Genomic DNA, 115343 nt, shown 5'->3' with positions numbered 1-115343 from the left:
GCCGATACGGTCTCCTATTCCAGCGTGGTGGCAACGGCGACCGCAGCCTTCAAGGATACCAACTACTACCTGCTGGAGCGTGCCGCCGGCGCTGTCGCCGACGCCATTCTCGCTACGTTCGAGCGTGTCAGCGCCATTCAGGTCACGGTCCACAAACCGCACGCCCCGATTCCGGCGATCTTCGACGACGTTGGTGTCATCATCACCCGCAGCAGGTCATAAGGGCGATGGCCAGTGTTCTGATCGCGCTGGGCGGCAATGTCGGCGACGTCCGCGCGACATTCAAAAAAGCAATCGCCAACATCTGCGGCATGACGCAGGCCGTGCTGGTGGCTCGATCTTCGGATTATACGACACCGCCATGGGGCGACGAGCAGCAAGCGCCTTTCGTCAACGCCTGTATCGAGATCGAAACCAGCCTCGATCCCCACGCGCTGCTGTTCACACTGCACAAGATCGAAAAGAAGTTCGGTCGCGATCGCGCCAATGAGCGGCGATGGGGCCCCCGCACCCTCGACCTCGATATCATCGCCTATGACGATGTCGGCCTGCAGAAACCCGAGCTGACATTGCCGCATCCCCGGTTGTTCGAGCGGGCCTTCGTGCTGGTTCCGCTGGCGGAAATCACCCCTGACCGGAGCATTGCCGGGAAAACCCCGCGCGACGCGCTGATCCCGCTCGCCAAAGACGGCATCGAGCGGCTGCCGGATATCGCGTAGCAGCCCAAACAACCATTTGGCTTGTGCGCCGCCGCATGGCATTTTCGGCCAACGATAAGCCCGCGCCGGAGTTAACCCGCTGAATGTCCACGGAAACAGATCATCTGCAACTCGCCGCCGACTTCAACCCCGCTACTCGGGAGGACTGGCGTAAACTGGTCGATGGCGTCCTCAAGGGCGGACCGTTCGAGAAGCTGATCGCCAAGACCTATGACGGCCTCAGCATCGAGCCGATCTACCAGCGTGCGCATAACGCGAGCGCGGTCCCCGGACGTCCGGCGGCGACGCCATGGCAGATCATTCAGCGTGTCGATCATCCGGATGCCGCGGCTGCCAACAAGCAGGCGCTGCACGATCTCGAGAACGGTGCGAATGGCCTGACGCTGGTGTTCGCCGGTGCCAACGGCGCTTATGGCCATGGGCTGGAGTCGACACCTGCCGCCCTCGCCCGTGCGCTCGACGGCATCTATCTCGATGCCGGAATCGGAATCGAATTCCAGATCGGCTTGCATTCGCGCGACATCGGCCGGCATTTCGCCGACCTGCTTGCCGCGCGGAAGATCGCTCCTGAAACTGTGGACGTGCGTTTCGGACTGGATCCGATCGGCGGCAGTGCGGTGCGCGGCGGCAACCAGGGAACATGGGAGAGCACGGCCAAGGTCTTCGGTGAGAAAATCACGAGCCTCGCAAAGCTCGGCTTCCGCGGGCCCTTCGCGGCGGCCGATGGCCGCGTGATCCACAATGCGGGCGGCTCGGAAGCACAGGAACTGGCCTTCGTGCTAGCCACTGCCGTCGCCTATCTGCGCGCGCTCGAAGACGCAGGCGTGGCGCTCGACGACGCCCGGCGCATGATCTACGCGCGGATGAGCGCCGACGCAGACCAGTTCATGACTCTGGCGAAGTTTCGCGCCCTGCGCCGCCTTTGGGCCGGTATCGAGCAAAGCTGCGGTCTCGCGCCCGAGCCGCTGTTCGTCGCGGCGGAAACGTCGTGGCGGATGCTGACGCAGCGCGACCCTTACGTGAACATGTTGCGCGCGACGATCGCCACCTTTGCCGCCGGACTCGGCGGCGCCAACAGCATCACCGTGCTGCCGCACACGCTGGCTCTCGGTCTGCCGGATATGTTGGCGCGGCGCATTGCCCGCAACACCCAGTTGATTCTGCTTGAGGAGTCCAATCTCGAGAAGGTGTCCGATCCCGCGGCCGGCTCCGGCGGCATCGAGGACCTGACCGACCATCTGTGCGAAGCTGTCTGGGCGCAGTTTCAGGAGATCGAACGGGCCGGCGGTGCGTTCGCTGCACTGGAACAGAACATCATCCAGAAGAAAGTCGCGACCGTGAGAGCCGCGCGCGACGCCAACCTCGCCAAGCGCAAAGAGGTGCTGACGGGAGCCAGCGAATTTCCGAACCTCTATGAAGCGGCAGCCTCCGTGCTGGAAGCCACACCTGTCACACTGCCGCCGGACGGCGAGGCAAAAGTCAGGTTCGATGCGCTGGCGCCTATCCGCCTCGCGCAGCCATTCGAGACATTGCGCGACGCCTCCGACGAAATTCTCGAAAAGTCCGGTGCGCGGCCGAAAGTCTTTCTCGCCAATCTCGGCAGCGCTGTCGACTTCACGGCGCGCGCGACGTTTGCCAAGAGCTTCTTCGAGACCGGCGGCATCGAGGCCGTCGACTCCGAAGGCTTTACCGATCCTGCCGTGCTGGCGGCCGCTTTCAAAGCCTCCGGTGCATCCCTCGCCTGCTTGTGCTCGTCGGACAAAGTATATGCCGCGCAAGCGGAACCGGCAGCCAAAGCCCTTCACGGCGCAGGAGCCAGGTATATCTATCTGGCAGGCCGCCCCGGCGAGCTTGAGACGGCCCTGCGCGCGGCCGGCGTGAATGACTTTGTGTTCGCCGGCGGCAACGCATTGACGATGTTGAGCGAAGCATACAACCGGATAGGTTGATGATGACATCCGCGACAACAGACCTGACTGGAGGCTGCCAGTGCGGCGCGATCCGCTTTGCGATCACGGCTGCGCCAGTGCGCGTCAGCATCTGCCATTGCCGGATGTGCCAGAAGGCGTCGGGCGGTCCGTTCGCGTCACTGGCCGACATCCGGCATGAAGATTTCCGCTGGACGCGCGGCACGCCATCGTCATTTCAGTCGTCATCGATCGCCGAACGCGATTTCTGCGCGGACTGCGGCACGCCGCTGAGCTATCGCCGCATCGGCGGGCCGAACATCGAGATCATGACCGGCGCGTTCGACAGGCCAGACGCCGTTGTTCCCGATTTGCAGTTCGGAACTGAGTCACAGCTCGGCTGGGTCGCGGGGATTGCGAGCATGCCCGGTAAAACCACGCTTGAAAATTACGGCCGTGACAGGCTGGACGCGATTGTCAGCCGCCAGCATCCCGATCACGACTGAAAGCCCCTGCCATGACCCCTTCGATGCTCCGGGCGTTTTGTGTTAGAATGGTGAGACTATGACCCGTATTCCGAATTTTGCTGATCTCGCATTCAAGCCGGGTACGCCGCCCGCCGACAACGACAGCAATGCGAAACCGTGGCTGACGCCGGAAGGCATCGAGGTCAAGTCGAGCTACGGCGAAGCCGACCTCAAGGGCATCGACTTCCTCGACACCTGGCCCGGCATCGCGCCGTATCTGCGCGGCCCCTACCCGACCATGTACGTCAATCAGCCGTGGACCGTGCGCCAGTATGCCGGCTTCTCGACGGCGGAAGATTCCAACGCCTTCTACCGGCGCAACCTCGCCGCCGGCCAGAAGGGCCTGTCGGTGGCGTTCGATCTCGCCACCCACCGCGGCTACGACAGCGATCATCCGCGTGTGTCCGGCGACGTCGGCATGGCCGGTGTTGCGATCGACTCGATCTACGATATGCGCACGCTGTTCGCGGGCATCCCGCTCGACCAGATGAGCGTGTCGATGACCATGAATGGCGCTGTGCTGCCGATTCTCGCGCTGTTTGTCGTCGCCGCCGAAGAACAGGGCGTGCCGCCGGAGAAGCTTTCAGGAACGATCCAGAACGACATCCTGAAAGAATTCATGGTGCGCAACACCTACATCTACCCGCCGTTGCCCTCGATGCGGATCATCTCGGACATCTTCGCTTACACCTCGCAGAAAATGCCGAAGTTCAATTCGATCTCGATCTCCGGCTACCACATGCAGGAAGCCGGTGCGACGCAGGACCTCGAACTCGCCTACACGCTGGCCGACGGTGTCGAATATGTCCGCGCCGGTATGGCCGCAGGCCTAGATATCGACAAATTTGCGCCACGCCTGTCGTTCTTCTGGGCGATCGGCATGAACTTCTTCATGGAAGTAGCCAAGATGCGCGCCGCCCGCCTGCTGTGGGCCAAGCTGATGAAAGAGTTCAACCCGAAGGATGTGCGCTCGCTGTCGCTGCGCACCCATTGCCAGACGTCGGGGTGGTCATTGACCGCGCAGGACGTGTTCAACAACGTCATCCGCACCAATATCGAGGCGATGGCGGCGACCCAGGGGCACACCCAGTCGCTCCACACCAATGCACTCGACGAAGCGCTGGCGCTGCCGACCGATTTCTCGGCACGCATTGCCCGCAACACGCAATTGTTCCTGCAGCAGGAAAGCGGCACTACGCGGATCGTGGATCCGTGGGGCGGCTCGTATTACGTCGAGCGCCTCACGCACGATCTCGCCGCCAAGGCCTGGGCGCACATTCAGGAAGTCGAGGAACTCGGCGGCATGGCCAAGGCCATCGAGGCCGGCGTGCCGAAATTGCGCATCGAAGAGGCTTCGGCGAAAACCCAGGCGCGGATCGACGCCGGACGGCAGTCGGTGATCGGCGTCAACAAGTACAAGCCGCAGAACGAAGCCTCCATCGACGTGCTGAAGGTCGAGAACTCCACCGTGCGGCGCCTGCAGATCGACAAGCTGTCGCGCCTCAGGAGCGAACGCAAGCAGGCGGACGTCGATGCTGCGCTCGCCGCTCTCTCCCGCAGCGCACAGGACGGACAAGGCAATCTGCTGGCGCTCGCCATCGACGCGGCGCGCGCGAAAGCAACCGTCGGCGAAATTTCGGACGCCATGGAAAAGGTCTTCGGCCGCCATCGTGCCGAGATCAAATCCATCACCGGCGTCTATAAACGCGAGGCCGCCACCATGTCCGACCGGGTCGAGAAATTGCAGACGCTGATCGATGCCTTCGAGGATGCCGAGGGACGCAGGCCACGCATTCTCGTCGCCAAGATCGGACAGGACGGCCACGACCGCGGCCAGAAGGTGATCGCATCGGCGTTCGCCGACGTCGGCTTCGACGTCGATATCGGGCCGCTGTTCGCCACCGCCGACGAAGCGGCGCGGCAGGCGGTCGAAAACGACGTCCACATTCTCGGCCTGTCGTCGCTGGCGGCGGCACACCTGACCGCCGTGCCCGAGGTGAAGGCAGCGCTGCATAAGCGCGGGCGCGATGACATCATGATCATCATCGGCGGCGTGGTGCCGCCGCAGGATTACGACGCGCTCTACAAGGCCGGCGCGGAAGCGATCTTCCCGCCCGGCACGGTGATCGCGGATGCTGCCGAAGAACTGCTCCGGAAGCTCACGGTCCGGCTCGGCCACCCGAGCGCGGCGGCGGAATGACATTGCGGCTCGCGGCAAACCTCACCCTCGCGGCAGCGCTCGTTTTGCCGCAAGCCGTTGTTGTCGCCGCCGAGCAGAAGCCCGACATCGCGATCAAGACCAAGGCGGTCGAGATCAAGGTGACGCTCGACAATACGATCCGGCAGAACGCTGCGCTTGCCGCCAACCTGCTTGCGGACAGCAAACGCTGGGCGGAAAGCAACCGCGCCGACGCCGCAAAGGAATATAAATCCTCACCGGAACTGTTCCGCGACGGACGCGCGTGGACCTTCGAGCGCGACTACACGGTGCAATCGATCATCGCCGGACGCTATGTCAGCGTATTGCGCACGATGTTCATCTATACCGGCGGCGCGCATCCCAACACCGATCTGAACACGATCCTGTGGGACGATACCGCGAAGAAGCCGATCAGCATCCGCCCGTTCTTCAAGGAACTGGCCGACAACGGCCCCACCCTCACGGCAATGCGTCGCGCGATCATCGCATCGCTGAAGGCCGAGAAGAAGGAGCGCGGCATCGACGAACCCGACGACAGCTGGACCAATGGCGTTGAGCCGAAGCTGCTCAGGATCGGCGCAGTCGAACTTGCCTCGTCAACGGAGGCCGGCAAGAGCGCCGGGCTGGTGTTCAACTATTCGCCTTACGCCGTCGGCTCCTATGCCGAGGGCTCGTATGAAGCATTCGTGCCGTGGGACGTGTTGAAGCCGTATCTCACCCCCGAAGGCAATGCGCTCTTCGGCGGCAGCCGCCCGGCTGAAAAGAATACGTCAAGAAAATAGAACGAACCGCCACCCGTTCCGCATCAGCGACAGGGATAGTTCTGCCGTGAATTTTCCTCACGCAGATCGCTACGCCGCGTTCCGCACCCTTGCATGACGTGTTGCGCCGCAATCATTCACGCGCTTGCGAGGATGCGGCAAAGATGCCTAGTATGTTGTCGTACGAGCGCCGGGTTCACTGGCGCCATGGGGAGAAACGTCATGTCTTCGATCACGCGCCGCGATTTCGCGGTGTCGGCGGCGGCTGTAGCTGCCAGTGCCGGCCTCGGACTGAAACCTTCCTTCGCACAGGCGAATTACCCGAGCCGGCCGATCCAGTTGATCTGCCCGTGGGGCGCGGGCGGCGGCACCGATGCCACCGCGCGCATCGTCGGCGGCCTGCTCGAAAAGGAATTCGGCCAGCCGGTCAACGTGGTCAATCGCACCGGCGGATCGGGTGTGGTCGGCCACTCCGCGATCTCCACCGCAAATCCGGACGGCTACACCATCGGCATCATCACCGTCGAAATTTCGATGATGCACTGGGCCGGCCTCACCCAGTTGACGCCAAAGGATTTCACCCCGCTGGCGCTGATGAATGAAGATCCGCCGGGCATCCAGGTGAAATCCGATTCTCCCTACAAGACAGTCCAGGATCTCGCGGCCGCCATCAAGGCGGCACCTCCCGGCAAGTTCAAGGCATCCGGCACCGGCCAGGGCGGCATCTGGCATCTCGCGCTGGTCGGCTGGATGCAGGCGATGGGCCTGCCGCCGAACCAGGTTGCGTGGGTGCCCTCGAACGGGGCCGCGCCCGCGGTGCAGGATCTTGCGGCAGGCGGCCTCGACGTTGTCACATGCTCGGTGCCGGAAGCACGCGCGATGATCGACGCCGGAAAGGTGAAGAGCCTCGCGATCATGGCGCCGAAGCGCGCCGCGACCTTCCCCGATGTGCCGACGCTCAAGGAAGCGATGAACATCGATTACTCGACCGGCGCCTGGCGCGGCTTTGCCGGACCGAAGGGACTGCCGGAACCGATCGCCGCCAAGCTCACCGCCGCGATGAAGAAAATCTACGCCTCCAAGGAATACAACGACTTCATGTCGTCGCGCGGCTTCGGAGTCGTTTGGGATGATGCCGCTGGTTTCGCGACCTTCATGGACGCCAGCGACAAGCAGAAGGGCGAAGCGATGAAGGCGGCAGGAATCGCCAAGACCTGAACCGATCCTCGCGACCGCAAATAACAAAGAGCCGACACAGATCGGAGATCTGCGATGCGCCTGTCTGACAAGGTCACCGGCCTTTTCATCGCCGGGTTGGGATGTGCTGCCGCCTATGGCGGCTCGCTCCTGCCGCCTGTCCCCGGCCAGGAAGTCGGCCCCAACGTGTTTCCGATGGTCATCGGCCTTGGACTTGCCGCATGCGGCACCATGATCGCGCTGGGGATCGGTCACAAGTTCGAGGAAGACGCCGAGGCCGAACTTCTCGCGATCGAAGGACCGCCCCCTGAACCGGAAACGAAAAGCCCATTCGCCGGCTTGCGGGTGCTGATCCCGCCGGCGCTGCTCGTTTTCTACGTTCTCGCTGTCGATCGCCTGGGCTTTCTGCTGACAGCGGCGATCATGGCTTTCACCATCGCCAAAACATTGGGCGCACGGCTGCAGCTCGCGATCCCGGTCGCCCTGCTCGCTCCGATCGGCGGTTATTTGATTTTCGCCAAGCTCCTTCGTGTGCCGTTGCCCGACGGCTTTCTGCCGATGCCATGGTGATCGATGGAAACGTTTATTGAAGCGTTCCGGCTCGTTCTTGCGCCTGAAGTCCTAATCGCTATTGCACTATCATCCATTTATGGCCTTGCGGTCGGTTCGCTGCCCGGCTTGTCGGCCACGATGGCGACCGCGCTGCTGGTGCCGGTCACGTTCTATCTGTCGCCGATCGCCGCGATCGCAGCGATCGTATCGGCTTCAGCCATGGCTATTTTCTCCGGCGACATTCCGGGCGCGCTGCTGCGTATCCCCGGCACACCGGCGTCCGCCGCCTACACCGACGAAGCCTACGCCATGACCCGCAAGGGCCAGGCCGAACTGGCGCTCGGCGCCGGCCTTTGGTTCAGCGCCATCGGCGGCATCGCCGGCACGATCTCGCTGATGGCGCTGGCGCCGCCTTTGGCCGACATCGCATTGAGCTTCTCGACCTTCGAGTATTTCTGGCTCGCCTTCCTCGGCCTGATGTGCGCGACGCTCGTTGCGCGCAGTTCGCCGGTGAAGGCAATCGCCAGCATGTTGCTGGGCCTCCTGATCGCCTGCGTCGGCATGGAAAATCCCGGCGGCATCCCGCGTTTCACCTTCGGGCTGACCGATCTGCTTGGCGGCATCGAGGTGATCCCGGCGCTGGTCGGCGTGTTCGCCGTGGCCGAAGTAATGCGGGCGATGGCCTCCCCCGAGCCGCCGCAATTGCCCAAGCGCAAATTCGGCAGCATCCTCGCCGGACAACTTCATCTGACCGGCAAATACTGGTGGCCGATGACCCGCGGCAATATCGTCGGCATCATCATCGGCGTGCTGCCGGGCGCCGGCGCCGACATGGCGGCGTGGGTGAGCTACGCGATGTCGAAGCGCTTCTCGAAGGAAAAAGAGAAGTTCGGCACCGGCCACGTCGAGGGCCTGGTCGAAGCCGGAGCGAGCAACAATGCGAGCCTCGCCAGCGGCTGGGTGCCTGCCCTGTTGTTCGGCGTGCCGGGCGACACCATCACCGCGATCGCCATCGGCGTCCTGTACATGAAAGGCCTTAATCCGGGGCCGACGCTGTTCACTGAAAAAGCGTCGAGCATGTACGCGATCTACATCATCTTCATTATCGCGAACATCATCATGATCCCGCTCGGCATCGTGATGATCCGGCTTGCAAGCCACGTGTTGCGGGCGCCGCGCTCATCGGTGATGCCGATCATCCTGCTGTGCTGCGCGCTCGGAACCTTCGCGACCGGCAACAGCCTGTTCGCGGTGCTGACGGTGGCGGCATTCGGCATCATCGGTTATGTCATGGAAGCCAATGGCTATCCCGTCGCGGCGATGGTGCTCGGCATCGTGATGGGGACGATGGTCGAGCAGAGCTTCGTTACCTCGCTGATCAAGTCGGACGGCAGCATCCTGCCGTTCTTCGAGCGGCCGGTGTCGCTGATTCTTGCCGCGATGGCGATCGGGGCGCTGGTCTGGCCGATTCTGATCTGGATCTGGCGACGGTCAACCAAAGGCAGAATCGCGGCTCGCCCCGCACCGGCGGGAAAATGACGCGCGGTGCGGCGAACGTATCCTGTCGACATCGCCGGGATGATAGCGGCGAACCCTCGCCCCTGACGCCCAATCGTTGTAAACGGACACCATGGTTCCGTCCGCGCCCGCCGCCAATCCCGATATCAAGACCCTTGCTGCCCGCGTTCGCGATGGCGACCGCGCGGCGCTGGCCCGCGCCATCACCCTGATCGAAAGCCGCCGTGCGGACCATCAGGCCGCCGCGCGCGAGCTGGTGCAGGCACTTCTTCCGGCGACGGGCAAGGCGATCCGTGTCGGCATCACCGGCTCGCCCGGCGTCGGCAAATCCACCACTATCGATGCGCTCGGCATGGCGCTGATCGCCAAGAGCCACAAGGTCGCGGTGCTGGCCGTCGATCCGTCATCGGCGCGCACCGGCGGCTCGATCCTCGGCGACAAGACCCGGATGGCGCGGCTTTCCGCCGAAGACAACGCCTTCATCCGGCCCTCGCCGTCATCCGGCACGCTGGGCGGCGTCGCCGCCAAGACCCGCGAGGCGATGCTGTTGTGCGAGGCCGCTGGCTTCGATGTGATACTGGTGGAAACCGTCGGCATCGGCCAATCCGAAACCGCCGTCTGCGACATGACCGATTTCTTTCTCGCCCTGATGCTGCCGGGAGCCGGCGACGAATTGCAGGGCATCAAGAAAGGCCTGGTCGAACTCGCGGACATGATCGCGGTCAACAAGGCTGATGGCGATAACATCAAGCGGGCGAAAACCGCCGCCGCCGAATATCGCAGCGCGCTTCGCATTCTCAAGCCGCGATCCGAACACTGGCACCCGCCGGTGATGACCTATTCGGCCGTAACCGGCGACGGCATCGACGGCCTGTGGCAGAAGATTCTCGATCACCGCACGGCGACCAACGCCTCGGGCGATTTCGCCGCGCGACGCCGCGAGCAGCAGGTCAAGTGGATGTGGGCGATGCTCGAGGACAGGCTGAAGGCACGGCTGCGTGCCGATCCGGCCATGCGGGCGAAAGTCAAACAGACCGAAACCGCCGTCGCCGATGGCCGCATGACGCCGGGGGTCGCCGCCGATACGATCTCCGCGTTGCTGAGATGACGAACAGGCTGCGTATACTCATCACCGGATTCCGTCCGTTTCCCGGCGCACCCTACAACCCGACCGAAAAGCTCGTCGACCGGCTGGTGCGCCTGCGGCGGCCACTGCTCGCGAATGTCGAGCGGATCGGCCATGTTTTCCCGGTCAGCTACATCGCGGTCGATCGCGACCTGCCGATGCTGATCGCCACACACCGTCCCGATGCGCTTTTGATGTTCGGGCTTGCTGCGCGAACCGCTCACCTGCGGATCGAAACCCGTGCCCGCAACATCGTCACTCAACTGTGGCCTGACGCCGACCACGCGCGGGTCGACAGCCGGAGCATTGCCCACGGTGCGATGTCCACACTGAGCTTCGGTCCGCACAGCGGGAAGCTGCTGCGCGCGGCTCACGACACCGGCATCGACGCGAGACCCTCGCTGAGCGCCGGATTTTATCTGTGCAATTATCTGAGCTGGCGCGCGATCGAAGCAACACGAACAGCCAACGGGCCTCGCCTCGCCGCCTTTGTCCACGTGCCGCTTATGCCGCGCGACCCAGTCCATTCCCGAACAGCGGCGCACGCCATGACTTTCGAGGAACTGGTCGACACCGGCGAAGCATTGCTCGTGGAAACCGCACGGCTCGCGCGAGCAACGACGAAGAAAATGTGAACCCCGGACTACCGTTTACGTCTGGCAGCCATACCGCACGACCGGTTGTGCAGCGCAATATAAGCCGCTATCTCAATCTAAACCATTGAGATTCCTGACATATCCGACACCAATGCTGATGGATGGGTGCCAGCAACCCATCGCCCTATGGGCTTTCCCGAATTCGTCGTGATGGTTGCCGCCATTATGGCGCTGAACCCGATGGCGATGGATCTGATGCTCCCGGCGCTGCCGGATGTCGGCGCGAACTTCGGAATCGACAACGCCAACCGCCTGCAAGCGGTGCTGTCTGTCTTCATGACCGGCTTTGGCCTTGGGCAGTTCATCATCGGGCCGCTGACAGACCGATACGGACGCCGGCGAATTCTGATCGGCGGCATGGTCCTGTACACGCTGGCGAGCGTGGCTGCGGTGGCCGCACATTCGTTCGAAATGCTGCTGGTCGCGCGAGCGCTGCAAGGCCTTGGGACTTCGGCGACGCGCGTGATCGCCACGTCCATTGTGCGCGACTGCTACAGCGGACGCCGCATGGCGAGCGTGATGTCGCTGGCGATGATGATCTTTATCTCGGTGCCGGTGCTTGCTCCCTCGCTTGGGCAAGCAATCATGCTGGCGTCGCAGTGGCGCGGCATCTTCCTCGTCCTGATGGTGTATGGTGTGCTGGCGCTGATCTGGTGCGCCGTGCGTCTGCCGGAAACACTGCCGCCGTCCGAACGAAAATCCCTCGCCATCCGTGACGTTCTCGACAACTACCGGCAAACGGTCACGAACCGTCAGACCTTCGGCTATGCACTTGCCGCGGGCTGCGTACAGGGCACGCTGTTCGGCTACGTCTTTTCGTCGCAGCAGATTTTCACCGGCATCTACGGCCTCGGCCATTATTTCCCGCTGGCCTTCGCTGCGGTCGCCATCGGCGTCGCCATCGCCGGCTTCCTGAACTCGCGGATTGTCGGGCGGTTCGGCATGCGCGTGATTTCCCATGCCGCACTGATCGGTCAACTGGCCGCGGCCATCGCCATGCTTGTTGCGGCCGATCTCGGCCATCTGCCGCTGCCGTTGTTCATGGTCCTGTCGATCCTCAACCTGTTCACCTTCGGGCTGATGTTCTCGAACTTTACCGCGCTCGCAATGGAGCCGCAGGGCCATATCGCGGGAACGGCCTCCTCGTTGTTCGGCTCGATGACGACGCTGATCGGAATCGTCGTCGGCTACGCGATCGGGCAGTTGTACAACGGCACTCTGGTGCCTCTTGCCACCGGCGCCTTCCTCTCCGCCCTCACCGCGCTTGTCATTGTGATGGTGGTCGAACGAGGCCGGCTGTTTGTCCCGCACAATAAACCGATCTGAAGCGGCGCGGATTTCATTAACCCTACCGCAGGAACCAGCGACGTTTCCTGCCGCATCCGCATGATATGAACCATTCCCGCACTAGGTTATGTGCGGGAGTTTCATCATGGATATCAGCCGTCGCCATCTTCTCAACGTTGCCGGAGCAACCGCCGGTGCCGCCGCAATCACAGCGGAGCCCGCGCGAGCCGCGCCGCTGACCGCAACGCTTGGCCGCGACGTCACGTACTATGGCGTAAGATCGGACAGTTCCTCCAATCAGACCGTCGCCCTGCAGCGCGCCATCGACGAGGCTGCGCGAGACCGCATCCCGCTGGCGCTGCCGCCAGGCGATTACCGCACCGGCGCCCTGAAACTGCCGAACGGCGCTCAACTCACCGGCGTACGCGGCGCCACCCGCCTGCGTTTTAGCGGCGGCGCTTCGATGTTCGCGAGCGAAGGCGCCGGCAACATCGTCCTTTCCAATCTCACAGTGGATGGCGGCGGCCTGCGCCTGCCCGAACGGCGCGGACTGGTTCATTGCGTGAGCGGCACCGGCATTCACATCGTCGATTGCGACATTGTCGGCAGCGGCGGCAACGGCGTCTGGTTCGAGAACGTCGCCGGCGAAATCCGCGGCAACACCATCCGCGCCGTCCAGACCACCGCGATCGTCTCGTTCGACGCGCTCGGGCTGATCGTCGGCCAGAACACCATTCAGGACACCTCCGACAACGGCATCGAAATCCTGCGCACCGCCATCGGCGACGATGGCACCATGGTGATCGATAACCGCATCGAGGACATCAAGGCGGGCCCCGGCGGCTCCGGCCAGCACGGCAACGCGATCAACGCATTCCGCGCCGGCAACGTGATCGTGCGCGGCAACCGGATCCGCAACTGCGACTATTCCGGCGTGCGCGGCAACTCGGCATCCAACATCCAGATTCTCGGTAACAGCATCAGCGACGTGCGCGAGGTGGCCCTTTACTCGGAGTTTGCATTCGAGGGCGCGATCATTGCCAACAACAGCGTCGATCTGTGCGCCACCGGCGTCTCGGTCTGCAATTTCAACGAAGGCGGCCGCATCGCCGTCGTGCAGGGCAACATCCTGCGCAACATCCTGCCCAAGCGCCCGATCGGCACCGCACCCGACGACGATGGCGGCGTCGGCATTTACGTCGAAGCGGATTCCACCGTCAGCGGCAACGTCATCGAGAACGCGCCATCATTCGGCATCGTCGCCGGATGGGGCAAGTATCTGCGCGACGTCGCTATCACCGGCAACGTCGTCCGCAATGCCAATGTCGGTATCGGCGTCTCGGTTGTGCCGGGCGCGGGATCGGTGCTCGTCAACGACAACATGATTTCCAGCACCGCGCGGGGCGCGATCGTCGGCCTCGATCACGAAAAGCCGGTGACCGGTGATCTGATCAAGGAAGGGACGTCACGATTTCCCCAGATCGTGATTGGCTCCAACGCCGTCCGCTAATACAGCGAACGATCGCGGCGGCGCATCCTCCAACCCGATAAACACCTGATCGAGAGAGACCTCGACCGGCTTGTCGTTAAGCGGGTCCGGCGGCGCGAGCTGCTGCCACACCTTGAGCGCTGATCGGGCTTCCTGGACCATCTCGAGAAATTTGACCTCGCCGTGATAGCGTTTCCACCGGCCGGTTTGATAAAGTTCGATGAGATGATCAAGGCGCCGCTCGGCCAGCATCCGCCAGCGGACAACGATGTTGCGTCCAAGCAGCGTGTCGGGTGAATGCGCCATGGCGCGATATCCATGAAAAATGCTGATGCAAACGCGGTGCACTCGACCTGAACAAATACAGGACTCGTTACGGCCCATGTGTCATGGACCGCCAAGCAACATCACTGACTTGTAATCAACTGGCTCCGTTCCCGCGAACCAACAGCGGAAAATACGCGGACCTATACCCCTACAGCCGCGAGCAGTCTGACTGATTCTTTCGCCGCTGGCGCGAAATACTGCATCCCCTACTGTCCGGCCGCTCGCCCCGATGCGGTCGCCACCGGTGCCGCGACCGCCGAGACGGCGGCGTAGGCATCGACCTCCCCCGCGCCGAACTGGGTATCACGGCCCTTGGGGCCGAGATCGCGTGCCGAAGATTCCAGCGCGAGACGCAGATCGCCGGGCGACAGTTCGGGATTGCGGGCGATCATCAGCGCTGCCAGTCCGCTGACGAATGCCGCCGACAAGGACGTGCCGGACGAGATGCGGTATTTGCTGTCAGGTACCGCCGCCAGAATGTCGACGCCGGGGGCCGCCAGCGCGACATAGGCGCCCTGGTTGGCGCCGCTGAACAGGCGGTCCGATGAATCGGTTGCAGTCACCGCGATCACGTTGCGATCGGCGCCGGGATACAGCGGCGGAGACTTCGGCCCGGCGTTGCCGGCTGCCGCAATCAGCACGATCTTCTTCGCCGCGGCGGCTGCGAGGCCGCGCTCCAGGATCGGATCATGCGGACCGGCGAAGCTCATGTTGATGACCTGTGCCTGATGGGACACGGCATAATCGAGGCTCTTCAGGATCACGAAGGTCGAGCTTTCGGCGCCCGACTTCTTCTCACCGAACGCGCGGATCGCGAGCAGACGCGCCGACGGCGCGGTCCCGGTCAGCCGCCCGTGCCCGGCGATGATGCTGGCGATCGTCGTGCCGTGAGCATGGGCGCCTTCCTTGCTCGCCAGCGCGTCGAACGTCTCGACGATCGAGCCCGCCAATTCCGGATGATTGGCATCGACCCCGGAATCGATCACCGCGATGCGAACGTCGGCGCCAGCCGACAAGGCGTGAGCCGCCGGCAGCCGCAGCTTCCCGGATGCATAGCCCTCAGGACCGTCCGCGGATTTTGCCGGCTCGGCGGATGACGCCTGCTGCAGACGGAAGATGTTGTTGCGCTGGGCCGACCTGACGCCGCCATCCGCCACCAGTTCACGAACGACCTGATCGACGGTGCGCTTATCCGAAATCCGCCAGCGGAAGAACGTGCTGCCGAGGGTTGGGATATTTTGCGATTCCACCCGCGTCAGGCGATGGCGGCGCGCGATGTTATTGACTGCGGTCTCGTTCGGATTGCCTTCGAGTTCGATCACCACCTCTTTCGCGACGTAGCTGTTGTCGGCAACCGTTGGCGTATTGGCCCGTCTGCGGCGCGGCGGATCCTTGCGAACCGTCTTCGGCGGCCCGTTGTAATCCGGTGGCCCATCGAACTCCTGGACATACGGCCGTGGCCGGCGACGAGGCCGGTGGATGTCCTGATAGTCGAGATTGGGCGAATAGCGGACATGCGGGTTGATAGAAATCCGTGGACCCGCATTGATGTTCGGCCCAACGCTGGGTCCGATACTGGGGCCGCGCCCGACAGTCGCGAACTGGGCAAAGGCTTGCGGGGTCGCACAGATCACCGCGAGTGCAGCGATCCCGAGAAGGCGCATCCATTTCGACGATCTGTCGGAAAACCCTGGATTTCGGCTGTTTTTGCGATGGTCAGTCATCTTGCGTCCTCGCGGTTCGCGGCCAACGCAGAAGTGCGTTACTCAGCCGGCAACGCCTGCGTCACGATCTTCTCGCCCTGCACGCGCGCCATCAACTGGTCGGCTTCCTGCTTGGGCAGCGCCTTGTCGCCGAACCGGATGCGGAACATGCCGGCCTTGGGTCCGGAAACGATCGAGGCATTGTAGCTGTCGAGGAACTGCGTGATATCGGCCAGCCGCGCATCGGGCGCAAAACGCACCAGCGCCACGGTCCCTGCCCTGGACTGTCCTTCAACAGATGCCGTCTGGAACGAGCCGCCGCGATCCTTGACGAGGGTTCCTATCACCCCGGCCTGCAGCAACAGCGCCAGTGCCCCGACAACCGCCGAATAGGCGAGCGTCCGCGGTGACAGGCTGGCAAAAAATCCCGCGATCCGTGACATCGAATTGAGCGATGATGACGCGGTGCGGGCAGGCTCGGCGTCGATCGCGTCGAACAGCTTCTGCAGCGCCCGCGCCGACGGCGCGCCGAGACTTTCGTTGAGCAGGATGGTCTCGGCGTATTCGTCCTGGATCTCGGCATACTGCCGGGCCAGATCGGGATCCTTCGCCATCGCTTCTTCAACGCGCTGTGCATCGCGCGCGTTCAGCGTGCCAGCGGCATGGAACGGCAACAACTCCTCGATCTCCGAGGGCGTCCGATCCACCGCATCCTTGCTCTGCGCCATCATGGCCAACCTCGCTCGATCCCGGCTGCCCTCAGCAGCTCGGCCAGTTTCTTTCGCGCATAGAACAGGCGCGTCTTGACCGTGTTCTCGGGGATACCGACGATCTCTGCCACCTCCTCCACGGACTTCTCGTGGTAGTAGACAAGATCGACAATCTCCCGATGTTCCGGCGAAAGTGCGGTCAGGCAATTTCGCAACGCGTTACCCGTATCCTTCTTGGCGACGACGGTTTCCGGATTGTCGGACGTATCCTCGATCGCAGCAGCCGCATCGTCGTCCAGCTCCGCCTCCTTCCTTTTGCGGAGGGCGGACAGAGCCTTGAATCTCGTGATCGCCAGCAGCCAGGTCGATACGGCGGAACGGCCTTCGAACTTGCCGGCCTGACGCCAGACATCGAGAAAGACCTCGCTGATGAGATCTTCCGCGATCGACTCGTTGCGGACCAGCCGCAACGCAAAGCGAAACACCCGAACATGGTGCCTTCCGTAAAGCACCTGCATCGCAAGCCGGTCACCTTGGGCGATGCGCGCGATCAGAGTTTCGTCCGAAACCGCGTGTGTTGCACTCAATGGCCGTCTCACAAGGTTGGTCGCACGGAGTCGTGAAGGGGTTCGATCCAGCCGTAAAAACATTGAGGCTCGCCGGAACGTCCCCAATCGGCGGTTGAAGAGCAAAATGCCCTTGAATCGTAAACAAGAGCAAGACGATGGAGGGATATGAGTTAGATGGTATTATAATACAGGGTCACATCCTCCGGTCCATCGCGAGCCGAATGCGGATAGCAGGCCCTTCCTCGCCCACCTCCGATCAGCGGCCCGACACGCGGAATTTCCTTTTTTAATCAAGCTGGTCACTGTCGCTCGACGCCCGCTGATACCAAACCTAAACGGTTTTTCCCGTAGATTCCGGCTGGAACCCGAAAGACGCACATGCAGACCGCCGCGCCTTCCCTGACGAGCATTGCCGGCCCGGATGCCGCCGACGGCGATTTGACGCCGGACCTTCTGGCGCGACGTGCGAGGCAACGCCGGCAGATGCTCGGCATGGTGGCGTTGAGCTATGTCGTCGACGGGCTGATCCTCTTGATCTACGCGTATGCCGGCTCAACCCCGCTATCGACCGCGCCCGCTTATGTCATCTGTGGCCTGCTGTCCGTCAGTTCGTTCTGGGCGTTGTCCGAGACACGGCTGAACGACCGCTTCAAGGATCATTACTTCGTCGTACAGCAGTCAAGCGTCAGCCTGGTCATCATGCTGATGTTTCTCTACATCGCGCCGGAAGTAGGCTGCGTGTTTCTGTGTTCGCTGTTCGTGATCTTCGCATTCGGCTCCCTGCGATCGACACCGCAGCAGACCGCGGTCCTGTGGACGGTGATGACGTTCGGTCTGGCAGCGCTGTTCCTGATGACCGACAAGCCGATCGACATGCCGAACAACACCTATATCGAGCGTCTGGCGACGCTGATGGTGTTTGTCATGACGATTGGACGCTGCATGTTCGTCGGCATCTTCAGCAGCTCGCTTCGTGAATCCCTCTACAAGAGGGGCATTGAGCTCAGGGAAGCCTACAAGCGGATCGAAGAACTCGCCGAGCTCGACGAACTCACCGGCTCGTTCAACCGGCGCAGCATCATGCGCTCGCTCGACGATGAGGTTGCCAGGGCGCACCACACCAACATGCCCTGCTCCGTCGCGCTGATCGATCTCGACTGGTTCAAGAAGATCAACGACCTGTTTGGCCACCCGACAGGCGACGAAGTCCTGCGGACATTCGCGATCACAATGTTCGCGAATATTCGCGGCATCGACAAATTCGGCCGTTACGGCGGCGAAGAATTTCTTCTGATCCTGCCCGAGACCACTGATCAGGCTGCGGAACGCACGCTGGATCGCCTGCGCGCGATCATCGCCGATCTCGACTGGAGTACGTTCTCCCACAGCATGACCGTAACCATTTCAGCGGGCGTCGTGGCGCTGCAACCGAATGAGACGCCGGACAGCGTGCTTGCCCGAGCCGACGCCGCGCTTTACCGCGCAAAGGACATGGGCCGAAACAGAATTATTAAGGGATAGCGCGCGGCGGGGCAGCGAAGAACACACGCTGCCGTTGACGATCGAATATTTCAGGACAGAAGTCATGATTTCGAAACCTTCCAGTTTCTCCACCACGCTGCTCGGCGAGCTGCAGGACGCGCTTCGCAATGGCAATGTGGCCCGGCGGGTCGAAACCCTTCGCCGTGTGACCGACTTGTTCGTGCTGTCTGCAAGCTACTATTCCGACGACCAGATCGCGATCTTCGATGACGTGTTCCATTATCTGATCCAGCGCATCGAAACATCGGCGAAGGCGCTGCTTGCAAACCGGCTGGCGCCGATCTCGAAAGCTCCGCCGCAACTGATGTATACGCTTGCGTTCGACGACCTGATCGAGGTCGCCGCACCGGTGCTATCGATGTCCGATCGTCTCGACGACGATGCCCTGGTTGAGAGCGCCCGCGAAAAGAGCCAGGAGCATTTGCTTGCGATTTCAAAACGAAAGGTTCTGAGCGGCGCGGTCACCGACATTCTTGTCGAACGAGGCAATGATGAGGTCGTGGGAAGCACCGTGGACAATCCGGGAGCGCAATTCTCCGAGCAGGGTTTCGACCGGCTGCTGTCGCGCGCCGATGGCAATGACGGCCTCGCAGCCCGCGTCGGATTGCGGAAATCGGTCCCGCGGCATGTTTATCTGAAGCTAATAGCAAGGGCGTCGGCTTCGGTCAGGGCGAGACTGGAAGCCGCCAACCCGCAGATGGCGAGCGACGTTTCCTCCGCCGTCAGCGAAGTTGCCCGTCGTGCAAGCACGGATACGGACGCTATCAGCGAGGAAACTACGCAGGCGCAAAATCTCGTCAGATCTCTCCACAACGACGGCCGGCTTAACGAATCCCAGATCGCCGCGTTCGCCAACGCCGGACGTTTCGATGAAACCATCGCCGCGATTGCGGCACTGACCAACATGCCCATTTCAAGCGTCGAGAGCATGATGACCGAGGCTGGATCCGAGGGCCTGCTGGTGCTGGCGAAGGTGATCGGCCTGTCCTGGCCGACATTGCGGACAGTCATGGCGATGCGCGACAAACTCGCCGGGTACGAGCCGGTCGCCGATCTTGACGAGTATCAGGAGAACTACGACATGCTGCGCGCTTCGACTGCGCAGCAGGTCCTGCGGTTTCACCGTATGCGGCAGACAACCGAGCAGGCCGAACCTGCGGCCTGAACGGCCGCCGGATTTCAATTACATTTTCAGAATGCGTGCGCCAGCCATGGCGCCAACCGCCGCCGTTACAAGCGCCGCGATCGTGTACCAGGCCGTAACGAACAGCGGCGAGTCGTCGGTGCAATGACTTGCATACAGCGTTGCCGCAAGCCCCGCCGACAGCAGACCGGCAAACGCACCGGTCAACGCCGGGCGGGCCGGAGCGCCGCGGCGCAGTGTCAACAGCGCCCCGATCAGGAACGGCAGCGCCAGCAGCGGGATCGCTATCATGCAAGTCATCGAATTCTTGCCGATCAATCGCGTGCTCCATCCCGCGCGCTCATTGACCGCGAGATCGCTGGCAATACCGATGCCAAGCAACCCAAGGGGCACAGCCAGCAGCCATACCCACTTTCCTAACGATGCCTCTGGCCGCGACAGATGCAAGCTGACGGCAATCGCCGCCGACGCGAGCGTAATGGTGACGATGAACTTCAGATCGAAGAACGGGTTGTGCATCGCCGTCATCACATCCGAACGCATGCCAAGCGACATCATGAACATCGCGACGGACACCGGCAGCGCCGCAACCAGTGCGGCGAGGAACCAGACCCAGACCGGTTGCATGCGCCAGTCATGATCGCTGGTGAGGCCGGAAATGAGATCGTCGGTTTTCATCTTCATTCCTTGCGCAGGCGCGATGAAAGGTTGGACAGGCCGCGATGCAGGGCGACGCGCACCGCAACCTCCGTCATCGCAAATTTGGCGGCGGTGTCCTTGATCGAAGCGCCATCGACAGCGATGGACTGCAGCACCTCACGCTGCCGGGCCGGCAATCCCGCAAGATGCGTTGCGACTTCACCCGCGGGAACTGTTTCCTCGGGCTGCTCGCCGGGCAGCGTTTCGGAAAAATCATCGATATTGACGAAGACGCGCCGGCCACGGCGGCGCAAGGCATCGATCAGCTTGTTGCGGGCAATCGCGAACAACCACGGCGCGAACAGCGCGTCCGGCCGCCACGTGTGTCGCTTCAGATGCACTGCGAGCAAGATGTCCTGCACGATATCCTCGGACTGATCTGCCGGTTGTCCGGCCCTGACGAGGCCACGGCGCGCGGCCGCTCTCAGGACCGGCGTGACGGACCTGAGCAAACGATGATAGGCGCTCTTGTCGCCGGCATTGGCGGACCGCATCAATTCGGTCCACTCCGTTTCACGTTCGCGCACGAGCGCTCCCATCAGGCATTACGTGCCTGTTCCTAAGGTGTTACGGCGGGATATCGCGATCACGGAATCGTGAGAATCGGGATTTTGATCGGGATCTGCCTTGGTTTTGCCCTTTCCGTCAAAAAATTCCTACTTTTCGCCGCTCTGCGGTCACGAGGGGAGTTTTTCTGAAGGTACGGGGCAGGCATGGGGAGATTGCTATGCAACTCAAGGCCTTCTGGCGTTCATTGATCGCCGCTGCAGCGATTGCAATTTTTTTTGGCGGAACGGCGCAGGCACAGACGTCCCGTGCCGCGACGCAGGCTGAGGCCGGGAAGCCGCTGGCGCTTGGTAAATATGTCAAACACCGGTCGCGCCACGCGAAAAAGAAGGCGACCCGCCATTCGCGCCACGTGAGCAAGAAAACCGCCAAGAAATCGAGCGTGTCCCGTAAATCTACGGAAAGAACGGCAGCGACTAAGAAGGACATCAAGGACAGCGCCAAGACCGCATCGGTCAGGAAGGCTGCTGAAGAATTGTCCGCGGTTGCGAATGCCCGCGCTGAGCTCAACACAAGCGATCAGCGGGCCTCCGATATGGCGGCCGCCTTGAAGTTCTATACTCCATCACGGCATGAAAACGCCAACGCGAGTGGCACGCAGATCAGCGCATCGGATGAGTTGAACGATCTCGACAAGGCGGCCAATGCCGCCTCAGCCATCAGCGTGGCCGCTCCTGCTCCGGTTGTCGCGACCACCACGACCGCAGCCGCAGCGCCCGTTGCAGCCCCCATGTCAGACCAGATTGCCAGCAGCCATGACGATGCCGGCGACACCTGGGGCCAGACGTCGCTGATCGGAAAAATCTTCGTCGCATTCGGTGGACTGCTCACGCTCGCTTCGGCTGCCCGGATGTTCATGGCGTAGCCGCGTAGTCGCTCGAACAATCGTCAGACAGCCTCAACTTCTCGCCGCGTCGCCAGTCACGCCGCGCGATGCGATGTATCCAGAAGTATCATGCCGTATCGGGAACCGGTCTTGCGAACACCGCAGCCAGCAGGCACAGTGGCTGCAACGGCGCATCAGCTGCGCCTCCGCAACCCCTCAGGGACGCATTCAGGAACGGATCATGACGGCATTTGAGCACATCATCGTTGAGAACAAGGGTCCAGTCGGCCTCATCCGGATCAACCGACCGAAAATCCTCAATGCCCTTTCGTTCGGCGTTTTTGGCGAGATTGCCGCTGCCGTCGACGACCTCGAAGCCGACGACGCCATCGGTTGCATTGTGATTACGGGTAACGAAAAGGCCTTTGCCGCCGGCGCCGACATCAAGGAAATGCAGCCGAAGAAATTCATCGACATGTTCTCGCAGGATTTCATGGACATCGGCGGCGACCGCGTCACGAAGTGCAAGAAGCCGACCATCGCTGCCGTCAGCGGATATGCGCTGGGCGGCGGCTGCGAACTGGCGATGATGTGCGACATCATCATTGCCTCCGACACCGCGAAGTTCGGACAGCCCGAAATCACGCTCGGCACCATTCCGGGGCTCGGCGGAACGCAGCGCCTGACCCGCGCCGTCGGCAAATCGAAGGCGATGGACCTTTGCCTCACTGGCAGGATGATGGATGCCGCCGAAGCCGAGCGCTCCGGGCTGGTGAGCCGGATATTTCCGGTCGACAAGTTGATGGAGGAAGTTCTCGCCATCGCCACCAAGATCGCCTCGATGTCGCGCCCGGTTTCGACCATGGCCAAGGCTGCGGTCAATCGTGCGCTGGAAACGTCGCTTGCCGAAGGCATGGAGTTGGAGGGCGATCTCTTTCACGGCACCTTCGCGCTTGAGGATCGCTCCGAAGGTATGGCCGCTTTCATCGAAAAGCGCCCGCCGAACTTCAAAAACCGCTAGTCCGCGCGAGCGCGGCGCTGACCAGCGCTCGATAAAGATGCTCCGGCAGCGTCACCGGCTTATCGAGGCGAAGCCGCGACAAGCCCTCGCGCACATCCGCCCGGGTCTTGTCGGCGAAGATGCCCCGCAACATCAATCCGAGCAGATTGATAGGCTGGGCTGAAGCCTCCTTGATCGATTGCAGCGCGGGGATCAGGCGTTGCTCGGTTTCGGTAAAATCGGTCCCGAATGGAAACGCCGACAATAGCCCCGCACTTCGCGCCGGCTTGAGCGCTTCGGCAATGCGCTCGGGCGTGTTGTGCCGATGTGCGACCGGAATCGCGTACGATCTCGGCAGCTTTCCCGCCTCCTTCGCCTCCTGCATCAGTTCAAGCTGAAACCGCGAGTCGGTCACCGCCAGCATCGACGCGATAACATCGGCATCCGATTTTCCACGGAGATCGGCAACGCCGTATTCCGTTACGACGATGTCGCGCAGATGCCGCGGGATCGTGGTGTGCCCATAAGACCAGCGGATATTTGATGCCGTCCGCTTGCCCGCTCCGCGGGTCGACTCCAGTGTCAGGATCGAGCGAGCGCCTTCGAGAGCAAAAGCCTGCGCGACGAAATTGTACTGACCGCCGACGCCCGACACCACCTGACCGTTTTCCAAACCATCGGACACAGCGGCGCCCATCAGCGTCGCCATCATCGCATTGTTGACGAACCGTGCATCGACGCGCGCGGCACGCTTGGCGTCCTCGCCACCGTAAATCTGGTTGGTGAACGACACCGGCGTCATCTGGATCTTCGCAAGCTGCGCAGGCGCCATCTCGCGCAGCGCCCGGTAGAACGATCTGGGCCCGAGGAAGAACGCCGCGTGGAGCAATACGCCCTCGATCTCGCGCTTGACGATGCCGGCCTTGATCAACCCGAGAAATGCTTCAAAGAACATTTCGCTGACGCCATAGAGGCCGGTCGTGAACGGTTCGGTCTCGCGCGGCGCTTGCGCCGGCGCGAGTCGAGACAGGATCTGCCGGAATTGATCGTTGTCGCGATGACGTACGATCAATCCCTGCGCCAGCGCATCACCGACCTGCCCAATCCCGATCTGCAGACTGCCGCCGTCGCGGATCAGGCCCGCTGCATGAAGGCCGATAGCGTATTTGGTATCGGAGATCGGCTCGGATGGGGGCGCGAACAGCGGAAAATCGGTTTCCGGACTTTCCAGAATGGCATGGAATTCGTCGCCAGCAAGGTCGCCCTGCCCCGGCATGAACGGCAGCTCCGAATTCACCTGCCCTATGATCTTGAACGCCGTCCGCCCTTCGGCGCGCGCCTTCATCAGATCGAGCGTGGTGTCGGTGTTGCAGCTCAGGCTGTAGCGGGCCTGACCATCGACCACACGCTTCGCTACCAGTTGCGCAATCACATTGACGCCGCGCGTCAGTAGATAGGACGCGGCGTGGGTATAATTCGCGGAAATGTAGTGCTGCTGCGCATAGGGCTTGTGCAGCCAGCGGCCCGCCAGAAAAAAGAACTCGATGACTTCGATATTCGGCGACAACGTACCGGCGCGCAGGCGTGCTGCATACGTCAAATCGGGATAACCACCGAACAGCCGGTCGATGACGGGGGCGATGAACCGCCGTTCGAGATCGGTCGAGGGCACCGGCTTTTCCAACGTCAGCGCTGAAAATATCGTCAGGCTGATTGACGGGTCCGCGACGGCCCGCGCGAAAAGCGCATTAATGATGTGATTGGCTTTCCCGAGGCCGAGCGGAAGCCCGACCACAAGCTTCTTTCCGCAATCCCGGATGATGTCGTCCACGATCGCTTCGGGATCTGCGAAGATTTTCGGCATCGGCACTCGGTTGGATCACGGCATCGGCACATGCCGTCTCGATGGCGCAGTTGAATTCTGGTCTGTCCGATCGCGCACGACCAATGTCGCCACTGGCCGCCGATCGGTCAAGAACATACCGCGCTAGGGCCATTGCGGTGGATGGGCCCCGAGCGGCACAGACGGACGCGCCCAGAACGCCGGGGTTTTCGACAGGATCGCGGAATGGCGAACGACGGACAGCTTCCCAAAACCTGATTCGCTTTCTTCGAGCAGGGATATGATCTCTGCGCGGTTGACGTCCGTCGTGGCAAGGCCATTTGGGAGCCGCCCAAGATTCCACAGCCACTGCCCGGTCCGCGCCAGCGAGACCTGCACATGCCAGCTTCCGCCTTCGCGCGCTTGCCGCGCCCGCGCTATCATCGCGCCGTATGCCATCAGATAGCCGGTGACGTGATCGAGAATCTGCATCGGCAATTCCTTCGGTCCTTCGACACCGGCGGCCTGCCCTTCGGCGTGATTAAATCCGGTCGAGGTCTGCACCAGTGAATCGAAACCACGGCGCCCCGCCCATGGACCGGATGAACCATAAGCCGACAAACAGACGTAAACGATACCAGGGCTGAGGCGCGCCGCCTCCAGCGGCGAAAAGCCCAGCTCCGCGAGACCTTGCGGACGATAGCCCTGCGAAAAGATATCGGCTTTTGCGATCAGACCCCGCAATGCCGCTCGCCCCTCCTCGGTCGCGAGATCGGCGAAACTCGACAGTTTGCCGCGCCCGGTGTCGATGGTGAGCCACGGAATCGCAGGCAGATTCGGGCTGGCAATCAGCATCACGTTGGCGCCATGCGCCGCAAGTGTCCGTCCCGCGACCGGGCCTGCGATCACCCGCGACAAATCAAGCACGCGCAGCCCCGCAAGCGGACGATCGCCAGCCGGCCATGGCCGCGGCTCGGCGTCACCGATTCTGTCGATCTGAACCAGCGGCAGCTTCTCCAGGGCTTGCGCCTGCGGATGCGCCATCCATTCGTCGCGGCTGCGCATCATCGACACCACGCAGCCTCCGGCATAAGCCGTCGTCTCAAAATTCTCTGCCTTCCATTGCATCAGCGCGCGCTGAACGTCATCGCGCTCCGGCTTGCAGCCCAGCACCTTGCAGACATTGTCACGGTGATGCGGGAAGTTGGTGTGAAGGCGCACGAAACGCCCATCGCCGGTCTTGTAGACACCGGCGATAGCATCCCATGCCGGAGGCGGCGGCTTGTCGTCGACGCGCAGATAGCGCTCGCTGCGACATTCGATGGCCGCATGGCGCATGTCCACCGCAACGTTCTGGGTCTCGCCGGTCCGCATCTGCCAGATTTGCGCCGCAGCGAGCCCTGCGGCGGCAACGGCGACCTGTGCTGCGGTGCCAACACGAAACGATGACGGCAACACCGGTTCGGTGCCAGTCAGCGTTACGGCGTCCAGCAATGCGGGATCACCACCGCTTGCCGCCCAGATGTGCGACAGAATTTCTCGGCTTGTTTTCATACCCTGATCCCCGGAATAACAGAACTATTGGCCGGATCATGCACCGAAAGGCAATTCATAAATCGACGAGCATGCCAGATCAGTGAAAATCGCGCGAGCGCGGGAGAATTCGGACATTGCGCGGATGCCGATGTTTCTGGGCCGGCATGTCCGAGACGGCGCTTTCCTGATTGAGTGGCACGGCCAGCGTGGCGCCCGACGGCAAGGCCTGTTTGCGAAACAGCGAATCGTTGGCGAGATATGTCAGATCGTGCGAGCGGTCATGAAGCCGTTCCGCGACCAAATGCACCACGCCCTCGCTGCTCTGAATCCGGCCCTCGATCAGCACCAGACGCGCGCCCATCACCTCCTTGCGAAATATTTCCATCACTTTCGGCCATACCACGATATTGGCAATGCCGGTTTCATCCTCGATGGTCATGAACACCACGCCTTTGGCGCTGCCCGGCCGCTGCCGCACCAAAACAACCCCGGCGCATTTGACGAGCCGCCCATCGCGTTGCCGCGTTGCTTCGGAGCAGGGCAGCACGCCTTCTTTGCCAAAGCTTGCGCGCAGGAATTCCATGGGATGACCTTTGAGCGACAGCCGCACCGTCTGGTAGTCGGCGACGACGTGCTCGGACAGCGCCATCGCCGGTAACGGCCGTACGGACTCGTCCGGCTGTTCACGCGCAGTGGCCGCATCAAACAGCGGCAGCGCCACATCGTCCGGCAGGCGGCGCACGGCCCACAGTGCCGCACGGCGATCGAGTCCGAGCGAGCGAAAAGCATCGGCATCCGCGAGCAGGATCAGCGCGCGTTTTGGCAACCCTGTTTGGCGCGAGAAACCTTCCAGCGACGTGAAAGGCCCGTGTTCGCGCGCTGCGATAATCCGGTCATCCCAATAATCCCCGGCTTCACCCACCTCGTTCTCCTTCGCCGCAGCCAGCCTGTCATCGATATCGCGCACCCGAAAGCCGTCGATCTGACGGAAACCGAGCCGCAGCGCGTGATATTGCCCGCTCCGTTCCTCAAGCGAGTTCTGCCCATGGCTGAACGACACGTCGATCTCGCGCACCGTAACGCCGTTCTGGCGTGCGTCGCCAACGATCTGCGCCGGCGCATAGAAGCCCATGGACTGCGAATTCAGCAGCCCGCAGGCGAAGGCATCAGGATGATAATGCTTGAGCCATGATGAGACATAGACAAGCTGGGCAAAAGCCGCAGCATGGCTTTCGGGGAAACCATAACTGCCGAACCCCTTGATCTGGTCGAAACAGTTGCGCGCAAATTCGGGATCGTAGCCCCGCACGATCATCCGGCTCACCATCCTCTCTTCAAAGGTGTGCATGGTGCCGACATTGCGAAATGTCGCCATCGCGCGGCGCAACCCATTCGCCTCTTCGGAGGTAAACTCCGCAGCCTGCATCGCAATACGCATGGCTTGTTCCTGAAACAGCGGCACGCCCAGCGTCTTTTCGAGCACGTCTCTCAGTTCGTTTTTATTGCCGCCCTTGGGGTAAGGATATTCGATATCTTCCGGCTTCATTTTCCGGCGCTTCAGATACGGATGCACCATGTTGCCTTGAATTGGGCCGGGCCGAACGATGGCAACCTCGATCACCAGATCGTAGAACGTGCGCGGCTTGAGGCGCGGCAGCATGTTCATCTGCGCCCGGCTTTCGACCTGAAATACACCGAGGGATTCGCCCCTGCACAGCATGTCGAAGACTTTATCGCTGTCGTCGCTTTCCGCTTTGATGTCCGCCAGCTCATAGTGCTGGCCTTTATGATCCGAGATCAGATCGAAACATTTGCGGATGCAGGTCAGCATCCCGAGCGCCAGCACATCGACCTTCATCATCTTCAGTGCGTCGATGTCGTCCTTGTCCCATTCGATGAATGTACGGTCATCCATCGCGGCGTTGCCGATCGGCACATAGGTGTCGAGCCGATCCTGGGTCAGCACAAAGCCGCCGACATGCTGCGACAAATGACGAGGAAATTCGATCAACTCGGTCGCAAGCTCAACAGCACGGCGGATCATCCGGTTTTCCGGATCAAACCCCGCCTGCCTGATCTGCATGTCGCTGACGTCCTTGCCCCAGCTTCCCCATACCGTATCGGCCAGCGCTGACGTCACGTCTTCGGTTAGTCCCAGCGCCTTGCCGACATCACGGATCGCGCTGCGCGGTCGGTAATGAATAACAGTCGCGACAATCGCCGCGCGGTGACGGCCGTAGCGATTGAATACGTACTGCATCACCTCCTCGCGCCGCGAATGCTCGAAGTCGACGTCGATATCCGGCGGCTCCAGCCGTTCCCTGGAAATAAACCGCTCGAACAGCAGATTGACTTCCGCCGGGTTCACGGACGTCACGCCGAGCACATAACAGACCGCAGAATTCGCCGCCGACCCCCGGCCCTGACACAAAATACCCTGCGACCTCGCATAGCGAACGATATCGTGGACGGTCAGGAAGTAATGCGCGTAACCGAGCTTTTCGATCAGCTTCAGTTCTTTGTGCAGCGTCGCGCGTAATTTGTCGTCGATGTCGTTCGGAAAATATTCATCGACACCCTGCCAGGTCAGACCCTCAAGATGCTGCTGTGCTGTCTTCCCCGGCGGCACCGGCTCGTCGGGATATTGGTACCTCAACTCGTCGAGCGTAAAGGTGATCCGGTTTGCAAAACGCATCGTCTCCACGATGGCGTCGGGATAGCCGCGAAACAATCTCGCCATCTCGTGAGCGGGTTTCAGATGCCGTTCGGCATTGGCTTCGAGCCGCCGGCCCGCCGTCTCGATTGTCGTCTTGTCCCGAATACATGTCAGCACATCCTGCAGAGGACGGCGTGCAGGATCGTGATACAGCACCTCATTGGTTGCGAGCAGCGGCACGCGGGCGGCGAACGCCAGTTGTTGCAAGCGCGCGAGGCGCCGCTTGTCGTCACCGCGATAGAGCAAGCTCGCTGCGAGCCAGACTCCTTCCGCACCACTGCGGTTCAACCGATCGAGAGTTTCGCGCGCTTTCGCTACGTCAAAGCGATGCGGCAGCGTCAGCACCAGAAGCTGACCCTCGGCGAAATCCAGCAGGTCATCAAATCTTAAATGACACTCGCCCTTCTCCGCCGCGCGCTTGCCGCGCGTGAGCAACTGGCAAAGCCGGCCATAGGCCGCACGGTCGGGTGGATAGACCAGGATGTCCGGTGTTCCGTCGAGAAAAACCAGCCGTGACCCGATCAGCAGTTTCGGTTTGCAGGTGACTTCGTGGTTTTCGAGCTCCTTGTAGGCCCGCACAACACCCGCCAGCGTATTGCGGTCGGCAATCCCGATAGCGGGAATTCGCAGCGTGCTTGCCTGATGGACATATTCCTGCGGCTGCGAGCCGCCGCGCAGAAAGGAGAAATTCGTCGTGATGCCGATTTCGGCATAGGCTGGATCATTCATGCGAACATCCCATGCATGAACCAGTTGGGCTGCGACCTCTCACCTTCGCGATCATAGAGCCCATCGCGATAAAGCCAGAAGCGCAAGCCCGTCTCGTCCTCAACGCGGAAATAATCACGGGTCGGCATGTGGTTGTCGGAGCGCCACCACTCCATCGCGATGCGCTCCGGTCCTTCCGCGCGCACCACGGTATGAGAGGCGCGCCGCCAGATAAATTTTGCGGGCGGCCCATCCGGTACTTCGGCAGCGATAGTCGTGACCTCCTCCGGCCTGTCCAATATCCGCAATGGCCGCAGCGGCGGCTCGGCTTCGATCCGTTCAGGCCACGTCGCCTGTGCGGCGAGCGCGAGGTTCTGTTGCGCGGGTACACTGACCATGGCGCGCTCCGGAACATGCGTATCCTGCGGCAGATGGACGACGATACGCCGTCCGCCGATACGCGCCGCGATGCGGTCGATCAGCGCGGCAACCTCGTCGTTGTCCTGCGCGCGGGTGTCGAAATCGCGCTGCTCCTGCACCACGAGCTCGACCCGGCTGGCGGCAAGACGAATGAGATCGAAACCGAAGCCGGGATCGAGCGGGTCGGCTAGCGCATCGAGCTTCTCGCGGAATAGCCGGTCGACGAAATCGGCGAGCGTCACCGGCTGTCCTGCTTCTACCGTGATTGCGCGCACCGCGCCGTCGGTGCGGAAGAACGTCGCCTCCAGCCGCCGCGCGCCCTTGCCATGCTTGTCCATCGCAGCGACCAGCATCTGCGCGAGCTTCGACAATGTTTCCGCGATCACGCTATCGGTCGCGACCGGCTCGGCAAATCGCCGCTCAACCATGTAATCCGGCACCGGCTTGCGCGGAGAAATCGGCGTATCACCCTGCCCCAGCGCCTGCTGCACCAGTGCTGTGAAGGCCGCACCGAAACGCGCGGTGATCTCATATGGTTCGCGCGAGGCGACGTCGCCGATGGTTTTGAGACCCGCCCGGCGCAGTCCACGCGTGATCGCCTCATCGGCACCGAGCGCAAACAGCGGAAGCGGCGTCACCGCGTCGGCTTCTTCACCGTCCCGGACGATGCGGCCGTGCTCATATCGCTTGAGCGTCCGGGCGCAAACCGACGTACCCGCGATCGCGGCACTGACCGCAAAGCCCTGCGCGCGCAACGCATCGCAAAGCGTCTGCATCAGCGCGGTCTCACCGCCGAACAAATGCGCGCAGCCAGTAATGTCGAGGCACAATCCGTGCGGCGGATCGAGCGCCACCAGCGGCGTGAAGCGGTCGCACCAGTCGGCGATGGCGTCGAGCAGCTTTGCATCGGCCACGTCGTCCGCATCGAAGACATGGACATCGGGACAGATAGCGCGCGCATTGGCGAGGGGCAGTCCCGGCTCGAGACCGATGCGCGCCGCAGCATCGTTGACCGCGGAAATCTGCAGCGTGTTGTTCAGCTTCGCGACAACAATCCCGGGCGTGTCGTTTTTTAGCGCACCACTACCCGGCGCGGCGCTGTCGCGCCACAACAGGCGCTGCAAGCGGTCGGTCGGCAGGCGCGGCAGCCATAGGCTGAGAAGACGCCGCCGGTTCACGGAAGAGGCACTCATCACACTTCCACTCCATGATCCATTGGCCGGTCTGGCCATGACGGTTGCGAACAAGTTGAACGTCGAGCATCGGCGCGCCCCAGTCGGCAGTCGGCAGCGAGGGCGTCGCACGGACGATCCATCGTGTTTCGGCGGTGCTGGCCGCCGGCATCGCCGATGTGCGCAACATCAGACAGGTCACGCCGGAAGCCTGCGCCGCCAGAGTGAGCTTGCGGCTGGCGACAAGATCGAATGTCCTCACCTTGCCCCACAGGTCGAGCACCACGGCACCGAGCGCATCGCAGGCCAGTGCATCAGCCGTGACACGCAGCGCGGTCTCTGCATCCGCCGCGCGCACCGTCACCACCCGCTGCGGATTGAGGCCGAGTTCGCTGAGGCCGTTCATCGACACCATCCCCGCTTCGGTTTCGATAAAGTCCTGACGAACCCAGAGTAGCGGCCGTCGTCGCGCCAGCCGACCGGCCAGGCCGGCAACGAATCCGGTTGCGGACGAGGTGTGACGGCTTTCCAGCGCAAAAATCTCGTGCAGCGCGCCGCGCATCAGGCCGCCCTGCAGCGTCGCATCGACAGCCGCATGGCCGAGCATGACGCGGTCGAGGTTTTGCGACACCCCAGTCGCCTCAAGACGGCTGATCGCGCCCCGCAGGGATACAAGCGTACTCATGCGCGCGCCGGTCATGCGCCGCTCCTGGAGTTTGCGGGTTATTTTGTCCGAAGGTTGAACCAATGACGACGTCATTCGTTCATGATATGTTCTATATAAAGCTAACAGACCCTTGTGAGTCAACCGGACTCTTTGTTCATTTTTCCAAAATGAAATCAGTACGATAGACGGAACACTCAGGCACGCCGATGCTTAAACCTCCAAACCGTGAGGAAATCCATGAAACGCGGGCGGTCTGCGTCTTTGTCCTTGTCGGCTTTGCGTGAAGAGGCCGCCGGTTGCCGCGCCTGTCATCTCTGGAAGGACGCCACGCAGACCGTATTCGGCGAAGGTCCGAAACACGCGCCGATCATGCTGGTCGGCGAGCAGCCGGGCGACAAGGAGGACCTTGCCGGCAAGCCGTTCGTCGGGCCGGCCGGTCAGATGCTCGATCGGGCGCTGGAAGAAGCCGGGATTGCACGCAACACGGTTTACGTCACCAACGCGGTCAAGCACTTCAAATTCATGCCGCGCGGCAAGATCCGCCTGCATCAGAAACCCAACACGCCGGAAATCAGGGCGTGCCGCCCCTGGTACGAGCGCGAACTCGCCGCCATCAAGCCTGCACTGGTGGTGGCAATGGGCGCGACGGCCGCGCAGAGCGTGTTCGGAAAAATCACCCCGATTGGCAAAAACCGCGGACACCTGATCGATCTCGATGAATCGACAAAGGCGCTTGTGACGGTTCATCCATCTTATCTTCTTCGCCTTCCCGGCGAAGAGGCCAGGGTGCGCGAATATGAAAACTTCGTCAGGGATATGAAGATCGCCGCTGCACTTTTGCATCAACTGCATCGCGCCGCCTGAAGGCGGCTTCACCGGCGGGCGCTTCGCCGCCGGTGAAGCCGGTTCGTCCGGAACTCAGGCCGCGAGCGCCTCGGAGTTTACGACTGACGTCGCAATTTTCGTCAGCGCTTCGTCGGTCTTGTGCTCCTGCTTCAGCGTCTCATCGAGCAATTGCGCAGCCTCGGTCATGCCGAGCTTGGTCGCCCATGCCTTGAGAGTTCCGTACCGCGAGATTTCGTAGTGTTCGACGGCCTGCGCCGCTGCGAGTAGTCCAGCATCGAGCGCTTCGCAGCCCTTGTATTCGTCCATGATCTCCTTGCCCTCGTCGAGGATGCCAAGGATCGCATCGCAGGTCTTGCCGCGGGCCGGCTTGTCAAGCAGGTCGAAGATTTTCTCCAACCGGTCCACCTGCCCTTCGGTCTCATGCAGGTGCTTCTCGAAAGCGGCGCGCAGGTCCGGAGACTGCGCAGCCTTCGCCATCTTCGGCAAAGCCTTCAGAATATGCTTTTCCGCGAAGTAGATGTCCTTCAGCGTATCGAGAAACAGGTCGTGGAGATCCTTGTCTTTGGTCGCGGTCATGTGTGTCTCCGTTGATGGGGGTGATAACCACCCTCTCAACGCGACCTGACCGACATCGTTCCTGTGTCCGCCATCCGACGTTTAACTTGCGAGCTGCGTCTCGACCAGCCTGATCCAGTAGGACGAACCATAGACGATGGCGTCGTCGTTGAAGTTGTAGGATGGGTGGTGAAGCCCGGCGCTGTCACCATTGCCGATGAAGATAAAGGCGCCCGGCCGCGCTTCGAGCATATAGGCGAAGTCTTCCGCACCCATCATCGGGGGAATGTCGGTCGAAATATTCGCCTCTCCTGCAACCTCAGCGGCGACCTGCGCCGCGGTATCGACCTGGGCTTCGTGATTGACCAGCACCGGGTAGCCGCGCACGTAGTCGAGCGAAATCTTTGTTCCAGACAGTAGAGCCACGCCGGCAACCACCTCACGCACCCGCTTTTCCGCGAGTTCCCGGATTTCGGCTGTCAATGTCCGCACGGTACCGGTCAGCGTCGCTGTTTGCGGCAGAACGTTGTTGGTATGTCCGGCATGGAACTCGCACATCGATACGACGGCGGATTCCAACGGATCGACGCTGCGCGAAACGATCGACTGCAGCGCCGTCACCAGTTGCGCGCCGGCCAGAACCGTGTCCACGCTTTTATGAGGCCGCGCGGCATGACCTCCGATGCCCTCGATCTTGATCTTGATGTGATCGGTCGCGGCCATCGTCGGACCAGGCCGCGTTGCGAAAGCTCCGATCGCCATACCGGGGCTGTTGTGCATCCCGTAGACTTGATCGATCTGGAAACGGTCGAATAACCCATCCTTGATCATCGCGGCGGCTCCGGCGCCGCCTTCCTCCGCAGGCTGGAAAATCACCACCGCGTCGCCGGCAAAATTGCGGGTCTCGGCAAGGTAGCGTGCCGCACCAAGCAGCATCGCGGTATGGCCGTCGTGGCCGCAGGCGTGCATCTTGCCCGGAACGGTTGAGCTGTATGCGACGCCGGTTTCCTCTTCGATCGGCAGCGCATCCATGTCGGCGCGCAGTCCTATACCCTTCAGGCCGCGCCCCTTCACCGGCTTGCGTCCCTTGATGACCCCAACGACGCCGGCCTTGCCGAGTCCGGTGGCAACCTCGTCGCAGCCGAATTCCCGCAGCCGGTCCGCCACGAATGCCGCAGTGCGGTGAACGTCGTACATCAGTTCGGGATGCGCATGGAGATCACGACGCCAGGCTGTGATGTCGGGGTGCAGATCGGACACGCGATTGACGATGGGCATGGGAAAACTCACGGCGGGAAGCGATATGACGAAAGTAGCATGGTCCTGCCACGGACCCAACATCGCCGCACAAGCAAAGTGCGCGTAACGGTCTGTACAGCGGTCGTGGGCCAGGGCCATAACGCCCGTGGGAATAAAGACTCAAGGGACTGGAAGCAGATGGCAAAACGCCTCGAGGGAGAATTCGACTACATTATTGTAGGCGCCGGGACTGCCGGCTGTATCATGGCGAACCGGCTGTCCGCCGACCCGCGCAAGCGGGTCCTGCTCCTCGAGGCCGGAGGCCGCGACAACTGGATCTGGTTTCACATTCCGGTCGGGTACCTGTTCGCCATCGGCAATCCCCGCTCCGACTGGATGTTCAAGACCGAACCTGAGCCGGGCCTGAATGGCCGCGCCCTGTCCTATCCGCGCGGCAAGGTGATCGGCGGCTCCTCGGCGATCAATGCCATGATCTCGATGCGCGGCCAGGCAGCCGACTACGATCACTGGCGGCAACTCGGCCTGACCGGCTGGGGCTGGGACGATGTACTTCCCGCCTTCAAGAGGCTCGAGGACCACTTTCTCGGCGCCAGCGACATTCACGGCACCGGCGGTGGCTGGCGGATCGAGGCCCCGCGCCTGTCATGGAAAGTCCTCGACGCGGTCGCCGATGCCGCAGCCGAAATGGGAATTCGCAAGACGCCGGACTTCAATACCGGCAACAATGAAGGCGTCGGCTATTTTCACGTCAATCAGAAGCGCGGCCGCCGCTGGTCGTCGGCGCGCGGCTTCCTCAAGCCGGTGTTGTCACGCTCCAACCTGCGTCTCGAAACCAATGTGCTGGTGGACCGGCTGATCATCCAAAACGGCCGCGCCGTCGGCATCCGCTTCAGTCAAGGCGGAGAAGCGATCGAGGCGCGCGCCGGTGGCGAAGTCATCCTGTGTGCGGGATCGATCGGTTCGACGCAGGTGCTGCATCGGTCCGGCATCGGTCCGCAGAAATGGCTGTCACAGGCGGGCATTGAAACCATCCTTGATAAGCCCGGCGTTGGCCGCAACCTGCAGGATCATCTGCAGCAGCGCGCGATCTTCAAGGTCGAAGGCGTGCGGACGCTGAACGAGACGTACTACAACCTGTTCAAGCGCGGCTGGATGGGCGTCGACTACGCGCTGCGGCGGCGCGGCCCGCTGACCATGGCGCCGTCCCAGCTCGGAATCTTCACACGATCCGATCCACGCCGCGACCGCGCGAACATCCAGTTCCACGCCCAGCCGCTGTCGCTCGACAAATTCGGCGATCCGTTGCATCGTTTCCCGGCGATCACGATCAGTGCCTGCAACCTGCAGCCGACATCGCGCGGCGAGGTCCGCGTTCGGTCTGCGACACCGGACGAGAAACCTTTTATCGCCCCGCACTATCTGACGACCGAAGAAGACCGTCAGGTGGCTGCCGATGCAATCCGCGTCACGCGACGCCTGATGAAACAACCTGCGCTCGCTCCTTATCGCCCGCAGGAATACCTCCCCGGTCCGTCCGTCGGCGATGACGATGCGTCGCTTGCAAAAGCAGCAGGCGACATCGGCACCACGATTTTCCACCCGGTGGGCACCGCAAAGATGGGGACCGCGAGCGACCCCTTCGCGGTAGTTGATGAGCGCCTGCGCTTCCACGGCATCGAGCGGCTGCGCGTTGTCGACGCATCGATCATGCCGACGATTACGTCCGGCAACACCAACACGCCGACCGCAATGATCTCCGAGAAAGGCTCGGCGATGATCATTGAGGACGCGCGCTGAAAATCGATGCTTGACCTCATCCTGAGGAGCGCGCTCTTGCGCGCGGCTCGAAGGATGAGGTTTTGATTCATGCGCCTCATGGTTCGAGACGCGAGGATTGGCCTCGCTCCTCACCATGAGGGCTGGCTTTCTCGGCAAAAAGCCCGCGTCAGGGCCGCATCGCCAGCCGCGTCGGTCCTGGTGTGCGTAGGGGCTCGGCGAGACGCGCGAATTCGCACAGCAGCGAGCGCGTCTTGCGCGGATCGATGATTTCCTCGACCCAGAATTTTTCCGCCGAACGGAACGGCGAGCGCAGGCGATTCAGCCGTTCTTCGATTTCCGCCATCTTCGCTTTCGGATCATCCGCCGCATCGATATCGGCGCGGTAAGCCGCCTCGATGCCGCCCTCGAGCGGCAGCGATCCCCAGTAAGCCGATGGCCATGCATAACGCATCGAATATTTATTGGCGGGTTGATGGACGACACCGGCAACACCGAACGCATTGCGCACGATAACCGTACACCACGGCACCGTGCTCTGGTTCACGGCGGCCATCGCCCGCACGCCGTATTTGATGGTCGCAGCCTTTTCGGCATCGAGCCCGATCATGAACCCCGGGCAATCCATCAAATAGACCACCGGCAGATGGAAGGTTTCCGCGAGATCGACGTACTTGATGACCTTCTGGCAGGCGTCAGCGGTCCATGATCCGCCGTAGATATAAGGATCGCTCGCCAACAACAGGACAGCCCGCCCTTCGAGGCGCGCAAATCCGGCAATCACTGAGCGCCCGTAATTCTGGCTCATCTCGAAGAACGATCCCTTGTCCACCACCGACTCGATGATCGGCCGCATCTTGTAGATCTGCCTGCGGCTGCGCGGTACGACATTCATCAATGCTTCGTCGGCGCGCTCGGGATCATCGTCGGACTTGATCGTAGGTGGCAGATCGTAGACGGACGACGGCAGATACGACAGGAACCGCCGCGCGCACGCAAAGGCCTCCTCCTCGGTATCGACGGCGTGATCAACGCCACCGGCCTTGGTCTGGATTTGCCAGCCACCAAGCTCGTGCTTGTCGAGCGACTGTCCGAGTCGCGCGACCACCGGCGGGCCAGCGACAAACATCGCGGAATTTTTGGTCATCACCGAATAATGGCTCGCGGCCAACCGCGCGGCGCCAAGGCCCGCAACCGAGCCAAGCCCCAGCCCGACCACCGGCACATGCGCCAGATTGCCCGTCGTAAATGAGTACCAGCGCGTGCCGCCCACCCCGCCGGGGAGATTCGCGGCACTGCGGGTTTCAATGGTCTTCACTGAACCGCCGCCACCCGATCCTTCAATGACGCGAACGATCGGCAGCCGAAAATCGTGCGCCATTTCTTCCGCCATCAACGGCTTCGCGGAGATCGACGCATCGGCCGATCCGCCGCGCACTGTGAAATCGTCTCCGACGACAACCACCGGTCTGCCGTCGATCTTGCCGCGCCCGAACACACAGTTCGCCGGCGTCAGCGATTTCAGGTCGCCGTTGACTTCATATTCGGCGATGCCGGACACCGCTCCGACTTCATGAAAGGTTTTCGCATCGAGCAATCCGTCAATGCGCTCGCGAACTGTCAGCCGCCCCTGATCATGCTGTCGCTTGACCTTGTCGGCTCCGCCCATCTCCTTCGCGAAGGCCTCACGCCGCGCAAGCTCATCCAGTTCAGGCTTCCAGTTCATTCCCACTCCCCTGTTCTTGCTCTCGTCATCTCAATACGAGCATCTCTCACACTCACCGACACAGCGATGTGCTGGCAGGAAGTTCATCATCTGCTTGATGGATTTCGGCGGAACCAGGGGCACAGAAGGTCGGGCGGCCGCTGTCATGACGCAACGTCATGTTCCGCACAGCAGAATTAAATTTCCTCTTGCAGAACACGCTAGCGCAGGCGATCTTTCGTCACAACAATAAGCCGCGCTTGCAGGCGCCATAGGCTTGCAGGACATGGCTGGGGGAGTGAATGGCAGACATCAAGATCATGACCGAAGTCGCGGGACGCATTTGTGCACTTCCGCTTAGCGAAGGCAGCACCATCAACAACGGCGACGAGATCGCATTCGTCGAAGCGATGAAGATGGAGATACCGGTGCCGTCCACTGCATCCGGAAAACTGAAATCGCTTCTGGTCAAGATCGACGACGTGGTCACCGAAGATCAGGCCGTCGCCATCGTCGAAGCCTAGAAACGCTATATCGCAGACGATGCCGTCGGCGCTTTCACTTGCAGCGGAGCGCGACAATCTGTCTAGTACCGGAGGTCGATTGCGCCGTACACGTCACGATGACAAGATCCAGAAAAACGTCATTCGCAAAATCGAAGACACCAAGGAGGGAACCTTAATGAACAAAAGCCAAAAACATATTTCGTTTGGAGCCAAGTCCTTCGCAACATTGGCGCTCGCTGGCGTCGCGTTCGTGGCACTGACCCCGGCGCACGCAGACGTCAAGCTGCCCTCGACGCTGACTTTCACCGCCTATGATACCGGGACATCCGGATTTAACATCGGCGTCGGCGTTGGAAAAGCATTGAAGGACAAATACGGCTCCGACGTGCGCGTTCTTCCAGCCGGCAACGACGTTGCCCGCCTGGCGCCGCTGCGCGCCAAACGCGCCGTTCTGTCGTGGATGGGAACCGGCGTCTATTTCGCGCAGGAAGGCGTCTTTGACTTCGGTGCCAAGGAATGGGGCCCGCAAGCACTGCAGATGACGCTGTCGACGATCGATTGTAACGGCTTGTCGGTCGGCGTCGCGGCCGATGCCGGCGTCAAGGAGTGGAAGGATTTCCGCGGCAAGCGCCTGGGCTTCGTCGTCGGCTCCCCTGCTCTCAACCAGAATGCGCTCGCCATCATCGCCTATGCCGGCCTGACGCAGAAAGACGTCAAGGTTGTCGAGTTCGCGAGCTATGGGGCAATGTGGAAGGGCGTGATCAACAACGACGCCGACGCGGCGTTCGGTTCGACCGTCACCGGCCCCGCCAAGGAACTGGAAACCTCACCGCGCGGAATCGTCTGGCCCGAACTGCCGCCCGGCGACAAGGCTGCATGGGAGCGCGTGAAGCAAGTCGGCGCGTTCTTCACACCCCACAAGACCACTTGCGGCGCGAACATCAAGGCATCCGCACCTCTGCAACTCGCCACCTATCCGTATCCAATTGCCACCGTGTACGGCACGCAGCCAGAGGCTGAGGTCTATGCATTGACCAAGGCCATGATCGAAACCTATCCGGGCTACAAGGACTCCGCCCCCGGCGCCAGCGGTCTCGACGTCAAACAGCAAATCCGGCAGTGGGTCATTCCGTTCCATCCGGGCGCCATAAAGGCTCTGAAGGAATCCGGCGTGTGGACCGCCGAGGATCAGGCGCACAATGACGTCCTGATCAAGCGTCAAGGCGTGCTTGCTGCTGCGTGGAAGGCCTACGAGGCTTCCAATCCATCGGACGACAAGGCCGAACATCTGAAAGGCTGGATGGCTGCACGCAAGGATGCCCTTGCCAAGGCCAATATGCCGAACGGGTTCGACCACTAACATCGTCTCGCCGGCCAGTCTCGGACGCAGCAACAAGTCACGGGTGATTCATGGCGTCAGCCTCGTCCGATAACGCACCGCTATCGGCATCCGCCTCCTCTGCGGATGCCGCCCTCGCCTCGGATCCGCGCAGGATCGAATTCGAGGATCCGCACGCGGGCATGCAGGAAGCGGAGGTGACACGCGTCCGGTCTCTGACCGGCGGCTGGCGCGTCGCGCTGGTCGCCGCGACGGCAGCAACCATCTTCCTGTGCATCAACCAGCAGTTCGCGCTGCGCTTCTTCGTCGACTACACGCAGCTCAACACGGAGTATTTCTATCTTCTAATCGCGCTGATGCTGCCGTTCACGTTCCTCATCTTTCCCGGGACGAGCAACGCACCGCTCGAGCGCATCCCCTGGTACGACATTCTGCTCGCAGTAATGACATTTCTCGCCTCGATCTGGCTGATGATGAACATCCGCGATGCGGCGCAACTCGGTTGGGAATTCGGTGGCGCACCGCAGAACGTGATCGCGGCCGGCCTCGTGATGTGGCTCATGCTGCTCGAGGCACTTCGGCGCACCGGCGGCTGGAGCCTGCTGCTCAGCGTGTTTCCCTTTACTGTTTATCCGCTGTTCGCGGAATCCAGTTGGCTAGGCCCGTTCCGGGGAACGCAATCGACACTTGAACAGGCAACCGCCTACCACGTTCTGTCGGGCGAAAGTCTGCTCGGCATCCCGATCCAGGCCTTCGCGGATACTGTGATCGGCTTCCTGGTGTTCGGCACCGCTCTGATGATGACGGGCGCGGGCAAGTTTTTCATCAACATCGCGTTCGCGCTGTGCGGCACGTTCCGCGGCGGCGCTGCCAAGGTCTGCATTTTTGCCAGCGGCCTGCTCGGCATGATGTCAGGCTCGATCATCTCGAACGTGCTGACCGCCGGTACCATGACCATTCCGGTAATGAAGAAGAGCGGCTTCCGCGCGTCATATGCCGCGGCGATCGAAGCCTGCGCCTCGACTGGCGCCGTCCTTGCACCGCCGGTCATGGGCGCGACCGCTTTCGTGATCGCGCAATTCCTGAACATCAGTTACGCCGAGGTCGCAATGGCTGCGATCATTCCGGCCGCGCTGTATTATCTCGGCCTGTTCATGCAGGTCGACTCCTACGCCGCACGCCATGGCCTCGAAGGCATTCCACGGTCCGAATTGCCGAAAATATGGGATACGATCAAGGACGGCTGGTACTACATCTTCGTCATCGCGCTGCTGATCGTCATGCTGCTCTACTTCAAGCGCGAGAGCCATGCGCCGTTCTACGCCACCGCCCTGCTCCTGGTCCTGAACCAGCTCTTTTCGAAGGACACGCGCTGGACGTTCGCGACCATCAACAAATTCCTTGAAGTCAACGGCCGCACCTTCGTCGAACTTATCGGCATCCTCGCCGGTTGCGGCCTGCTGATCGGCGCATTCTCGATGACCGGCGTGGTCTCCAGCCTTGCCAACGATCTGCTGCGAATCGCCGGCGACGACGCGTTCCTGCTGCTGGTCATGTGTGCCTTCACCAGCCTCGTGCTCGGCCTCGGCCTGACCACCACCGCCTGCTACATCTTCCTTGCCATTCTTGTTGCCCCGGCGCTCGAAAAGCTCGGCCTCAACCGGATGGCAGTCCACATGTTCATCTTCTATTGGGGCATGCTGTCGTCGATCACCCCCCCGGTAGCGATCGCGTCTTTCGCCGCCGCCGGCATTGCCGGGTCGCCGGCGATGAAGACCGGATGGGAATCGATGTGGGTCGGCAGCATCATCTACTTCATTCCGTTCTTCTTCGTGCTCAACCCTGCTCTGGTGCTTCAGGGGCCGAACCCTTATCTGGAGGCGCTCGGTCTGCTCGGGCTTGCAGCCTTCGGCACGCTGTTCATATGCGGCGGGATTCAGGGCTATCAGGTCGGTGTCGGCAATCTGAGCAAGGCCGGTATGTTGGAATGGCCGTTACGAATCCTTCTGGTGATCGGAGGGTTCATCGTGGCCACGCCCGGCGGCGGGATCAATCCGTTGTCGCAATTCCAGATTACATCGCTCGGGTTCGCGCTTCTGGTGCCGACCGTAGCGATCGGCCTGCTCCTGGTCCGCGGCCGGAAAACGCCGGCGGCTGCGTAGCAACCAAGCGCAGGTTCCGCGTCACTAATTGTGGCTAATTCGAGTCAGCGGTGCGCTGAAGCAGCTGCGGTTCCGCCGCGATGACACAGTCGCTCCAATTTTTTCGCATGCATTCGTGGAGGAATGCTAACCGACTGGTATTCCTGCGGCAGGTGCCTATAGTTTGTGCCAGTTCAATGCAGAGCCCACATAAAGGACCACAATGCTCAGAACGATTGCCATCGCCACTTTGTTTGCTTCAGCTGCCACTGGCGCGTTGGCCCAGGCATCCAACCGCAGCGGCACCGCGCAGGAGCAGAAAGCGTGCTCGAAGGATGTCTCTCGCTATTGCCGAACCGTGATGAACGAAGCAGATCTCGTTATCCTGTCGTGCCTGCAACAGCACCGCGCGAAGATCAGCAAGGCCTGCGACGCGGTACTGGCGAGCCACGGTCAATAAGCCACAACCGTCCGGATAAGAGCTCCGCCGCATCCCTGATGCGGCGGATTTTTGTTGAGGTGGAAAGATCTAACCCGGTTGGCGCAGCGCCAACGGCGAACACTCAGGCCGATTTGCGTACGGCGTTGTCCATCAACGTCTTGCCGAGTGACCAGACAGCACCGGGCACACGATGGCTGGCCGCGATGACGGAATCGAACGACGACTCGATCCAGGCGCAATCTTCATTGTTGATCACCAGCGGCGGCAGCAGCTTGATGGTGTGACTGGCATGGCCCGCCACCTGGGTGAGGATCTTGTGTTCCTTGAACAACGGAATGGTGATGAGCTGGCAGAACAATCCCTTGCTTGCCGCTTCCAGCACATTCCACGACGCCCTGAGGGCCAGCGATTTCGGCGGGCCGAACTCGACCCCGATCATCAGGCCCTTGCCGCGAACCTTTTTCAAAAGTTCATAGCGCGGAATCATCGCTTCCAGTGCCGACTTGAGTCGTTCACCGCATGCCGCGGCATTCTCGATCAGCTTCTCGGATTTGAGGACTTCGAGCGTCGCGATACCCGCCGCCATCGCAAGATCGTTCTTGGCGAATGTCGAGCCGTGCACCACGGCGCGATCCATCCGGTCGAATATCTTGTCGAAAATCGCCTTGCGCGTCAGTACCGCACCAACCGGGACATGTCCTCCCGACAATGACTTGGACAACAGCACCATGTCCGGTTCGACGTTCCAGTGCTCGACCGCAAGGAAGCGTCCGGTGCGGCCCATGCCGGTCTGGATCTCATCGGCGATGAACAGCGTGCCGTAACGTTTGCATAGCGCTGCTGCGCCCGGCAGGAAATCATCCGACGGGATGTTGACGCCCTTGCCTTGAATCGGCTCGACGATAAAGGCTGCGACCTGCCGCGACATCAGCGCCTTTTCCAGCGCCGCCATATCATTGAACGGAATCACGGAACAGTCGGGCAACAGCGGCCCGAATCCGCCACGGAAATTGGCGTCGTCGGTGAGCGACAGCGAACCATAAGACAGGCCATGGTAAGCGTGGTCGCAATAGACAATGCCCGTACGACCGGTCGCGCCGCGCGCAAACTTGATTGCCGCCTCGACGCACTCAGTTCCGGAATTGGCGAAAAACACCTTGTCCAGATATGGCACGTGAGCGATCAGGCGTTCCGCCAGAATCCCGGCTAAGGTCGACAGGTCGAGTTGCACGAGATTGGGCAGTTCGCTGTCGAGGACGGATTTCAGGGAATCCCGAATCACCGGGTGGTTCCGCCCCACCGCAAACACGCCGAAACCGCTCAAAAGATCGAGATATTTGTCGCCATGGCGGTCGAACAAATACGGACCCTGCCCGCGCTGAAAACCGACATCATAGCCGATTGTCTTCAGAACGCGGACGAGTTGCTCGTTCAAATAGCGGGTATGGAGGGCGTTACGCTGAAATTCCCTGTCAGCGAACATCTCGGAAATGTCTAGATTTGGCTTCACCATAAGCTACATAGTTCGTTTGGCGGGCTGCTAGTCAACCTAAAAAACACTGTGGCGTTTTGTCCAGTGCAGGAACATCTGGCGGTATATGTGATTTAATGACGTTGCGCTGCACGCGAGGATTCATGCGGAAAATAGCCTATTCTGGAATATTCCTGCTTGTCGCTCTCGGCTCCGCCCATGCTGCGGACGCGATCGGCGAATGGCAGGTCGAGGAGAGGGTCGCCACGATCAAGATCGTGGATTGCGACGGACACCTGTGGGGCGTCGTCGCCTCGGAAGTCAAGCCGGGGGGCACCGACATCAAAAATCCGGATGTCACCAAGCGGAATCGCCCGACGCTGGGGATTCCGGTGTTGCTCAACATGACCAAATCGACCGAGGAAAAGAATCGCTGGGACGGCAAAATTTACAATGCCAAGGACGGTGAAACCTATAAGGCCTCGATCACCCTGAAATCCCCGAACTCGCTCCGCGTCGAGGGCTGCTATGTGTGGCCGCTGTGCGGCGGCCAGACATGGACTCGCGTCGCCGAGACGCCGCCGCCTGGGCCAAAGGCGACCTCGTCAGTCGCGCCGAAGGCACCACCCAAGACGGTTGGCTCCAAGATGGCGCCGAAGAAGCCTGGATCTGCGACCGCAACCGCGACCGCTTCCGAAACCGCAGTTTCGGAAGTCTGCTTACTCCCCGAGGTCGCGGGGACGTCCCATTAACGCGGGCTGAAACAGTACTGCTGCCGCCAGTGTCGTCACGAGCGACAGCGCCATCAGCTTGCCCATGCTCGACGTGCCCGGATGGCTCGACAGCCAAAGGCTGCCGAACGCCGTGGCGGTGGTCATTGCACTGAAGAAGATCGCGCGGGTCAGGCTGGATTGCAGCAGATCGGTCTGCCCCGCCCGCCAGGCGGTGACGTAATAGATCTTGAACGCGACGCCGATGCCGAGCAGTAGCGGCAACGCAATAATGTTCGCGAAGTTCAGCGGCATCCCGATCAGCACGCAGATTTCCAGCGTCACGACGCCTGCAAGAATGAGCGGCACCAGAGTCAGCAGCACGTCACCGATCCGCCGCAGCACGATGTAGAGCAGGATCGAGATCGACAACAGCGCCCAGCCGCCAGCCTGAATGAAGGCAAGGACGATGGTCCGGCCGGATTCCAGAATCGAAATCGGGCCACCGGTGGCCTGAGGTTCAACCTTCTGGACGGCCGCGGCGAACTTGCGCAGCGTTTCATTGTCGTTCGGATCGCCCTTGGGTTGAGCTTCGACGCGAGATCGCCCGTCGGGGGTGATCCAGTCACTCGCAAGGTCCGGCGGCAGATTCTTCTCGGTGATCGTCTGCGCCTTCAGCGAGTCCCTGATCTGTTCGAAAAGCACGTGCATCGGCGACAGGAAGACCGAGGCAACCTTGTCGCGCAGCGATTTGTCGGACTGCGCAAGTTTCATGAGCGCTGACGCCAGCCGGTTCATCGCCGCCGCGGTTTCCGCGTTGGACTTCGCCGCCGCCCGAAACAGCGATTCGGAGGCATGGGTCAAAGCCACCACATTGTCCGCATCGGCAGCCGGCTCCCCGGGCTTGGTCTTGAAAATAGGATCGAGCGTCGCGGCGGCCTTCTTGATGATCGCGAGCTTGGCCGGCTGGTCTTCCGGAACGAAATTCTCAAGCGAGATCGTTCGCGCAACCTCCGGCACCTTCGACAATCGCTCCTGAACGGCCTTTGCTTCCGTGAGCGATGGCGCAATGACGCTCACCGCGTTGGTCCCCGTGTTGGGATCGCGGCGCAGATCGAGATATGTCGCCACCGATTCAACTTTCGGACTGCGCAAATTCATCGGGTTGAAGTCGAAATGGAGGAAGTAAAGCAGCGGCAGCCCGAGCGTCGCCAGGCCGAGCGTCGCGGCGATGATCGGAACGCGGCGCCGTTCAAGGAACCGGTCGACCGGCGCAAGGAACGCATAGCCGAGGGGCTCCTGCTCTCCCGGCGGATTGAACAGTTTCAGCAATGCCGGAAGTACGGTGATCGCGGCAATAAATGCGAGAATCATGCCTGCGCCGGCAATCTTGCCGAGCTCTGACACGCCCTTGTAGGCAGTCGGCAGGAACGACAGGAAGCCTGCCGCCGTGGCGACGGCAGCAAGCGTCAGCGGTACCGCGGAGTATTCCGCGGCCTTATTGAGCGCAGGCTGCAAGTCTCCATTGCTGTGACGTTCCGATCTGTACCGCACGCTGTACTGAATTCCGAAGTCGACGCCGAGCCCCACAAAAAGCACGAAGAATGCGATCGAGATCAGGTTGAATGCACCGACGATCATCAATGCGACGGCGGTCGTGATCGACAGACCGATCGCCAGGGTGATGAACACCGACGTGATGATCTTCGGCGACTTCAGTGCCAGCCAGAGGATCCCGAGAACGATCAGGACCGTGATGATGCCATTGAGGACGGCGCCCTCCTTCACGGTCGCGAACTCGTCGTTCGCGATGGGAACCGGCCCGGTCAGCCGTACCCGTGCACCGAATTTACCGGCGAGGTCGGCATCGAGCGCCGCCTGCCGTATGGCGTCGGTCGCGACCTTGCCCGGTTCAAGGGCATTGAAATCCAGAATCGGGCGGACCGTGATCAGGGTTCGCTTGTCCGCCGCGCTAAGCGGCTCAGGGCTCGTCAGCGCCCGCCAGGAAAAGGTTCCCGCTCCAGTGGTGAGGACCTGCTCGACGCTGTCCGCGACCTGATTGAGCGGGCGCGTCATGGCGTCGCGCGAGAAGCGCCCCTTGTCCGCGGCCGAGAGGCTGAATTCCAGAATTCCGGTCAGACCCCGGATGCTGGGGTCGTCGACCAGAATGTCGAAAAACGGCGCGGCCTGCGTCATCTGACCAACCTGCTTGGCCACCTCGTCAGTCGGAAGGAACAAAAGTCCGTTATTTTCGAAGAACGGGCCGCCAGCCGGCCGCCGCACCCAGAGGAACTTGTCGGTCTGGGGAACCAGCTTCTTTTCGAGCGCAATGCCCGCCAGATAGGCGAATTCCGGTGTCGGAGCCTCAACCACCGCCAGAATCAGGTCGTGACTGCCCGGAAAGGCCTTTTCATAGGCGATTTCGCGCTGACGCCATTCGATATTCGGGGAAATCAGGGTCGCGACGTCAGTGTTGATCGCAAAATGCCGCGCAGAATAAACACCCGCCAGAACCGCCAATATCAATCCAACGGCCACCGTCAGCCATGCAAAGCGCGTACAGGTTCTAACCAGGGAAACAATGGTCCTTGTCAGCACAGTTTTTCTTTCTATTTGAAGCGGTCGGCGCGGGAAAATTTGGCCGTTTTGACGTTTCAGGAGTTAACTCTGAGCATCACAAGCGGTGCCCTTAAGTCACACAATAGTGGCATAAGGCTAGTGGTTGCTCAGAATTACTGCTCAATAGCGGCCATAATGCTACACTATGGAATGTTCATGTCTTGTTCTAATGTCGCACTGGAAGACCTCGTATGACCTCATCGACCCCATTGCTCGACAAAATCAAATCTCCCTCCGATCTTCGTACCCTCAAAGAGAGCGATTTGCCGCAAGTCGCAGCAGAACTGCGTGCCGAGACGATTAATGCCGTCGCGGTCACTGGTGGACATCTGGGTTCCGGCCTTGGCGTCGTCGAACTGACCGTGGCGTTACATCATGTTTTTAATACGCCGTCCGACCGCGTGATCTGGGATGTCGGCCATCAGGCGTACCCTCACAAGATTCTGACCAACAGGCGCGACCGCATCCGCACCCTGCGTCAGGGCGGCGGACTGTCCGGCTTCACCAAGCGCGCCGAGAGCGAATACGATTGTTTTGGCGCGGCCCATTCCTCAACCTCGATCTCCGCCGGCCTCGGCATGGCCGTGGCGCGTGATCTCGCCGGCGAGCAGCGCAACATTGTCGCCGTGATCGGCGACGGCGCGATGTCCGCGGGCATGGCCTATGAGGCGATGAACAATGCTGGCGCGATGGATTCGCGCCTGATCGTCATTCTCAACGACAACGAGATGTCGATCGCGCCGCCGGTCGGCGCCATGTCGGCTTACCTCGCTCGCCTGCTGTCCGGCCGCACCTATCGCTCGCTGCGCGAAATCGGCAAGCAGGTCGCCAAGCGGTTGCCGAAGTTCATGGAAAAAGGCGCTCAGCGCGCCGAAGAGTACGCGCGCGGGTTCCTGTCGGGCGGTACGCTGTTCGAGGAACTCGGCTTCTACTATGTCGGCCCGATCGACGGCCATAACCTCGATCACCTGCTGCCGGTTCTCAAGAACGTGCGCGATTCCAAGGAAGGCCCGATCCTGGTCCATGTCGTAACCGAGAAGGGTAAGGGCTACACCCACGCCGAAGCTGCCGCCGACAAATACCATGGCGTCGTCAAGTTCGACGTCGCGACCGGCAAGCAGGCCAAGGCTCAGGCCAATGCGCCAGCCTACACCAAGGTGTTCGGCAACAGCCTCGTCAAGGAAGCCGAAAAGGACAACAAGATCGTCGGCATCACCGCGGCAATGCCGTCGGGTACCGGCATCGACATCTTCGGCAAGGCATTTCCGAACCGCACCTTCGATGTCGGCATCGCCGAACAGCATGCGGTGACATTTGCCGCCGGTCTCGCGACCGAAGGCATCAAGCCGTTCGTGGCGATCTATTCCACGTTCTTGCAGCGCGCCTACGACCAGGTGGTCCATGACGTCGCCATCCAGAAACTGCCGGTCCGCTTCGTGATCGATCGTGCTGGTCTGGTTGGTGCTGACGGCCCGACCCACGCCGGCTCTTTCGATCTGGCCTATCTCGGCTGCCTGCCAAACTTCGTGCTGATGGCCGCCGCAGACGAGGCGGAACTAACGCATATGGTGGCAACCGCCGTCGCGATCGATGACAGGCCGTCGGCGTTCCGGTTTCCTCGTGGCGATGGCGTCGGCGTCGATCTGCCGGCGGTGGGCATTCCGCTTGAAATCGGCAAGGGCCGGATCGTCCGCGAGGGCACCTCGGTGGCGCTGGTTTCGCTCGGCACCCGGCTCGCCGAATGTCTCAAGGCGGCGGACATGCTCAAGGCCCACGGTCTTACGACGACCGTTGCGGATGCGCGTTTTGCCAAGCCTATCGATACCGACATGATCCTGCGGCTGGCCCGCGAACACGAAGTGCTGATTACGGTGGAGGAAGGCTCGATCGGCGGCTTCGGTGCGCAGGTCCTGCACACGCTTGCCGAGAACGGCGCACTCGACAAGGGACTGAAGGTCCGCTCGATGGTCCTGCCCGATGCGTTCATCGACCAGGACAGCCCTGCCGCGATGTATGCCAAAGCCGGCCTCGACGCCAAGGGTATCGTCACCCGCGTGTTTGAGGCCCTCGGCCGCGACGCGAGCATCAGCGCGGTGCAACTTGCTTGACCAGACACCCATGAAAATCCTGCTCGCGCAGCCGAGAGGCTTTTGCGCGGGCGTCGTGCGCGCCATCGAGATCGTAGAGCGCGCACTGGAGAAGTATGGTCCGCCGGTCTATGTGCGTCACGAGATCGTGCACAACAAGTACGTGGTCGAAAGCCTCAAGGCCAAGGGCGCGGTTTTCGTCGAGGACCTGCACGAGGTGCCGGCCAAGGCCATTACGGTCTTCAGCGCCCACGGCGTTGCGCGCAGCGTCGAGGAAGAAGCGGCCAAGCGCGGCCTGCCGGTCCTGAACGCAACCTGCCCGCTGGTCACCAAGGTTCACAATCAGGGCAAGCGCTACGTCTCCAAGGGGCGGACGCTGGTTCTGATCGGCCACGAGGGCCATCCTGAAGTCGTAGGTACTATGGGACAGGTGCCCGGCCCTGTCGTGCTGGTGCAGAGCGTCGAGGATGTGGCCGCGCTCGATTTCCCGACCGACGCCCCGATGGCCTACATCACCCAGACCACCCTGAGCGTCGACGATACCAGGGACATAATCGCCGCCCTTGAGGACCGTTTTCCGGATATTGAGGGCCCGGATACCCGCGATATCTGCTACGCGACACAAAATCGCCAGTCTTCGGTACGAGACCTCTCCAAGCTCGTCGATGTCATCCTCGTGGTTGGAGCGACCAACAGCTCGAACTCCAACCGGCTGCGGGAAATCGGCACCGAAGTGGGCGTTGCCAGCTACCTCATCGCTGATGGCAGCCAGCTCAATCCCGAATGGTTGAAGGGCGCGAAAACGGTTGGCATCACCGCGGGCGCGTCCGCGCCGGAAGTACTTGTCGACGATGTCATTGACGCTTTGCGTCGAATCGGGCCGGTCACCGTATCGGTGCTGCCCGGCCGCGAGGAGAATATCGAATTCAGGCTGCCAGCGGAGCTGACATCGGTCAGACCCGCGTTACACCTTTGATCCAGAAAGTCGCTCGTTCATGGCCATACCATTTTTCAAAGAAATCAAGATCGGCTCCTACCTGGTGAAGCAGAAGCTGCTCGGCCGGAAACGGTATCCGCTGGTGCTGATGCTCGAGCCGCTTTTCCGCTGCAACCTCGCTTGCGTCGGCTGCGGCAAGATCGATTATCCGGACGCGATCCTGAACCGCCGCATGTCGGCGCAGGAATGCTGGGATGCCGCCGAGGAATGCGGCGCACCGATGGTCGCGATCCCGGGCGGCGAGCCGCTGATCCACAAGGAGATCGGCGAGATCGTGCGTGGCCTCGTGGCGCGCAAGAAGTTCGTCTCGCTGTGCACCAACGCGCTGCTGCTGGAAAAGAAGCTCGATCTGTTCGAGCCGTCGCCCTACCTGTTCTTCTCGATCCATCTCGATGGGTTGAAGGATCATCACGACAAGGCCGTGTCGCAGGTCGGCGTGTTCGATCGCGCCGTCTCCGCGATCAAGGCTGCGAAGGCACGTGGTTTCACCGTCAACGTCAACGCGACCATTTTCGACGGCCATCCGGCCGAAGAGATCGCGAAATTCCTCGACTTCACCAATGAGCTTGGCGTGGGCGTCTCGATGTCGCCGGGTTATGCCTATGAGCGCGCGCCCGACCAGGAGCACTTCCTCAACCGTCGCAAGACGAAGGAGCTGTTCCGCAAGGTGTTCGAGCTCGGCAAGGGCAAGAAGTGGAATTTCATGCACTCCGGGCTGTTCCTCGACTTCCTCGCCGGCAACCAGAATTTCCACTGCGAGCCGTGGGGCATGCCCGCGCGCAATATCTTTGGCTGGCAGAAGCCCTGCTATCTGCTCGGCGAAGGCTACACCAAGACCTTCAAGGAGCTGATGGAAACCACCGATTGGGACACCTACGGCACCGGCAAGTACGAGAAGTGCGCCGACTGTATGGCCCATTGCGGCTATGAGCCTACGGCAGCGAATGCAGCGATCAGCAACCCGTTCAAGGCGCTGTGGGTCGCGATGCGCGGCATCAAGACCTCCGGCCCGATGGCACCGGAGATCGACCTGACAAAGCAGCGCCCGGCGCAGTACGTGTTTTCGTCCGAAGTGCAGAAGCGGCTGTCGGAGATCCGCTCCGATGAAGCGCGCGAGAAGGCTGCCAAGGCTGCGACAAAGGCCAACGCTCAGAGCGCCACCACGGCCGCCTGATCGTCCACCATTCAAAACAAAAAGGCGCGACCTCGGTCGCGCATTTTTTATTGCAATGCTGATGGAGAGGACGGCGCTCAGGCGTCAGCTGGGGCGAACTCGCCGCTACCGTCCAGCAGACCGCGAACGCCGCGCAGACTACGCAAGGCGCGGTTGAAATCGCGACCGCTGGAGACCAGCGCGCGGATGTCTGACGGCTTGCGCGCGATGCCGCGCATCACCTTCCAGAGATCGATATTGCCGTCAGGCTTCAGTGCGGCGGCGGCAAGTTCAGGCAACGCGCGGTGTGCTGGATCACTGATGACGCGGACAGCCGCAAACGGCAGATCATGCCGGGCGGCGTAGCGCGCGGCGATATGGCTTTCCATATCAACCGCCGCAGCCCCGGTCGTGGCGCGCAGCGCAGCCTTCCCGACCTGACCGAGGACGACTTCCTCGACGCCTGCCAGAACACCCGACACGATCCGGTGCCGTCCCAGCTGCGGCACCGCCACCAGCTTGTCGCTGAGACCGGCAACGGTCAGCCAGCGCTCTTCAGCGGCCACCACTTCCGTCGCGATCATGATGTCACCCGACCGCAGCGCCGGGTCGAGACCTCCCGCCACGCCAAAAGAGACGATGCCGCGCACGCTCGATGGATCGAACGTGGTCATCAGCTCGCGCAACTGGATGGGATTGCTGCTGCTGCAAACGACCGTCAGGCCGGGGCCCGCGGCGATCTGCGCTTCCTGCTTCAAGCCGGTCACGATCAGAACCGGCAATCCGTCGTGGGCGGCGTCCCCGCCGGCTCCGATAATCACATTCCGACCCCTACGAACTTGCTGTTTGTCTTGCGCAAATTCCGATAGCGCGCCAGTGCCCACAGCGGGAAGAACTTGGAATAGCCGTGATATCGCAGATAGAACACGCGCGGGAAACCCCCGCCGGTGTAATGGCGCTCATGCCACAGACCGTTATCTCCCTGCGAGTCCACTAAATACCTGATTCCCCGCTGTGTTGCGGGGTGGTCGACCTGCCCGGCCGCCATTAGGGCGAGCGTGGCCCAGGCCGTCTGTGACGCCGTGGTCTCCGACCGCTGATAGCCTTGATAGTTCAACTTGTAACTATTGCCGTCCTCGCCCCAGCCGCCGTCGGCGTTCTGGATCGCAGCCAGCCAATCGACTGCCTTACGGACCGCCGGGTCATCGTGGGGAACCCCCGCGGCGTTCAGCGCGCACAGCACCGACCACGTGCCGTAAATGTAGTTGACGCCCCAGCGGCCGAACCAGGAACCATCAGCCAGTTGCGTGCGGCGCAGATAGTCGATGCCCCGCGCCAGCGCCGGGCTGTTGTCCACGGTGTCGCCGAGTTGCGCCAGCATCGACACGCAGCGCGCCGTCACGTCGTCGGTCGGCGGGTCGAGCAGCGCGCCGTGATCCGAGAACGGAATGTTGTTCAGGTAGTACTCGAGATTGTCGGCATCGAACGCAGCCCAGCCGCCATCGACGCTCTGCAGGCCGAGAATCCATTCTCGCCCGCGCGCGATCGCCTCGTCATATTTGGTGCCGACGCCAAGTCCGCGCGCACGATCCATCGCCATGACAACGACGGCCGTGTCGTCGAGATCGGGATAGTGAGCGTTGTTGTACTGGAACGCCCAGCCGCCAGGCCGCACACCGGGCCGCTTCTCGATCCAGTCACCCTCGACATCGAGGACCTGCAGCGGCGCGAGCCATTCGAGCGCATCCTTTGCCGAGGCAACCTCAGTTTCACTGCCTGACTCGATCATTGCATGCGCGGTCAGCGCAGTGTCCCACACCGGCGAGACGCAAGGCTGGCAATAGGCTTCATCGTCCTTGATGACGAGAAGCTTCTCGACGGACGCCCGCGCCAGCATGTAATGCGGATGATCCTTCGGATAGCCGAGCAGATCGAACATCATCACGCTGTTGGCCATCGCCGGGAAAATCGCGCCGAGTCCGTCGACTCCATTGAGCCGTTCGGTGACGAACGCCACCGCCTTCTGGACGGAGCGTTCGCGCGTTTTTTTCGGGAAAAGCGGATCGACGACGCGCAAAACCCTGTCGAGGATGTTGAAGCCGGTGAACCAGAGCTGGCTCTGGTGCGGCGCCTTCGGCGTCGGGCCTACGGTTTTGGGATCCTCGTGAAACAGCTCGTCGATGCCGACGCCGAGCGGATTGCGCGCACGCGGCTTGAACGTCATCAGCACCAGCAGCGGCACGATCACGACCCGCGCCCAGTACGAAATCTTGGTGAGGTGGAACGGAAACCAGCGCGGCAGCAGCATGATCTCCACCGGCATCATCGGCACCGCGCGCCATGTCAGCACGCCGAACAGCGCCATCATGATGCGCGTGAACACGTTGCTCTTGGCTGCGCCGCCGCGCGCCAGTATCGTCTCGCGCGCCTTCACCATGTGCGGAGCATCGACGGAATCGCCGATCATCTTCAGCGCAAAGTATGCCTTGACGCTGGCGCTCATGTCGAACTCGTGGCCGTAAAACAGCGACCAGCCGCCATTGTCGTTCTGAATGCGGCGCAGATACATTGCGATCTTGGCCTCGAGTACGGCATCGACCGGCTCGGCAAGATAGTGACGGAGCAGAACGTATTCGGCCGGGATCGTCGCGTCGGCTTCCAGCTCGAACACCCAGTGACCATCGCCCTTCCGGAAATCACGCAAGGCACGGCTGGCCGAGGAAATACTCTTTTCAAGAGTCTCGGCTGCGGGAGCACTGGCGGTGGATTGGTCGATGATCATGATGGTCGGGGTACCTCAAAGCCAATGGAATCAAGGCATTTTCAGGACCAGATCGGCGGCACGGTCGCCGGAGCGGATCGATCCTTCGATGGTTGCCGGCAATCCCGTATCAGTCCAGTCGCCGGCGAGGAACAGGTTTTTCCACGCTGTCGCCGGGCCTGGACGCAGCGCGTTTTGTTCCGGCGTCGCCTCAAATGTGGCGCGGCGTTCGCGCACGATCTGCCACGGCGGCAACGGGCCTTCCGCGATCTCGCTGCTGATACCCGCAGCCTTGCAGACATCGCGCCAGATCATCCGGGCGAGTTCCTCGCGGGGCATGTTCACCAGACGGTCGGCATCGCTGATGGTCACTGACAGCCGCTGCGGGAACGCGAACAGCCATTCGACCAGCCCGCCTACCACACCTATCATCGGCGGCATGCCTTTCGGCGGGTCGTAGCGGAAGTGAGCGTTGACGATGGCGCGGAACTTGTTCGGGCTGCTGAGGCCAGGAACAAGACCGGCAGCCGGCCGCGCCGGCACGGCCAGCACTACCGCATCGCCCTCGCCGAGCACGATCTTATCGTCACCGAAATCAAGCGCGGCGATTTTGCCGCCCGTCATCTCGAAGTGCCGCAGCTCATGGGAGAAATTCACCGTCGCACCTCTTGCGCGCAGCTGTTCAACGGCTGGCTCGACCAGCACCGCGCTCAGACCCTCGCGCGCAATCAGCGGCCGACAGGCCTGTCCGCCGGCCATCAACGTCTCCCGGACAATCGCGCCCGCAAGGCCGGCAGAGCCGTGCGGCGGATCGACGTTGAGCGCTGCCAGCATCAGCGGCTCGATCAGGCGATGATACAAAGCACCATCACATTTGATCGTATCGCCAATCAGCTTGTCCGTGCCGGCCCACACCAGCGGCGACAACGCGAGATAGTCCCCGATCGATGTATCCGGCACGCGGCGGCTCGCATCGAACAGCCAGAACGGAAAGCGGCTTTGTCCGAGATCGAGCAGCCAGGACTTGCCGTTCTCCAGATCGATGAAATGAAACTGCGCGCGCTCCGGTCCGACCAGTCCGGCTTCGCTGCCGATCGATCGCGCATAAGCCAGCGCATGGCGATTACCCGACAGCACGAGATGATTGCCGTTATCGATCGTCAGATCGGTCGCGGAATCGAAATACGAGCGGCAGCGGCCACCGGCGTTCTGCGTCGCCTCATGGACGTGAATTTGCCAACCATTGCTGGCGAGACGAACCGCTGCTGACAGGCCAGAGAGACCAGCGCCGATAATGTGAGCTGTTTTCGGCATCAGATCACGGCGTATCGCAGGAGGATCGACATCTTGGCGGCCTTGCTTAGTTTGACAGGGTGGCGCGGCGGCGCGAACCCGCGCGCCACCAGTTTGTCGAGGATCGTATGATAATATTTCGACATGATCCGGGGCGCGCGCACCGCACGGCGGGAATTGCGAGCCATGATCTCATCGGATTTCGCGAAATGGTCGCGCGCCCGCGCGATCAGCGGCGCGCAAGCCCTCGGAATATTCGAATCCGCCGCCACGACTTTGGGATCGCTTGATGAAATGCCGGCAGCGTCGAGCGCTTCGCGCGGCAGATAAAGACGTCCGATTCCGGCATCCTCGTCGATGTCACGCAGGATGTTGGTCAACTGCAGGGCACGGCCGAGATGATGCGCCAGCAGGATCCCGTCGTTTTCCGGCAAGCCGAACACGCGCACCGACAGCCGCCCCACCGCGCTGGCGACGCGGTCGCAATACAGATCGAGAGTTATCCCGTCTGGCGCGCGGATGTCGGCTGGAATATCCATTTCCATACCGTCGATGATTGCAATGAAGTCCTCACGCTTCAGGCCGAACTGCTGCACTGACGCTGCATAGTCTTTGACCCGGGCGGGCGGATGGCCTGCGTACAGCGCGTCGATGTCGCGCCGCCATTGATCGATCTCGGCGAGACGGGTCTCGCGCGGACCGTCGGAGTCGGCGATGTCGTCGACCTGACGGCAGAAGCTGTAGATCTGGAACATCGCCTCGCGCTGCGCACGCGGCAATATCCGCATCGCCGCGTAGAACGAACTGCCAGAGGCCGAGCCGGCCGGCGTTGTATCGGCTGAGGTCATGGGACGATCACGCGCCGGTTGACATGCGCGACACCGGCTTCTGCCCGGTGGTGCGGCGCAAGATTTCCCCGCCGACGCCAAAGGCGGCCAGGCCGAGCATCGCGGATTTCGACAGATGGACACGCTCGCTCAACGGATCGCGCACTTTCAGAAGCCGGACGATCTTTTCGGCGAAGGACTGGATGACGGAAATCTCCGCACCGAGACGTGCGTCCTTCACGTGCCCGCTGAACGACTTGCATTGTTCAAGCAGTGTCTCATTCCGCGCGGCAAGTTTGTGCAGACAATCCAGCAACGGGGCCGAAGCTTCCGCGCCGCCGAGCGACTCGATCGACGCGCCGGACTCCGCCATGGCGTCGAGCGGAATATAGACGCGGTTCAGATCGCGATAATCCTTGCCGCAGTCCTGCAGGTGATTGTTGATCTGCAGCGCGGCACACAGAATATCCGACGCAGCCCAGGTCGCGCGGTCTTCCTCATGAACATCGAGCATGAAGCGGCCGACCGGCATTGCCGAATATCTGCAGTAGTCGATCAGTTCATCCCAATTCTGATAGCGCTTCTTGGTGACGTCGAGGCGGAACGCAATAAGCACATCGAGCGCGTGACGCGGCGACATCCCGCGCTCCGCCAGCGCCGTGCGCAGCGCAAGCGCTTCCGGCTGGCCGCCACCGTTCCCGGTCAAATCGGCTTCGAGGTGATCGAGTTGGCCGAGCTTGTCCTGGTCCGTGAGCGACGCATGATCGGCGATGTCATCCGCGGTGCGTACGAAATTATAGAAGGCAAGAATCAGCGCGCGGTGGCGCGGGTGAATGATCCGCGACGCAACCGGGAAATTCTCGTCCTTGTGGCCCTTGCCGGAGCGCAACTCACCTGCGGTGGTCATTGCGTGCGCGACACCTGAGCTTGTGCCCGGCCCTTCCACAATCCGCCACGGCCGCGGACATGCTGATATGCGGAGTTGATCGTGAACACCATATAAGCCATTGCAATTGCAGGGAGAAATAAGCCCCAAATCGGGCTTCGGCCATAATACCGCAGGGTCGGCTGGAAGGCGAGTGCCATCAATAGCCACGAAAGGCCGGCAAGAACACGGCTCCAGCCGTGACCAAACAGCGCGATCGCCACCGGAGCCGGAAAAGCCAGCGCCATAATCAGGACGGTTCCGATCACGATCAGGATCGAGTAGCGCAACTGGGCAAAGGCGGTTCGCGAAATCATGCGCCCGACGGTGGCAACGTCTTCGGAAGGACGAACACTCCTGACGTGCGGGGAAAACCCGAGCCAGATCGGCCCTTGCGTCTTCAGCTTGGCACCAAGCGCGCAATCGTCGATCAGCGCTCCGCGGATCGACTGGATTCCGCCGATCGCCTGCAACGCATCCCACCGCGCCAGAATGCAACCGCCTGCCGCGGCAGCGGTCCGCCGCGCGCCGTCGCCAACCCAAGAGAACGGATAGAACATTCCGAAGAAAAAAATGAAGGACGGGATCAGAAAGCGTTCGGCGAAACTTTCGCAGCGCAGCTTCGCCATGATCGAGACCATCACCAGCCGCCGCTCCTGCGCGCGCGCCACCAGCCGCATGATGACATCTCCCGAATAAACGATGTCGGCATCAGTCAGCAGGATATAGGTCGGTTGCGACGCACGGCTTTCGACAAGATCGAGTCCGTTCTTCACCGCCCACAACTTGCCGGTCCAGCCCGGCGGCAAATCACGCCCGTCGACGACGGTCAGACGATCCACCGCGCCGATCGCGGATGCGGCGTCTCGCGCGAGTTGGCCGGTGCCATCCCTACTCTGGTCGTCGACAAGGATTACGGAAAGCTCGCCAGGATATGGCTGCTGCAGGATCGAGGTGATGCAATCGCCAATGCTGGCTGCCTCGTCACGCGCCGGTACCACCGCAACGATAGGTGGCCATACTGGCGCCGCCGGCTGCGATGCCAGATCGTCGTATTTGAAGGTGCGCCAGAAGTCGCCGTGTCCGGCAACAAGATAAATCCAGATCGCAAGAGCGAGAAGGGCAAGAGCAAGGGTCATGACAAAAGGCGAGAATTGATACCGGGGACGGCCGGAAGCGGACCATGCAGTTTAGCAGGTCGGCTTGCTCATTCCACAGTCCCCGACCGGTTGCAAGACGACGAAAAGCGCCGTCCGCCAGCATCAAACTGCCTGTTCAGACTGGGCCGGAATCGCGGATAAGCAGCATCGGCTGTTGGCCGCTCTCGTCCTTCAGGGCGACGCCCGACACACCGCGTGCCAGCCCTTCCCGGACCAGCCAGGCGATCCTGAATCCGGCCTCGTCGTAGCTCAGACCCGCGGCGTGGATGTTCGACACACAGTTGCGGTCGGCATCGGTCAGGCCCGGGCTGGGGCGATGGGTGATATAACATCCAAGGCTATCGGGTGCGGACAATCCCGGCCTCTCGCCAATGAACATGGCGATCATTCGTGCGTTCAGCCGTGAGCCGATGTCATCACTGAGCGCCACCCGCGCGCCGGTCGCGACCACGGCCAGGCCGATCCTGAGCCCCGCAAGTCTTGCAAGGAGGTTGCGGACCACCGGCCCTGCATGGCGGTGAACGGCCGCCGCGGACAGGCCGTCACCCAACACAATCGCCAGATCGCATGAATCGGCGGCGTGCTTATCGAGAAAACCCACTGACTCGGCACAAAGTTTTCGCCCCAAATCGGGGCGTCGCAAGTAGGTCCGCCGGTCCTCCGACTCGCTTGCGACGGCCACCACCGCAAGACCTGCGCTCTCCAGGTCACGAACCATCCGAGCCGCATCGAACGGCGTATGTACCGCATCACGGGCTCGGGCATGATCGAGGGTAAAATCAAGCAGTGCTTGCGTCGGCAAACTGGCGCCGCTGCGGCCAAGTCCGACACGGGCCGGCGTCAGATAACGAAGATCACGCGAGGAAGTAATCGCAGGCGATTTCATGCCGCATCATTCCGCTGCAACCGACATTTCAGGCACGCGTGCCGAATAGTACGACGCAGTCTGCTGACCGCCCGAGGCACCACGTGCAAACAATATCAAATGATGCGCGACAAGGCCAACCTGGAGGATGCGCTCGATATCGCCGCTCTTCAGCCGAGGCCAAGCGAACCGCCAGAACTCGCGCCGGTAATCGCTTTTGACGCCAACCTGCCAGACGATATGGCTGAACATCACCAGCGCACGCTTGATATTGTACCAGGACAACCGCTGCTTGCTGTTCGGGACCGCTATGCGGTTGCAATAGGTTTCTCGAACCTGATGCTCGAAGCGAGCGAACAGCTTCTCCGGCGTATAGGCACGCCCCATACACTCGCGCCACGTCGCCACGACGTGATCGTAAGGCAGGAAGAATTCGACATTCGAATCGCGATCTTCGTCCTCGTTCAGCCTGTTCTCGCGTTTCAGCCGATCCCACAACGGCGTGCGCGGCAACGCCTGAAGCAGGTTGATGGTCAACAACGGGATCTGCGATTGATCGATGAATTCGAGAATGCCCTCCCCCGAATCCATGGTGTCGGTATCAAGACCCAGGATGATGCCCGACACCACCTCAAGGCCATAGCTGTTGAGCGTCCGCACGCCCTCGAGAATCGGCACCACCATATTGTGCTGTTTCGACATCGCCTTGAGAGCCGCGGGATCCGGCGTCTCGATGCCGCAGAACACCGTCGTAAAATAGGCATCGCGCATCAGCGTCAGGATTTCGGGACGCTTGGCGATGTTCAGGGTCGCCTCGCATGCGAAATGCAGCGCGAAGCCGTTTCGCTTTTGCCACTCGACCAGGTGCGGCAGCAACTCGAGCGCTGCGCGGCGGTTTCCAATGAAATTATCGTCAACAAAATACACTGATCCTGACAGACCGCAGGCGACCATCTTGTCCAGTTCCGCAAGAACCTGCTCCGGCGTTTTCAGGCGCGGATTGCGGCCGTACAGCGCGGGGATATCGCAGAACTCGCACTGATAGGGACAGCCGCTTGAGAACTGGATACTACCGAGGAAATACTTGCGCAGCGGGATCAGCTCATAGGCCGGCAGTGGAAACTCCGACATCTCACGACGCTCCTGCGTTGTGAGGACGATCTGGCTCTCCGGTCGGGACGGATCGTTCGCGATGCGCCGAAACAGATCGTCAGTCGCGTCGCCCAGTTCGCCAACGTGCAGATAGTCGAAATCGGGATAATTTTCAGGACATGCGCTGACGGAAGGGCCGCCAAGCGCAACCGGCAGGTCGTGCTCATGCGCACGCCTGCAGATATCGTTCATCTGCCGGCGCTGGATATGCATGCCGCTGACGAACACCGCATCGGCCCAACGAAAATCGTCGGGCGAGGCCGGAGCAATATTCTCGTCGATAAAGCGAACATCCCAGTTTTGTGGAAGCGAGGCCGCGATCAGCAGCAATCCCTGCGGCGGCATGAACGCCTGTACGCCGTTAGTCAGCGGATAGGCATATTCGAAAGTACCAAACGAAGGCGAGTATTTCGGGAAAACGCAAAGAACACGCCGTGATGCAAGACGAATATCTTCTCTCATCAGCCCCCCTGCTTCCGAACCACGCAGATACATAGATCGGGCCATGATTTCGGTCAGAATAGGGCGAGATCGCCCACATACCGCCCGACGTTCGTCGGCTATGGCGGCAATTCGAGATTAAGTCTTGAAAGCAACTCTGGAAGGGGGACATCGTTCCGCCGGAGAGACAAATCCGGCTCCGCGAGGCCAGCATGAATCAGCCAGTCCTCGAATTCAGGCGCGCGGCGCAAGCCGAAGAGTTCCCGGACATACAGCGCGTCATGAAACGACGTGGACTGATAGTTGAGCATCACATCATCGGCACCGGGGACGCCCATGATGAAGGTGACGCCAGCCGCCGCGAGCAGCGTCAGTAAATTGTCCATGTCATCCTGATCGGCCTCGGCATGATTGGTGTAACAGACGTCGACACCGATCGGCAGGCCAAGCAACTTGCCGCAGAAATGATCCTCGAGCCCGGCGCGGATGATCTCCTTGCCGTCATAAAGATACTCCGGGCCGATAAAACCAACCACACTGTTGACCAGCAACGGATCGAACGCGCGGGCCACGCCGTAGGCGCGCGCTTCGCAGGTCTGCTGGTCGACGCCATGATGTGCGCCGGCGGACAGCGCGGACCCCTGCCCGGTCTCGAAATACATCACATTGTTGCCGACGGTGCCGCGCCGCAACGACAACCCCGCCTGATGGGCCTCTTTCAGAACAGCAAGGTTGATACCGAAACTACGATTGGCCGCCTCAGTGCCCGCAATCGACTGAAACACCAGATCGACCGGCAGGCCCTTGTTGATGAGATCGAGCGTCGTCGTCACGTGGGTCAGCACACAACCTTGCGCCGGCATCCGCAGCCGCGTGATGATATTATCAAGAAGATGCAGCAATTCGCCGATCCCCGCCGGATCGTCACTGGCCGGGTTGATCCCGATACAGGCATCTCCCGCGCCCAGCAGGAGACCGTCGACGATCGATGCGGTAATTCCCTTTGGATCGTCGAACGGATGATTGGGCTGCAACCGTACGCTCATTCGCCCCGGTAAACCGATGGTGTTGCGAAATCGCGTCACGACCTCGCATTTCTTCGCGGCCAGAATCAAATCCTGATTGCGCATCAGTTTCGATACCGCCGCAATCATCTCGGGCGTCAGCCCTCCTGCAAGTTGCCGCAGCGTCTCCATGGTCGCGCCGGGCGATAACAGCCAGTCGCGAAACGCGCCGACGGTCAGCGTTGAGACCGCAGTGAATGCGCCCGCATCATGGCTATCGACGATGAGACGCGTGACCTCATCGTCCTCATAAGGAATAACGGCGTCGTTCAGAAACTGACGCAACGGCACATCAGCCAACGCCATTCGTGCTGCGGCCATTTCCTCGGACGTTCCGGCAGCAATGCCGGCGAGCCGGTCACCGGCGCGCGGCGGACTGGCCTTGGCGAGCAGGTCGCGCAGGCTTTCGAATACGAAGGAATTCCGCCCGATGGTCTGGCGATAGGCCATGACCCCGATTATCCCACTTTGCCGCTGTTTGAAACGACCCTGTTCGCAAACATTCGTGCTTTCTTGCGCTCGCCCGCACGGCGCACCAGTTGACCGCGAACCGGAGTTCGACAATCCTCCGGGCAACAAAGGAACGGGAGGACGCCATGACCGACAACGTCAACCGCCAGATTCTGCTGGTGGAAAAGCCCACCGGCAAGCTTGCACCGCAGAACTTCAAAATGGTGGACGGCAAGATGCCCGAACCGAAGGACGGCGAGGTCCTGCTGCGCGTGCGCTACATTTCGCTCGACGCGGCCAATCGCGCCTGGATGCACGGCGCGACCTATCGCTCGGCGGTCGAAGCCAACACGGTGATGGCGGGCGGCGGAATCGCCGAAGTGGTTTCGTCGAAAGCGCCCGGCCTCGCGAAGGGCGACTTGGTATTCGGCGACACCGGCTGGCAGGAGTATGCTGCCGTTCCCGGCAGGTATCTGGTCAAAGTGCCACATCTCGAACCGATGACGCATCTGCTTAGCGTGTTCGGCATTGCCGGCCTCACCGCATATTTCGGTCTGCTGAATGTCGGCAAGCCGAAATCCGGCGAAACGGTTGTGGTCTCGGCTGCCGCCGGATCGGTCGGATCGATCGTCGGACAGATCGCCAAGATCAAGGGATGCCGCGTCGTCGGCATCGCCGGCGGCAAGGACAAGTGCAACTGGCTGACTTCGGAACTCGGCTTCGACGCTGCCGTCGACTACAAGGCCGAACCTGTTTTCAAGGCATTGAAAGCCGCAGCGCCGAAAGGCATCGATGTCTATTTCGACAATGTCGGCGGTGACATCCTCGAAGCGTGCCTGCCGCAGATGAATTTGCATGGCCGCATCGCCTGTTGCGGCGCCATCTCACAATATGACGGTGCACCGTCGCCGACAGGCCCGCGTGGCGTTCCCGGCTTGATCGTCGTCAAGCGCCTTACTATGCAAGGATTCATCGTTATGGACTTCGAAGATCAGCGCGAACAGGCGATGGCCGACCTGCAGCGCTGGGTGAAATCCGGACAACTGAAAGTTCAGGAGGACATTATCAACGGCCTCGAGAATACGCCGCAGGCGCTAATCGGCCTTCTTGCCGGAGAGAACCGCGGCAAACGGATGGTGAAGGTCTGATCGGATTACCTCGCTGACGTGCTGAAATGCCCGGCCCGGCCGGGCATTTTTGCGTTTTGCCGCCCGCACGATTTCGCCTAAACAGAGTTCAATAAATTTCATATCGTCTGCCATCCCGCAGGTGCAATAACCGGAATTAGCCGATGCTCAATACCCCTCGCTCCCGCCGTGGCATGGTCACTTCGCCCCACCATCTCGCCAGTGAAGCCGGCCTGCGCATACTCCGCGAGGGCGGCAACGCGATCGAAGCCACGCTGGCGATGGCCGCAAGCCTGCCGGTGGTCTATCCGCATATGAACTCGATCGGCGGCGACGGCTTTTGGCTAATCTCGACAGGCGGCAAACCGCCAATCGCAGTGGATGGCTGCGGCGCCGCTGCGCAAGCCGCGACAGTGGAATTCTACAAGGCCAAGGGATTGTCCGCGATTCCATCGCGTGGGCGCCTCGCCGCTAACACCGTTGCAGGCACGTTATCCGGATGGGCGGAAGTGCTCGCCATCAACATCGAACACGGTGGCAAACGGCCGCTGTCGCGTCTTGTGGAAGATGCGGTGTGGTCGGCCGAAAACGGCTTTGCCGTGACGGCCACGCAGCAGGAGTTGACCGAAACCAAGTTTGCCGAACTCAAGGACAGTCCCGGTTTCGTCGCGACGTTCCTGCTCGACGGCAAGCTGCCGCGCGAGGGACAGTTGATGAAGCTGCCGGCGCTCGGCAGCACGCTTCGCCGCCTCGGCAAGAGCGGGCCGATGGACTTCTATCACGGTGACATGGCGAAAGAGATAGCTGCCGATCTTGCGCGCTGCGGCTCGCCGGTTACGCTGGACGATCTCACTGCGCAGAAGGCGCAGCGACGCGAAGCTTTGAGCGTGCGCGCATCAGGTGCAACACTCTATAACTTCCCCGCGCCGACCCAAGGCCTCGCCTCGCTTATGATCCTTGCTCTGTTCGAGCGGCTCGGCGTCAAGGAATGTGAGAGCTTCGATTATCTGCACAGTATCGTTGAGGCGACCAAGCAAGCGTTTTTGGTGCGCGACCGCATCATTGGCGATCCGGAGCACATGATCGAGAAGGCGGAGGACTACTTGCAGTCCGCTAAACTTGATGAACTGGCGGCCAGGATCGACCGCAAGCGCGCATTGCCATGGCCCTATCCGACCAATCCCGGCGATACCGTCTGGCTTGGCGCGATCGATAAGGACGGCACTGCCGTCAGCTTTATCCAGAGTATCTATTTCGAATTCGGCTCCGGCTGCGTGCTCGAGAATTCCGGCATCCTCTGGCAGAACCGCGGCTCGAGTTTCGTACTCGATGGTGACGGTCCGCGCGCACTCCGGCCCGGCAAGAAGCCGTTCCACACCCTCAACCCGGCGATGGCCTTGTTCGACGACGGCCGACGCATGGTCTACGGCAACATGGGTGGCGAAGGCCAGCCGCAGAGCCAATCAGCGGTGTTCTCGCGCTATGCGATGTACGGTCAGGGATTGCAGGCCGCCGTCACCGCGCCGCGCTGGCTGCTTGGCAAGACCTGGGGCGACGCTACCGTGACGCTGAAGCTGGAAAGCAGGTTCGATCCAAAGGTCGTTCAGGCGATGCGCGACGCCGGCCACGAGATCGAGATGCTGCCGGATTTCACTTCGACCATGGGCCACGCCGGCGCGGTGGTCCGCCATGCCGACGGGATGTTCGAGGGCGCCACCGATCCGCGCAGCGACGGCGCGGCAATGGGGTTCTAGGACTGCTTTTGCGGCAGGCTTTTCATCGCCTCGCGGCACCGCGCCGTGATGGCATCCCAGTTGCCGGACCTGATCTCCGCTGCGGGGCACAGCCACGACCCGCCGACCGCGAGAACGTTCGGCTCGGAAAGCCAGGTTGCTGCGTTGGCCGCACCGATGCCACCGGTCGGACAGAGCCGGATTTTCGGAAACGGCCCCGCCAGCGCACGCAACATGGCAATGCCGCCGGATTGCTCTGCAGGGAAAAATTTCAGCGTACTAAAGCCGCGCGCTTGCGCCTGCATCAGGTCTGATGCCGTCGCGATGCCGGGTAGAAATGGCAGGTCGCTTCGGGCTGCGGCATCGAGCAATTCAGGGGTCGCACCGGGACTGACGGCAAAGCGCCCACCCAACGATTTGACCTGTGCAAGATCGTCAGGCGTCAGAACCGTGCCGATCCCGACAATCGCATCCGGCACCTCTGAAATGATCGCACGTGCGGCTGCGATCGCTGCATCGGTGCGTAACGTGATTTCCAGCGTGCGCACGCCGCCGGCCACCAGCGCACGCGCCAGAGGCACACCATCCTCGACGCGCTCGATCGTCAGCACCGGGACAACCCGCGCCGCTGTCAGCAGTCCGTTGATGACGTCGTCTTTCCGTGAAATCGGCTTTCCAGTCATCACGATCGCTCCGTTGGAGTCTCGCCGGGAAGAATATCCAGTGGCATTGCATCGCGCGGGATGATCGCGCCGCGATAACCCACCACTGCGCCGGCCAGACGATGCCCCGCCTGCGCGGCTTCAACCGGCGCCGCCCCTTCGAGCCGCGCAGCGAGATAGGCTGCCGAGAAGCTGTCGCCTGCGGCAGTGGTATCGACGACGTTTGCGACAGGTCGGGCGGCGATGCGAACGTCGGTTCCGCTCGCCCTGACGATGCAGGCCGGCTCGGATAATTTCAGGACGATCTCGCCGGTCGCCAAACGATCCATCGTATCAACGCTCGGCTGCGCGCCGTAGAGCGGACTAAGGTCATCGACGGAAGCCAGCGCGATGTCGGCAACATCCAACACGTCTCGATAAGCGTTCCTCGCGATTTCGAGTACCGGCCAGCCCCGTGCGCGAAAGTTGGTATCGAAGGCCACTCGGGTTTTCCCCGCGTGGGCGCGGGCCAGAGCGGCGACCAGACGGCTGCGGCCAGCTTCACCGTAGAGCGACAGGGTGATTCCCGAGAGATAGATGAGATCGTAGCTTGCCAGCGCATCAAGAAGAGCGCCTGTCTCAGGCAGGTCTAGCAGCATCCGTGCCGCAGCACTTTCGCGCCAGTAATAGAACGACCGCTCACCGGCCTCCGACGTACGAATGGCATAGAGGCCCGGCAGCTTGCCGGCGATCCGCACCACACGCTCTGTTCCGACACCTTCGGACCGCCAGCCTGCAATCATCTCGTCGCTGAACGGATCGTCACCCAGTGCGGTGATATAGTCCACCTTCGCGCCCAGCCGCGACAGATAGATCGCGGTGTTGAGAGTATCGCCGCCATAACCTCGCGACAGCCCGTTATTCGCGCCCTCCGTCAACTCGATCATGCATTCGCCGATACAGGCAATCGTGGTCATTGCTGCACCGGCGATCGTCAGTTAGCGAAATTGCCGCCCAATTCGTCTTCGATATGAATGCGGATGATGTCGTCGAAGGTCTTTTCGGCCGTGGTGAAGCCGAGCTTGAGCGCGCGGTCGGTGACAAAATCACGCGGCCATCCAGCGACGATGCCGACAATGGTGGGATCCGGTTCGCGCTTGATCCGCGCGGCGACCTTAGGACCAGCGACCCGTGTCAGCGCGGCGATCTGCTCGCCGACGGTGGCCGACAATCCCGGCATACTGAGCGCGCGACGCGGCCCGATGGTTTCGGTGTCCATTGTGCCGGCGTGAATCAGGAACCCGACAGCCGACCGCGGCGACGCGTGCCAGTGCCGCACGTCCTCGGACACCGGCAAAACGGCTTCCTTGCCCGCCAGCGGTTCGCGGATAATGTTGGAGAAAAATCCAGATGCCGCCTTGTTCGGCAGGCCGGGGCGCACGCAGATCGTCGGCAAGCGGATGCTGACGCCATCGAGCAGACCCTTGCGGGTGTAATCCGAGATCAGCAATTCGCCGATTGCCTTTTGCGTGCCGTAACTGGTCAACGGTGTGTTGAAGAACTCGTCGCCGATCTTGTCGGGGAACGGCGCGCCGAACACCGCGATCGACGATGTGAACACCAGCCGCGGCTTGTAGCCACCGCCGATGGCGCGGATCGCGTCGATCAGGTAGCGGGTGCCGTCGAGATTGATCCGGTAGCCTTTGTCGAATTCAGCTTCGGCTTCGCCCGAGACGATAGCGGCGAGATGAAAAATCACATCTGGTTTCGATGCAACCAGCTTGGTCGTCGCGGCCTGTTCGGCAAAGTCCGAGGTCACGATCTCGATGGGGATCGACGCATTGTCCGGCTTCTTCGGGGCGACGACATCCTGCAGGGTCATTCGGGAAATATCGCGCTTGCCGAGTTTGCCGTCTTTCAACAGTCTGTCGACCAGCTTGCGCCCGACCATGCCGGCCGCACCGAGAACAAGAATATGCAAGATACCGCCCTTCCTTTTCGTCGCCTGAGTGACGCTTCTATTCCTTCACCGCGCCGGTCATCGCGGACACGTAGTGCTCGACGAAGAACGCGTAGAGGATAACCAGCGGCAGCGAGCCGACCAGCGCGCCCGCCATCAGCGATCCCCATTTGTAGATATCGCCGTCGACGAACTCATTGACGATCGCGACCGGCACGGTCTTGTTCGCGGTCGATTGCAGGAACGTCAGTGCGTAGATGAATTCGTTCCAGCACAGCGTGAACGAAAAGATGAACGCCGAGATCAACCCCGGCACCGCCAGCGGCAAGATGATCTTGACCAGGATCTGCCATCGCGACGCGCCGTCGATCAGGGCACATTCCTCCAGCTCATAAGGAATCGTCTTGAAATATCCCATCAGCAGCCAGGTCGAGAACGGGATCAGCAGCGTCGGATAGACCAGGATCAGCGCCAGCGGCGAATCGAACAATCCATAGGCCTGGATCACCGATGCCAGCGGGATGAACAGGATCGACGGCGGCACCAGGTAAGCCAGGAAGATCAGGGCGCCGACCGTCTGCGCGCCCTTGAATCGCAGCCTCACCAGCGCGTAAGCCGCCAGCACACTCGCGATGATCGACAGGAACGTCGCCGCAGTCGCCACGTACATCGTGTTCCACAACCAGCGCGGATACTGTGTCTCGAACAGCAGCTTCTGGATGTGCTTGAATGTCGGATGCACAACCCAGAAGGGGTTGTACGTGTTCATGTCGATCAACTGTTCATCCGGTTTGATCGAGGTCAGCGCCATCCAGTAGAACGGAAACAGCAGGACGACGACCATAATGAACAGCGGAATGTAGAGCGTGACAAAACGGTTCAGCGGCGTCTCGAGGTAGCTCATGCCCTCGGTATTGTCGCTGGCCGAAAGTATCGCAGGCGGCTGGGCGATATGATCAGTCATTCTCGGATCCTTGCTGCCACTTGCGCCGTTGCATACCAAACCATGAGATGGTGATGGCGGCGAGCAGGAACGGGATCATCGCAGTTGCGATCGCCGCGCCCTCCCCGAGCCGCCCGCTCAGGATACCGCGCTGGTAACTCAGCGTCGCCATCAGATGGGTGGAGTTGACCGGGCCGCCGCGGGTCAGGGCCCAGATGAGCTGGAAGTCGGTGAACGTGAACAGCACCGAGAAGGTCATGACGACCGCGATAATCGGCGTCAGCAGCGGATAGGTAATGAAGCGGAAGCGTTGCCAGTTCGTCGCGCCGTCGAGCGTAGCCGCCTCGTAGAGCGAGGGTGACACCGTCTGCAGCCCCGCGAGAAGCGTGATGGCGACGAACGGCACACCGCGCCAGATATTGGCGATGATCACGCTGGTGCGCGCCCACGTCGTATCGCCGAGGAAATTGATGTTCTGTTCGATCAGCCCCATTTTGATGAGCGACCACGAGATGATCGAGAACTGCGAATCGTAGATCCACCAGAAGGCAATCGCCGACAATACCGTGGGCACGATGAACGGAATCAGCACGGCGGCGCGGATCAGCGCCTTCAACGGCATGTTGCGGTTGAGCAGCAGGGCCAGATAAAGCCCGAGTGCGAATTTGATAGCACTGGCGACAGCCGTATAGAGCAGCGTGTTAACCACCGACAGCCAGAACACGCTGTCGTCCCATAGCCATTGATAATTCTCAAGGCCAATGAAATTGCCCGGGCGGCCGATCCTCATGTCGGTGAAGCTCATCCAGACGCCGAGACCGAGCGGATAGGCCAGGAACAGGATCAGGAACGCTCCAGCCGGCAGCATGAACCAGAACGCGATCCAGTTGCGGTTCGCGGCGAGCCGCTGCCGGAACGTTAGCGAACTGACATAGGGCTGCGGTGCGGGCATCGAAGCCGGTATCGTGCTCATGGGCCGAACCTTCTGAGGGAATAAAAGTCGCCGGCGCAGCGACCTGCCGCGTCGGCGATGATGTCGCTTACGAACGATAGAGGCGCTTCGCCTGCCGCTCGGCGTTTGCGATCGCACCCTTCGCGTCTTCGCGGCCGGTGCAATAATTCGCGAACAGGTCGACGACGATGAAGTCGGCGATCGCCGCGGCGGCGTTTTCACCGAGCGTACCGAGACCCGCCGGGGTCAACGTGCGCTTGGCAACGTCGCGATACACGGTGCGCTTCGGATCCGAAGTCCAGATCGGATTTGCATCGTAGGCATTGAGGAAGTGCGACAGATAACCCTGCGCGGCCGAAACCCACGGATTGAACTGATCGGCTTCCAGCATGAACGCGGTCAGCGCCTTACACGCCTGCGGATACTTCGTGAAGGTGAAGGTCAGCATGGTGAAGGGCAGATGCAGTTCGGTCGGCTTGCCGGCCGGACCGATCGGCATGTAGGCGTGGTTCATGTCCTCGGCGATCGCCTTGTTTTCTTTCTGTGCGGCGACGTAAACCGAAATACCGTTCACGGTGCAGTGGAGCTGACCAGCCAGAAACGCCTTGTTGTTCGAGCTGTCGTTCCAGGACGCGGTGCCCGGAATGAAGGTGCCATAGAGCGCCTTGATGTACTCCAGCGCCTTCACGGTTTCCGGCGAGTTGATGATGACCTTGTTGTCCTTGTCGACAAGGTAAGCGTTGTGGGTCCACAGCGCCCAGTGCAGCCAGGTGTTGGCGTCGCCCGAAGCGTGACCCACCGCCATGCCGGCCGGCGTGTTGTTCTTCTGGAGCCCCTTGCACAGTTCGAGGAAACCCGCGGTGTCCTTCGGGAATTCCTTGAAGCCCGCCTTCTCCATCGAGCTGATACGATAGTTGATCAGCGCGCCGGTACAGGCGACCGGAATGCCGATCCACTTGTCCCCCTTCTTGCCGTATAATGGAGCCGAAGGCGCCCAGCCGCCATACTTGCCGCCGAGATAGTCAGCGACGTCGGTGACGTCAGTGCACTTTTCGGGGAAGAGATGCGGCAGCGAATAGAGGCCCCACACCATGTCGAGCCCCTGCCCGGTGTTGGCGGCAACCGAAGCCTTGGGCTGGAGATCGTCGTAGGATTCGTTCGAGACGTTGACTTCAACGCCGGTGGCCTTCGTAAAGGCCTGAATCATCGCCATGAAGGCTTGATCCTCGGCTTCGACGAAGCGCTTCCAGCGCAGCAGGTTGATCTTGGCGCCAGCCTCCGGTTTCCATTTCGAGGTCTGGGCCCAGGCTTTGGCAAAGCCGAACAATTGATCCGTCGTCATTGTCGCCGCGCCCGCGAGCGCAGCGGCGCCACCCTTCAACAACGAGCGACGGTTTGGCGTAAAATTCTTCATGGTATGCCTTCTCCCTGTTTCGCCGGTTCTTAATGATGTGACCGGCTAATTCGCTATGATTGCTTATAAGTCGTTGTAACGGCACCGACCGGGAGTTCCCGATCAATCTCAGTTGATCAGGCGCTTGCCGGTTTCCTTGTCGAAGACATGCGCGGAGGCCGCGACCGGCCTTAGCTTGATCTTGTCTCCAGGTTTGACCGGACGGCGATCGCGGATCACGACAATGATGTCCTGGGTGCCGATCCGCGCGACGATCTGGGTTTCCGATCCGGTCGGCTCGACTACGACCACTTCCGCTTCGACGCCGTCGTCGGCGAATTCGAGGTGCTCAGGCCGGATTCCGTAAACCACCGGCTTGCCTTCGAGCCCGACGCGAGAGGCAATCAGCGGCAAACGGCTACCGTTTGCGGTTTCTACGCAAGGTCGATCGCCTCCGGTGAGCTTGCCATCAAGGAAATTCATCGCCGGTGAGCCGATGAACCCGGCGACGAAGCGATTGTCGGGGTGATCGTAAAGCTCAAGCGGCGAGCCCATCTGCTCGACGATACCGTCATGCATCACAACGATCTTGTCAGCCATGGTCATCGCCTCGATCTGGTCGTGCGTGACATAGACGGTCGTGGTTTTCAGCCGCTGGTGCAGTTCCTTGATCTCGGTGCGCATTGCGACGCGCAGCTTGGCATCCAGATTGGAGAGCGGTTCGTCGAACAGGAAGACCTGCGGATCGCGCACGATCGCGCGGCCCATCGCGACGCGCTGACGCTGGCCACCCGACAGCTGCCTCGGAAAACGATCCAGCAGTTCCTTCAGGCCGAGAATATCGGCCGCCCGGTTGACCAGCTTGTTGATCTCATCCTGCTGGACATCGCGCAACTTGAGCGAGAAACCCATGTTCTGCCCCACCGTCATATGCGGATAGAGGGCATAGTTCTGGAACACCATGGCGATGTCCCGTTCCTTGGGTTGAACGTCGTTGACCACCCGGTCACCGATCGAAATCGTCCCCGATGTAATGTTTTCCAACCCGGCCAGCATTCGCAGCAACGTCGATTTGCCACAACCCGAAGGGCCTACCAGAACGACGAAAGCGCCATCCTCGATCGGGATCGTCACGCCGTGCAGGACTTCAAAACCACCAAACGACTTGCGCACGTCGTGAATCTGCACCGACGCCATACATACACTCCCCTAGATCCGGCCACGTCCGACGAGCGTCGTCGCTGCTCTTGGATTATTTGCCGTAGGTCACGAGGATTCTCGTGCCGGCCACCGAGAACAGAAAACCATACCAGGGTTCGCGCTGCAACAACCTTCGATGAAAGTTGTAGGATGACATGACCGGTGAAGTTGCACCTAGAAGGTTGACATGCGAACATTACAGTGCACGAAGCGCACGAATGAGCAGTGTGCAGTGCGGGAGAAAAAATTGTGAAAACGAGCGATACCGAGACCGCCACCCCCGAAAAAGCCAAACGCAAACTCCGCTCTCAGCTCTGGTTCGACAATCCTGACAACCCGGGAATGACCGCCCTCTATCTCGAGAGGTATCTCAACTACGGGTTGACCCGCCACGAGCTGCAGTCCGGCAAGCCGATTATCGGCATCGCCCAGACCGGCAACGATCTGTCTCCCTGCAACCGTCACCATATCGAGCTCGCTCACCGCGTGCGCGAGGGCATTCGCGAAGCCGGCGGCATCGCGATGGAGTTTCCGACCCATCCGATCCAGGAAACCGGCAAGCGGCCGACTGCGGCGCTCGACCGCAATCTGGCCTATCTCAGCCTCGTCGAGATTCTGTTCGGCTACCCGCTGGACGGCGTCGTTCTCACCACGGGCTGCGACAAGACCACGCCCGCCTGCATGATGGCCGCCGCGACCGTGAACATTCCCGCAATCGTGCTGTCCGGCGGGCCCATGCTGAACGGCTGGTTCAAGGGCGAGCGTACTGGTTCCGGCACCGTGGTCTGGAAAGCACGCGAGGACATGGCGGCCGGCAAGATCGATTACGAAGAGTTCATGGACATTGTGGCGTCCTCCGCCCCGTCCGTCGGCCACTGCAATACCATGGGCACCGCCTCGACCATGAACTCGCTGGCGGAAGCGCTCGGCTTTTCGCTGCCCGGATGCGCGGCCATCCCTGCTCCCTACCGCGAGCGCGGCCAGATTGCCTATGAAACAGGCAAGCGCGCCGTCGAAATGGTGTGGGAAGATCTCAAGCCATCCGACATTCTCACCCGCAAGGCTTTCGAGAACTGCATCGTCGTCAATTCGGCGATTGGCGGCTCGACCAACGCGCCGATCCACATCAACGCGCTGGCTCGGCATATCGGCGTCGATCTGTCGATCGACGACTGGCAGAAATTCGGTCACGACGTGCCGCTGCTGGTCAACATGCAGCCGGCCGGTTTCTACCTCGGAGAAGAATATCACCGTGCCGGCGGCGTGCCGTCGGTGGTCGCCGAGCTTATGAAACACAAGCGCATTCATGAAGATGCCATCACCGTCAACGGCCGCACGATGGGCGACAATTGCCGGAGCGCCCCGGCCCCCGACAACGACGTGATCTGGACCTACGACAAGCCGCTGGTGAAGGATGCCGGCTTTGTCGTGCTGCGCGGCAACCTGTTCGATTCGGCGATCATGAAGACCAGTGTGATCTCGAAAGAGTTCCGCGACCGCTATTTGTCCGACCCGAAGAACCCGAACGCGTTCGAGGGCCGCGCCATCGTGTTCGAAGGCCCGGAGGACTATCACCACCGGATCGACGACCCGTCGCTGAATATCGATGAACACTGCATGCTGTTCGTGCGTGGAGTCGGACCGATCGGCTACCCCGGCGGCGCCGAAGTCGTGAACATGCAGCCGCCCGCAGCGCTCCTCAAGAAGGGCATTACGTCGCTGCCGTGCATCGGCGACGGCCGCCAGTCGGGAACATCGGGATCGCCGTCGATCCTCAACGCCTCGCCGGAGGCCGCCGCCAACGGCGGCCTCGCAATCCTGACAACAGGCGATCGCGTTCGCATCGACCTCAACAAGGGCGAAGCCAACATCCTGATCTCGGATGAGGAGGTGAAAGCACGCCACGCCGATCTCAAGGCCAAGGGCGGTTTCCCCCATCCCAAGAGCCAGACGCCATGGCAGGAGCTTTATCGCGACACCGTGGGTCAGCACGCTACCGGAGCCTGCCTCGAACTGGCGACGCGCTATCGCAACATCGCCGGCACGATCGGCGTCGCCCGCGACAACCACTGAACCTTGGATCCGGAAAGCGAGCGTCGCTTTCCGGATTTCGACAACGCCCGAACAAAAATCACAAGGACGACACATGTCTGATCGGCTGAAAGGCAAACGCGCATTCGTGACCGCAGGAGCGGTCGGCATTGGCCGCGCCTGTGCGCTCGCTTTCGCGCGCGAAGGCGCCACCGTGTTCGCGACCGATATCGATGAAAAGGGTGTGGCCCTGCTCACAAAAGACGGCATTGCGGAAACTGCCAAGCTCGACGTGCGCGACACCGCCGCTGTCAACGCCATGGCCAAGCGCGTCGGAACTGTCGACATCCTGCTCAATGCCGCAGGCTTCGTCCATCACGGCACTGTTCTGGAATGTTCCGAAGACGACTGGGATTTCTCGTTCGATCTGAACGTCAAATCCATGCACCGCACGATCCGCGCCTTCCTCCCCGGAATGCTGGACAACGGCGGCGGCTCGATCGTCAACATCTCCTCGGCGGCCGGCGTCTACAAGGCGGCGCCCAATCGCTACGTCTACAGTGCGACGAAAGCCGCAGTGGCCGCCCTCACCCGCTCGGTGGCAATCGATTTCATCGGCAAGGGCATCCGCTGCAACGCCATCTGCCCCGGCACCATCGAGACGCCCTCGATGCTTGGGCGCGCCGCGGCGGCAGGCCCCGGCGGACGCGACATGTTCATCGCCCGCCAGCCGATGGGACGGCTGGGCACGGCGGAGGAAATTGCATCGCTCGTTGTCTATCTCGCCAGCGACGAAAGCGCGTTCACCACCGGTGTTGCGTACATCATCGACGGCGGCTGGACGCTGTAAATTCTTTGTTTCCTCATCCTGAGGAGCGACCTCTTGGTCGCGTCTCAAAGGAGGATGAGGCGCAATGGCCTCATGGTTCGAGACCCGCCACACAAGTGGCGCTCCTCACCATGAGGATCGCGATTGGAACAATGGGAGAAACATCGTGAACAAGATCGATTTGAGCGGACGATTCGCCGTCGTGACCGGCGGCGCGCAGGGCTTCGGCCGCGCGATCACCGAGCGTTTTGTCGCGTCGGGAGCCAAGGTCGCAATCTGGGATTTCGATCGGGCGCTGAGCGAAAAAACCGCCAAGGAAATCGGCGCGGCTGTGATCCCGCTCAAGGTCGACGTTACCGACCCTGCCGCCGTCGAAGCAGCGAAGGACGCGACGATCAAGGCGTTCGGCCGGATCGACATTCTGGTCAACAACGCCGGTATCGCCGGCGTCAACAAACCGGTCGCCGATCTCAGTTACGATGAGTGGCGGCAGGTCATGAAGATCAACCTCGACGGCCCGTTCATCTGCTGCAAGGCTGTCGTGCCCGGCATGGCCAAGCAAAACTACGGCCGCATCGTCAACATCGCCTCGATCGCCGGCAAGGAAGGCAATCCGAACGCCTCGCACTATTCGGCTTCGAAAGCCGGCGTGATTGCCCTGACCAAGTCGCTCGGCAAGGAACTGGCGGGCACAGATGTTGCGGTCAACGCTGTCACCCCTGCCGCCGCCAAAACCGCGATCTTCGACCAGATGACGCAGCAGCACATCGACTTCATGCTGTCGAAGATTCCACGCGGGCGTTTCCTTAAAGTGGAGGAACTGGCCTCGCTGGTTTCCTGGATGGCGTCGGAAGAATGTCTCTACACCACCGGGGCGGTGTTCGACATTTCAGGCGGCCGCGCGACTTACTGAGGAACGATCGCGACGTTCTCGTGAAAACGGAGAAGAGTGATGAACGTCTCGCAGATCGACGATCGAAACGCCGATCAGGCGGCTTACTGGAACGGACCGGCGGGACAATATTGGACCGACCGCCAGCAGATCCAGGACCTTATCCTGGCCCCCGTCTCGCGAATCTTGATCGATCAGGCCAAAATAACTCAAGACGTCCGCGTCATTGACGTGGGATGCGGCTGCGGGGCCACGACCATCGAGATCGGAAAGCAGTTAGGGCCGGCAGGCCATGTGCTTGGTCTCGACATTTCCGCGCCGATGCTGGCAAGGGCGCGCGAGCTTACGCCGAAGAATGCACCTGTCGAATTTATTCTCGCGGACGCAACGGTTCACAGGTTCGAGCCGGAATCCTTCGATCTGCTGGTGTCTCGATTTGGCGTCATGTTCTTCGCCGACCCGGTCGCCTCATTCTCGAACCTGCGAACGGCCCTGAAGCGTGGCGGCCGCGTGGTCTTCGCATGCTGGCGCGAGCCTCGTTACAATCAGTGGCTGATGCTGCCGCTGAAGGCCGCCTACAAGCATGTTCCGAAACTTCCGGAAATGGCCCGGCAGGATCCGGGACCGTTTGCCTTCGCACAGGAAGAATGGGTTCAACATATCCTGACATCCGCCGGCTTCACGTCGGTCGCGATGGAAGCCCATGACCTTCATCTGGATATTGCAGTCGGACGTGGACTGGAAGCCGCGGTCCAGGGCACTCTGGAGATCGGGCCGGCAAGCCGCGCGCTCGATGGTCAGCCTGAGCATCTCCGCACGGCCGCCGTCGCGTCAATACGCGAGGCGCTTCGCCCCTTCCTCAAAGATGAGAAAGTACCATTGGCAGGTTCGATCTGGATCGTCTCGGCGACGAACCCTTAGTCCTACATGGTTGCGCCGAGCACCCACGGCGCGAATTCAGCAGCGCCGAAATCAAACGCCTCGCTTTTGGTCGGCTCGCCGGACGCCACCTTGAGGATCAGATCGAAGATCCGTTGGCCGCACTCCTGCACGGTTTCGTCGCCATCGAGAATGGTGCCGCAATTGACATCCATGTCGTCTTCCATGCGACGGTACATCGGCGTGTTGGTCGCGAGCTTGATCGAGGGCGACGGCTTGCAGCCGAACACGCTGCCGCGCCCCGTCGTGAAGCAAACCAGATTGGCGCCCCCCGCCACCTGCCCTGTCGCCGCCACCGGATCGAACCCGGGCGTATCCATGAAGGTGAAGCCCTTCTTGGTCACCGGCTCGGCATATCCCACCACATCGACAAGGTTCGTGCTGCCGGCTTTCGCCATCGCTCCGAGGGATTTTTCAAGGATGGTCGTCAGACCACCGGCCTTGTTCCCCGGGCTTGGATTGGAATCCATCTCCGCGCCGTTGCGCTGGGTGTAATCTTCCCACCATCGCATCAGGGCAACGAGCTTCTCGCCGACTTCGCGGCTAACCGCACGGCGCGTCAGCAGATGTTCGGCGCCGTAGGTCTCCGGTGTTTCGGACAGGATCACCGATCCACCATGCCGGACCAGAATATCGCTCGCCGCACCGAGCGCGGGATTGGCCGAGACTCCGGAATATCCATCCGAGCCGCCGCACTGCAGTGCGACCATCAATTCGCTAGCCGAACACGGTTCGCGTTTCACATTGTTGGATTCAGCCAGCACTTCGTGAACGAAGGCCACCGCCTTCTCCACCGTCTTGCGCGAGCCGCCAACATCCTGAATGTCCAGCGAGCGCAGCCGGCCCGCCAGCCTCTGCTCCTCGAGGAAGCCGCCAATTTGATTCATCTCACAGCCAAGACCGAGAATGATGACGTGCGAGAAATTCACGTGACGCGCATAGCCGCCGAGGGTTCGGCGCAAAACCGTCAGCGGTTCGAGTTGCGTCATGCCGCAGCCGGTCTTGTGCGTCAGTGCCACCACGCCATCGACGTTGGGGAAATTCGCCAGCGGGTCATGACCGGTGAACGGATTTTTCTTGAACACGTCCGCCACCATGCCCGCGACATGCGCGCTGCAATTCACCGAAGTCAGGATACCGATGTAGTTGCGCGTCGCGACCCGTCCATCGGGGCGGCGAATACCCTGAAACGTCGCGGGCAGGTCGAAGTTCGGCGTCGGTTTGGCATCGACACCCCAGGCGTAGTCCTTGGCAAAATCGCCCATGCCGATGTTCTGGACATGGACGTGCTGGCCCGGCGCGATCGCCTTGGTGGCAAATCCGATGATCTGGCCATAGCGCTTGACCGGCTCGCCGACCGCGATTGGACGGACGGCAACCTTATGCCCTGCGGGAATCCGCTCCGCAGCCGTAACGCCCTCACTTATTATTGCACCGGGCAGAAGCGCCGCGCGCGCAATCACGACGCTATCGTCAGGATTGAGGCGGATGACCGGTGCGGGTGTCATGGGCGTCTCCAACAGGTTACCGGTCAGGCTTTGCCGCCGGACCCTTTTCTGGTCTGGGCAATATGGCTCTTGGCCGACATCGCGAGCAGACCACTGTCATTCATCAGCGTCACGAGACGGAAGCCCATATTGATATTGCGGACCGCGCCTTCCCACCCGCTGCAATGGATGCCGGGCGCAATTCCGCGCTTGTCGCATTCCTTGATCAGTTTCTCGTAGATCTTGATGATCTCCGGCTCTTCACGGTCGAGCTTCGGCACGAGACCGTAGGAGAAGCCAAGGTCGGACGGGCCGACATAGACGCCCGCGATGCCCTCGACGTCGAGAATGGATTCCATGTTCTCGACCGCCTTGCGGGTTTCGAGCATCGGAATGCACAGGGTTTCAGCGTTGGCTGTGGTCTGGTAGGTCCCGGCCTCGCCATACATCATGGCGCGGATCGGCCCATTGCTGCGCGACCCGCGCGGCGGGTATTTGCAGTAGGAAACGAAGGCTTCAGCTTCCTCCTTGGTATTGATCATCGGGCAGATCACGCCGTAAGCGCCGCCGTCCAGCACCTTGCCGATGATCCCGGGCTCGTTCCATGGCACACGCACCATCGGCGTCACCGGATGCGTCTGCATCGCCTGGAAGCACTGGATCATCGATTGATAATCCTGAACGCCATGCTGCATATCGACGGTGACGCTGTCGAAGCCGCATTGCGCCATGACCTCGGCGGAAAAGCCTGACGGGATCGCGAGCCACGCGTTGACGACGACCTTGCCGGATGCCCAGATTTTCTTGACGTTGTTTGCCATTGGCGGCGTTCCTATTGTTGCTTGTTCCGAACGTTAACCTCAGGAAACCCGATCAAGCAAACTGCTATCCGGCCGCCTTTGCGATAGCTGCCTCGTCGATCCCGACCGATTTGGCGGTGGTGACGATCGAACTCCAGGTATCCTCTGTCAGCGGGATGCCATTCGCGCCGCGTTCGGCCCGCATTTTCGCTTCGGGTTCGCCGGGGATCAAAACCTCATCATGGCCGACCGCGAGCTTGCTGTCCTTGACGTAGGCGATGTAGCGCGCCACCTCGCCGTCGAAGAAATGATCGATATCGACACGGGCCGGATCGATGTAGATCGACAGCATACCGTTGGAGAACCGCCGGTCGGTCTCGGTTGCGCCGTTGCCGCTCAATGCACCGCCAAGCAATTCGCAGACCAGCGCCAGGCCCGAACCCTTGTGGTCACCAAACGCACGGATGGCGCCCTTGCCCTGGGCGTGATTGCGCGGTCCGTCCGGCGTATGCGGGCCGTACAATTCGGTCGGGTCTTCGCTCAACTGACCATCCGGGCTGATGAGCGCGCCCTTCGGCAGTTTCTTGCCGCCACGACTCGCCACCATCACCTTGCCTTCGGCAACCAGCGACGTCGCCAGATCGAGCACCACCGGCCCCTTGCCCGGGCGCGGAATGCCGACGCAATAAGGTGCGGTCGAGAACTTGCGCTCGACGCCACCGAATGGCGCGACAAGCACCGAGCCCGCGGCGTTGACGAAGTGAATCGAGATCAGCCCTTCGGCCGCCGCCATTTCCGCCCAGTCGCCGACCCGTCCGATGTGCCCGGAGTTGCGCAGCGTCACCGCGGCAAGACCGTTCGCCTTGCACTTCTCGATGCCGACCGCGACCGCCTGCGGCGCCACGGTCTGGCCATAGCCGAACCCGCCGTCGACAACGGCCAGCGAGGGCGTATCCACCAGCAGTTTGATCTTCTGGTCCGGAACGATGACGCCCTCGTTCTTCCAGCGCACATACTGCGGCACGCGGATCACGCCGTGGCTGTCATGTCCGGTGAGGTTTGCGGTGACGAGGTAGTTCGCAATGCGGTCAGCTTCGGCAGCGGACGAACCAGCACGTGAAAAGACCGACGCAACGAAATCAGAAAGCTTCTTCGCTTGTATGGCTATCATAGTCAGGCGGTTACCTTGTTGTGGCCGCCAAGGTAGGCGGCTCTTATTGCTTCATCGCTCCACAGATCGTCCGGTTTGCCGCCGAGCGCAAGGCGGCCCGTCTCCAGAACATACCCATAGTCAGCCACAGACAAGCCCATCCGGGCGTTCTGTTCAACCAGCAGAACGGTTGTCTCGCGACGAATTTCCTCGATGATACGGAAGACCGCCTGAACGATAACCGGTGCCAGCCCCAGCGACGGCTCATCCAGCAGCAACAGCCGCGGCTTGGCCATCAATCCGCGCGCCACCGCGACCATCTGCAACTGGCCGCCAGACAGCGTCCAGCCAAGCTTGTCGGCGAACACCCGGATGTCGGGAAACAGGTCGAACATCGCATCGGCTTCGCGCGAAATTTCCGACTTCGCTGCCCGGCGATTGGACGCACCGAGCATGATGTTTTCCTTCACGGTGAGGCCGGGAAACACCCGCCGCCCTTCGGGAACGTGCGAAATGCCCAGACGGACGATCTGCTCCGGGCCGAGACCTGAAATCGACTTGCCGTCGAACAGGATTTCGCCGGCCGCAGGCTTCGCGAGCCCCGAGATGGCGCGCAACGTCGTCGATTTCCCGGCGCCGTTGGAGCCCAGCAGTGTCACCACCTGCCCCTCCTCGACCTTCAGCGAGACGCCGCGCAGCGCTTCGATTTCGCCATACAGCACAATTAGATCGTTGATCTCGAGAAGCGCCATGGCTATTCGGTCCCCAGATATGCCGAGATGACGTCCGGCTGCTGCAGCACCGACAGCGATTCGCCATCCGCGATCCGGCGGCCGAAATTGAGCACCGTGATATGCTGCGCTGCCTCGCGCACCAGGGTCATGTCGTGATCGATGATGAGAATGGTGAGACCCTGCGCGGCGATGCGTTTCAGCAGCCCGTGCAACTCGACCTTCTCGCTGGAGTTGAGGCCCGCGGCGGGCTCGTCGAGCAGCAGTAATGTCGGATTGCCCGCCAGCGCGCGGGCAATTTCGATCAACCGCTGGTGACCGTAGGAAAAGCTCGACACCAACTCGTTGGCGCGAGTGCCCAGCCCCACGAACGTCAGGGCCTTCATGGCCCGCTCGGTCAGCAACACATGAGTGCCCGCTCCGATCAGGTCGTTGCCGGGCCGCTCCGCGCCGATGATGACGTTTTCGAGCGCCGTCATCGACCGGAACAGCCGAATATTCTGGAACGTGCGTCCCAGCCCGGACGAGGTGCGCATATGCGCCGGCATGTCGGTGATATCGACGCCATCGAGAACGATGCGGCCGGCCGTGGTCTTGTAAAGGCCGGATAGCATATTGAGCGTGGTGGTCTTGCCCGATCCGTTGGGTCCGATCAGCGCGTGAACGCTGCCGCGCCTGACCGAAATATCGACATTGTCGACAGCCTTCAGGCCACCGAAGTGTTTGGACAGTCCGCTCACCTCAAGCACCACGTCGCCGCCGCTGCTCGCCGGCGCGAGTTGCAGCACCTGCGTGGTCGGCTCCGACCTCACCTTGGCTCGCCATCGGTCGAGCGTGAACTGGACGAAGCCCCAGATGCCGTCCGGCATGAACCGCATGATGAGGATGACGAACAGGCCGTAGATCGCGAGATACAATCCCGGCACGCTCTTGAGGAAGCGCAACCATTCCGGAATGATAATCAGCAGGCCCGTGCCGATAGCCGCGCCGATCGGTGACGCGGCGCCGCCGAGCAATGCCATCGTGAGGAATACGATCGATTCCGCGAAGGAGAATTGATCCGGGCTGACATAGGAAAACCCGCCGGCGAACAGCCCGCCGCCGATACCGCCGAGCAACGCGGACAGCGCGAACGCGGCAACCTTGGTACGATAGACGTCGATGCCTGCAACACCCGCGGCCAGTTCGTTGTCACGCACGGCCCTCATCGCCCGCCCGAGCCGGGTATCCGGCAGATGCCAGACGATGTAACCGATCAGTGCCAGCGCGGCGACACACAACGCCAGAAACGACTGCGACGATTGAAACAGACCGGGACGTCCAATCCTGGACACGCCATCCGGGCCGTGGGTGATGCCGATCGCGTTGATCATGAACAGCGTCACGATCTGCTGGAACGAGATCGTGACCATGGCCAGATAGTGCCCGCCGAGCTTCAGCGTGGTCATGCCGAGCAGCGCGCCCGCGAGAAGCGCGATGATCGAACCGCCCATCAGACAGAGCCAGAAATTAAGACCGAGGTCGGTGGTGCCGAGGCCAACGGCATAGGCGCCGAACCCGAAGAACACCGCCTGTGCCAGATTGATCTGTCCGCACAGGCCGAGTACCACCGTCAATCCAAAGACGGCGATAGCGAACGTCGTCGCCTGCATCATGATGTTGAGGATGTAGCCATCGAGCTGAATCGTCGCGACCACAGCCACGGCAATCGCGGCGGCGACGAAATACGGCAGATGGCGGATAACCGGCGACATCGCCGTGGTCCGCGGTGCGGAAACCTGTTCGCCCTGAGCGCTCATGCTTTCTCCGCAACACGTTCGCCGAAGATGCCTTGCGGCCGGAATACCAGAAACAGCACCAGCACGAAGAACGCGAAAGCATCCTTGTACGGCACCGAGATATAGGCAGCTCCGAATGTTTCGATCACGCCGAGCGCCAATCCGCCGATGATGGCGCCGGCAACATCGCCAAAGCCGCCGATGATGGTGGCCGCAAAGGCCTTGAGCGCAATGGTCGAACCCATCTGGATCGAGACGAACAGCAGCGGCGCAACCAGAATGCCTGCGATGCCGCCGAGCATCGCCGAGTAAACGAAGGTGATCATGATCATCTGCGACACGGGAATGCCGAGCAGCGACGCCATCTCCTTGTCCTGCGATGTCGCCTGCATCTTCTTGCCGAGTAGCGTATGCTCGAAGAACCAGTACTGCAGCGCCACCATCGCGATGGTCACCCCGATGATCAGCAGATACTGGTTATCGAGATAGACGCCGCCCAATTGGAAGCCCTGGGTCTCGAACCAGCTTTCGAGCACCTGCGGCTGCGGCCCGTAGATCGCCAGCACCGAGTTCGCCAGCAGGATCGACGCGCCGATGGTGGCGATGATGACCGGCAGGAACGAGCGGTGACGAAGCGGGTAGTAAACCCCAAGATTGAAAACGACGCCGAGCAGCGCCATGCCCGCCATCGCGATCAGGAACGACAGCCAGTAAGGCCATCCCAGATCGACGGCAAACACCACCATGAGATAGGCGGCAACCATCGAGAACTCGCCCTGCGCGAAGTTGACGACGTTGGTGGCGCGGAAAATCAGCACAAAGCCGAGCGCAACCAGCGCATACACCGAGCCGATTCCAACCCCGGTGAAGAGCAACTGAAAAAACTGATCCATGAACCTCGATCTTTCGCGAGTGCCCGCCTCTGCAGGCGACGCCGACAATTGCGGGGCTGGAACGGCTCGCCGGTCAACGGATCCGGCACGCCTCGGCCAAGCTCACATCATCGCCCTGCCGGACGAACGCCGGCGGCTTTCCTCGCGATAGAGGAAAGCCGCCAAGCGATCAGTCAGCGGACTCGATGTGCTTGTCGAAGACGATCTTCCCCTTTTCGTTCTTCACGATGTTGTAACCGTGCAGACCGTCGCCGTTCTGGTCGAAATTGTATTCGCCTTCGGCACCAGGGTACTTCTTGATCGCGAGGATCGCCTCGCGGATCTTTTCGGGCTCCGTGGATTTGGCGGTGTTCATCGCCTTGCACAGGATGCTGATCGCGTCGTAGGTCCACGAGCTCTGGTTGTCGGGAGCAACCTTGTAGGCGTCGCGATACTCCTTGCCGAATGCCTTCGACGCCTCGCTCGAATCTTCAGCATAGTCGGCAACACCGAACGTGCCGTAGAGCGCCGGTCCGGCAAGCCGGGTCGCCGACACGTTGACGATGGACGGCGAGCCGACCCACGGAATCGTGACGCCGAGCTGCCGCAGCTGACGCGCGAAGATGCCGAGGTCGTTCTCGAACGTGAAGTACGAGCCGATCACGTCCGCACCCGACTGTTTGATCGCCAGAACGACAGGCGTGAAGTCCTGGCTCTGGTTGGCATAGCCCTGATCGAGCACCGGAGGGGCACCGAGCTTCTGCAGGGCCGAGGTCAGCGCCTTGCCGCCTGCTGTTCCGAAAGCGTCGGTCGAATGGACCACCGCCCACTTCTTCTTGCCGAGCGTCTTGACGCCGTAGTCAGCGATGACGCTGCCCGAGTAGCTGTCGTTCGGACGGCAGCGGAACAGCCACTTGTTGCCCATGTGAGTGAGGTTCGGATCGGTGCCGCCAATCATCACCGGCTTGCCGAGCTTCAACACGTCCGGCGCCATCGCGTGGACCTGCGTCGACCGGATCGAGCCGAGGAAGCCCACGATATCAGATTGTGATGCGAGCTTCGAGAATGCGAGGACAACGCCGGGATTGGTGGTCTGGTCGTCTTCGGTAATGAGTTCGACTTTCTTGCCCAGAACGCCGCCGGCCTTGTTGACGGCTGCCAGCGCGAGCTTCGCCCCGTTGAGGGCGTACTTTCCCTGTTCCGCAGCCGATCCTGTCACCGGCAGAACCATGCCGATCTTGATCGCGGCGCCTTGTGCAAAAGAAGTGCGAATCAGTGAGGGGGCGGCAAGCCCCGCGGCGAGCGCCACGGAGAAATCACGTCTCGTCAGTTTCATATTCTTCTCCCAGGTTAGCCGGACGTTTGCTGCCGACTATTGGGAGGGATTAGACGTTTGAAATTCGGCGTTGTCCACCGCCAAGTGAAACAATCGTTTGATTGCGCCACAATCGGAATGTAACGTGTTGTATTTCAAAGTGAATTAGGAATTCGACTTGCGAGAATACATCGTATGACATGATTTATCGACGGTGATCTCTTTGGACGGTTTGATCGTCCGGCGGCGTCACTTTATAGTGTGGCGATGTCCTACAAGGTCGCTGCTTTCTATCAGTTCGTCGAGTTGCCTGATTTCGAGGCACTGCGCGAACCGTTGCGCAATATGTGCGCAGCCCTCGGTATCAAGGGAATCGTGCTCCTCGCCGCCGAGGGCATCAACGGCACTGTCGCCGGCAGCGAAGTCGCGCTCGACGCCCTCATCAACCAGTTCAGGAACGGCGCGCTGTTCGGTGGTCGGCTCGATAATCTGGAGCTGAAATTTTCCGCCGCGTCGGACATGCCGTTCAAGCGCATGAAAGTCCGGCTCAAGAAGGAAATCGTCACGCTCGGCGACCCCGACAACGATCCGAACGAACGCGTCGGCACCTATGTCGATGCCGCGGACTGGAACGCACTGCTGAACGACCCCGACGTCGTGCTGCTCGACACCCGCAACCAGTTCGAAGTCGAGATGGGGACGTTCGCTGGAGCGATTGATCCGCAGCTCAAAAGTTTCGGCGGCTTTCGGGAATACGCCGACCGCTCGCTCGATCCGACGACCCACAAGAAGATCGCGATGTTCTGCACCGGCGGCATTCGTTGCGAGAAGGCAAGTTCGTATCTGCTCTCACGCGGCTTCGAGGAGGTTTATCACCTCAAGGGCGGCATCCTGAAATATCTCGAGACGATCCCGGAAGCCGAGAGCCGCTGGCGCGGCGAGTGCTTCGTGTTCGATAAGCGTGTTGCGCTTGGTCATGGATTAATCGAGCGGACGCCCGTTTCCGAACAACTCGTCAGTGAAACCGCCGATGAATAGCGAACGATCGCAGAAATCCCGCATCGACGCGCTCGAAATGCGCGTCGCCCATCAGGATGCAACCATCGAGACGCTCAACCAGACGGTAACGGCGCAGTGGAAGCAGATCGATGCGCTGACACACGAGATCGCGCGCCTGAACGATCGTGTTCAGGCGGCCGAGAATAGCATCACCACTGCTCCGGCAAACGAGCCGCCGCCTCACTATTGAGACAACACCACTCGGCATCACGCGCCGATTATTCCGGCGCGTGACGTCGAGGAGCTTCGTCGTTACGGCGTCAACACAGCGCGGCCGACCAGCTTGCCCTGCTGCAACTGAACCAGAGCCTCGTTGGCCTTGGCGAGCGGCCGCGTGCTGACCGGAATTGGCGCGATCTTCTTCTCGCGAACCAGATCGACCAGTTCCTGCGTCTCACGCAAATTGCCGACGTAGCTGCCCTGGATCGTGATGGCCTTGATCGGAATCAGCGGCAACGCCCAAGGTGCCCCACCGCCGAACAGCCCGACGATCAGGAGCTTTCCGCCCTTGGTGAGACAATCGAACCCGAGTTGCGCGGTCTGGGCATTGCCGACCAGATCGATCGCCGCGCGGATCGGACCGCCGGCCTTCGCCGCCAGTTGCGCCAGCGCATCCTCCGCGCCGCCATCCACGGTCGCGAGCGCGCCGGCTTTCTCGGCGGCTTCACGCTTGAGCGGATCGATATCAACGACGATCGCCCCCTTGCCGCCCATCGCCTTGAGCAGCGTCAACGCCATCAGGCCGAGACCGCCAGCACCAAAAATCACGATCGGCGTGTCGAAAACGTCTTCGACCTTCTTGATCGCGCTGTAGGTCGTCACGCCGGAGCAGGCGTAAGGTGCAGCGGTCACCGGATCGAGACCTTTCAGGTCGATGAGATAGCGCGGATGCGGCACTGTCATATGATCGGCATAGCCGCCGTCGCAATAGACGCCGAGCGAACGCGGCTTCAGGCACATGTTCTCTTCGCCGGCGAGACACACGTCGCATTTGCCGCAGCCGATCCACGGATAGACCAGCCGCACATCACCGACCGAAACGCCCTGCCCCTGCGCTTCTGGACCGATCGCGATCACTTCGCCGACCGTCTCGTGGCCCATGGTCAAAGGGAGCGACACGCCGCGATCTTTCAGCGACAGCGGCTTGCGGCCATGGCCGAGATTATATCCGCCTTCCCATATGTGCAGATCGCTGTGGCAGACGCCGGCAGCTTTCACCTTGATCAGAACTTGCGTGCCGGACGGCTGCGGCGTGGGCGCATCGACCTCGGCCAACGGTCCATTGAATTCGGTGACCCTGAAACTCTTCATGCATTTCTCCCGTCGGTTTTTGTTCTTGCCCGCCATGCCTGACACGGCATTCGCAGCATATAGCCATGAAAACGTTGGCCCGGCAAAAAACATTTGCCGGGCCAACTCACGGATGAATTTTACTGGGTTGTTTTTGCGGCGATACGATCAGCGCGACGGATCAGGATAGACAAGGCTGCGCCAGCCCGACCGGTCGAACGGCGCCCACTCGCCTTCTGCTTGCGCGAGCCTGTCAGCGACCGCGTAAACAACTGCGGGGTGATGTCCCATTCCGCAATGACTGCCCTGCACCTCGATGTTCTCGACCATCGTGCCCGGCTTTTCGACGCAACCTTGCCAGGCGCAGATCCCGTCGGTCCGGCTGAAGATCGCAGTCGTCGGCACCGGCGGTGTCTCGGCCATGTCGCCGCCGAAGGCCGGATTCGAATGGTCGGCAGGCTGGCCGCTCACCGCCTCATAGACGCGCCATGCGTTGGTCGCCTTCGGGCTTCCCGCGAACGGCGAGCCCAGCGTGATCACCGAGCGCACGCGGTCCGGCATCATCTTCGCGAGCTGGCGCGCATATAGTCCTCCGAGACTCCAGCCGACGAGACTCACCTTGCGGCCGTGCGCCTCATTCAGTTCCTGCACAAGGCTGATCATCCTTTCCTGAACGCCGTCGCGCAGACCGTAGTTGCGACCAAGGCCCCAGCCGCTCACGGCATAACCGCGCCCCTTGAGAAAGGACCGCAATGGCCGCGTCGCGATATCGCTGGTAACAAGGCCAGGCAGCACCAACACCGGATGGCCGTCCCCTCGCGGAGCAAGGCTCAGCAACGGCAACGCCCCAAGGAAGGCGCCGAATTCGTGGATCGCGCGGCCTTCGAGAAACATCAATGTTCTCGAGGGCGGATGAAGTGTCTGTGCGGCAGCTGTCATTCGTTTCCTCAGTCGTTGATGTGAGAGTAAGCGACTCAACGGCCGATCAATGACTGCACTCTTAAAAAGCTAGGATATGGTTTTCGGCATTACAAGCGCATGCACAGGCCAATTGGCCCGATATTTGCCAGCATGGGCGCCTCGGCAACACCCGCCTTACAGGGCTCGTATGACGACTTCCAACGTGTACAGGGCAAGCCCGGCGAGCCCGCCGATCAGGGTGCCGTTAAAGCGGATGTACTGGAGGTCCCGGCCGATATTGATCTCGATCAGCTTGATCAACTGGCCCATATCCCATGCCTTGACCTGGTCGGCGATAAAGCGCGTCACGCCGCTCTTCTGATCGGCAATGAAGCTGCGCAGCACCACGACAATACCGCCGTTGATTTCTGCGCGCATATCCGTGTCGTCCGCAAGCTGTGAGCCCGCCTCGACGAACATGTTGGTAAGGTGATGACGCAGAACGTCGAGATCCCCTCGCGCGTTGGCTTCAATGAACGCCTGAACGTTCGACCAGATCCGCCCTGCAAGATCTGCGAGCTCGGGGCGCGCCAGGAAGTCTCGTTTCAGATCGTCGAGCCGCGCGGCATAAACGGGCTCCGTCGTCAGCCGGTCGGCCAGCGACAGAAGGGCGCGGTCGAACTCGCCGCGAAACGGATGATCGGGGTCGGCCCGCACGTCGTCCAGGAACGAAGTCGCCGAGGCCGCAATCTTCTTCAGCAGAAACTTGTCGGCGCGATAGAGCTTCAGCAACGTCGGTAGTTCGTCGCGAATTTTTTCGCGCATCGCTGTCATTGTATCGGGCCTGTTCAACGTCTCATGCAGCGCGAGCAGCAGATCGTCGAGCAAACCCTGGTGACGCCGTTCCTTGATGAAGGAGCGCAGCGTCCCGGCGGCGAGCGGCGCGAGATTGATGGCGTTGATCTGCGACGCGATCCGGCGCGCGAGATAGGTTTTCAGCCCGGAGGATTCCGCGGCATTGAGAGCCTCCGGCAATAACCGCAGCACGAATCGCGCCAGATCGGAACTGCGTTTGCGATCCCTCAGCCAGTCGGCAATGAAGGATGCGAAATCCACCTCGCGCAGCTTGGCTTCGACCGGCGACGCACTGAGAAAATGGGTTTCGATGAACTCGCCGAGCTTGTCGGCAATGCGGTGCTGGTTCTTCTGGATGATTGCGGTGTGGGGGATCGGCAGGCCCAGCGGCCTGCGGAACAGCGCAACGACCGCATACCAGTCCGCCAGCCCGCCGATCGCGGCCGCTTCGGCGAAAGCCGCAACGAATCCGAAAGCCGGATAGCGCTCCTGCAGGAATTTCGCGACGATCAGTGTCGCAAGACAGGCGGCCAGCACGAGCGTGGCCAGCGCTTTGATGCGGCGCAACTCCGCCGCACGGGCGTCGTCGCCCTGCTCCGCGCCTAATTCAATGAAATCGCTGTCCGCCATATTCTGATCCGTTCGTTCAGAACCATGGTCCCGAATGGGCGACAGGTCAAAAAGAAGGCCCGCTTGCGCGGGCCTTCGAGTCACTTGGGAGGTCGTCTGTGCAAATGTATTTCAGGCCGAAAAATCACGCCGATTTGGCGTAGGAAGCAACCTTAGAGAAGTTATCCTGGGCAGTCTTCGCACCGTCGGCGACGAGCTTGCCGAGATATTCGGTGGTGGCGCGGGCACGCGACGCAACGACTTCACCCTGAGCACGGACCAGATCGGTCTGGATCTGAAACGCCTCGCTGAGCGACTTCGCGGAAGCGAGCTTGTCGATGCCGGCAAACAGCGCCTCTGCATCCTGATAGAACGCCTGCTGGATGTTGCGGCTGATCTTCGCGGTTTCAGCAACCGAACCGGCGACAGCGGTCTCGATCACCGAGGTGACCTTTTCAGAACCGGTGTGGATTTCAGCAGCACGCTCCTTGGCGGTGCCGGCGGCGCGCTTGACGAAGTCACGGGCAGCTTCCGGAACCTGAACGTTCTGCAGGTTCTTGAGCGCATCGGTGACCGGCGTGAATGCATCCTTGACGCTGTTCAGCACGGAATTGGTGTCGAAAGAATTGGTCATGGTCGTCTCCATCCTCGGGTTTGAGCTATGGGGCTCGCCCCGTCCAAATGGCCCGGGGTGCGATTGTTATGGCACACGCTATGATGCATCGCAACATTCATGTTGCGATGCGGTATCACAAACTTGTGACTACCATAAGATGCTGATTATATGACGATTTTTATCTATTGAACGGCATCGGGGAGCCCGTAAGCTTCCAGCTGCGCCCGGACCTGCGCGACATTGTGGCCAAGAACGACGATGTCGTGCTTGCGGCCGTCGAGATCGCGGACGTGCTCGCGCAGCAGCGCTTCCGCCTTGAAGCCGAGGCTTTCGAACAGCGCGATGGCGCCGGTCTGGTCCACCGTCATTTGCGCCACGATCTTTTCAAGCCCGGCACCGAGCGCCAGCGCAAACGTCTCATGGGACAGCGCGCGGCCGACGCCCTGCCCGCGCACATCGGTCGAAACCACCATGCGGATTTCGCCAACATGGGGTGACCACGACAGCGCGTCGCGCACGACGGTGCCGCAGCCGACCACGACTCCGTCTTTCACTGCGAGCAGGCTGATAATACTGCCCCGTTCGGTTTCCTTGATCCATGCCGCCAGGACTTTCGGCTCGCTGATGTTGCGCGGCAGGAACAGAAGATCGTGGACCGGCAGCTTACGGGCAAACGCCAATACCGCCGCTTCGTCCGCCGGCGTCATGTGGCGGAATTCGATTTCGCCGAATTCGGTCGCCACGCGGCGCGGATAGGCGCGAAGTTCATTCATGGTCATATCGATCGCTCACTCAGCCAGGAGTCCAGTTTCGGCCATAGGCGCTTGATCGCGTTGGCACCAGCGACGAGGCTGACATGCCCACCCTTGAGCATGACTTCAGTCTTGTCGGTGGAGCCTATTTTCGTAATCAGGTGCTTCGCCGCGTCATAAGGAACAATGTGATCGTGCTCGGCGACCGCATGGAGCACCGGCACTGTGATCTTCGAAATATCGGCCGCGCGCCCGCCGACCGACATCGTGTCGTTATAGAGCTTGTTGTCCCACATCAGGTCCTTGGTGATCTGCCGGAAATACTCGCCGGCCAGCGGCAGCGTATCCATCGCCCAGCGATCGAACATTCGGTACGACTTCACGTACTCGTCGTTCCACATATTTTCCCACAACTGAATCTGGCTGACAGTTCGCCCCGCCGGCCGCAGCATCTCGAATGATGACAGAATCATCTCGGGCGGAACGTTGCCCGCACTATCGACAAGATGATCGACGTCGAAATAGCGGCGGTCGGAAAAATTCTGAAAGAGCTTCATTTCCCGAAAGTCGATTGGCGTCGTGAAGCACACCAGATTCTTCATCGGGCCATCGGGAAAGATCGAACCGTAAAGCAGCGACAGCACGCCGCCGAAGCAGTAGCCAATGACGCTGACATCAGTCTCACCCGAATCCTGCTGCACCCGGCGAATACAATCAGGAATGAAATCGAGAACGTAGTCCTCCATGCGCAATCGTCTCTCGTCCGGACGCGGCGCCACCCAGTCGAGCATGTAGACGTCAAAGCCCTTCTTGAGCAGAAACTCGATGAAGCTCTGGCCCGGCACCATGTCGAGAATGTAACCGCGATTGGTCGTCGCCATCACGATCAGGATCGGCACGCGATAAATCTCATCGGCCTGCGGCCGGTAGTGATAGAGATTCATCGTGCCGCGCGAATGAATGATGTCCTTCGGAGTCAGACCCAGCGTCGGCCCCGACGTCGAGAAATACTCCACGCCTTTGATGCTGCGCTGGATCGCACGATTGACCTCCGACTGGATGCGATCGCCAATCTGCGTGATGTCGATTTGCGCGGTGGCATTCATGTCGAGCCCCCCGTCGCAGATGGCGGCAACTTTGTCCGCGGCGGCTTCGGCGCGAAGCTGCCGCCGCTGGCGGCACTGCCGCCTTCCATGCGGTGGATAGCGGCCCGGATTTCGTTCAACTGACTTTCGATGGATTGCAGGCGCTCGCTGATGCCGACCATCTGGGCGCGGCTCGGCAGATTCATCGCGACAAGATAGCGCTCCATCAGGTCGCCGACGGTCTTCTGTGCGCCGACCGACGCGCCTGTCACCTTGTGCACGGCCTGGCTGAACTGCTCCGACCCCATCGTCTGGGTCGCAAAGGCATTGAAGCCCTTTTCCATCTCGGCGAGCATGTTGTGCCACACCGCAACGGGGTCGTTGCTCTTGTCGGCCATATCAGTCCCTCCGCGTCTTCTCACAGGTGCCTGACAGACCCCGTTCTTTTTCACCATTCCATACCGTTGCGACATTGTGGTCAACAATCGCGCGACTTTTTGTTTGCGCCGGACGAATTTCTCGCGTCTCCTGTCAGAAGTTGACCGAGCTGTTCATTACGACGCCAGCCAATTTAAGGGACGCTGCGTGACCGCGCTTCAGCACCAGCCGCCACAAATGGTCCGGGCAAACGGCCTGGAAATTTGTTACGAGATTTTCGGAGCCCCGGACGCGGAACCACTTCTCCTGGTCATGGGGCTCGGCGCCCAGATGATCCACTGGGACGACGAATTCTGCACCGAGCTGGCATCGCGCGGCTTCCGGGTTATCCGGTTCGACAATCGCGACATCGGCAAATCGGCACACATGACCGGCGGCAAACCGCTTCGGCCGATCGAGCTGCTGAAGCTGCGGTTCTTCGCCATACCTCCCGAAGCTCCCTACAAATTGTGGGACATGGCGAACGACGCGATCGGCCTGTTGGATGCGCTGGGCATCAAGGCAGCTCACATCGTCGGAGCGTCGATGGGTGGCGCAATCGCCCAGGAAATCGCGATCGCCCATCCCGAGCGAGCACTGTCACTGACCTCAATCATGGCGACCACTGGAAATCCCAAACTGCCGCAGCCGACCCGCGAGGCGATGGCCATGCTGCTGGCGCCTGCACCCAAAACCAGGGACGAATACTTCGCCCGGTTTGCAGCGAACTGGAAAATCCTCCGTGGCGGAAGCTTCCCGCTCGACGAAGCCAAGGATCGCGCCCGCGCCGAGCGTACCTATGAACGCGGGCTCAATCCCGCCGGTGTCGGGCGGCAGCTCCGCGCCATCCTCGCCTCAGGCAGCCGCAAGGAGCGGCTCGCCCAAGTAAAAGCGCCGACGCTGGTCATCCACGGCACCATCGATCCGCTGGTCCGACCGGAAGCCGGCAAGGACACCGCCGCCAGCGTTCCCGGTGCGAAGCTGCTGCTGATCGAAGGCATGGGACACGCTTTGCCGATCCCGATGTGGCCGACGATCATCGGCGCGATCGCGGATCACGCCAAGGCGGCGACAGCGCGCGTCTGATCAGCCGCCCGCCCAGACGTCAAGCACGTAACGGTTCTCCGTGCCCATGTCATCGATCCAGTGCGCCGCAGCAGCTTCATCCGCATTCGCCTGCTCGCGGTAAATCGCCGTCAGCGCGCGCTTGACGTCCGGCTCCATTTTGCCGCCGTCACCGCAGACATAGATGACGGCGCCCTGCTCGATCAGACTCCAGACGCGATCCTTCTGCGCCGCGATCATGTCCTGCACATAGCTTTTCGGGGTGCCCGCGCGCGAGAAAGCCACGTGCAGTTCGGTCAGGCCTTGCGATGCGAAATCCTTCAGTTCCTTCTCGTAGAGAAAATCCTGCTCGGGGTGCCGGCAACCAAAGAACAACATTGATGCTCCGAGCGCCACGCCCTTGGCTTTCATCGCCGCCCGTTCCTGAAGGAAACCGCGGAATGGAGCAAGACCGGTCCCCGGACCGACCATGATGATCGGCGTGGCAGCATCGTCCGGCAGCCGGAAACCGGCCTTGGTTTCGCGAACGGTGGCGTGGACGATATCGCCGGCACGGCGGCCGGACAGATAATTCGAACTGACACCTTTATATATACCGCGCCCGGAGAGCGCTTCGCCCCCCACCACCGCGACGGTAACGCTGCATTTCGAAGCACCCAGCGCGGAAGGCGATGATGAGATCGAGTAATAACGCGGCGCCAGTAGCGACAGCATTTCGAGATAGGTGTGGAACGGCAGTTCGCAGGCCGGGTATTCCTCGAGCAGGTTGAACACCGACTTCCGCTTGCCGAGAATTTCCGCGCGGTAAAGCTCGGTCGATGCCGCATCTTCCCCGACCAGCGCTTCGAGCTTCGGCTTGGTCATCGGGCAACGCGTATGCTCCGACATGATCTGTATCTGCTTGCGGGTTGCGACCTGCTGCAATTCCACGAACTCGGTGAGCAGCCGCCCCACCGACACCGGCTCGCCCACCGGAAGCTGCGCGCGGCGGCCCGTCGCCACCTGCAATTTCACCTGATCAGCAGGAAGGAAGCCGAACCGGCGCGCGACCTGATCGACCAGCATCGGATCGTTGCGCGGCACGACGCTGAGATGGTCGCCGACGCGATAGGTCGTGTTCTCTGGCAACTGCACCTCGATATGACGCGTCGAACGCCCCGATGGATTTGTCCCGGCATGATTCTGCAATTCATCATTGGCAAGTATCTTTACCGGTATCGCGCCGCCGGCCGCGATGAGAGTGTTGACCGCGGTCGGCGCCACCGGCTCGACCTTGTACAGCGGCTCATCCTCGGCGGTGCGGGCAAACCCGGTGTTCAGGCCGAACTCCTTGACCGCGATTTCGCGCAACGATGCGAACCAGTACTCGAACTGACCGTCGAGATCGTCGCGGGCATCGCCCTCACCGCGCGGACAGGCCGCCGTCGCGCCACGGGCGGTGAGTTGCTCGTCGATGAAACGCGGCACCGACTGATAGGTCGCCGCCCAATCGCTGTTGCCGCAGCCGAATACGGCGTAACGAACATCGGCAAAGGCATCCTGCGGCAGATCGCTTCCAAGCCATTTGACGAACTTGGCAGCGTTGTCCGCCGGCGCTCCATTGTAGGACGCGCAGAAAATGATGACGCCGCCCTGACCTTTCAGGTTATCGACATAATCGTCCAGCGGACCGAGCTTGGTAGCGAAGCCGTTGACCTCGGCGAGATCCGCAACGCGATGCGCCAGATCCTCTGCCGTTCCGAGATTCGAACCATAGAGAATGAGCAACGGCGTGTTATGGCCCGGTCGTACCCGTCCCGCCGCCGCCCCGATCACAGGCACTGCTGCCGCCGGTGTGGTGCCAATGCGAGCCGGGTCGATGGTGCGGTCCTTGTCGGTCCGCGCACGGACCTTGATCTTGAAACCATCCGGCTTGATCGTCAGCGTTTCCTTGAGATGCATCTGATAGCGATTGTGATCAATCAGCTTGAAGCGTTGCAAGATCATGCCGATCGCAAGTGCAGCCTCATGCATCGCGAAACCGCGGCCGATACAGGCACGCTGTCCATTGCCGAACGGCTTCCAGGCATTGGCCGGACGTTTGGATTCCGCCTCGCGGCTGAAATTATCGGGGTTGAACACATCCGCGTTCGGGCCCCACACCGACGGGTCCCGATGCAGCGCCAGCGCCAGCACCGTGACGAACGTGCCTTTCTTCAGCTTGTATTTACCGCCGATAGTCTCGTCCTTTAGCGGGCTGAGACCGAACGCCGGCGCAGGCGGCCACATCCGCAGTGCCTCTTTCAGGATTTGCGAAATGTAGGTGAGCTGCGTCACCTGCTGATAAGTCGGTTTGGCATTGACGTCCGGCCCAAGCACCCGATCGACCTCGTCATAGGCTTTCTTGAGGACGTCCGGGTGTTTCAGCATCGCATAGAGCGAGCAAGCCAGCAGGCCGCTGGTAGTCTCATGGCCTGCGATCAGAAACGTATTGATCTGGTATCGGATGTTGACGTCGTCGAGCTGCGTGCCGGTCGCCTTGTCAACCCCGGTCATCATTGCGCCGAGCATGTCCTTCTTGCTCTCAGCGACATCCCCGCCCTTGCGGCGCTCGGCGACGATCTCGTCAACCATGTTGTTCATGAACGCGATGTCGGCGGCCATGTCGGCGCGGCGCCCGCGATTGAACAGGTTTTCGAGCGGCAGACCGCGCGTCATCATCACGGTTTCGAGCGAGCGCACCAGCGCTTCGACGAACGGGTGATAGTCACGGCGGTAGAACGAATTGAACCGATAATCGAAGCCGCACAGGCCGATGGTGTCGAGCGTCAACGCCGTCATGTCGTGGACGACGTCGATTTCCTCGTCGGCGTTGAGGCGTTCCCATTTCTTGACGAGCTGTTCGGCAATATCGACCATCATCGGATGGTAGGACTGCATCGCGCGGCCGCCGAACGGCGTCAGCAGGATGTTATGCGCCTTGCCCCAGTTCGGCTCCCTGGTATCGGCGGTGAACAGGCCATCCCCGGCAATGGCGCGAATCCGGCGCAGCGGACCGCGCACCGCCTTGTCGAACCGCCTCTCGTCGCAAAGCTCTTCGACCAGATCGTGACCGGACACGATCACCATCGGCGTGCCCATCATGTCGAGCCAGAAGATCGGCCCGAGCTCCTTGCTCATGCGCGCGAGATCCTGCACCGGCGCGGTGGAATCCACCGACAGCATGTTGCCGACCACCGGCTTTTTCGGCGGATGCGGAATCGGGCTGAGCGCGTTACTGGAAGCCATGTCGGTCAACCCTGTCCTTGGTCGTGTGTCAGCCATCCGCTTTGCTTGTCCGAACGCGCGCCGAACTTGCGATCAGGCTACTTCGCGGCCGGGTTTTTGCAAAGGGGGACCGCATTGGCGCCGCGCGCGGACTAACCAAAACGCCGGTTGCGCCACTCGATGATCTTGGCACTTACTTCCGCCGGCTGTTCCTGCTGGGTCCAGTGCCCGCTGTTGCGGACGAGGTATTTTTCCAGATCAGGCACCAGCTTTTCCATGCCCTCCGTTGCCGACGGGGGCAGTACCTCGTCGTTCTCGGCCATGATCATCAGCGACGGCACCCGGACCGTATGATCGAGTTCGGCGGAACGCTCCCAGTTGCGCGTCATGTTGCGATACCAGTTGATGCCGCCAGTGAACCCGGACTTCGTAAAGGCATCGACAAAGATCTGCATTTCATCCGGTGACAGGATTTTCTCGCGCGGGTCGAGTTTCGGATCGTAAGCCGCGACCATCTGCGGAAACGCCATATTGAGCTTGGGCGACGCGCCGACGCCGGCGACAGGTGGCCCCTCTCCTGCCTGTTCTGCAGGCCGCTCCTTTCGCCGCATCGGCTTGCGCATGAAAAAATCGAACGCCTGCGCCACGCGGCTATCGAAAATCTTGTCGGCGGTCCGGGCCCGATCCTGAAACTGGGCAATATAGAAATGGTCGCCGAAACGCTTGCGCAAAATCGAAATCGGCTCGGCGGGAGCGCGTGGCGTGTGCGGCGTATTGACGCCGATGACACCGGCGACGCGCGAGGGATAGCGCAGCGGCATCTGCCAGACAATGAATCCGCCCCAGTCGTGGCCGACGAAGATCGCTTTGTCGATCGACAGATGATCAAGCAGCCCGATCAGGTCAGCGGTCAGGTTTTCGATATCATAGGCCTCAACGCTCTCGGGCCGGTCGGTCGACGCATAGCCGCGCTGGTCGGGAGCGATCACCCGGATGCCGGCCTCGCCCAGCGCCTTGATCTGATGCCGCCAGGAGAACGCCATCTCCGGCCAGCCGTGACATAGCACAACAGGCACACCGCTGCTTCCGGCTCCGGCTTCATAGTACCCCATGCGAATGCCATTGGTCGTGGCGAACTGAAGCGGCGGCATCTCAATCATGGGTCGTCTGCACCTTAGCTTGCTGCGCTGGTCCGCACATCCGGCGGAGCATAAGCGGCCGACAGCGTCGCCAGTTCCTCCGGCAGCATATCCGCCAACTCCTGCACATTGGGAATGATGTTCGCGCCGGCGATAAACCCGAAATCGAGTTGGTCGCGATAGCTCTGCACGGTGATATTCAGCACAAGACCATGGGTCGCGATCGACACCGGATAGATATGCAGCAGTTCCGCGCCGACAGCATAAAGCGTCTGACGCGGACCGGGAACATTCGAGATCGTGACATTCGCCGCCGGAGGCAGGACATCGGACAAGTTCGAGCGGCTGTAGAGTAACGCCAGCACCTGAACGACCATCGGCGCACCCAGCATCGAGATGTTGGAGACGGAAGGCATCAGCGCCCGCAACGGATGCGACATCTCCTTCGATTTCACCGACTGCGCGATGATCGCCTCAAGCCGCGCCTTGGGGTCCTCGATGTTCGACGCCAGAGAGCACACCATGCCGAACACCTGATTGTTGGCTTCGGTGTTACCCTCCTCGCGCAATGAGATCGGCACCGCCGCCGTCAGCGACCGGTTCGGCAAAGCCCCGTGTCCGATCAGGTAACGCCGCAGCACGCCGCTCGACAGCGCCATTACCACGTCGTTGAGTTTTCCGCCGGATTGCTTGGCGATTGCCTTGGCCTGCGTCAGCGACACCGAAACACCGGCGAAACTGCGCTCGGACGAGATCGACTTGTTCAGTACAGTCGATGGCGAGATCAGTTGCGCGATATTGTCCCGCGCCTTGGGATCGGAAATCTTTGCGACCATATCCGACACGCTCTTGGCCATCTCGGGAATGCCACCGATAAACTTGATTCCGCTCTCAAGCTGGAACATTGCGTTGTCGAACAGGATGGAGCCGAGGTCGCTCTTGCCGCTCCGCGGCAAGTCGAAAGTCTTGGCTTTCGATGAATCGAGCGGCTGGCGCCACAACTGTCCGTAGGAATCCATCAATTGCGCGGCGATATCGCGCGGCTCGTTGGCGGGCTTGAGACGCGCCGTCGGCGCCGGGACCTCGCGCGGGATCGGCGAAATGTCATAGACCATGCTGGTCAGCGCGGCTCCTGCACCGCCGTCGATGCACGCGTGATGGATTTTCGAGTAAAGCCCGATCTCGTTGTCTTTCATGCCTTCGAAGACATAGAACTCCCACAACGGACGCGCCCGGTTGAGCAGCTTGGCGTGCATCCAGCCGACTGTCTGTTCGAGGATGACGCGGTTCGCCGGCGCCGGCAGGCTGGCGCGAAAGATGTGCCGGTTGATGTCGAACTGCTCATCCTCGACCCAGCTCGGGTGATCGATGTCGATCGGGGTTTTCTGCAAACGAGATTTGAGGATCGGCGCAAGATGCAGCCGCGAGGCGATCATCGCCTTGAAGTCCTCGAAGAAATTTCCGTCGTAGCCGTCCGTGAGCTTGAAGATCGCCATGCTGCCGACGTGCATCGGCATCTCGGGCGTCTCGAGATATAGGAACGATGCGTCCATCGAGGACAGCTTCTTGGCAGCGTGGCTCATTGCGATCCTCCGTCGAACAAACTCACCGTCGCCTTGATGGCGCTTCTTACCGGCAGAAATCTTGTCAGGCGTCGGCGGTCTCCTTTGCGCAATAGGCAAGCGCGAACGGTCCCGCTCGGTTGAATTTTTTGAACTGACCTTCCGCCTGGGCCAGACGATCCGCTACTGCCCACAGGACAGCCGCGTTGACGCCAAGCCCGATGTGGCTGGCGAGCGCCACCTCGATGTTTTCCGCAGTGTCGGATTCACGCACCAGACAGGTCCGCCAGTTGACGATACCGTCGCTGCGCGTGAACAGCGAGGTCGTCGGCACCGGCAGATCGCCGGACAACGCCTGAATATCCTTGATGTCGGAATCCTCTATCGATTCGCCGGACACCATCTCATAGACGCGCTTGGCGTTGGTGGCGGTGATGTCACCGGCGAACGGGCTGCCCATGGTGACGACGTAACGCACCATCTCCGGCATATGCAGCGCGAGATCCCGCGCATAGATGCCGCCTAGACTCCATCCGACCAGGCTGACCTTGCGGCCGGTCGCGGCGTGAACACTGGCCAGAAGTTTCCGCAGCTTCTCCCGCATCCCGTAAACGCCGCCGGTGTTCCGCCCAAGTCCCCACGGATGAGTGGAGAACCCGAGCAAATCGAGGTAGCGCCGCAGGATCAGCGTCGAAACATCGCTGGCGAGCAAGCCGGGCAGCACCAGCACGGGATGGCCATCTCCGCGCGGCGCGGTCAGCAGCGCAGGCGACAACAGCAATGTGGCATTCAGTTCGAACAGGCCACGGCCTTCGGCGAGAAACAGGCCAAGGCCTGGGGGACGAAGGCGACCGCCTGGATGAAGTTCACTGAAAGTCGTTGGCATCAGAGCCTCCATCAATCAGCGACGTCTTCATGTCCGCGCTTCCTTTTGACTGGCAACCCGGCGTCACCGCCGGATGCGGACCTCCAAGTGTCGAGGGAAAATTCGAGCATGTCCAGCGTCATGCGAACCGCCCCGCCGGGGACCCGCGCTAATCCATCATCGAGTGAAATTGCTGCCCTGCACCATAACGATCAACCGCGCGATGCCGCCAAGCCGACGCACCGGACACCCGTATGCGGGATTACGCCTGTGAAATGTCGAAATGGCGCACGGATTTCGTCACTCAACTGAGCTAACCTGCCGCAAATCACCCGGACAATCGATGAGTACCTATCGTCTCGATCATTTCTTTGAACCGCGCTCGATCGCGCTGGTCGGCGCCAGCCCCCGGCCGACCTCGGTCGGCGGGGCGACCATTCGCAACCTGCGCGCGGGCGGGTTCGCTGGCCAAATCCATGTCATCAACCGCAAGTACTCCGAGATCGAGGGCATCAAGACCGTCAGAGATTTCGACGCCATCGCCGCGGCGCCTGATCTGACGATCATCTGCACCCCGCCCTCTGCCGTGCCGGGCGTGGTTAGGAGAGCTGCGGCGCGAGGATGCCCGGCGGCGATGGTCCTCACCGCCGGGTTGGGACAAGGTGCCGGATCATTCTCCGAGGCGGCGGCGCAAACCGCCCGCAAGGCCGGATTGCGGCTGATGGGACCATCGCTCGGCATTCTCGTGCCGCGCGCCAAACTGAATGCCAGTTTCGCCGCGCGTCTTCCCAAGCCCGGCGACCTTGCGCTGATCTCGCAATCCGGCGCCATCGCGTCGTCGATGGTGGAATGGGCCGACAGCCGCGACGTCGGCTTTTCGGTGATTGTCTCGATGAGCGAGAGGCTCGACGTCGATTTCGGCGACCTGCTCGATTACTTTGCTCTTGATAACGGCACCCGCGCCATCCTGCTCTACATTGAGTCCGTCGACGATGCCCGGAAGTTCATGTCGGCGGCGCGGGCTGCGGCGCGGGTCAAACCGGTGGTCGTCATCAAATCCGGCCGCCACTCTCAGGGCGCGCGGGCCGCAGCAACACACACCGGCGCTCTCGCCGGTTCCGATGCAGTCTACGATGCCGCGTTCCGCCGCGCCGGCCTGCTGCGCGTGCTGGACACCGACGAACTGTTTTCCGCCGCCGAGACGCTCGGCCATCTGCAGTCGGCACAAGGCAACCGGCTTGCAATCCTGACCAATGGCGGCGGCCTCGGCGTGCTGGCGGTGGATCGTCTCATCGACCTTGGCGGCGAAGTCGCCGCCCTGTCCGACTCCACCCGTGATGCGCTCGACAAAATTCTCCCACCGGGGTGGTCGCGCGCCGACCCGGTCGACATCCTGGGCGACGCCGATGGTGAACGTTACGCCGCCGCCTGCGCGGAATTGCTCGACGATCCCAAGAACGATGCACTGCTTGCCTTGAACGCGCCGAACACGCTGGCCGCACCGGCTGACTCGGCCAAGGCTGTCGCCGATCAGGTGCAGAAACAACGCCGCACCAAACTGTCCCGCAAGCCGGTGTTCGCGGCATGGATCGGCGATACCGGGGCAGCAGCCACCGCGTTCGGTGCGGCAGGAATTCCTCACTACGCAAGCGAAGCCGATGCGGTTCGCGGCTTCATGCATCTGGTCCGCTATCGTGACGGCCTTGAACTTGCGACCCGAACGCCACCGAGCCTGCCGGAGGATTTCATTCCCGATGCGCCGGCCGCGCGGGTGATTATCGAACATGCGCTGAAGGATGGCCGCAACTGGCTCAATCCGGTCGAAATCACACAACTGTTCGCCGCCTACCAGATCCCGATTGCCTCGGCGACGCTGGCACGCGATCCCGATGAGGCTGCCCGCGCCGCGGAGCCGCTGCTCGCCGACGGCCGCACCGTCGTCGTCAAGATCAGCTCGCCGGACATTCTCAATAAATCCGACGTCGGCGGCGTGCGGCTGAACCTCACCAGCGAACGCGCGGTTCGCGATGCCACCGCGGACATCCTGCAACGCGCGAGGCTGATGCAGCCGCGCGCGCGCATCCACGGCGTCACCGTGCATCCGATGATCCTGCGGGCCAAGGCGCGCGAACTGATCGCGGGCCTTGCCGACGATCCGACCTTCGGTCCCGTGGTCGTGTTCGGCCGTGGCGGCACCGCTGTTGAAGTCATCAATGACAAGGCGCTGGCCCTGCCGCCGCTCGATCTCAATCTTGCGCGCGGGCTGATCGCGCGCACCCGCGTATCGCGAATTCTCAAAGGCTACCGCGATGTGCCGGCTGCCGACGAGAACGCCGTCGCCCTGCTTCTGGTCAAGCTTGCGCAGATGGCCGCCGACCTGCCGGAAATCCGGGAACTCGACATCAACCCCCTGCTCGCCGACACCGACGGCGTGATCGCTGTCGATGCGCAAGCCTCCATTGAGAGTCTGAGCGATCAGCGCCGGGGCTCAAGCCATTATCGTTTCGCGATCCGGCCCTATCCGAAGGAATGGGAGCGCGAGACGACGCTGAGGGATGGCAGTGTCATTCTGCTGCGGCCGGTGCGGCCGGAGGATGAGCATCTCTATCCCGAATTCTTCACCCACGTCACAGCCGAAGACGTTCGCCTGCGCTTCTTCTCGGCGATGAAGGAATTGACGCACGCCTTCATCGCGCGTCTGACGCAACTCGACTACGCGCGCGCGATGGCTTTCATCGCCATCGAGAAATCCACCGGCAAGATGATCGGCGTCGTCCGCCTTCACACCGCCGCCGATTTCGAAAGCGCCGAATATGCCGTGCTGGTGCGCTCCGATCTCAAGGGCATGGGCCTCGGCTGGCAATTGATGCAGATGATGCTGGAATATGCCCGCGCCGAGGGCGTCCGCGCCGTGCGCGGCGAAGTCCTGAGCCAGAACACCACCATGCTGGCGATGTGCCAGCAACTCGGGTTCACCATCACGCCCGATCCAGAGAATTCGGACATTCTCCTGGTCAGCCTGCAACTGGCCGCAAAGCCGGCGTGACGACAGTTCTGCGATGTGGCGAACCGCCCCAATCAATCCTTGGTCATCGTCCCACCGGCTACTAAGATGACAGCTTGCGGAATATCCGACCCTGGAGCGGCCGATCATGTGGCGAGTAGCGATTTCAACCATCATCGCGATGGTCATTATTGTGATCGCGTACTCACGCTACTTTGCGCATTGACGCGGTCATCCATCCCATCAGTTTCGTACGAAAATGATGAATGCGCGGGCCAGGCCCACGCATGATGCATCGTAGTTGAACTTACCTTTGTTCTCTTGCTGTGACCACTTGCTCTATTGTCATCACCAGCCTTGTGCCGGTGATCCCGCTGAGGTGGGCACGTCCGGCCATGACGACCGAGATGCGAGGGCGTATCGCATGTCGCTGCATATTATGATGCGTGATGGCGGGGCTTGACCCGGCCATCCACGTCTTCTCATACCACGTAGGACGTAAAGGCGTGGATCACCGGCACAAGCCCGGTGATGACGATCCGAGAGTGCGAAGCGCGATCCTCTTCCCCTTACGCCGCGCTTTTCGGCACCTGCAACACGCCACGGCGAATCTGATCTTCCTCGATCGACTCGAACAGCGCCTTGAAGTTGCCCTCGCCGAAGCCGTCGTCGCCCTTGCGCTGGATGAACTCGAAGAAGATCGGCCCGATCGCGTTGGCGGAGAAAATCTGCAGCAGCACCTTGGTCATGCCGCCATCGACCACACCCTCGCCGTCGATCAGGATGCCGTTGCTCTGCAGCCGCGCGATGTTCTCGCCGTGGCCGGGCAGGCGCGCGTCGATGCGCTCAAAATAAGTATCGGGCGGCGACGGCATGAACGGCAGGCCGTCCGCGCGCAGCTTCTCGATGGTGCGATAGATATCCTTCACGCCGCAGGCGATATGCTGGATGCCCTCGCCGCGATAGATCTTGAGATATTCCTCGATCTGCCCTGCTTCGCCGGCGTCCTCGTTGATCGGAATCCGGATCTTCCCGTCAGGGCTGGTGAGCGCGCGCGAGAACAGGCCTGACGCCCGGCCTTCGATGTCGAAGAATCTTATCTGACGGAAGTTGAACAGCTTCTCGTAGAAGCCGGTCCACACATCCATGCGGCCGCGATGGACGTTGTGCGTGAGATGATCGAGATAGAACAGCCCCGCGCCTTCGGGACGCGGATTTGTTTCGCCCAGCCATTCGAACTCGGAATCATAGGCCGAGCCTTTCGCCCCGTAGCGATCGACAAAATACAACAGGCTGCCGCCGATGCCCTTGATCGCCGGCACATCGAGGGTCTTCTGTGCGGATGTCACGTCCGCCGCCTCGGCGCCGAGCGCCAGCGCGCGCTCATAGGCCTGCTTGGCATCGACGATGCGGAACGCCATGGATGGCGCACACGGCCCGTGCCTGGCGACGAAATCGAACCCGTGCGTATCGGGCTGTTCGTTGACGAGATAATTGATGTCGCCCTGACGATAGACCGTGATCTTTTTGGCCTTATGCTTGGCGACCGGCACGAAACCCATCAGGCGAAACAGCACATGGAGCTTTTCCGGCTCGAGGTTTGCGTACTCGACGAACTCAAAACCGTCGGTGCCCATCGGATTGTGCTCGGAAATCGTGGCCGGCGGCGCATCGTGCGGAAACGGACCCATGGCGGCTCTCCTGACGGCTGGTGCGAGAATCCTTTATTTGTGAATTGTCCGCCGAAATTCACGCAAAAATCGTGCAAAATTAACCGATTTAGACAATTGTATGCATAATCTACGCATAAAGATTGGGATTTTCGCATGATTTCGCTGGATGGCTTCGACCTCAAAATCCTCGCCGCCTTGCAGGACGATGGACGGCTGACCAATCAGCAGCTCGCCGATGCAGTCGGCCTGTCCGCCTCCCAGTGCTCGCGGCGGCGAATGCGGCTGGAGGAAGAACAGGTGATCGCGGGCTATCATGCCGATCTCGATGGCGAGGCGCTCGGCTTCAACGTGATCGCGTTCGTGCACATCACGCTCGCTACTCACTCGCCGGACAACGCGAAACACTTCCGCGATCTGGTCACCCGCGTCGATGATATTCAGGAAGCTTATTCGCTGACCGGCGACGCGGACTACCTGCTCAAGATCGCGCTGCGCGACCTGAAGAGCCTGTCGGACATCGTCAACAATGTGCTGATGCCGCACGAAAGCGTTGCGCATGTGCGCTCGTCGATCGTGCTCGATCGCCTGAAAACCTCACGCCGCCTGCCGCTGCGCGCGTGATCAGGGCCGGTTCGGATCGAACCGCTTCTCCAGCCCGTTCCAGCAATCGGCGTAGTCGATCTGCAGCGCCGGCGTGGTCGCGCCGTGTTTGGTCACCCGCTGCGGAAAACGCGTCTCGAACATGAAGGCCATCGAGCCGGTCATCTTCACCGGCTTCTGCTCGCCGAAGCTCGCATGATCGAACGCCTGCCGGTCCGGGCCGTGTGGCAGCATGCAATTGTGCAGGCTAATGCCGCCGGGCGTGAAACCCTGCGGCCGCGCGTCATAGACGCCGCAGATCAGACCCATGAACTCGGACATGATATTCATATGGTACCACGGCGGGCGGAAGGTGTTTTCCGCCACCGCCCAGCGTTCGGGGAAGATCACAAAATCGATGTTCGCCGTGCCCGCGGTTTCTGACGGCGATGTCAGCACCGTGAAGATCGACGGATCGGGATGATCGAAGGCAATCGCGCCGACAGGCGAGAATGTCCGCAGATCGTATTTGTACGGCGCGTAGTTGCCGTGCCACGCCACCACGTCGATCGGCGAATGCCCGAGTTTGGTGGAATACAACTGCCCGCCCCATTTGACGAACAGTTCGGTCGGCGTGTCCCTGTCCTCATAGGCCGCGACCGGCGTCAGGAAATCGCGTGAATTGGCCAGACAGTTGGCGCCGATCGGTCCGCGCTCGGGCAGCGTCAGCGCGCCACCGTAGTTCTCGCACATGTAGCCGCGCGCGGGACCGGCCGGCACTTCCAGCCGGAATTTCACGCCGCGCGGAATCACCGCGATTTCCTGCGGTCCGATATCGATGACGCCGAACTCGGTGACGAAGCGCAGCGAGCCCTGCTGCGGCACGAACAGCATCTCGCCATCGGCATTGTAGAAATGCTGATCGACCATCGACGCAGTGATGAGATAAACGTGCCCGGCCATGCCCGCCTGCGTCGCGGCATCGCCCGCCGTGGTGATGGTGTGAATGCCTTCCAGGAACGTCACCGGCCCAGATGGAATCGGCATCGGGTCCCAGCGCAACTGGCTGATCGGCATGTCGTGTTCGAGGCACGGCGCGGTGCGCCACAGCCCGATGTCGGCCTTGGTAAAGTGACCGGAATGCAGCACCGACGGGCGGATGCGATAGAGCCACGAGCGCTCATTGGCGCCGCGTGGCGCGGTGAAGGGCGAGCCGGAGAGTTGCTCGGCGTAAAGCCCGTAAGCGCATTGCTGCGGCGAGTTACGGCCGATGGGCAGCGCGCCGGGCAGCGCCTCGGTCTCGAAGCTGTTGCCGAAGCCCGACATATAACCGGGCGTGATGCCGACGCGAGCAGCATTCATCGTATCCGGAGACGAATTGATGTTCATGGTCATGCTCCCTGGAGGGTTGCCCACATCTCGCGGTCGCGCTCGGCGGTCCAGATCACCGGATCGTCGATGCCCGACGCCTCGTCGAACGCGCGCGACACATTGAACGGCAGGCAGTGCTCATAGATCGCGAACGACGAGAATTTCGGATCCATCACCTCGCGTGTCGCTGCCATGGTCTCTTTCAGTCCCCGCCCCCGCGCCACCGAGGTTTCCGCCGTGCCGTAGAGCGAGGTGACGAAATCACGGGTCATGGCAATGGCATCACGCGTGGTCGAAAGGCCCTTCAGCGCATCGCCGCGCCCCGGCGCGATCGCCTTGGGGTTGAAAGCGCGGATTTCGTTGAGCGTGATCGGCCATTCGCGCAGCATCGCGTCCCCGCAATAGCAGGCGGAGTGATATTCGATCAGGTCGCCCGAAAACATCACTTCGGCGTCCGGCACCCAGGCGACGATATCGCCCGAGGTGTGCCCGGCGCCGAGATGCATCAGCCGCACCTCGCGTTTGCCGAGATAGATCGTCATCTCGGTCTCGAACGTCAATGTCGGCCAGGTCAGCCCGGGAATGCTTTCGGCGTCGCGGAACAGGCGCGGAAAGCGCCCGAACTCGGAATCCCAGTCCTGCTGGCCGCGTTCCTCGACCAGACGACGGGTTTCCTGCGAGGCAATAATGCCCTCCGCCTGATAGGCCGATGCGCCCAGCACGCGCACCGCGTGATAATGCGACAACACCACGTACTTGATCGGCTTGTCGGTGACCGCTCGCGTGCGTGCGATGACGTCCTTCGCCATCGCGGGTGTCGCCTGTGCGTCGAATACGATGCAGCCATCGTCGCCGACGATGATGCCGGAATTCGGGTCGCCCTCCGCGGTCATCGCATAGAGATCAGGACCGATCTCCGAGAATGTGACCTTCTTTTCCGAAAGATCGCTGGTCGATGCAAAGCCCTTGGTGGTCATTCTTTATCCTTCGGTGGTCTGATTGGCGGGAAGATGGCGTTTCGCGAGTTGAATGGCCTCGCGCAGAATCCCGATATCACCGATATGGTTGGCGAGGATCAGCACCAGCGCGGTGTCGAGCGCGGCGCTGGCCTCGTCGTTCAGGCCGCGATGGGCCTCGACGAGGGCGCGATACGCCGTATCGGGATCGGCGAAATTCGATGTGGTCGAGAGTGTCATGGTCTAACCTTGAGTCCGGCCGCTGGCCCGCGCGATTGCCGCTGCGATCGCGGCACGATCCGGTTTCCTGAAGCGCGCGGCGACGTAACCATCCGGCCGCAGCAGATAGGCCGCGCCTGGCGTCATGTCATAACGTTTGGCGAACAGTCCCGTTTCATCGGCCAGCGGCGAGCCCCCGCCAACACGGATGCTGCCGACGCCTTCCGGTACGTCGAGCGCCGCGCCGTTGGCCGCCTCTAGCACCGTAAAGCCCTGCCCGGCGCGCATGAATTGCTCGGTCAGGAACGTCGATCCGTCACCGCCATGCAACGGTGCGTCAGTCATGTGCGCACCCGGCAGCGGTCCAGCCGACCACTGATCGCAATCGGCGGTCGACAGCGGCGTGCGATAAACCGACGGCACCGACAACCGCCCGCCATTGACCATCCGCTTGGCGAAATCGGTATCCTTCGCAAGCTGCAGCGCTACCTGACGCATCCGGCGTTCCTGTCGTGAATGCGGCGCTATGAAATCGGTCGAGCGCGTCGAAGCCTGAATGTTCTCGTCCGCCGCCGCACTGCGCTCGATGTTGTAACTCTCCAGCAGCGAACCCGGCGCGACGCCGCGCAAAACGAGATCGAGTTTCCACGCCAGATTCTCGCCGTCCTCGAGACCGGAATTGGCGCCCCGCGCGCCGAACGGCGACACCTGATGAGCCGCGTCACCTGCAAAGATCACACGCTCATGCAGAAAGCGCTGCATCCGCCGGCATTGGAACTTGTAGATCGAGATCCATTCGAAATCGAACTGGCTATGACCGAGCATCCGCTCGATCCGTGGCCGGACATTCTCCGGCCGCCGCTCGACCGTTGGATCGGCGTCAGGGCCCAGTTGCAGATCGATGCGCCAGACATCATCCGGCTGGCGATGCAGTAACGCCGACTGGCCGGAATGAAACGGCGGATCGAACCAGAACCAGCGTTCGGTCGGAAATTCCGCCGTCATCTTGACGTCGGCGATCAGGAACTGGTCCTCGAAGATCTCGCCGGAAAATTCCGCGCCGACCAGGCCACGCAGCGCCGAGCGCGCGCCATCGCACGCCACCACGAATTCAGCGGCGACGCGATAAGGCCCGTCCGGCGTCTCGATGGTCAGCACAACATGATCGTTGTGCTGCGCCACGCCGGTGACCTTGTTACGCCAGCGCAGGTCGATCTCCGGCAATTCGTGGACGCGATCGACCAGATAGGCTTCGGCGTAATACTGCTGCAGGTTGATGAAGGCCGGCATCTTGTGGCCGGCTTCTGGCAGAAGATCGAACTGATAGACCATGGCGTCGCCAAGGAAGATCTTGCCGACCTTCCACACCACGCCCTTCTCCACCATGCGCTCGCCGACGCCGAGGCGATCCCACACTTCGAGCGAACGCTTGGAGAAACAGATCGCGCGCGAGCCGTCACCGATGCGGTCGGAATCGTCGAGCACGATGACACGCTGTCCGCGCTGCGCGAGATCGATCGCCAGCGACAGGCCGATCGGCCCTGCACCGACCACGATCACCGGATGACGCGCGGGCTCCTTGCCCGGAACATCCTGATCGGGATGGCGGCGATAGCTGAACTGCGCCTGCACCTGCGGCATCTGACAGCCCATTCCTTTGTCGATTCCCGGGACGCCTTCACCCGAAGCGGTTGCCCGCCGGGCGCGGCTGATATAGTTTCATTTGCAACTATCTAAACGCCGCTGGCCTCTGGTCGTCAACCCGTTTTGGATACCCTTTGGACCGTCTCGACCTGTTCCGTTTCACCCCGTTCCGGCTCAACCGGCTCGCCGCCGAGGTCAGCGCGGCGCTGGCGAGTGAGTACCGCGAACGCTACGGGCTCGACGTTCCCGAATGGCGGGTGCTGGCGACGCTCGGCGCCCGCGACGCGCCCTGCACCGCGCAATATATCTCGCATTGCACCCGCACCCACAAGTCGACTATCAGCCGCGCGGTCACATCACTGATGAAGCGGAAGCTGATCGCGCGCATCGCGCACGAAAACGACGGCCGCGCCTTCGCCATCGGCTTCACCGCCAAGGGCCGCGCGCTCTATGACGAGCTGGTGCCGCATTTGTTGCGCAAGGATCGCGACATCATGTCGTGCCTCACGGCAGACCAGCGCAAACAATTCGCGGCCGCGCTGACCACGATCGAGAAGAGCCTTGAACTGGTTCAAACTGCGGAAGGTCCGGAACCATACTGAGCTGTCACTTCTCCCCCTTTACGGGAGAGAGAATGACTCGCACTCGATCTCACGCTTGGCGGCGCCTGGAAGGATGAGGCCGCGCTGACGATAGATCATGGCCTCATGGTTCGAGACGGCGCTTTCGCGCCCCTCATCGTGAGGAACAAAATTTCGCCAGTAGCGCTATCGTGCATCAGAAAAACGCAGCACTCACACATCCGTAAAACGCGGCGCGCGCTTTTCCAGATTGGCGCGTACGGCTTCCGTCTGGTTGGGCGATCCCATCAGCTTCATCTGCTCGACTGATTCCGCCAGCAGCGCCGGACCGGGATCGACAGACAGATTGTTCAGCATCCGCTTGCAGGCGCGGACCGCGTCCGGACTTTTGTTGGCGATCTCGCGCGCCACCGCCAGCGCCACGGTGCGCGGATCGTCGCAGATCTGCGTCGCGAGACCGTAGCCCAGCGCTTCCTGCGCCGAGAAGATGCGCCCGGTGAAAGTCAGTTCCCGCAAAATGTCATCGCGCACCAGGCTGGCGAGAATCGGCGTTCCGGCCATGTCAGGCACCAGCCCCCATTTGATCTCCATGATCGAAATCCGCGCATCCGGCGCGACAAAGCGCATGTCGGCACCGAGCGCGAGCTGGAACCCGCCGCCGAAAGCAACGCCATGAACGGCGGCGATCACCGGCACCGGCAACTGCCGCCAGCCCCACACCGCCTGCTGGGAATGATTGGCCAGACCATGCGTGCGCGCTGCGAGGTCGCGCAGACCCGCCGCGCCGCCCTTGTCGCCCATTGCGGCGAAACGCCCCATGTCGAGACCGGCGCAAAACGCCCGGCCCTCACCTGACAACACCACGGCGCGCACACCCTTTTCGGTGGCGAGACGCGCGGAAGTGTCGACCAGCGCCTCGAACATCGCCGCGTCGAGAGCATTCACCTTGTCCGCACGGACCAGCCGCACGTCGGCGACGCCATCCGAAATCGAAACCGAAACCCGATCATCCATGTGCCGCATCCTCCGCGCGTGGCCGTTTGTGCCTTTACAGAGATAAAGCGTCCTGATTTGATTAATCAACTAACTAATTTCCGGGAGGAACAGCGATGTACACGGACCGTCTTCTCGCCGGCAGGCGCATTCTCGTCACCGGCGGCGGCACCGGCCTCGGCAAATCCATGGCCGCCCGTTTTCTTCAACTCGGCGCCGAAGTCCACATCTGCGGCCGCCGCAAGAGCGTCTGCGACGACACGGCCGCCGAACTGATGAAGGCCCACGGCGGCAAGGTGACAAGCCACGGCGTCGATATTCGTGATGCCGCGGCCGTCGACGCCATGATCGAAGCAATCTTCGCCGACGGGCCGCTGACCGACCTCGTCAACAACGCCGCCGGCAATTTCATCTCCCGCACCGAGGATCTGTCGCCGCGCGGCTTCGACGCGGTCGCCAATATCGTGATGCACGGCACGTTCTACGTCACCCAGGCCGTCGGCAAGCGCTGGGTCGCAGGCAAGCATCGCGGCAACGTGGTGTCGATCGTCGTGACGTGGGTGCGCAACGGCAGTCCCTATGTCGTACCCTCCGCGATGAGCAAGGCGGCCATCCATGCCATGACCATGTCGCTTGCGACCGAATGGGGCCGCTACGGCATTCGCCTCAACGCCATCGCGCCTGGCGAAATTCCCACCGAAGGCATGAGCAAGCGGATCAAGCCCGGCGACGAGGCTGGCGCCAAGACCATCGCCACCAATCCGATGGGCCGGGTCGGCACCATGGAGGAACTGCAGAACCTCGCAGTGTTTCTGATCTCCGGCGGTTGCGACTGGATCAACGGCGAGACCATCGCCATGGACGGCGCGCAGGCGCTGGCGTCGGGCGGCAACTTCTACAATCTGCGCGACTGGAGCGATGCGGACTGGAATGCCGCGCGCGACGCCATCAAGGCGCAGAACGAAAAGGACAAGGCGAAGCGTGCAACCTCACCTTCGCCTGAACAAGAAACGGCAACAGGGAAAACCAAAAGGAGCAGACTTGATGCGTTTTGTGAAATCGATCGTTGCGGCTGTCGCCGCCGGAGGCCTCGTACTTGCCGCCACCAGCGGCGCCTGGGCGCAAAAGAAATACGATACCGGCGCGACCGACACCGAAATCAAGATCGGCAACATCATTCCTTACAGCGGCCCGGCGTCAGCCTACGGGTCGGTTGGCAAGGCGATGGCCGGCTACTTCAAGAAGATCAACGACGAAGGCGGGATCAACGGCCGGAAGATCAATTTCATTTCCTATGATGACGCCTACAGCCCGCCGAAGGCGGTCGAGCAGACCCGCAAGCTGGTCGAAGGCGACGAAGTCCTGCTTCTGTTCGGCGCACTCGGCACGCCGTCGAATACTGCAATCCAGAAATACATGAACGCCAAGAAGGTGCCGCAACTTTTCCTCGCCACCGGCGCCACCAAGTGGAATGACCCCAAGCACTTCCCGTGGACCATGGGCTGGCTGCCGAGCTACCAGAGTGAGGCGCGCATCTATGCGAAGTACATCCTGAAAGAAAAGCCCGACGCCAAGATTGCGGTGTTCTATCAGAACGACGATTTCGGCAAGGACTACGTCAAGGGGCTTCAGGACGGCCTCGGCACCAAGAAATCCATGATCATCGCCGAGGAAAGCTACGAGCTGTCCGAGCCGACGGTGGATTCCCACATCGTCAAGCTGAAGTCGCTCAACCCCGACGTTCTCTTGGTCTTCACCACGCCGAAGTTTGGCGCGCAGACCATCAAGAAAGTCGGCGAACTCAACTGGAAGCCGACCATCATCATGACCAACGTCAGTGCCTCGACTGCGACGGTGATGAAGCCGGCCGGGTTCGAGAACGCGCAGGGCGTCATTTCGGCCGCCTACGCCAAGGATACCTCAGACCCGCAGTGGAATGACGATCCGGGCATGAAGGACTACAAGGCGTTTCTCGCCAAGTATGTGCCTGAGGTCAACGTTGCCGACAGCTCGGCGGTCACCGGCTACAACATGGCGCAGACCATGGCAGCGGTACTCAAGCAATGCGGCGACGACCTGACCCGCGCCAACGTCATGAAGCAGGCGGCGTCGATCAAGGGCCTGCAACAAGGCGGCCTCCTCCCCGGCGTGCTGATCAAGACCAGCGCTACCGACTTCTCCCCAATCGAGCAGTTGCGCCTGATGCGCTTCAAGGGCGAACGGTGGGAGCTGTTCGGTGACGTCATCGACGGCGAAACCGGCGGCGATCATCGTCACTGACGCCAGCATGACGTGACTTTTGGCGAGGCGGACCGGACCGGTTCGCCTCGTTTTTCGTTTCGACCTTATGGAAACAGTCCCCGCGTCGTTTTGGCGGCGCGGACCTTCTCCACGCCGATCGCCATCGCGGCCGTGCGATGCGAGACCTTGTCGCGTTTCGCCCGCGCCACCATCTGGTCGAAGGCGCGATCGAGGATCTTATACTCGCGGTGCATCACTTCTTCCTCTTCCCAGAACAACTGCTGCAGGTCCTGCACCCACTCGAAATAGCTGACCACCACGCCGCCTGAATTGCATAGGATATCGGGGATCACGAAAATCGCGTCCTGACGTTGTTCGAGCACCAGATCGGCATCCGGCGTGGTCGGCCCGTTGGCGCCTTCCGCCAGAATACGGCATTGGAGCTGCGCCGCGACTTTCGCATCGATCACACGCTCGGTGGCCGCCGGCACCAGCACATCGCACGGCAGTGTCAGCATCCCGACCGGATCGTATTGGAGCTCGTTGGAGTAACCGGCGAGGCTGCCATGCTTTCCGACATGCGCGACCAGCGCCGCGACATCCAGTCCCTTGGCATCGTACAGCGCACCGGTGTGGTCGCTGACCGCGATGATCTTCACGCCGAAGCTCGCCAGTTCGATCGCGGTGTAGGAGCCGACATTGCCAAACCCCTGAATGACCGCAGTGGCATCGTTGAAATTGATCGACTTCAGGCCGAGCACGCGCCGCGCCAGATAAGCCACGCCCCTGCCCGTCGCTTCGCGCCGCCCGAGCGTGCCGCCGGATGCGACCGGCTTGCCGGTAACGATCTCGGTAACGGTCTTGCCCTGATACATGGAATAAGTGTCCATGAACCACGCCATCACCTGCTCGTTGGTGCCCATGTCCGGCGCCATCACGTCGGTATGCGGGCCGACGAACGGAATCATCTCCTGCATGTAGCGGCGCGACAGCCCTTCCAGCTCTGTGCGCGACAGGCTGGTGGGATCGACATGGACACCGCCCTTCGCGCCGCCATAGGGCAAGCCGACCAGCGCGCACTTCCAGCTCATCCAGATCGCCAGCGCCGCCACCTCCCCGAGATCGACGCTGGTCGCAAAGCGCGTGCCGCCCTTTGTCGGCCCGAGTGTCAGGTGATGCTGAACGCGATATCCCTCGAACACCGCGATGGTGCCGTCGTCGCGATGGATCGGGCACG

General features: G+C 61.5%; 96 protein-coding genes and 2 pseudogenes (2 of these 98 only partly in view). 41 read left to right on the top strand and 57 right to left on the bottom strand.

The window, feature by feature from the left end; all coding sequences use genetic code 11:
- The 13 genes from folB to ASC80_RS21110 form a co-directional block, all read left to right on the top strand.
- Window positions 1–222 carry the 3' portion of a dihydroneopterin aldolase gene (gene folB, locus ASC80_RS21170; protein ID WP_056301640.1) on the top strand. Its footprint begins 144 nt before the window's first position, so the window shows 222 of its 366 coding nt (coding positions 145–366); its start codon lies off the left edge, out of view; it ends in the stop codon at window positions 220–222.
- A 5-nt stretch (window positions 223–227) separates the two neighbouring features.
- A complete protein-coding gene (gene folK / locus ASC80_RS21165) occupies window positions 228–719 on the top strand; it encodes a 2-amino-4-hydroxy-6-hydroxymethyldihydropteridine diphosphokinase (protein WP_056301638.1) in 492 nt (163 codons plus the stop codon).
- Window positions 720–802: 83 nt separating this feature from the next.
- Window positions 803–2668 carry a methylmalonyl-CoA mutase family protein gene (locus ASC80_RS21160; protein ID WP_056301637.1) on the top strand — a complete coding sequence of 622 codons (1866 nt, stop codon included), beginning with the start codon at window positions 803–805 and terminating at the stop codon, window positions 2666–2668.
- 2 nt (window positions 2669–2670) lie between these two features.
- Window positions 2671–3132 (top strand): GFA family protein, encoded by a 462-nt coding sequence (locus ASC80_RS21155; protein ID WP_156464481.1) that lies wholly within the window; start codon window positions 2671–2673, stop codon window positions 3130–3132.
- Between the two features lie 58 nt (window positions 3133–3190).
- Window positions 3191–5353: a methylmalonyl-CoA mutase gene (gene scpA, locus ASC80_RS21150; protein WP_056301634.1), complete on the top strand. Its 2163-nt coding sequence runs from the start codon at window positions 3191–3193 to the stop codon at window positions 5351–5353.
- On the top strand, window positions 5350–6135 hold the full coding sequence (locus ASC80_RS21145) for a DUF3298 and DUF4163 domain-containing protein (RefSeq protein ID WP_056301632.1): 786 nt from the start codon (window positions 5350–5352) through the stop codon (window positions 6133–6135). Before scpA ends, ASC80_RS21145 begins: the two co-directional genes overlap by 4 nt.
- A 201-nt stretch (window positions 6136–6336) precedes the next feature.
- Window positions 6337–7332 (top strand): tripartite tricarboxylate transporter substrate binding protein, encoded by a 996-nt coding sequence (locus ASC80_RS21140; RefSeq protein WP_056301630.1) that lies wholly within the window; start codon window positions 6337–6339, stop codon window positions 7330–7332.
- A 54-nt stretch (window positions 7333–7386) separates the two neighbouring features.
- Complete coding sequence (locus ASC80_RS21135; protein WP_056301628.1) at window positions 7387–7881, top strand: tripartite tricarboxylate transporter TctB family protein; 495 nt, start codon at window positions 7387–7389, stop codon at window positions 7879–7881.
- 3 nt (window positions 7882–7884) lie between these two features.
- Window positions 7885–9402, top strand: coding sequence for a tripartite tricarboxylate transporter permease (locus ASC80_RS21130; RefSeq protein ID WP_056301626.1), 1518 nt, complete (start codon window positions 7885–7887; stop codon window positions 9400–9402).
- 91 nt (window positions 9403–9493) lie between these two features.
- A complete protein-coding gene (meaB, locus tag ASC80_RS21125) occupies window positions 9494–10489 on the top strand; it encodes a methylmalonyl Co-A mutase-associated GTPase MeaB (protein ID WP_056301625.1) in 996 nt (331 codons plus the stop codon).
- Window positions 10486–11142, top strand: coding sequence for a pyroglutamyl-peptidase I (locus tag ASC80_RS21120; RefSeq protein WP_056301623.1), 657 nt, complete (start codon window positions 10486–10488; stop codon window positions 11140–11142). Before meaB ends, ASC80_RS21120 begins: the two co-directional genes overlap by 4 nt.
- Window positions 11143–11241: 99 nt before the next feature.
- Window positions 11242–12489 carry a multidrug effflux MFS transporter gene (locus tag ASC80_RS21115; RefSeq protein ID WP_056301621.1) on the top strand — a complete coding sequence of 416 codons (1248 nt, stop codon included), beginning with the start codon at window positions 11242–11244 and terminating at the stop codon, window positions 12487–12489.
- Between the two features lie 106 nt (window positions 12490–12595).
- Window positions 12596–13960 (top strand): TIGR03808 family TAT-translocated repetitive protein, encoded by a 1365-nt coding sequence (locus ASC80_RS21110; RefSeq protein WP_056301619.1) that lies wholly within the window; start codon window positions 12596–12598, stop codon window positions 13958–13960.
- Here the strand turns inward: ASC80_RS21110 and ASC80_RS21105 are convergent.
- The 4 genes from ASC80_RS21105 to ASC80_RS21090 all read right to left on the bottom strand — a co-directional run bounded on the left by ASC80_RS21105 (window position 13916) and on the right by ASC80_RS21090 (window position 17266).
- Complete coding sequence (locus ASC80_RS21105; RefSeq protein WP_056301618.1) at window positions 13916–14245, bottom strand: TIGR03809 family protein; 330 nt, start codon at window positions 14243–14245, stop codon at window positions 13916–13918. The two genes, ASC80_RS21110 and ASC80_RS21105, sit on opposite strands and share 45 nt — an antisense overlap.
- A 227-nt stretch (window positions 14246–14472) precedes the next feature.
- A complete protein-coding gene (locus ASC80_RS21100; RefSeq protein WP_056301615.1) occupies window positions 14473–15990 on the bottom strand; it encodes a S8 family serine peptidase in 1518 nt (505 codons plus the stop codon).
- A 38-nt stretch (window positions 15991–16028) separates the two neighbouring features.
- Entirely contained in the window at window positions 16029–16700 is a 672-nt protein-coding gene (locus ASC80_RS21095) for a hypothetical protein (RefSeq protein WP_056301614.1), read from the bottom strand.
- Window positions 16697–17266, bottom strand: a complete 570-nt coding sequence (locus ASC80_RS21090; RefSeq protein WP_056301612.1) for a sigma-70 family RNA polymerase sigma factor — start codon at window positions 17264–17266, stop codon at window positions 16697–16699. Before ASC80_RS21090 ends, ASC80_RS21095 begins: the two co-directional genes overlap by 4 nt.
- Before the next feature lie 360 nt (window positions 17267–17626).
- On the opposite strand from ASC80_RS21090, the gene ASC80_RS21085 reads away from it, so the two are divergent.
- The gene (locus ASC80_RS21085; RefSeq protein ID WP_056301610.1) at window positions 17627–18769 is read left to right on the top strand and encodes a GGDEF domain-containing protein; all 1143 of its coding nucleotides are present in this window, start codon (window positions 17627–17629) and stop codon (window positions 18767–18769) included.
- A 64-nt stretch (window positions 18770–18833) separates the two neighbouring features.
- Window positions 18834–19955, top strand: coding sequence for a DUF2336 domain-containing protein (locus tag ASC80_RS21080; protein WP_056301609.1), 1122 nt, complete (start codon window positions 18834–18836; stop codon window positions 19953–19955).
- A gap of 18 nt (window positions 19956–19973) precedes the next feature.
- On the opposite strand, the gene ASC80_RS21075 is transcribed toward ASC80_RS21080, so the two are convergent.
- Window positions 19974–20612, bottom strand: coding sequence for an NrsF family protein (locus tag ASC80_RS21075; RefSeq protein ID WP_056301823.1), 639 nt, complete (start codon window positions 20610–20612; stop codon window positions 19974–19976).
- Window positions 20613–20614: 2 nt separating this feature from the next.
- Complete coding sequence (locus ASC80_RS21070; RefSeq protein ID WP_056301821.1) at window positions 20615–21160, bottom strand: sigma-70 family RNA polymerase sigma factor; 546 nt, start codon at window positions 21158–21160, stop codon at window positions 20615–20617.
- A gap of 200 nt (window positions 21161–21360) precedes the next feature.
- On the opposite strand from ASC80_RS21070, the gene ASC80_RS21065 reads away from it, so the two are divergent.
- Window positions 21361–22065: a hypothetical protein gene (locus ASC80_RS21065; protein WP_056301607.1), complete on the top strand. Its 705-nt coding sequence runs from the start codon at window positions 21361–21363 to the stop codon at window positions 22063–22065.
- 202 nt (window positions 22066–22267) lie between these two features.
- Window positions 22268–23047 (top strand): enoyl-CoA hydratase, encoded by a 780-nt coding sequence (locus ASC80_RS21060; RefSeq protein WP_056301605.1) that lies wholly within the window; start codon window positions 22268–22270, stop codon window positions 23045–23047.
- Here the strand turns inward: ASC80_RS21060 and ASC80_RS21055 are convergent.
- The 5 genes from ASC80_RS21055 to ASC80_RS21035 all read right to left on the bottom strand — a co-directional run bounded on the left by ASC80_RS21055 (window position 23034) and on the right by ASC80_RS21035 (window position 32100).
- Window positions 23034–24890 carry an acetyl-CoA hydrolase/transferase C-terminal domain-containing protein gene (locus tag ASC80_RS21055; RefSeq protein ID WP_056301604.1) on the bottom strand — a complete coding sequence of 619 codons (1857 nt, stop codon included), beginning with the start codon at window positions 24888–24890 and terminating at the stop codon, window positions 23034–23036. The genes ASC80_RS21060 and ASC80_RS21055 overlap by 14 nt on opposite strands.
- A gap of 123 nt (window positions 24891–25013) precedes the next feature.
- Window positions 25014–26402: a CoA transferase gene (locus ASC80_RS21050; protein WP_056301601.1), complete on the bottom strand. Its 1389-nt coding sequence runs from the start codon at window positions 26400–26402 to the stop codon at window positions 25014–25016.
- Between the two features lie 79 nt (window positions 26403–26481).
- A complete protein-coding gene (locus ASC80_RS21045) occupies window positions 26482–29829 on the bottom strand; it encodes an error-prone DNA polymerase (protein WP_056301599.1) in 3348 nt (1115 codons plus the stop codon).
- Window positions 29826–31421, bottom strand: a complete 1596-nt coding sequence (locus tag ASC80_RS21040; protein ID WP_056301596.1) for a Y-family DNA polymerase — start codon at window positions 31419–31421, stop codon at window positions 29826–29828. The genes ASC80_RS21045 and ASC80_RS21040 overlap by 4 nt, the downstream gene beginning before the upstream one ends.
- On the bottom strand, window positions 31312–32100 hold the full coding sequence (locus ASC80_RS21035; RefSeq protein WP_056301594.1) for an ImuA family protein: 789 nt from the start codon (window positions 32098–32100) through the stop codon (window positions 31312–31314). The genes ASC80_RS21040 and ASC80_RS21035 overlap by 110 nt, the downstream gene beginning before the upstream one ends.
- Window positions 32101–32247: 147 nt before the next feature.
- On the opposite strand from ASC80_RS21035, the pseudogene ASC80_RS21030 reads away from it, so the two are divergent.
- Window positions 32248–32931, top strand: a pseudogene (locus ASC80_RS21030) (UdgX family uracil-DNA binding protein); the annotation flags it as partial.
- Window positions 32932–32985: 54 nt separating this feature from the next.
- Here ASC80_RS21030 and ASC80_RS21025 read toward each other — a convergent pair.
- Window positions 32986–33489: a YciE/YciF ferroxidase family protein gene (locus tag ASC80_RS21025; protein WP_056301589.1), complete on the bottom strand. Its 504-nt coding sequence runs from the start codon at window positions 33487–33489 to the stop codon at window positions 32986–32988.
- An 81-nt stretch (window positions 33490–33570) separates the two neighbouring features.
- Entirely contained in the window at window positions 33571–34746 is a 1176-nt protein-coding gene (locus tag ASC80_RS21020) for a M20 aminoacylase family protein (RefSeq protein WP_056301587.1), read from the bottom strand.
- Between the two features lie 159 nt (window positions 34747–34905).
- Between ASC80_RS21020 and ASC80_RS21015 the strand changes: the two genes are divergently transcribed.
- The gene (locus tag ASC80_RS21015) at window positions 34906–36525 is read left to right on the top strand and encodes a GMC family oxidoreductase (RefSeq protein WP_056301585.1); all 1620 of its coding nucleotides are present in this window, start codon (window positions 34906–34908) and stop codon (window positions 36523–36525) included.
- Window positions 36526–36673: 148 nt separating this feature from the next.
- Here ASC80_RS21015 and ASC80_RS21010 read toward each other — a convergent pair whose 3' ends face one another.
- Entirely contained in the window at window positions 36674–38230 is a 1557-nt protein-coding gene (locus ASC80_RS21010; RefSeq protein ID WP_056301583.1) for an acyl-CoA carboxylase subunit beta, read from the bottom strand.
- A 281-nt stretch (window positions 38231–38511) separates the two neighbouring features.
- Here ASC80_RS21010 and ASC80_RS21005 point away from each other — a divergent pair, with 281 nt between their 5' ends.
- From ASC80_RS21005 to ASC80_RS20990, 4 genes are all read left to right on the top strand, one after another.
- On the top strand, window positions 38512–38733 hold the full coding sequence (locus ASC80_RS21005) for an acyl-CoA carboxylase biotin carboxyl carrier protein subunit (protein WP_056301581.1): 222 nt from the start codon (window positions 38512–38514) through the stop codon (window positions 38731–38733).
- Between the two features lie 157 nt (window positions 38734–38890).
- Window positions 38891–40075, top strand: a complete 1185-nt coding sequence (locus tag ASC80_RS21000; protein ID WP_056301819.1) for a TAXI family TRAP transporter solute-binding subunit — start codon at window positions 38891–38893, stop codon at window positions 40073–40075.
- Between the two features lie 161 nt (window positions 40076–40236).
- Window positions 40237–42216, top strand: a complete 1980-nt coding sequence (locus tag ASC80_RS20995; RefSeq protein WP_244487335.1) for a TRAP transporter permease — start codon at window positions 40237–40239, stop codon at window positions 42214–42216.
- 202 nt (window positions 42217–42418) lie between these two features.
- Complete coding sequence (locus ASC80_RS20990; protein ID WP_056301578.1) at window positions 42419–42655, top strand: hypothetical protein; 237 nt, start codon at window positions 42419–42421, stop codon at window positions 42653–42655.
- Between the two features lie 103 nt (window positions 42656–42758).
- On the opposite strand, the gene ASC80_RS20985 is transcribed toward ASC80_RS20990, so the two are convergent.
- Entirely contained in the window at window positions 42759–44150 is a 1392-nt protein-coding gene (locus ASC80_RS20985) for an aspartate aminotransferase family protein (RefSeq protein ID WP_056301577.1), read from the bottom strand.
- 122 nt (window positions 44151–44272) lie between these two features.
- Here ASC80_RS20985 and ASC80_RS20980 point away from each other — a divergent pair, with 122 nt between their 5' ends.
- Entirely contained in the window at window positions 44273–44860 is a 588-nt protein-coding gene (locus ASC80_RS20980) for a DUF2147 domain-containing protein (protein ID WP_056301575.1), read from the top strand.
- Here ASC80_RS20980 and hpnN read toward each other — a convergent pair.
- Window positions 44828–47416 carry a hopanoid transporter HpnN gene (gene hpnN / locus ASC80_RS20975; RefSeq protein ID WP_056301573.1) on the bottom strand — a complete coding sequence of 863 codons (2589 nt, stop codon included), beginning with the start codon at window positions 47414–47416 and terminating at the stop codon, window positions 44828–44830. The genes ASC80_RS20980 and hpnN overlap by 33 nt on opposite strands.
- Before the next feature lie 212 nt (window positions 47417–47628).
- Between hpnN and dxs the strand changes: the two genes are divergently transcribed.
- From dxs to hpnH, 3 genes are read left to right on the top strand one after another with little or no spacing between them, the layout of a single operon-like run.
- Window positions 47629–49545, top strand: coding sequence for a 1-deoxy-D-xylulose-5-phosphate synthase (gene dxs, locus ASC80_RS20970; protein ID WP_056301571.1), 1917 nt, complete (start codon window positions 47629–47631; stop codon window positions 49543–49545).
- Between the two features lie 10 nt (window positions 49546–49555).
- Window positions 49556–50500 (top strand): 4-hydroxy-3-methylbut-2-enyl diphosphate reductase, encoded by a 945-nt coding sequence (ispH, locus tag ASC80_RS20965; RefSeq protein ID WP_200941223.1) that lies wholly within the window; start codon window positions 49556–49558, stop codon window positions 50498–50500.
- A 19-nt stretch (window positions 50501–50519) separates the two neighbouring features.
- On the top strand, window positions 50520–51695 hold the full coding sequence (gene hpnH, locus ASC80_RS20960; protein ID WP_056301567.1) for an adenosyl-hopene transferase HpnH: 1176 nt from the start codon (window positions 50520–50522) through the stop codon (window positions 51693–51695).
- A 77-nt stretch (window positions 51696–51772) separates the two neighbouring features.
- Here hpnH and ASC80_RS20955 read toward each other — a convergent pair whose 3' ends face one another.
- From ASC80_RS20955 to ASC80_RS20915, 9 genes are all read right to left on the bottom strand, one after another.
- Window positions 51773–52495 (bottom strand): phosphorylase, encoded by a 723-nt coding sequence (locus ASC80_RS20955; protein ID WP_056301565.1) that lies wholly within the window; start codon window positions 52493–52495, stop codon window positions 51773–51775.
- Entirely contained in the window at window positions 52492–54456 is a 1965-nt protein-coding gene (gene shc, locus ASC80_RS20950) for a squalene--hopene cyclase (RefSeq protein WP_056301563.1), read from the bottom strand. The genes ASC80_RS20955 and shc overlap by 4 nt, the downstream gene beginning before the upstream one ends.
- Window positions 54457–54486: 30 nt before the next feature.
- Window positions 54487–55749: a hydroxysqualene dehydroxylase HpnE gene (hpnE, locus tag ASC80_RS20945; RefSeq protein WP_056301561.1), complete on the bottom strand. Its 1263-nt coding sequence runs from the start codon at window positions 55747–55749 to the stop codon at window positions 54487–54489.
- Complete coding sequence (gene hpnD / locus ASC80_RS20940; protein WP_056301559.1) at window positions 55749–56576, bottom strand: presqualene diphosphate synthase HpnD; 828 nt, start codon at window positions 56574–56576, stop codon at window positions 55749–55751. The genes hpnE and hpnD overlap by 1 nt, the downstream gene beginning before the upstream one ends.
- A gap of 7 nt (window positions 56577–56583) precedes the next feature.
- Window positions 56584–57462: a squalene synthase HpnC gene (hpnC, locus tag ASC80_RS20935; RefSeq protein ID WP_056301557.1), complete on the bottom strand. Its 879-nt coding sequence runs from the start codon at window positions 57460–57462 to the stop codon at window positions 56584–56586.
- Window positions 57459–58619, bottom strand: a complete 1161-nt coding sequence (locus ASC80_RS20930; protein WP_056301555.1) for a glycosyltransferase — start codon at window positions 58617–58619, stop codon at window positions 57459–57461. The genes hpnC and ASC80_RS20930 overlap by 4 nt, the downstream gene beginning before the upstream one ends.
- A gap of 136 nt (window positions 58620–58755) precedes the next feature.
- Window positions 58756–59526 carry an ethanolamine ammonia-lyase subunit EutC gene (eutC, locus tag ASC80_RS20925; RefSeq protein ID WP_056301553.1) on the bottom strand — a complete coding sequence of 257 codons (771 nt, stop codon included), beginning with the start codon at window positions 59524–59526 and terminating at the stop codon, window positions 58756–58758.
- Between the two features lie 6 nt (window positions 59527–59532).
- Window positions 59533–61119 carry a B12-binding domain-containing radical SAM protein gene (locus tag ASC80_RS20920; RefSeq protein ID WP_056301817.1) on the bottom strand — a complete coding sequence of 529 codons (1587 nt, stop codon included), beginning with the start codon at window positions 61117–61119 and terminating at the stop codon, window positions 59533–59535.
- Window positions 61120–61217: 98 nt separating this feature from the next.
- Window positions 61218–62612 carry an ethanolamine ammonia-lyase subunit EutB gene (locus tag ASC80_RS20915; RefSeq protein WP_056301551.1) on the bottom strand — a complete coding sequence of 465 codons (1395 nt, stop codon included), beginning with the start codon at window positions 62610–62612 and terminating at the stop codon, window positions 61218–61220.
- 146 nt (window positions 62613–62758) lie between these two features.
- Here ASC80_RS20915 and ASC80_RS20910 point away from each other — a divergent pair, with 146 nt between their 5' ends.
- Together ASC80_RS20910 and ASC80_RS20905 are read left to right on the top strand one after the other, a co-directional pair.
- The gene (locus ASC80_RS20910; RefSeq protein ID WP_056301549.1) at window positions 62759–63760 is read left to right on the top strand and encodes an NADP-dependent oxidoreductase; all 1002 of its coding nucleotides are present in this window, start codon (window positions 62759–62761) and stop codon (window positions 63758–63760) included.
- A gap of 143 nt (window positions 63761–63903) precedes the next feature.
- Window positions 63904–65493, top strand: coding sequence for a gamma-glutamyltransferase family protein (locus ASC80_RS20905; protein ID WP_056301547.1), 1590 nt, complete (start codon window positions 63904–63906; stop codon window positions 65491–65493).
- On the opposite strand, the gene eda is transcribed toward ASC80_RS20905, so the two are convergent.
- The 7 genes from eda to ASC80_RS20870 form a co-directional block, all read right to left on the bottom strand.
- The gene (eda, locus tag ASC80_RS20900) at window positions 65490–66155 is read right to left on the bottom strand and encodes a bifunctional 4-hydroxy-2-oxoglutarate aldolase/2-dehydro-3-deoxy-phosphogluconate aldolase (RefSeq protein WP_056301545.1); all 666 of its coding nucleotides are present in this window, start codon (window positions 66153–66155) and stop codon (window positions 65490–65492) included. The genes ASC80_RS20905 and eda overlap by 4 nt on opposite strands.
- The gene (locus ASC80_RS20895) at window positions 66155–67090 is read right to left on the bottom strand and encodes a sugar kinase (protein WP_056301544.1); all 936 of its coding nucleotides are present in this window, start codon (window positions 67088–67090) and stop codon (window positions 66155–66157) included. The genes eda and ASC80_RS20895 overlap by 1 nt, the downstream gene beginning before the upstream one ends.
- Window positions 67091–67107: 17 nt before the next feature.
- A complete protein-coding gene (gene denD / locus ASC80_RS20890; protein WP_056301543.1) occupies window positions 67108–68094 on the bottom strand; it encodes a D-erythronate dehydrogenase in 987 nt (328 codons plus the stop codon).
- 37 nt (window positions 68095–68131) lie between these two features.
- A complete protein-coding gene (locus ASC80_RS20885) occupies window positions 68132–69037 on the bottom strand; it encodes a carbohydrate ABC transporter permease (RefSeq protein ID WP_056301540.1) in 906 nt (301 codons plus the stop codon).
- Complete coding sequence (locus tag ASC80_RS20880; RefSeq protein ID WP_056301538.1) at window positions 69030–69989, bottom strand: carbohydrate ABC transporter permease; 960 nt, start codon at window positions 69987–69989, stop codon at window positions 69030–69032. The genes ASC80_RS20885 and ASC80_RS20880 overlap by 8 nt, the downstream gene beginning before the upstream one ends.
- Before the next feature lie 67 nt (window positions 69990–70056).
- Window positions 70057–71382 (bottom strand): ABC transporter substrate-binding protein, encoded by a 1326-nt coding sequence (locus ASC80_RS20875; protein ID WP_056301536.1) that lies wholly within the window; start codon window positions 71380–71382, stop codon window positions 70057–70059.
- A 108-nt stretch (window positions 71383–71490) separates the two neighbouring features.
- Window positions 71491–72558: an ABC transporter ATP-binding protein gene (locus tag ASC80_RS20870; RefSeq protein ID WP_056301535.1), complete on the bottom strand. Its 1068-nt coding sequence runs from the start codon at window positions 72556–72558 to the stop codon at window positions 71491–71493.
- A 252-nt stretch (window positions 72559–72810) separates the two neighbouring features.
- Here ASC80_RS20870 and ASC80_RS20865 point away from each other — a divergent pair, with 252 nt between their 5' ends.
- The 4 genes from ASC80_RS20865 to ASC80_RS20850 all read left to right on the top strand — a co-directional run bounded on the left by ASC80_RS20865 (window position 72811) and on the right by ASC80_RS20850 (window position 77234).
- Complete coding sequence (locus ASC80_RS20865; protein WP_056301533.1) at window positions 72811–74634, top strand: IlvD/Edd family dehydratase; 1824 nt, start codon at window positions 72811–72813, stop codon at window positions 74632–74634.
- A 73-nt stretch (window positions 74635–74707) separates the two neighbouring features.
- A complete protein-coding gene (locus tag ASC80_RS20860) occupies window positions 74708–75442 on the top strand; it encodes an SDR family oxidoreductase (protein WP_056301532.1) in 735 nt (244 codons plus the stop codon).
- Between the two features lie 145 nt (window positions 75443–75587).
- A complete protein-coding gene (locus tag ASC80_RS20855) occupies window positions 75588–76334 on the top strand; it encodes an SDR family NAD(P)-dependent oxidoreductase (protein WP_056301530.1) in 747 nt (248 codons plus the stop codon).
- Between the two features lie 39 nt (window positions 76335–76373).
- Window positions 76374–77234, top strand: a complete 861-nt coding sequence (locus tag ASC80_RS20850; protein WP_056301528.1) for a class I SAM-dependent methyltransferase — start codon at window positions 76374–76376, stop codon at window positions 77232–77234.
- Between the two features lie 2 nt (window positions 77235–77236).
- Here the strand turns inward: ASC80_RS20850 and ASC80_RS20845 are convergent, their stop codons facing one another.
- From ASC80_RS20845 to ASC80_RS20815, 7 genes are all read right to left on the bottom strand, one after another.
- On the bottom strand, window positions 77237–78760 hold the full coding sequence (locus ASC80_RS20845) for a UxaA family hydrolase (protein WP_056301526.1): 1524 nt from the start codon (window positions 78758–78760) through the stop codon (window positions 77237–77239).
- Between the two features lie 23 nt (window positions 78761–78783).
- The gene (locus ASC80_RS20840) at window positions 78784–79560 is read right to left on the bottom strand and encodes an HpcH/HpaI aldolase family protein (protein ID WP_056301524.1); all 777 of its coding nucleotides are present in this window, start codon (window positions 79558–79560) and stop codon (window positions 78784–78786) included.
- A 64-nt stretch (window positions 79561–79624) separates the two neighbouring features.
- Complete coding sequence (locus ASC80_RS20835; RefSeq protein ID WP_056301522.1) at window positions 79625–80710, bottom strand: malate/lactate/ureidoglycolate dehydrogenase; 1086 nt, start codon at window positions 80708–80710, stop codon at window positions 79625–79627.
- Window positions 80711–80712: 2 nt separating this feature from the next.
- Complete coding sequence (locus ASC80_RS20830) at window positions 80713–81441, bottom strand: ABC transporter ATP-binding protein (protein ID WP_056301520.1); 729 nt, start codon at window positions 81439–81441, stop codon at window positions 80713–80715.
- Window positions 81442–81443: 2 nt separating this feature from the next.
- Complete coding sequence (locus ASC80_RS20825; RefSeq protein ID WP_056301518.1) at window positions 81444–83219, bottom strand: branched-chain amino acid ABC transporter ATP-binding protein/permease; 1776 nt, start codon at window positions 83217–83219, stop codon at window positions 81444–81446.
- The gene (locus ASC80_RS20820; protein ID WP_056301516.1) at window positions 83216–84091 is read right to left on the bottom strand and encodes a branched-chain amino acid ABC transporter permease; all 876 of its coding nucleotides are present in this window, start codon (window positions 84089–84091) and stop codon (window positions 83216–83218) included. Before ASC80_RS20820 ends, ASC80_RS20825 begins: the two co-directional genes overlap by 4 nt.
- A gap of 169 nt (window positions 84092–84260) precedes the next feature.
- Window positions 84261–85406 carry an ABC transporter substrate-binding protein gene (locus ASC80_RS20815; protein WP_056301515.1) on the bottom strand — a complete coding sequence of 382 codons (1146 nt, stop codon included), beginning with the start codon at window positions 85404–85406 and terminating at the stop codon, window positions 84261–84263.
- Window positions 85407–85652: 246 nt separating this feature from the next.
- On the opposite strand from ASC80_RS20815, the gene trhO reads away from it, so the two are divergent.
- Together trhO and ASC80_RS20805 are read left to right on the top strand one after the other, a co-directional pair.
- Window positions 85653–86423: an oxygen-dependent tRNA uridine(34) hydroxylase TrhO gene (gene trhO, locus ASC80_RS20810; RefSeq protein WP_056301513.1), complete on the top strand. Its 771-nt coding sequence runs from the start codon at window positions 85653–85655 to the stop codon at window positions 86421–86423.
- On the top strand, window positions 86416–86634 hold the full coding sequence (locus ASC80_RS20805; RefSeq protein ID WP_056301510.1) for a SlyX family protein: 219 nt from the start codon (window positions 86416–86418) through the stop codon (window positions 86632–86634). Before trhO ends, ASC80_RS20805 begins: the two co-directional genes overlap by 8 nt.
- A 62-nt stretch (window positions 86635–86696) precedes the next feature.
- Here the strand turns inward: ASC80_RS20805 and ASC80_RS20800 are convergent, their stop codons facing one another.
- The 7 genes from ASC80_RS20800 to ASC80_RS20770 all read right to left on the bottom strand — a co-directional run bounded on the left by ASC80_RS20800 (window position 86697) and on the right by ASC80_RS20770 (window position 92949).
- Window positions 86697–87755 (bottom strand): alcohol dehydrogenase, encoded by a 1059-nt coding sequence (locus tag ASC80_RS20800; RefSeq protein WP_056301815.1) that lies wholly within the window; start codon window positions 87753–87755, stop codon window positions 86697–86699.
- A gap of 147 nt (window positions 87756–87902) precedes the next feature.
- A complete protein-coding gene (locus ASC80_RS20795; protein ID WP_056301508.1) occupies window positions 87903–88673 on the bottom strand; it encodes an esterase/lipase family protein in 771 nt (256 codons plus the stop codon).
- Window positions 88674–88829: 156 nt separating this feature from the next.
- Entirely contained in the window at window positions 88830–90119 is a 1290-nt protein-coding gene (locus ASC80_RS20790) for a DUF445 domain-containing protein (RefSeq protein WP_056301506.1), read from the bottom strand.
- A 124-nt stretch (window positions 90120–90243) separates the two neighbouring features.
- Window positions 90244–90732 (bottom strand): phasin, encoded by a 489-nt coding sequence (locus ASC80_RS20785; protein WP_056301813.1) that lies wholly within the window; start codon window positions 90730–90732, stop codon window positions 90244–90246.
- A gap of 164 nt (window positions 90733–90896) precedes the next feature.
- The gene (locus ASC80_RS20780) at window positions 90897–91487 is read right to left on the bottom strand and encodes a GNAT family N-acetyltransferase (RefSeq protein ID WP_056301812.1); all 591 of its coding nucleotides are present in this window, start codon (window positions 91485–91487) and stop codon (window positions 90897–90899) included.
- Window positions 91488–91489: 2 nt separating this feature from the next.
- Complete coding sequence (locus ASC80_RS20775) at window positions 91490–92572, bottom strand: PHA/PHB synthase family protein (RefSeq protein ID WP_056301504.1); 1083 nt, start codon at window positions 92570–92572, stop codon at window positions 91490–91492.
- Window positions 92569–92949 (bottom strand): hypothetical protein, encoded by a 381-nt coding sequence (locus ASC80_RS20770; RefSeq protein WP_056301502.1) that lies wholly within the window; start codon window positions 92947–92949, stop codon window positions 92569–92571. The genes ASC80_RS20775 and ASC80_RS20770 overlap by 4 nt, the downstream gene beginning before the upstream one ends.
- Window positions 92950–93166: 217 nt before the next feature.
- On the opposite strand from ASC80_RS20770, the gene ASC80_RS20765 reads away from it, so the two are divergent.
- Window positions 93167–94054, top strand: coding sequence for an alpha/beta fold hydrolase (locus ASC80_RS20765; protein ID WP_056301500.1), 888 nt, complete (start codon window positions 93167–93169; stop codon window positions 94052–94054).
- On the opposite strand, the gene ASC80_RS20760 is transcribed toward ASC80_RS20765, so the two are convergent.
- The 4 genes from ASC80_RS20760 to ASC80_RS20745 form a co-directional block, all read right to left on the bottom strand.
- Window positions 94055–97300 (bottom strand): bifunctional cytochrome P450/NADPH--P450 reductase, encoded by a 3246-nt coding sequence (locus ASC80_RS20760; RefSeq protein WP_056301499.1) that lies wholly within the window; start codon window positions 97298–97300, stop codon window positions 94055–94057. It abuts the gene before it with no gap.
- Between the two features lie 131 nt (window positions 97301–97431).
- Window positions 97432–98439, bottom strand: coding sequence for an alpha/beta fold hydrolase (locus ASC80_RS20755; RefSeq protein ID WP_056301498.1), 1008 nt, complete (start codon window positions 98437–98439; stop codon window positions 97432–97434).
- A 14-nt stretch (window positions 98440–98453) separates the two neighbouring features.
- Window positions 98454–100001, bottom strand: a complete 1548-nt coding sequence (locus tag ASC80_RS20750) for a WS/DGAT/MGAT family O-acyltransferase (protein ID WP_056301497.1) — start codon at window positions 99999–100001, stop codon at window positions 98454–98456.
- A gap of 64 nt (window positions 100002–100065) precedes the next feature.
- Entirely contained in the window at window positions 100066–100866 is an 801-nt protein-coding gene (locus ASC80_RS20745) for an esterase/lipase family protein (protein WP_056301810.1), read from the bottom strand.
- A gap of 322 nt (window positions 100867–101188) precedes the next feature.
- Here ASC80_RS20745 and ASC80_RS20740 point away from each other — a divergent pair, with 322 nt between their 5' ends.
- Window positions 101189–103891 carry a bifunctional acetate--CoA ligase family protein/GNAT family N-acetyltransferase gene (locus tag ASC80_RS20740; RefSeq protein ID WP_056301495.1) on the top strand — a complete coding sequence of 901 codons (2703 nt, stop codon included), beginning with the start codon at window positions 101189–101191 and terminating at the stop codon, window positions 103889–103891.
- Between the two features lie 527 nt (window positions 103892–104418).
- Here ASC80_RS20740 and hppD read toward each other — a convergent pair.
- Window positions 104419–105540 carry a 4-hydroxyphenylpyruvate dioxygenase gene (gene hppD / locus ASC80_RS20735; protein WP_056301493.1) on the bottom strand — a complete coding sequence of 374 codons (1122 nt, stop codon included), beginning with the start codon at window positions 105538–105540 and terminating at the stop codon, window positions 104419–104421.
- Window positions 105541–105675: 135 nt separating this feature from the next.
- Here hppD and ASC80_RS20730 point away from each other — a divergent pair, with 135 nt between their 5' ends.
- On the top strand, window positions 105676–106143 hold the full coding sequence (locus tag ASC80_RS20730) for an Lrp/AsnC family transcriptional regulator (protein ID WP_056301491.1): 468 nt from the start codon (window positions 105676–105678) through the stop codon (window positions 106141–106143).
- On the opposite strand, the gene hmgA is transcribed toward ASC80_RS20730, so the two are convergent.
- From hmgA to ASC80_RS20710, 4 genes are read right to left on the bottom strand one after another with little or no spacing between them, the layout of a single operon-like run.
- Window positions 106144–107490 (bottom strand): homogentisate 1,2-dioxygenase, encoded by a 1347-nt coding sequence (gene hmgA / locus ASC80_RS20725; RefSeq protein WP_056301808.1) that lies wholly within the window; start codon window positions 107488–107490, stop codon window positions 106144–106146.
- Window positions 107491–107492: 2 nt separating this feature from the next.
- Window positions 107493–108449 carry an MBL fold metallo-hydrolase gene (locus ASC80_RS20720; protein ID WP_056301489.1) on the bottom strand — a complete coding sequence of 319 codons (957 nt, stop codon included), beginning with the start codon at window positions 108447–108449 and terminating at the stop codon, window positions 107493–107495.
- Between the two features lie 3 nt (window positions 108450–108452).
- Window positions 108453–108668 carry a DUF2783 domain-containing protein gene (locus ASC80_RS20715; RefSeq protein WP_056301488.1) on the bottom strand — a complete coding sequence of 72 codons (216 nt, stop codon included), beginning with the start codon at window positions 108666–108668 and terminating at the stop codon, window positions 108453–108455.
- Window positions 108669–108671: 3 nt separating this feature from the next.
- On the bottom strand, window positions 108672–110288 hold the full coding sequence (locus ASC80_RS20710; protein ID WP_056301806.1) for an FAD-dependent oxidoreductase: 1617 nt from the start codon (window positions 110286–110288) through the stop codon (window positions 108672–108674).
- Window positions 110289–110368: 80 nt separating this feature from the next.
- Between ASC80_RS20710 and ASC80_RS20705 the strand changes: the two genes are divergently transcribed.
- Window positions 110369–110893: a MarR family winged helix-turn-helix transcriptional regulator gene (locus tag ASC80_RS20705; protein ID WP_502690996.1), complete on the top strand. Its 525-nt coding sequence runs from the start codon at window positions 110369–110371 to the stop codon at window positions 110891–110893.
- A gap of 192 nt (window positions 110894–111085) precedes the next feature.
- Here the strand turns inward: ASC80_RS20705 and ASC80_RS20700 are convergent, their stop codons facing one another.
- The gene (locus tag ASC80_RS20700; RefSeq protein WP_056301485.1) at window positions 111086–111886 is read right to left on the bottom strand and encodes a crotonase/enoyl-CoA hydratase family protein; all 801 of its coding nucleotides are present in this window, start codon (window positions 111884–111886) and stop codon (window positions 111086–111088) included.
- Between the two features lie 95 nt (window positions 111887–111981).
- On the opposite strand from ASC80_RS20700, the pseudogene ASC80_RS20695 reads away from it, so the two are divergent.
- Window positions 111982–112851, top strand: a pseudogene (locus ASC80_RS20695) (SDR family oxidoreductase); the annotation flags it as partial.
- A gap of 58 nt (window positions 112852–112909) precedes the next feature.
- Window positions 112910–114145 (top strand): ABC transporter substrate-binding protein, encoded by a 1236-nt coding sequence (locus tag ASC80_RS20690; protein WP_056301483.1) that lies wholly within the window; start codon window positions 112910–112912, stop codon window positions 114143–114145.
- 65 nt (window positions 114146–114210) lie between these two features.
- Here ASC80_RS20690 and ASC80_RS20685 read toward each other — a convergent pair whose 3' ends face one another.
- Window positions 114211–115343: the 3' portion of a Glu/Leu/Phe/Val family dehydrogenase gene (locus ASC80_RS20685; RefSeq protein ID WP_056301481.1), read on the bottom strand. It continues 127 nt past the right edge of the window; 1133 of the gene's 1260 nt are visible here — the last part of the coding sequence; its start codon lies off the right edge, out of view — the gene reads right to left on this strand; the stop codon is at window positions 114211–114213.

Origin of the sequence: Afipia sp. Root123D2 (genome assembly GCF_001425835.1) — a bacterium.
GTDB lineage: Bacteria > Pseudomonadota > Alphaproteobacteria > Rhizobiales > Xanthobacteraceae > Afipia.
This window is presented reverse-complemented; position numbering and strand designations above follow the sequence as displayed.

Coding starts and splice junctions, on each gene's coding strand:
- folK (WP_056301638.1), top strand. CDS start 228: ATGGCCAGTGTTCTGATCGCGCTGGGCGGCAATGTCGGCGACGTCCGC.
- ASC80_RS21160 (WP_056301637.1), top strand. CDS start 803: ATGTCCACGGAAACAGATCATCTGCAACTCGCCGCCGACTTCAACCCC.
- ASC80_RS21155 (WP_156464481.1), top strand. CDS start 2,671: ATGACATCCGCGACAACAGACCTGACTGGAGGCTGCCAGTGCGGCGCG.
- scpA (WP_056301634.1), top strand. CDS start 3,191: ATGACCCGTATTCCGAATTTTGCTGATCTCGCATTCAAGCCGGGTACG.
- ASC80_RS21145 (WP_056301632.1), top strand. CDS start 5,350: ATGACATTGCGGCTCGCGGCAAACCTCACCCTCGCGGCAGCGCTCGTT.
- ASC80_RS21140 (WP_056301630.1), top strand. CDS start 6,337: ATGTCTTCGATCACGCGCCGCGATTTCGCGGTGTCGGCGGCGGCTGTA.
- ASC80_RS21135 (WP_056301628.1), top strand. CDS start 7,387: ATGCGCCTGTCTGACAAGGTCACCGGCCTTTTCATCGCCGGGTTGGGA.
- ASC80_RS21130 (WP_056301626.1), top strand. CDS start 7,885: ATGGAAACGTTTATTGAAGCGTTCCGGCTCGTTCTTGCGCCTGAAGTC.
- meaB (WP_056301625.1), top strand. CDS start 9,494: ATGGTTCCGTCCGCGCCCGCCGCCAATCCCGATATCAAGACCCTTGCT.
- ASC80_RS21120 (WP_056301623.1), top strand. CDS start 10,486: ATGACGAACAGGCTGCGTATACTCATCACCGGATTCCGTCCGTTTCCC.
- ASC80_RS21110 (WP_056301619.1), top strand. CDS start 12,596: ATGGATATCAGCCGTCGCCATCTTCTCAACGTTGCCGGAGCAACCGCC.
- ASC80_RS21105 (WP_056301618.1), bottom strand. CDS start 14,245: ATGGCGCATTCACCCGACACGCTGCTTGGACGCAACATCGTTGTCCGC.
- ASC80_RS21100 (WP_056301615.1), bottom strand. CDS start 15,990: ATGACTGACCATCGCAAAAACAGCCGAAATCCAGGGTTTTCCGACAGA.
- ASC80_RS21095 (WP_056301614.1), bottom strand. CDS start 16,700: ATGATGGCGCAGAGCAAGGATGCGGTGGATCGGACGCCCTCGGAGATC.
- ASC80_RS21085 (WP_056301610.1), top strand. CDS start 17,627: ATGCAGACCGCCGCGCCTTCCCTGACGAGCATTGCCGGCCCGGATGCC.
- ASC80_RS21080 (WP_056301609.1), top strand. CDS start 18,834: ATGATTTCGAAACCTTCCAGTTTCTCCACCACGCTGCTCGGCGAGCTG.
- ASC80_RS21075 (WP_056301823.1), bottom strand. CDS start 20,612: ATGAAAACCGACGATCTCATTTCCGGCCTCACCAGCGATCATGACTGG.
- ASC80_RS21065 (WP_056301607.1), top strand. CDS start 21,361: ATGCAACTCAAGGCCTTCTGGCGTTCATTGATCGCCGCTGCAGCGATT.
- ASC80_RS21060 (WP_056301605.1), top strand. CDS start 22,268: ATGACGGCATTTGAGCACATCATCGTTGAGAACAAGGGTCCAGTCGGC.
- ASC80_RS21055 (WP_056301604.1), bottom strand. CDS start 24,890: ATGCCGAAAATCTTCGCAGATCCCGAAGCGATCGTGGACGACATCATC.
- ASC80_RS21050 (WP_056301601.1), bottom strand. CDS start 26,402: ATGAAAACAAGCCGAGAAATTCTGTCGCACATCTGGGCGGCAAGCGGT.
- ASC80_RS21045 (WP_056301599.1), bottom strand. CDS start 29,829: ATGAATGATCCAGCCTATGCCGAAATCGGCATCACGACGAATTTCTCC.
- ASC80_RS21040 (WP_056301596.1), bottom strand. CDS start 31,421: ATGAGTGCCTCTTCCGTGAACCGGCGGCGTCTTCTCAGCCTATGGCTG.
- ASC80_RS21035 (WP_056301594.1), bottom strand. CDS start 32,100: ATGACCGGCGCGCGCATGAGTACGCTTGTATCCCTGCGGGGCGCGATC.
- ASC80_RS21025 (WP_056301589.1), bottom strand. CDS start 33,489: ATGACCGCGACCAAAGACAAGGATCTCCACGACCTGTTTCTCGATACG.
- ASC80_RS21020 (WP_056301587.1), bottom strand. CDS start 34,746: ATGCCCATCGTCAATCGCGTGTCCGATCTGCACCCCGACATCACAGCC.
- ASC80_RS21015 (WP_056301585.1), top strand. CDS start 34,906: ATGGCAAAACGCCTCGAGGGAGAATTCGACTACATTATTGTAGGCGCC.
- ASC80_RS21010 (WP_056301583.1), bottom strand. CDS start 38,230: ATGAACTGGAAGCCTGAACTGGATGAGCTTGCGCGGCGTGAGGCCTTC.
- ASC80_RS21005 (WP_056301581.1), top strand. CDS start 38,512: ATGGCAGACATCAAGATCATGACCGAAGTCGCGGGACGCATTTGTGCA.
- ASC80_RS21000 (WP_056301819.1), top strand. CDS start 38,891: ATGAACAAAAGCCAAAAACATATTTCGTTTGGAGCCAAGTCCTTCGCA.
- ASC80_RS20995 (WP_244487335.1), top strand. CDS start 40,237: ATGCAGGAAGCGGAGGTGACACGCGTCCGGTCTCTGACCGGCGGCTGG.
- ASC80_RS20990 (WP_056301578.1), top strand. CDS start 42,419: ATGCTCAGAACGATTGCCATCGCCACTTTGTTTGCTTCAGCTGCCACT.
- ASC80_RS20985 (WP_056301577.1), bottom strand. CDS start 44,150: ATGGTGAAGCCAAATCTAGACATTTCCGAGATGTTCGCTGACAGGGAA.
- ASC80_RS20980 (WP_056301575.1), top strand. CDS start 44,273: ATGCGGAAAATAGCCTATTCTGGAATATTCCTGCTTGTCGCTCTCGGC.
- dxs (WP_056301571.1), top strand. CDS start 47,629: ATGACCTCATCGACCCCATTGCTCGACAAAATCAAATCTCCCTCCGAT.
- ispH (WP_200941223.1), top strand. CDS start 49,556: ATGAAAATCCTGCTCGCGCAGCCGAGAGGCTTTTGCGCGGGCGTCGTG.
- hpnH (WP_056301567.1), top strand. CDS start 50,520: ATGGCCATACCATTTTTCAAAGAAATCAAGATCGGCTCCTACCTGGTG.
- shc (WP_056301563.1), bottom strand. CDS start 54,456: ATGATCATCGACCAATCCACCGCCAGTGCTCCCGCAGCCGAGACTCTT.
- hpnE (WP_056301561.1), bottom strand. CDS start 55,749: ATGCCGAAAACAGCTCACATTATCGGCGCTGGTCTCTCTGGCCTGTCA.
- hpnD (WP_056301559.1), bottom strand. CDS start 56,576: ATGACCTCAGCCGATACAACGCCGGCCGGCTCGGCCTCTGGCAGTTCG.
- hpnC (WP_056301557.1), bottom strand. CDS start 57,462: ATGACCACCGCAGGTGAGTTGCGCTCCGGCAAGGGCCACAAGGACGAG.
- ASC80_RS20930 (WP_056301555.1), bottom strand. CDS start 58,619: ATGACCCTTGCTCTTGCCCTTCTCGCTCTTGCGATCTGGATTTATCTT.
- eutC (WP_056301553.1), bottom strand. CDS start 59,526: ATGAAATCGCCTGCGATTACTTCCTCGCGTGATCTTCGTTATCTGACG.
- ASC80_RS20920 (WP_056301817.1), bottom strand. CDS start 61,119: ATGAGAGAAGATATTCGTCTTGCATCACGGCGTGTTCTTTGCGTTTTC.
- ASC80_RS20915 (WP_056301551.1), bottom strand. CDS start 62,612: ATGGCCTATCGCCAGACCATCGGGCGGAATTCCTTCGTATTCGAAAGC.
- ASC80_RS20910 (WP_056301549.1), top strand. CDS start 62,759: ATGACCGACAACGTCAACCGCCAGATTCTGCTGGTGGAAAAGCCCACC.
- ASC80_RS20905 (WP_056301547.1), top strand. CDS start 63,904: ATGCTCAATACCCCTCGCTCCCGCCGTGGCATGGTCACTTCGCCCCAC.
- eda (WP_056301545.1), bottom strand. CDS start 66,155: ATGACTGGAAAGCCGATTTCACGGAAAGACGACGTCATCAACGGACTG.
- ASC80_RS20895 (WP_056301544.1), bottom strand. CDS start 67,090: ATGACCACGATTGCCTGTATCGGCGAATGCATGATCGAGTTGACGGAG.
- ASC80_RS20885 (WP_056301540.1), bottom strand. CDS start 69,037: ATGACTGATCATATCGCCCAGCCGCCTGCGATACTTTCGGCCAGCGAC.
- ASC80_RS20880 (WP_056301538.1), bottom strand. CDS start 69,989: ATGAGCACGATACCGGCTTCGATGCCCGCACCGCAGCCCTATGTCAGT.
- ASC80_RS20875 (WP_056301536.1), bottom strand. CDS start 71,382: ATGAAGAATTTTACGCCAAACCGTCGCTCGTTGTTGAAGGGTGGCGCC.
- ASC80_RS20870 (WP_056301535.1), bottom strand. CDS start 72,558: ATGGCGTCGGTGCAGATTCACGACGTGCGCAAGTCGTTTGGTGGTTTT.
- ASC80_RS20860 (WP_056301532.1), top strand. CDS start 74,708: ATGTCTGATCGGCTGAAAGGCAAACGCGCATTCGTGACCGCAGGAGCG.
- ASC80_RS20850 (WP_056301528.1), top strand. CDS start 76,374: ATGAACGTCTCGCAGATCGACGATCGAAACGCCGATCAGGCGGCTTAC.
- ASC80_RS20845 (WP_056301526.1), bottom strand. CDS start 78,760: ATGACACCCGCACCGGTCATCCGCCTCAATCCTGACGATAGCGTCGTG.
- ASC80_RS20840 (WP_056301524.1), bottom strand. CDS start 79,560: ATGGCAAACAACGTCAAGAAAATCTGGGCATCCGGCAAGGTCGTCGTC.
- ASC80_RS20835 (WP_056301522.1), bottom strand. CDS start 80,710: ATGATAGCCATACAAGCGAAGAAGCTTTCTGATTTCGTTGCGTCGGTC.
- ASC80_RS20830 (WP_056301520.1), bottom strand. CDS start 81,441: ATGGCGCTTCTCGAGATCAACGATCTAATTGTGCTGTATGGCGAAATC.
- ASC80_RS20825 (WP_056301518.1), bottom strand. CDS start 83,219: ATGAGCGCTCAGGGCGAACAGGTTTCCGCACCGCGGACCACGGCGATG.
- ASC80_RS20820 (WP_056301516.1), bottom strand. CDS start 84,091: ATGGATCAGTTTTTTCAGTTGCTCTTCACCGGGGTTGGAATCGGCTCG.
- ASC80_RS20815 (WP_056301515.1), bottom strand. CDS start 85,406: ATGAAACTGACGAGACGTGATTTCTCCGTGGCGCTCGCCGCGGGGCTT.
- trhO (WP_056301513.1), top strand. CDS start 85,653: ATGTCCTACAAGGTCGCTGCTTTCTATCAGTTCGTCGAGTTGCCTGAT.
- ASC80_RS20805 (WP_056301510.1), top strand. CDS start 86,416: ATGAATAGCGAACGATCGCAGAAATCCCGCATCGACGCGCTCGAAATG.
- ASC80_RS20800 (WP_056301815.1), bottom strand. CDS start 87,755: ATGAAGAGTTTCAGGGTCACCGAATTCAATGGACCGTTGGCCGAGGTC.
- ASC80_RS20795 (WP_056301508.1), bottom strand. CDS start 88,673: ATGACAGCTGCCGCACAGACACTTCATCCGCCCTCGAGAACATTGATG.
- ASC80_RS20790 (WP_056301506.1), bottom strand. CDS start 90,119: ATGGCGGACAGCGATTTCATTGAATTAGGCGCGGAGCAGGGCGACGAC.
- ASC80_RS20785 (WP_056301813.1), bottom strand. CDS start 90,732: ATGACCAATTCTTTCGACACCAATTCCGTGCTGAACAGCGTCAAGGAT.
- ASC80_RS20780 (WP_056301812.1), bottom strand. CDS start 91,487: ATGAATGAACTTCGCGCCTATCCGCGCCGCGTGGCGACCGAATTCGGC.
- ASC80_RS20775 (WP_056301504.1), bottom strand. CDS start 92,572: ATGAATGCCACCGCGCAAATCGACATCACGCAGATTGGCGATCGCATC.
- ASC80_RS20770 (WP_056301502.1), bottom strand. CDS start 92,949: ATGGCCGACAAGAGCAACGACCCCGTTGCGGTGTGGCACAACATGCTC.
- ASC80_RS20765 (WP_056301500.1), top strand. CDS start 93,167: ATGGTCCGGGCAAACGGCCTGGAAATTTGTTACGAGATTTTCGGAGCC.
- ASC80_RS20760 (WP_056301499.1), bottom strand. CDS start 97,300: ATGGCTTCCAGTAACGCGCTCAGCCCGATTCCGCATCCGCCGAAAAAG.
- ASC80_RS20755 (WP_056301498.1), bottom strand. CDS start 98,439: ATGATTGAGATGCCGCCGCTTCAGTTCGCCACGACCAATGGCATTCGC.
- ASC80_RS20750 (WP_056301497.1), bottom strand. CDS start 100,001: ATGAGCCACGCTGCCAAGAAGCTGTCCTCGATGGACGCATCGTTCCTA.
- ASC80_RS20745 (WP_056301810.1), bottom strand. CDS start 100,866: ATGCCAACGACTTTCAGTGAACTTCATCCAGGCGGTCGCCTTCGTCCC.
- ASC80_RS20740 (WP_056301495.1), top strand. CDS start 101,189: ATGAGTACCTATCGTCTCGATCATTTCTTTGAACCGCGCTCGATCGCG.
- hppD (WP_056301493.1), bottom strand. CDS start 105,540: ATGGGTCCGTTTCCGCACGATGCGCCGCCGGCCACGATTTCCGAGCAC.
- ASC80_RS20730 (WP_056301491.1), top strand. CDS start 105,676: ATGATTTCGCTGGATGGCTTCGACCTCAAAATCCTCGCCGCCTTGCAG.
- hmgA (WP_056301808.1), bottom strand. CDS start 107,490: ATGAACATCAATTCGTCTCCGGATACGATGAATGCTGCTCGCGTCGGC.
- ASC80_RS20720 (WP_056301489.1), bottom strand. CDS start 108,449: ATGACCACCAAGGGCTTTGCATCGACCAGCGATCTTTCGGAAAAGAAG.
- ASC80_RS20715 (WP_056301488.1), bottom strand. CDS start 108,668: ATGACACTCTCGACCACATCGAATTTCGCCGATCCCGATACGGCGTAT.
- ASC80_RS20710 (WP_056301806.1), bottom strand. CDS start 110,288: ATGCCGCAGGTGCAGGCGCAGTTCAGCTATCGCCGCCATCCCGATCAG.
- ASC80_RS20700 (WP_056301485.1), bottom strand. CDS start 111,886: ATGGATGATCGGGTTTCGGTTTCGATTTCGGATGGCGTCGCCGACGTG.
- ASC80_RS20690 (WP_056301483.1), top strand. CDS start 112,910: ATGCGTTTTGTGAAATCGATCGTTGCGGCTGTCGCCGCCGGAGGCCTC.